Raw genomic sequence first — 114,318 nt, 5'->3', positions numbered from 1 at the left:
GCCCGGGTACGCAGCGAGAAAGGTGTTCGTTGGGGAGGCCGACCGCTACCCATCGCAGCGTGAGGACACCCGGGTGAACGTTTCCGGTCACAGCAGTAGACCGGTCCGGTGTGCACGTCGGGGTCCTCGGTACGGTTCTCCACCAGGTTGCCGCGGCTGTAGGAGTGGTCGTGGCCCTGCAGGACCAGGTCCACGTCGTACTCCTCCAGGACCTCCAACCAGGCCCGGCGCAGCGGCTCGTTGTCCCGCCCGGGGCTGTTGGAGAACAGCGGATGGTGGAAGGTGACGACGGTCCACTCGTTCGGGTTGTCCCGCAGGGTCTGGACCAGCCACTCGGTCTGCGACTCCAACCACGCGTCGACGTCGTCGACGTCGGCGTCACGGTAGTTGGAGTTCAGGCTGATGAACCGCACGCCCTGGTAATCGGTGTGGTGGACCGTCTCGTTCAGGTCCACACCCTCCTCGGGACCGTTGCCGGCGCCGGGGAACTGCAGGTCCCAGTGACCGCTGAGCGCGTTGGAGGAGTACTCGTGGTTTCCGGGCGTGGTCACGTGGTTGATGCCGCCGGTGCCCTCGGAGCCGAACGCGTCATACCACTCGCCCCACTGCGAGTCGTTCTCGGCGTGGTCGATCAGATCACCCGCGTGCACGGCGAGTCGGGCGTCGGGCTCGGCGGCCAGGGCGGCCCGGACCACGGGCGCGGCCCCGGCGGAGATGTCGTTCTGGATGTCGCCGAAGTAGAGGAAGTCGAAGGGCACCGCGTCGCTGTCGGCGGTGGTGAAGTTCTGCCAACGACCGGCCGCGCCCTCACCGGGGACGACACGGTAGCGGTACTCGGTGTCGGGGGCCAGGTCGGTGAGGGTGACCCGTTAGTACTGACGGTCCGCGGTCCGCCCGGTGGGTTCGGCGGGCAGGAGCGCGGTCGAGGACGCGCCGCGCACCGGGATGAGCTCCAGGTGCGCTCCCTCGTCCAGGTCCTCGGTTCGCCAGGTCACGTGCTGAGAGGTGGCGGGGTCGGCGGTGGGGGAGAGCAGGACACGTTCGGGGAAGGTCTGGGCCCAAGAGGTGGAGGGCAGGGCCACCGCGGGCGCCACGGTGAGCGCGCCGAGAGCGAGCAGGGCGAGGGGGCGGTGGGCCGTCGAACGGCGGGTGACCGACATGGTCGGGCTGCTTTCCGTGTGGGGGCGTGAACACGGCGAACCTAGCCAGGCCGCGGTAACGACCCGTGAACACGCCACTACCGTCGCTGTGCCCATCGATGAACGGGCGGGTCGGTGCGCGAACCGGGAGCTCGGGGTGGGAAGCGCTGTGGGCCAAGGGATCTGACACTTGGGCCGGGTACGCGTGGACCTATCATGGCGCGAACGAACCCCCGCTCCGACACCGAAGGTGGAGCCCCCCATGAGCGAACACCCCCCGATCGACACCTCCATTCCGCACTCGGCGCGAGTGTGGAACTACTGGCTGGGCGGCAAGGACAACCACCCCGTCGACCAAGAGGCCGGTGAGGCCTTCCTCAAGGTGTTCCCCGGCATGGCACAGGGAGCCCGGGCCTCACGGGCCTTCCTGGGCCGAACGGTGCGCCACCTGGCGGGAGAGGTGGGGATCCGTCAGTTCCTGGACATCGGCGCGGGGTTGCCCACGGCCGACAACACCCACGAGGTGGCCCAGGCGTTCGCACCGGACAGCCGGATCGTCTACGTCGACAACGACCCCCTGGTACTCGCCCACGCCCGGTCGTTGATGAGGGGTACCGAGGAGGGCGCCACCGAGTACCTCCACGCCGACCTGCGCGAACCGGAACGGATCCTGGAATCGGCGGCCCGGACATTGGACCTGGACCGCCCGGTCGCCCTGATGCTCATGGGGATCCTGGGACACGTCGCCGACCATGACCAGGCCCGTGACCTGGTCCGTCGACTGGTGGATCCGCTGCCCTCAGGGAGCTTCCTGACGATCAACGACGGCACCAACGTGCACGGTGCGGCCAACGTGGAAGCGCACGAACAGTACAACCAGAGCGGGGGAGAGCCCTACGTCCAGCGCTCACCGGAGGAGATCGCGGCCTTCTTCGAAGGCCTGGAGATCGTGGAACCGGGGGTGGTCTGGGTGAGCCGGTGGCGCTACGAGGAGACCGGGTTCGGGATCCCACCCGAGGTCGACGGTTACGGGGGTGTGGCCCGCAAGCCCTGAGCGTCGGGTTCACGACTGTTCCAGGTCGGACAGGTCGACCTCGGGGGCGCCCACGTACTCCACCCCGGCCTCGGGTGGCACGGGCTCCCCGGACGCGGCGTCCATGCAGTGGGCGTCGAACATCTGCGCCTCGTCCAAGGGGACCAGCCGGCGGTGTCCCACCCGCCAGCCGCGGACCAGCTTGACGGGGATGATCGTGCCATCGGGCCGCGTTTCGTGGACGCGGTCGGTGAAGGTGCGCACGATCAGGGCGGCCGGGGCCTGCCCGATCAGAGCCGTGTACAGGCGCTCGATCACCACCGGGTGTTCCACTTCGAAGTGATCCGCCCGCCGGTCGACGGCGGTGGACATGACGTATCGGAAACTCAGGTTGAGGATGTGGCGGTCACCGGACAGGTCTTGGAAGAGGGTACGCAACAGGGTGTGCGCGTTGGTGGAGAGCATGATTCCAGTGTGCGCCGCGACAGGGGTCCGGATCGGGTTGTCCACAGGCCCGATCCGAAGAATTCCGGGTGATCCCCTGCCGGGGAGTCGTGGGCCTGAGCGTTGCGCGGGGTGCCGGGGTGTGGGACCGGACCCGGTACGGGTGATCGGGAAGGTGGGTCTGGGGGAAGGCGACCGGACGCGCGCCGTCGGGCCGGCCTCGCGGATGAACGCGCGAGCCTGTTCCACTTCGGCCACCAGGCCCGGGAACGGCGTGGCGGCGTGGACGACGGTGACCCTCACGATCGAAGAGACGCTGTCCATGGCGCCGAGGCGGGCATCGGCCGGCGAGCCCGCTTGGACATGCGTGCACGCGGCCGGTGCCTTCTCCGGGGAACTCGACGCGAGGGGCCGGGCACCGACTCCTCGGAATCGGTACCCGGCCGGAGCGGTCGGAAGGATCAGATGATCGGACGACCTTCCTTACGCGATTGACTCCAGTCCTTGAAGAAGCCGCGCAGGAGGAAGAAGAGTACGAAGGCCACGATGATGGGCCAGATGAGTACGTAGCCGGTCAACAGCAGGGTCGACATGGGTTCCTCTCTTGGTCAGTGCTTCGAAGCGGTGTCGTCGTCCAGGGCCTTCTCCGGTTCCTCGTCGCTGTCGAACGAACCGATGCGCTTCTGGATCAGGGCGAAGTCGAAGGACTCCTTGTTGCGGAAGCTCAGGAGGTAGCAGACCAGTGTGCTCACCGCGTAGGCGACGAGCGACCCGCTGAGCACGTGGTAGTCGTGCAAGAAGCCGATCCCGAACGGCGCGGTGACGATCGCGGCGATCGAACCGATCCACAGCGCGGGCTTGAGCCCGAAGAAGCCGAAGGACATCAGACCCAGGACCACGCCGACACCGATGACCGACAGCACGTCCACGACGAGGCCGACCGGGGTGCCCATCGGCAGCATCTCGAAGCGGACGGGGATGAAGATCGCCACGGCCGCCAGGGTGGACACGGTGAAGGCCGCGTTGGTGACCTTGCCCCAGTAGAAGGAGGCGATGACCGGGAAGACCAGGGCGCCCCACAGGGCACCGACGAACACGAGCAGGTCGAGGATGCTCATCTGACCGCTGGCGAAGTACAGGGCCGCGGCGGTGGCGACGATCATCGTGACGCGGCCGATCAGCAGCATCGTCTTCGGGTTGGCCTTCTTGCGCCCGGCGACGTTCTGACCGTAGACGTCGGCCATCATGATCGACGAGAGAGCGGCCAGGTCGGAGTCGGCGGTGGAGGCCAGCGCTCCGATGATCATGATGAAGAAGACGCACAGCAGGATCGGACCGAGGAAGGTGGTCGCCATCTGGGGGATGAGGTTGTTGACGTCCCCGTTCATCGGTTCCATGCCCAGGTAGAGGGCCATCACGCCGAGCATGCCGATGCCGATGACGGTGGCACCGTAACCGATGGTGGCGGTGATGAAGGTGGGCTTGATGAGGTCTTCTCGAACCGCGAAGAGGCGCTGGGCGATGGTCTGGTTGCCGATCGCGTAGGCCAGCACGGCGGCGATGTAGGGCGCGCCCTGGTTCAGGAAGGCGTCCGAGGAGAAGAAGTTCGACTGCTGGGGGGTCAGGTTCTGCGCCCCGGTCTCGAACATGCCGGTGCCGCCGGCGGCGAAGAAGACGACCGGGATGATGACGACCACGGCGCCCAGCATCGCCATCGCCTGGGCGAAGTCGGTGAGCACCGAGGCACGGAAGCCGGACCACAGCGTGTAGAGCAGGACACCGGCCGCCATCACCACGATGCCTTGGGTGAAGCTGAAGGGCGAGAGCATCGCCACCAGCGCACCACCGGCGATGAAGTTGGAGGTCAGTGAGATGACGCTGCCCAGAACGTTGGAGCCGGCGAGCATCAACTGACTGGAGCGTCCATGACGGGCGTACATGACCTCGGCGAGAGTGTGCGCGCGAGGGGCGACCGCACGGATGCGTCGTCCGAAGGGGTAGATGAACAGGATCATCAACGCGCCCCACAACCCGTAGTGGATGGGGCCGGAGATGCCGTAGGTGTAACCCGCGGTGGCCGAGGCGTACATGGAGGACGCCCAGATCCATGTCGCGGTCATGGAGGTGGCTGCGATGCCGAAACCGATGTTATGCCCGGCATTCATGTAACCATCGGCGTTCTCTTTCTTCTTGCTGATCAGGATCGACATGAACAGCGTTCCACCGAAGAAAAGTGCGATGAGAAAAATGGTGACGGGGCCGCTCAGTTGCTGGACCGCCATTTCCTCCGAATTCATTCATTTCCTTTCTGAGGACGGGCGCCGGATCACCCGTCGGTTTTTGTGGCACGTAACGACCATGGAGCTTCGGCCCGTGCGCACGACGCTGTGCGCTGGGCATCCGGCCGTGGTTTCGTCGATACGTGGGCCCGCCGATTGCGGATCGGCGGGGAAGGTGGCCGTTTGTCCGCCGCCCGAAGTTGCGCGCTCCGTGTGGGACGCATGGGGCGGTTGGGACCAACAGGCGGACTATAGCAAAAGGTTCAAGTCGGATGATTTTCGGGTGTCGTATAAGCCTGAAGTGGGTCACAGGGGGGCGATTTGGCGATATCGTTCTGTTATTTCAGCGTGATCTTTTGTGGCAGAATGCACTACATTTCAGGACCTTCGGTGTGCGCTGTGAGCTGTGGGAACACCGCTTCCGACCGGCTTCCGTGTCCGGGGTGGCACGCCTGGCCGCGAGGGGTGGGGTGCTCGACGGGCGTGCGACGATGGCGGGCGGTCGGGGTCGCCGGCGTTACATACCGACCAGGCGGTTTCTGTGGTGGACGTCACCGCTCACGCTCGGTGCGCCCAACGACCGCGCAAGGAGTCACCCACGGCCGTCGCCCCCTCCGGGGACGGCCCTCGCGGACATGCTGGAGGAGGATGGGGAGGGCTCCGTGGTCATACTCGACCTGCTGCGCTTCACTCCAGAAGGTCGTTCCTCCTACGAGGAGTACCCACGACGGGCGGCCCCTTTTTTTCGCGGGAATACGGAGCCGAACCGCTCTATGCCGGCGACGGTCCACATCCTTGGTCGCCGATGACGGGCGTGGGTGGGACGCGGTCCCGTTGGTGCGTTATCCCGATCGGAAAACGTTCGGTCGCATGGTCACCGGCCGCGAATACCAGAAGATCGCCCATCTGCGCCCCGCCGCCCTGAACGAGGCCGTGCTCCAGCCGACCCGGCCTTGGGGCTCGCGCCGTTCTCCTGAACGTGTCCTTCGGTGCGGCCTCGATTCCCGAGGCTTTGGTGGAGAACATCCGAGATGGAGGCCCGTCGGACTCGGGCCCCGATGGGTCTCCATCCTTTCGGGGGTGGATGGTCCGGCTCGACCGGAGATGTTGCGGTCGAGCAGGTCGAGCCTCGTGGCCCCAGGGCGAACGGGCGCGGACCGGGCAGGGCCCTCCGGCCGTTCCGTTGATGAGCCCGACCCGCAGGGTCCGGGCTCGTTTTCGCGGCCCGAGGGGGGCCGAAAAGTTTCGGAATCATGATCGATCCCGACATGTGTATCGGAACCGAGTTCCAGGGAAGATTCCAGGATGAGTTTGTAAAAATGATGGTTGACCAGCAGGAATGATGACTGAATGATTGTTAATGTATCCGAAATTTTCCGGAAAACATTGACTCGCGTTCGTCTCGTACGGATACTTCGGGACACGGCGAAAAACCGACCCCGCTGCGCAACACGGCGCCGACACACGGTGACGCACCCCTGGTCGCCGAGGTCCCTTCCGTGCGGCGCCGCCTGGCCCACCAGGAGGAAGACGACCATGAACGACACCCCCCACCCCCCGTTCGACCGCAGGAGATTCATCGGACTCACCGGAGCCGGCGCCCTGGCCGTGGCGATGCCCACGCTGCTGCCCGGCACCGCACATGCCCAGACCATCACCGAGAACCAGACCGGCACCCACGACGGCTACTTCTACTCGTTCTGGACCGACGGCGGTGGTTCGGTCTCCATGACCCTGGGTTCCGGGGGCTCCTACAGCACCCAGTGGAGCGACACCGGCAACTTCGTATGCGGAAAGGGCTGGAGCACCGGTGGCCGCAGGAACGTCGCCTACTCGGGGAGATTCAACCCCTCCGGCAACGGTTACCTGTGTCTGTACGGGTGGACCTCGAACCCGCTCGTGGAGTACTACATCGTCGACAACTTCGGCACCTACCGGCCCGAGGGCGACTTTCGCGGCACGGTGGACAGTGATGGCGGAAGCTACGACCTCTACCACACGATGCGTTATGACTCCCCGTCGGTGGAGGGAGACAGCGAGACGTTCCCGCAGTTCTGGAGCGTTCGCCAGTCGACTCGTACGGGTGGCACCATCACCACCGGAAACCACTTCGACGCCTGGAACGACGCGGGCATGCAACTGGGCGACTTCGTGCACTACATGATCCTGGCGACCGAGGGTTACCAGAGCAGCGGCAGCTCCGACCTCAACGTCAGCGGTTGAGAGCGGGGGCGCGACGGACCCCGACCGTCGCGCCCCCGCTCTCCGGGTCCGACTCGTGGCCCGGTGCACGGGTGTGCCCCGAGCGCTAGATCCATCTCCGAGTGGCTTCTTGGGACCTACCCGGACCGTGCGGGCCCTCGGCTCAGGTCCCGGTGCCGGCCTCGGCCCGAGCCGGGGTGTGGAAGTACTGGTGCGGCTGGAAGAGACAGATGTTGGTCTCGCTCTGCACGTTGGAGTCGGTGGCCTCGACGAAGTAGGCGTAGGGGGTGTCGGCCGCCAGATCGGCGCCCACCCGCACCGAGGAACGGTTCAGGCCGGCGTCGGTGTGCCCGCGCATGTGCTCGACGAAGATGTTGTCCCACCAGGTGAGGTTCTGGGTGTCGAATTCCCTGGCCGACCCCCCGGTGGACAGACGGAAGATGTAGTGGGCGTCGGGCCCGCCCAGATCCTTCAAGGTCGACCAGGAACACTCCAGCTCATCGTCGGCCGGTACCGTCCCCAACTCGGTTCGGCCCGAGGGAGTGAAGGACTCCGCGAGCTCGGTCCGGTGCGAAGTGTAGAACTCCACCAGACGTCGTGAGGCCGCGATGTCGTGGTGACGCGAACGGGTCCGGACCTCCCCGTCGACCCCCGATACCTCGATGGAGTACACGCCCCCGGGCAGGAAACCGGTGGGGAGGTTGACCATGTACCAGTAGTGGTCGAGGGCGTGGTCGTAGATGTGGCCGTTGGTGTTGGCGGGGGTGAACTCCTGGTCGGCGAACTCCACCCGATACCCGTCCGGGCCGCGCGCGGTGATGGACCGGATCAGTTCCGGGGTGGGGACCCCCGGGGTGGGGTGGAAGGAGACGAGGAACTTGTGCTGCTCCGCCGGAAACGGTGTTCCGTCGAAATCCCAGAAGACGTCGCAGGCCATGAAGTCGTAGATGCGCAGGGGGTTGTCGTCCACGCGGGTCTCCCTTGTCGGTCGAATGTTCTCCGTCTCACTCTCCGCCTCGGACGCGGGGCACGCATCGGTGGAACACCGCGATCTGTTCGCGGCGCGCGGGTTTGGGATCGGTGATCCCACCCGTTCGTCGACAGGCCCCGTTGACGCCCCGGTGTGCGGCGCGGATATTCGCTTCCTGAACACCGGATGGCCGGTGTTCTCCTCCATGCAAGGGAGACAGCGATGGGAACATCGACCCCCGCCCGAAGATCCGCCGCACTCCTGACCGGGACTCTCCTGGCCGCCGCCCTGGTCGGGGTCCCCTCGGGGGCCGCGGCCTCCGCCGACGTCGTAGAGGTCGCCGGTGGTAGCGGTCCCCATGAGGCCGGATACGTCACCGATCGTCGCCTGCCCGCCCACACCGTCTACCGACCCCTGGACCTGCCCGAGGACGAGCCCCTGCCGATCGTGGCCTGGGGCAACGGCGCCTGCCGCGCTGATGGGACGTGGTTCGAGAACATCCTCACCGAGTTCGCCTCACACGGTTTCCTGGTCATCGCCAACGGTCGCCCGGACGGTTCGGGCAGCACCGACGCGGAGATGCTCATCGAGTCCGTGGACTGGGCGGTCGATGAGAACACCCGGCTGTTGAGCGAGTACCGCGGACACGTGGACACCGAACGGATCGCCGTCATGGGGCAGTCGTGCGGTGGGCTGGAGACCTACGACGTCGCCGACGACCCTCGCATCACGACCACGGTGATCTGGAACAGCGGCATGTTCAGTGACAGGGACCCGGGACGCCTCGACCACCTGCACGCCCCGATCGCCTACTTCACCGGCGGGCCGAGCGACATCGCCTACGGCAACGCGCTCAACGACTGGCGCGACCTTCCGGAGGGGCTGCCCGCGTTCATGGGCCACCTCGACGTGGGGCACTACGGGACCTTCCCCGAACCCGACGGCGGCGAGTACGGGCGGGTCGGTGGCGCGTGGTTGCGCTGGCAACTCAAGGACGACACCGAGGCCGCGGGCGTGTTCGTGGGCGAGGACTGTGGCCTGTGCGTCGACCCCGAGTGGGACGCGCAGAGCAAGAACCTGTGAGCGGTGTGGTTGTCGATCCCCGGGCGCGCTCACCACGAGCCCGTCGTTTCCTCCTCCGAGACGGGTGGGCGGGTCCTCCCGGCTCGGGTTCGATCCCCTGGACCCGGGCCAAGGGGTGGGACGGTGCGCGTCGGCCCCGTCGGGTCATCGAAGAGACCGTCCCTACTTCCCGCCTCGACCGGATCGCGGGGTACGACGAGCAGACCACGCGGAGTGGCTTCGGCGCGCAGTGCCCCTTCGGAGAGCGTCCGCCAGACGTAGTGGATCTCGTCGCGGAAAGGCGATTCTTCCGGGCAATGCGAATCAAGCACCATGCCCTCCCGGTCGATGGTGGGAAAGCCATGAGAGGTGAAAAGATCGTCCCTGTTCGCCATCTGTCGTGGTGATGGGAATCATTTTATCGACGTCATCGACGCAGGTGAGGGTTCGCATCGGCCGTCGACCTCATTTCGCTGTATATGTCGGAGCAAATTATTCTTTCCGTCGCCGTGGATCCTTGAAGAGGCGATATAGAATGGATGCGTTGTTGCTGCTTTCGGGTCATCGTTGGGGAACCGTATTCGGGGGAGAGCATGGCGACCGCACATCCGACGCACCAGGGCCACGCACACGAACATGGTGAGGGGTGCGGTCACGTCGCCGTGCCTCACCACGACCATGTGGACTATGTGCATGACGGGCACCTGCACCACGTCCACGACGATCACTGGGACGAGTGCTCCACCGAGAGACACGCCGTACACGAGGACCACCCGCACGAACACGGGGAGGGCTGTGGGCACGTGTCCGTACCCCACGACGACCATGTGGACTATGTGCATGACGGGCACCTGCACCGTCGGCACGACGGCCACTGGGACGAACACTCCGCGTCCTGAGCGCCACCGTGGGTGCGGGTTCCCGGAGGAGGGGCGCCTACCCCGGGAACCCGCGGGCCGCTCGGATCACGAACGGCGGATTTCGCCCGGGGTCACCAGCTCGACTTGGTGATCCCGGGCAGCTCCCCTCGGTGCGCCATCTCGCGGAAACGAATCCGGGACAGGCCGAACTTGGTCAGGTGGCCGCGGGGGCGGCCGTCCACGGAGTCGCGGTTACGCACACGGGTGGCGCTGGCGTCCCGGGGCTGTCGGCGCAGTTCGGTGACGGCGGCGGCTCGTTCGGCCTCGCCGGTGTGCGGGCTCTTGATGAGTCGCTTCAGCTCGGCGCGGCGCTCGGCGTAGCGGGCGACGACCGCCTTGCGCTGTTCGTTGCGGGCGATCTTGCTCTTCTTGGCCATCAGACCCTCCCCCCTTCGGCTCGAATGTCGGCGACCACGCGTTCGATGCCTCGGGCGTCGACCACCTTCATCCCCTTGGTGCTGATCCGGAGCTTGACGAATCGCCGTTCACTGGGCAGCCAGTAGCGTTTGTTCTGGATGTTGGGGTCGAAACGACGTTTGGTGCGGCGGTGTGAGTGGGAGACGGCATTGCCGAAACCGGGTGACTTTCCGGTCACCTGGCAGACACGGGACATGCTGGATTCCTCCTGGTCAGCTCTGTTTCGTCGAGGACGGGTACGGCAACAGGGCCATCTCGCGGGCGTTCTTGACCGCCGCGGCGATCAGGCGCTGTTGGCGGGCGGTGACTCGGGTGACCCGGCGGCTACGGATCTTGCCCTTCTCCGAGATGAATTTGCGGAGAAGGGCGGTGTCCTTGTAGTCGACGCGGTCGGCGTCGCCCAGCGGGTTGGCGAAGCGGCGTTCGCGCGGTGGCTTGATGGTGCGGCGATGGCCGGTGGGCATGGTCACCTCTCTGAGAACTCGGCGAAGGGGTCGTTGTGGAAGTCCTGATCGGTTTCGGTGTCGGTGACCAGGCACGACTCCAACAGGGACAACAGGCGCGCGCTGTCCATGTCGATCCCCGTGAAGGACAGGTGCTGGCGGCGGTCACCCGCCACCGGGTCCCAGTCCAGGAGGGCGGAGGATCGTCGGGCCGGTGAGACCAGGTCCATGGCGGCCTCGGGGAGCGCGGCCATCCAGGGGCCGCCGCTCTCCACCATGAGCAGGTCCTGGTGGGAGTCCCACACCAGGAGGGTGTCGGGCTGGCCGGCCAGCCAGAACCTGCCTCTGCCTCGTAGGCTCATGGCGACGATCTCCTCCAGCGCGTCGGAGAGCCGCTGGGGATGCATCGGTCGGGTCCTGGTCCAGGTCACCGAACTCACGCCCTGCTCCTCTGCGTGATCGGAGTACTGGGCCCAGGCCGGGTTGATCCGGGTGTGAGTCGACTCGGGGTCGAAGCGTCCGCCGAGGAACCCTCGCAGGTCCGAGCCTGAACGGACGATCGCGGCCGCGGGGTTGAGTTGTTGGAGCAGGGTCCGCGCATGACGGTCGGGCCCCGTTCCGTGCAGGACGATCACGTTCGGATACTCCACCTGCCGGTTGAGGACTTCGGCGACCGTGCGGGAGTCGTCCTGGGCGATGTCGAGTTCGCGGTCGCTCAGGTCGTCGTCGCAGCTCAGGTCGGCGACCAGGTGGACGAGGTCGACGGCCGTGACGACGGTGGCCAGGAGCAGCCCCTCCTGCGCGGCGATGTTCTCGGCGATCAGCCGGGGTTCCACCCCGTCCCAGGACTCCACGACGCACAGGTCGTGTCGGCGGGCGTCCGCGGTGCGCAGGAGGAAGGGGATGAGGTCCTCGCGCAGGGTGCAGGAGGCGCAGGCGTGGTCGAGGTCCACCTGCTCGCTCTCAGCGGGGCCCGCGCGGTCGCGGACCACGCGATGTACCGCGCCGTCGCCGATGTCCTCCAGGTCGTGGTGCACGGCGATGGAACGCGGAACGGTGGCCAGTAAGTCGTCCACGGCCTGACGTCGCGCGGTCGCGTGCAGCCCGGTGACCAGGGCGATGCGCATCGGATGCTCCTCTCCGAGGTGCCTTCTCTGGAATGGAAATGAAAATCGTTTCCATACTCTACACAGCCGCGAGGGTGCTCGGTACGCCCGCCCGGAGTATGGGGTGATTCGGGCGAACCGACTCACGCGCGTGCTACGGTACTGATAATCATTTTCATCTAATCGAGTCGCGTCCCCGGGAGTCCCCCTCGTGTGCGTAGGGCGATGCCGATACCGAGTCGGTCGCTTGTCTCTGGTGCCCCAACGCCAGGCGGTCGACTGACATGGTCAACACACCCAAGTACGACGAAGCCGTGCTCAAGGTCCTGGACCGTAGTTCCCGCTTTCGCAGCTGTCGGGAGATCCTGCGGGACCTGGATCGGTCGAACCCCTCCGCCACGGGTCCGCCGAGCCTGTCCACCATCTACCGCACGGTCCACCGGATGTCCCAGGAGGGTGTGCTGGACACGATCCGGTCACCCGAAGGAGAGCGTCTGTACCGGCGGTGTGGAACACCTGTCCGCCACTACCACCTCTTCTGTCGTGTCTGCGGAGAGGTGGAGGAGATCGCACAGGTCGCCGAGATCGCGGCGGTCGTGGAAAAGATCCGCTACTTGAGTGATTTCGCTCAGGTCGACCACACCTTCGAACTGACCGGTGTCTGTCCACGTTGTCTGTGACTCCGCGAGACCGCCCTGGTTCGCCTCGGAGGGCTCCGGACGCGGCGCGGAACGCTCGTGAAGGGAGCGCTGTGACCTCTCATCCGGATAGACCGGGAAGGTCGAATGGATCCGACAAGGGTGTCGCCCTGGTCACCGGTGCCGCCGGAGGTATCGGCGCCGCCGTCGTCCGGAGCCTGGCGGCGGAAGGCCACACCGTCGCCGCGGTCGACCGCCGTGAGTCCCCGGCTCGACGGTTGGCGGCCGAACTCGAACACGAAGGCCATCGGGTGATCCACTACTGCGTGGACATCGGCGACGAGGACGCCGTGGAACGGTTGGTCCACCAGGTGGAGGAGGGCCTCGGGCCGATCACCGCCGTCGCCAACGTCGCCGGTCTCCTGCGCCACGGGGCGACCTCGCACTTCCCGACCCGGCACTGGCACGAACTCTTCGCGAGTAACGCCTTGGGGGTTTTCAACGTCTGCCGTGCGGTCTCTTCGAGAATGATGTCTCGCGGACACGGGAACTTCGTCACCGTAGGATCCGACGCCGCCTCGGTTCCCAGGGTGTCCATGGCCGCCTACGCCGCCTCCAAGGCCGCCGCCACCCAGTTCACCATGTGCTTCGGACTCGAAATGGCCCCTCACGGGATTCGGTGCAACGTGGTCTCCCCCGGCTCCACCGAAACACCGATGCGTCGGCAGTTGTGGGGCGATGGCGCTTCCAAGGAGACCCTCTCTCCGAACGGGCCGGACCTCACCGACTTCCGGGTGGGGGTTCCCCTGGGGCGGGTGGCCGCCCCCGAGGACATCGCCGACGCCGTGACCTTTCTCCTCTCCTCCAGAGCCCGCCACATCACCCTGCACGACCTGCGCGTGGACGGCGGGGCCGGTCTAGGAGCCTGATCTGGACCGACACGGCCGATCACGCGCCCGCCCACCCATGCCCCGATCCCCACACCACCATCTCGAAGGAGACTCCTGTGTCCGCCCTGCCCTCCATCGCCCCCTATCCCATGCCGGGGGTTCCGTCCGCCGAACGGATGGACTGGAAGATCGACCCCGCGCGCTGTGTCCTACTGGTCCACGACATGCAGCGGTACTTTCTCGACGCCTTCACACCGGGAGGTGAACCGGTCCCGGAACTGCTGGCCAACATCGGCGCCCTGCTCGACCGGTGCAGATCGAACCGGGTGCCCCGGATCTTCACCGCCCAACCCGGATCCCAGAACGAACAGGAGCGGGGCCTGCTGCGGGACCTGTGGGGGGAAGGGCTCAGGGACGACCCCGTGCACAGTGCGATCGTCGAGGACCTGGCCCCCGCCTCGGACGAGGTGGTCCTGACCAAGTGGCGTTACAGTGCCTTCGTCCGTACCGACCTGGAGGAGCGACTGCGTGCCCTGGGGCGGGACCAGCTGGTCGTGTGCGGTGTGTACGCCCACATCGGTGTCCTCATGACCGCCTGTGACGCCTTCATGCGGGACATCGAGGCGTTCGTCGTCGCGGACGCGGTGGCCGACTTCTCCGCTCGCGATCACGAGATGGCCCTGTCCTACGCTGCTCGCCGATGCGCCGTCACGGTGACCACCGAGGAGACCCTCGTCGCGTTCCAGGCCTGACCGGCGGTGGGGGCGGAAGCCGACCCGTCCCCACCGCGGTCCGTTCTCCTAGGCTCCGGTCAGTTCCCGCCGAAGGCGTTTCTTGTCCACCTTGCCCACCCCGGTGAGTGGGAGCCGTTCCACTCGACGTACCTCGTCGGGCACCTTGAAGGCCGCGACTCCACGCTCGGACAACTCCGCGCGCACCTCGTCCCTGGTAGGGCACTCCTGCCCCGACACGACCAGGAGTGCCACCGAGCGCTCACCGAGCACCGGGTCGGGAAGGCCCAGAACAGCGGCGGCCCGCACCCCCGGAAGGCCCATGAGCATCTCCTCGACCTCGATCGCGGCGATCTTCTCTCCCGCCCGGTTGATCTGGTCCTTGACCCGGCCCACGACCGTGAGGTCGCCGTTCTCGGACCGGGTGACGAGGTCTCCGGTGCGGTAGAACCCGTCCGGAGTGAAACACAGGGGGTCCAGCTCCGGTGCGCGGTAGTAGCCCCGGAGGGTGTAGGGGCCCCGGGTGAGCAGTTCACCGACGGAGCCGGCGGGGAGCGGATCTCCCTGTTCGTCGACCACCAGGACCTCGTCGGCGGGGGAGAGCGGCCGACCCTGGGTGGTGCACACCAGGTCTTCGGGGTCGTCCAGACCGGTGTAGTTGTTCAGGCCCTCGGCCATGCCGAACACCTGTTGCAGACGGCAGCCCAGTGTCGGCCCCACACGGCGGGCGGTGGCCTCGTCCAGGCGTGATCCTCCCACTTGGAGGACCCTCATCGAACTCAGGTCCCGATCCGATCTGTGAGCCTCGTCCAACCACGGACCGACCAGGGCCGGAACGAGCGCGCTGATGGTCACCCGCTCGCGTTCGATCAGTTCGAAGGCGGTCGTTGGACTCGGGTCCGGGCCGAGGACCACGGTGCCCCCGACCGCGAAGGTGCCCACGATGCCGGGGGAGACCATCGTGAAGTTGTGGGCGACGGGAAGGACGGCCAGGTAGACGGCGTTCTCGTCCACTCCGCTCGCCTCGGCCGAGGCCCGTGCGTTGTAGCGGTAGTCGGCGTGGGTCCTGGGGATCAGCTTGGGGATGCCCGTGGTGCCGCCGGACAGCAGGAGCAACGCCAGGTCGTCAGGGGAGCGTTCCGAGGAGATGGACGTGGGGCGGGAGCCCGAGGAGGGGGCCAGGAGCGAGTCCCACGGCAGTGCCGCGCCGTCTCCGGAGTCACCGGTCACCACCAGGTGCCGTACGGACGGGGCGGAGAGAGCGATCCTCTCGACGACCGCCGATGAGGCCCTCGGCCCCCGACCCGGGGCGACGATCATGGCGCCGGCCTCACCGACGCGCACCAGCGATTCCAGGTCCGCGGGGCCCAGCGCCGGTAGGGCCAGGATCGGTACGGCCCCGATCCGGAAGAGGGCGAAGATCGTGACCACGTACTCGGTGTGGTTGGGCAATCGCACGAGGACGCGTTCGCCTCGACGGATCGGGAGTCCGGCCAGTCCTGAGGCCAGGCGGTCCACACGCGCGTTCAGCTCCGCGTAGGTCAGACGCTCCCCACCCGAGACCAGCGCCGGATGGTCCGCCCTGTGGGCGGCCTGTTCTTCGAGCAGGTCGTCCAGCGTTCCGTCCTCCCAAAAGCCCTGCTCGCGGTAGCGGTGGTCCGCCCTCTCCGGTCGCCGCAGCCAGTCATGTGACATCGATCCCTCCGAATTCTGCGGGGACCGGGGTCGACCCCGGACTCCCGCCGGTGCTATACATGGACATACCGACAATGAAAACGGTTTTCATTATTGCTTATCGGGTCCAACGTGACCACAGGGGGTGCGCGGTTCAGTGACCAGCGAAGCCGGACCGGTGATCGAGACCGTTCGCGAACAGGTGTCCGAAGTACTCGGAACCGGGGCTTTCACCGACACCGATGACCTCTTCGAGCACGGGCTCGACTCACTCGGGATGATCCGGCTCTCAGGTGCCTGGAGGGAGGACGGCTTCGACGTCACCTTCGAGGACCTCTCGGCCGTGCCCACGGTCGCCGCCTGGACCGCGCTGCTCCACGAGGCACGCGTGACCCACCTCCCGGCGGGTCCGGTGAACACCCGACACCGGGACGAGGGGGAACCGTTCCCGATGGCGACCATGCAGCACGCCTATTGGATCGGCCGGCAGGACGACCAACCCCTTGGCGCCGTGGCCGCCCACTTCTACACCGAGTTCGACGGCACCGGGGTCGAGCCCGAACGTTTGGCGCACGCGCTTCGGACCGTGGTGGATCGCCACCCGATGCTCAGGGTGCGCTTCGACGACGACGGCCACCAACGTGTCGAACCCGCCGGGGCCGAACCCGTGGTCACCGTGCACGACCTTCGCGACCTGCCCGCGAGCGGGGTCGAACGGAACCTGGAGCGGATCAGGGAGGAGGCCACCCACCGACGCATGGACGTCGCGGCCGGCGAAGTCCTGGACATCGCCCTGAGCCTGCTCCCCGGGGGTGCCACCCGCCTGCACGTGGACCTCGACATGATCGTCGCGGACGCGCTCAGCCTGCGCGTGCTCTTGGAGGACCTGCGCGGTGCCTACCTGGGAGTGGACGCCTCGCCCCTGGAGTACGACTTCGCCGACCACCTCGCCGACCGGCGCGAGCGCGGGCACGAACAACGCGAGCGTGCCCGCGCCTGGTGGCGGACGCGCCTGGCGGAGATTCCGTCTGCGCCCACACTGCCGGTCCGTTCCGACGCCGAGGCACCGGCCCGTCCCACGGACCCCACGACCCGCTCCCACCGTCTGCACCACCGGCTCACCCCGGAGCGGGCACGAGCGTTCGAGCGACGGGCCCGTGACTTCGGAGTCACCCCCGCCGCCGCCCTGGCCACGGCCTTCGCCGAGGTACTCGGTGCCTGGAACACCGACCCGGATTTCACTCTCAACCTGCCGCTGTTCGACCGTGCGCCGTCGCACCCGCAGATCGACCGGCTCATCGGCGACTTCAGCAGCTCCGTGCTGCTGGGCGTGGACACCGGCGCCCCGATGACCTTCGTCGAACGTGCCCGCACCCTCCAGGGCGACCTGCACCGTGCCGTCGACCACGGCGCTTATGGGGGAGTGGAGGTGCTCCGGGACCTGACCCGTCGCAACGGCGGAACCCCGGTCCTGGCACCCGTGGTCTACACCAGCGCCATCGGGCTGGGTCCCTTGTTCACAGACGAGGTCCAGGAGTGCTTCGGCCGCCCTTCCTGGATCATCTCCCAGGGTCCCCAGGTCCTGCTGGACGCCCAGGTCACCGAACTCGACGATGGTCTGCTGCTCAACTGGGACCTGCGTGCGCGCGTCTTCGAGCCCGGCACCATGGAGGCGGCCTTCGATTGTTACCGGGACCTGGTCGAGGGCTTGGTGGACGATCCGCGGGTGTGGGAGAGCCGCTTCGAGCCCCTCCTCTCGAACGCGCAGGCGCGGGCCCGGGCCACGACCGCCCTCGACCTCCCCGAACCCACCCCGCGCACGCTCCACGCCCCCTTCTTCGCCCACGCGCGCACCCGCCCCGAGGACATCGCCCTGGTACCGGACCACGGGGAGGCGATCACCTACGGGGACCTGGCCGACAGGGCCCTGCGCGTGGCCGGGGCCATCCAGGCCGCGGTGCCCGCCGGAGCGACCGTCGCCGTGCGTCTACCGCGGGGCGCGGACCAGGTCGCGGCGATCCTGGGGGTACTCGCCGCGGGCTGCGCCTACCTCCCGGTGAGTCAGGCCCAACCCGTGGTGCGGCGCGACCGGATCCTGGCACTCGGGGCCCCCGAACTGGTGATCACCGACGCCCCCGGTCGACCGGCCGGCTCCGGGGTGCCAGTCCTCACCGTCGAACAGACCCGGCACCTGGCCCCGGGGACGGAACGGAACACGTCACCGGACTCCGTGGCCTACGTACTGTTCACCTCCGGATCCACCGGTCACCCCAAGGGGGTGGAGATCGAACACCGATCCGCCGCCCACACCATCGACGTGCTCACCACCGCGCTGGGGGCGGGTGGAGACGACCGGGCGCTCTGCCTGGCCGAGTACGACTTCGACATGTCCGTCTTCGACCTGTTCGCCCCCTTGTCCGTGGGAGGTGCGGCGGTACTGGTCGAGTCGACCGACCGCCGTGACGCGGAACGCTGGGCCCGGACCGCGTCGGACGCGGCGGTGACCGTCCTCAACTGCGTACCCGCCTTCCTCGACATGCTCCTGTCGACGGTGGAGACCGGTACGGCGCCGATGCCGCCCCTGCGGGCCGTGCTGTTGGGCGGTGACCGGATCGCGCCCGCTCTCGCGCGGCGGTTGCGGGCCCAGGCCCCCGAGTGCCGTTTTCTCGCATTGGGCGGCATGACCGAGGCGGCCGTCCACTCCACCCTGTTGGAGGTCCACGACACCGACCCCTCCTGGACCTGTGTGCCCTGGGGACTTCCTCTGCCCGGAGTCTCCTGTCGTGTGGTGGACGCCCAGGGGCGCGACCGGCCCGACCTGGTCCCGGGAGAGCTGTGGGTCGCGGGGGCGGGACTCGCCCGCGGGTACCGGGGAGCCCCCGACCTGACCGCCGAACGCTTCGTCACCGACCGTGGTCGACGCTGGTACCGCACCGGGGACTCGGCCCGCTACACCCCCGACGGCTCCCTGGAGTTCCTGGGCAGGACCGACCACCAGGTGAAGGTCAACGGTGTGCGGATGGAGACCGGTGAGATCGAGGCCGCCCTGACCACGCACCCCGACGTCCGCGCCGCGGTGGCCGTCGTACTCGACGGCCCCGCGCCTCGGCCGGCCGCCGTGGTCGTTGCGCGAGAGGCCGCCGGAAGCGGCATCGTGGCCCGGCCCGCGAGGAACGGCACGGCCGGCACGGCCGCCGAGCACATCCGCGCCCTGCTGCCCCCGGCGATGATCCCCGACCCGGTCCTGGAACTCCCCGAGATCCCCCTGACCCCGAACGGCAAACCCGACCTCGACACCATCGCCCGGCTCCTGCGGGACCGGCTGTCCGGCGGTGTCGGAAGGGTCGACCCTCCACGGGGGGAGGTCGAGGTCCTGGTCGCCCGGGTCTGGTCCGAGCTACTGGACACACCGGAACCGGCCCGCACGGACTCCTTCTTCACCCTGGGCGGCGACTCGCTCCTGGCCACGCGCGCGGTGGCCGCCCTCCGTCGCGCGGGCCACACCGGGGCGCGTGTGTCGCGACTGTTCGCCCACCCGGTGCTCAAGGACTTCGCCGCCACCCTGACCGAACGCGGCGAGGTCGCCGACGACCAGCGCATCCACCACGACGCCGACACGCGTCACGACCCGTTCCCCGCCACCGGGGTCCAACGGGCCTACCTGACCGGCCGCAGCCCGGACTTCACCCTGGGCGGGGTCGGTACCTACCACTACACCGAGTTCGACGGCGACGACGTCGACCTCCGGCTCATCGAACACGCCCTGGACCGCCTCGTGGCCCGACACGACATGCTCAGAGCGGTGTTCGACACCGACGGGAACCAGCGGGTCCTGCCCGGCGCCCCACCCGTACGCGTCCTCGTGACCGACGCTCGCGAACAGGATGATCCCGATCCCGCGCTCGAAACCTTCCGCGACACCATGGCCCACCAGGTCCTGGACCCGACCCGGTGGCCGTTGTTCGACGTGCGCGCCCTGCGTTACACACGCGAGGGCGTCGAACGGGTCCGGCTCGGGGTGGGCCTGGACTACCTCGTGCTGGACGCACTGAGCATCATGACCCTCTACACCGAACTGGACCTGCTCTACCGCGAACCCGACGCGCGCCTGGAACCGGTGGACGTGACGTTCCGCGACTACCTCACCCAGGTCGAGACCGACCCCGACGCGGAGGATCGCTCTCGCCACTACTGGCGGGAGCGGATCACCGAGCTGCCTCCCGCTCCGGACCTTCCCCTGCGCGTGGACCCGGACCGGATCGAACGTCCCCGGTTCACCCGACGCTCGCAACGTCTGGACCCGTGGGAGTGGAGCGCCCTCACCGACCTGGCGCGCAGGGCCGCGATCACCCCCTCGACGCTGCTCCTGGCCTGCTACGGAGAGGTATTGAGCGCCTGGAGCGGCCAGACCGACCTGAGCGTGACCCTCACGCTCTTCAACCGCCAGGACCTGCATCCTCACGTCGAACGGGTCCTGGGGGACTTCACCTCCCTCTCCCTGGCCTCCTACCGGCGCCGGCCCGGAGAACGCCCGATCATGGCGGCCAGGTCGCTCCAGCACCTCCTGGGCCAAGACCTGGACCACCGGGAGGCCTCGGCCGAATGGGTGCTGCGCGAACTCGCCCGGCACACCGGAACCTCCCAACCCGCGATCCCGGTGGTGTTCACCGGATCCCTGGGCTTGGGCTCGGGCGTGTCCATGGACCGGTCCGCCGGGTTCCCCCGGAGGGTCTGGGGGCTGTCACAGTCGCCACAGGTCCACCTGGACAACCAGGTGATGGAGAGCGGCGGGACCTTGGAGATTTCCTGGGACGCGGTCGAAGAACTCTTCCGTCCCGGCGTGTTGGACGGCATGTTCGACGCCTACCTCGACATGTTGCGCACCCTGGCCCGAGAAGGGGAGCAGGCCTGGGACCACGCGGTGACGACCCTGCTGCCCGAGGGGACGCGCCGGTCCAGGGCGTCCGCCCACCGGCCCGCGACGGACCCGCCCGCGGGCTTGTTGCAGGACGCCTTCTTCGACGGTGTCCCCCAACGCTCGGACACCCCCGCCCTCATCACCGACCAGGAGACCCTCACCCATGGTCAGGTCGCCGACCGGGCCCTGAGGATCGCCTCCGGCCTGGAGGAACGCGGGGTTCGCGCCGGTGACGCGGTGGCGATCTGCCTGCCCAAGGGGCCCGACCAGGTCTGCGCGGTCCTGGGCGTACTGGCCGCCGGAGCCGTGTACGTACCCATCGGCGTGGGACAGCCCGAGCCGCGCCGTGAACGCGTGCACCGGGCGGCGGGCACGGCCTGGGCGATCGGTGACGGAACCGGCGCCCCACGGTCGGTGACCGTGGCGGCGCTGCTGGAGTCCTCGCCCCTGGCGGCCCCGGTACGTCCCGACCCCGCTCAGGCGGCCTACACGATCTTCACCTCCGGCTCCACCGGAGAGCCCAAGGGCGTCGAGGTGAGTCACACCGCGGCCCTCAACACCGTCGCCGACGTCAACGAGCGCTACCTCATCGGCCCTCGCGACCGGATCCTGGCCCTGTCCGCGCTCGACTTCGACCTGTCGGTCTACGACGTCTTCGGACTCCTGGGGGCGGGCGGTGCGCTGGTGCTGCCAGACGAGGAGGAGCGCCGCGACGCCGAACGCTGGCGCGCCCTGTGCGCCGACCATGGGGTGACCGTCTGGAACACCGTCCCCACACTCCTCGACATGCTGATCCTGGCCTCCCGTGAGGACGGGTTCCCCCGGGCCCTACGGTTGGCCCTGGTCTCCGGCGACTGGGTCGGTACCGACCTGGCCTCCGCCCTGCGCCGGGCCAATGGCGTCGGCACGCACCTGGTGGCCCTGGGCGGGGCGACCGAGGCGGGGATCTGGTCCAACGCGTTCGAAGGCGGGCACGCACCTCGCGGCTGGCCCTCGGTGCCCTACGGGTACCCCCTGCGCAACCAGCGCTACCGCGTGGTGGACCCCCATGGGCGGGACTGCCCCGACTGGGTGCCCGGAGAGTTGTGGATCGGTGGCGCCGGAGTGGCCCTGGGCTATCGAGGAGACCCCGAGCGCACCGCGGACCGCTTCGTCGAACATGAGGGGCGACGCTGGTACCGGACCGGAGACCTGGGACGTTACCGACCCGGCACGATCCTGGAGTTCCTCGGACGCACCGACCGCCAGGTCAAGGTCGGTGGGCACCGACTCGAACTCGGTGAGGTCGAGGCCGCCCTGGAAACGCACCCGCACGTGAGCCGCGCCGCCGTGGTCGCCCTGGGGGAGCGGGGCACCCGCACGATGGCGGCCTTCGTCGCCTCGGGCAGCGGCACGCCCACCCCCGACGAACTCACCCGGCACCTGACCCGGTACCTGCCCGGCCACGCCGTTCCCGGGCGCGTGACGGTGCTGGACGAGCTCCCCCTCACCGGTAACGGCAAGGTCGACACCACGGCGTTGGAAGACTCGGCCTCGGCCTGGAACGGCGCGGACGGCGAACCCCTCACGGGCCCCGACGAGGAGATGCTCGCGCAGCTGTGGAGTGAGTTGCTCGAAGCGCCGGTCGACGACCGCCACGCCAACTTCTTCGTCCTGGGCGGGACCAGCCTGCTGGCCGTTCGCATGATGACGCTGCTGCGCCAACGGGTCGACGACCGGCTCTCGGTCCGCTCCTTCCTGGCCGACCCCACCCTGGCGGCCCTGGCCGACCAGGTCCGCGCCTATACCGGCGACGACGTTCGGACCGGGGTGATCTGACGCCGTTCGCCGATCCCCCACCGGGCCCGCCGCTCCAGCCCGCGCCGAGGCACACCCCCATCACTTCTTCGGGAGAACCCACCGTGCACATCACCTCCGCGACCCTGACCGAACTACTCGACGACCTCCGTTCCCGCGGGGTCCAACTCTGGTCCTCACAGGGGCGCGTCCACTTCCGCGCGCCGCGGAACGCCCTCACCGACGAAGACCGCGCGATGCTGCGGGACCACCGCGAGGAGGTCCTCGCCCTCCTGGCCGAGGAGTCCGAACCGACCCTGGTCCCCGATCCCGCCTCCCGCCACGAGCCCTTCCCCCTGACCGACGTGCAGACCGCCTACCTGATCGGTCGCGGTTCCGCCTACGACTTCGGCGGGGTGGCCTGCCACGCCTACGTGGAGCTCGCCTTCGACGACCTCGACCCCGCTCGCCTGCGCCGGGCCTGGACCGGCCTGGTCGCCCGGCACGACATGCTGCGGGTGGTGGTCTCCCCGGAGGGACACCAGCAGGTCCTGCCCGAGGCACCGGGGGATTCACTGACCGTCACCGAGATCGGTGACGCCGACCTCGACCTGCACGCGACCCGCACCCGCGAACGCATGCGCGACCTGGTGCCCGACCCCTCCACCTGGCCGCTGGTCCGCCTCCACCTGACCCGGGGCGAGACCGGCGCACGGCTGCACCTGTCCGTGGACCTGCTCGCCGTCGACTACTCCGGCGTCCGGCTGCTCCTGGACGAGCTCGCGGCCCGATACGAGGACCCGGATCACCCCCTGCCCGACATGGAAGCGACCTTCCGCGACTACGTCATCGCCCGTCGCTCCCTGCGCGAAGGACCCCGCTACCTGCGAGACCGCGCCTACTGGGCGGGGCGCGTCGACGAGCTTCCCCCGGCCCCCGAACCGCCCCTGGCCGAGAACGCGACCGACACCTCCGGCCGGTTCACCCGCCTGTCGACCACCCTGACGCCACACGTCTGGGACGCCTTGCGCGAGCGTGCCGCGGAGCACGGCCTGAGCCCCTCCTCGGTGGCGTTGACCGCCTACGCGGAGGTCCTGTCCCTGTGGTCCCGCAGACCGGACTTCACGCTCAACCTCCCCGTGTCCCAACGCCTGCCGCTGCACCCGGACACCGACCGGCTGGTCGGCGACTTCACCTCCCTGTCCCTGCTGGCCGTGCACGCCGAGGACGGCGAGACCTTCGTCGAACGCGCGCGCACACGACAGGCCCGTCTGGCCGAGGACCTCGAACACGGCCTGTACACCGGCAACGAGGTGCTGGCCGAACTCTCCCGCCGCCGCGAGGAGAACGTCGTGCTCATGCCGGTGGTCTTCACCGGAGCGATCAGCACCCGGACGGAGGCCCACGCCAAGGCGGAGACACCGACCGAGTCCTGGGCCGACCGCGAGGTGTACGGGCTGTCCCAAACCCCTCAGGTCTGGTTGGACTGCCAGGTCTCCCGCGTCGGCGACTCCCTGGGGGTGCGGTGGGACGTACGCGAGGGCGTCCTGCCCCCCGGTCTGGCCTCCGACGCGTTCGGTGCCTACACCGAACTCCTCACCCGCCTGGCCCTGCACGACGAAACCTGGGCCGAGAGGTCCCCGGCGGCCCTCCCCGAACACCAGACGCGGGTGCGCGCCCGGGTCAACGCCACCGATGCGCCCGTGCCCGACGCGTTGCTGTACGAACGCCCCCTCACCGCGGCCCTGCGCGCCCCCGAAGCCCCCGCCGTCATCGGCGTTGACGGCACGCTCACCCACGGTGACCTGTGGTCACGCGTGTGGGGAGTGGTCGGAGCGTTGCGGGCCCGGGGCTGCGCACCGGGGGACCGGGTCGCCATCGTCATGGACAAGGGCGCCGAACAGGTCGTCGCCGCCTACGCGGTCCTGGTGCTGGGGGCCGTCTACGTTCCGGTGGACACCACCCAGCCCACCGCCCGGCGCGAGGCCATCCTGCGGGACGCCGCGGTGAACCACGTCCTCACCCAGTCCTGGCTGGGGCGAACCGGCAGGCGGGACGAACACGTCCAGGCCATCGAGGTGGACACCGTCCCCGCCGAGGCCGCCCCGACGCGGGTCCCGCCCCGGCCCGTGGGCCCCGACGACCCGGCCTACGTCATCTACACCTCCGGCTCCACCGGAACCCCCAAGGGGGTGATGATCAGCCACCGGTCCGCCCTGAACACCATCACCGACGTCAACCGCAGGTTCGGGGTCACCGATCAGGACCGGGTCCTGGGGCTGGCCGCGCTCGGCTTCGACCTGTCCGTGTACGACCTGTTCGGTCCCCTGGCCGAGGGCGGCGCGGTGGTCCTGCCCGCCCCCGAACGCCGCGGTGATCCCTCCCACTGGGCCGAGCTGGCCACCGAACACGGGGTGACCCTGTGGAACTCCGTGCCCGCCCAGATGGGGATGCTCACCGACTACCTCACCGCCGTCTCCTCGGCCGCCCCCGCCTCCCTGCGACTGGTGATGCTCTCCGGTGACTGGGTCCCGCTCACCCTGCCCGAACGGGTACGCGCCCACCTGCCACAGGTGTCCCTGTTCAGCCTGGGCGGGGCGACCGAGGGATCCATCTGGTCCATCCACCACCCCATCGGAGAACTCGACCCCGCCTGGCCCAGCGTTCCCTACGGGCGTCCGCTCGCCAACCAGACCTTCCACGTCCTGGACGAGCACATGCGCGACCGCCCCGACTGGGTTCCCGGGGAACTCCACATCGGCGGCGTGGGCGTGGCCATGGGGTACCTGGGCGACGAGGCCCGCACCGCCGAACGGTTCGTCACCCGGCCGGACACGGGAGAACGCCTGTACCGCACCGGTGACCTGGGCCGGTACCGCCCCGGCGGCGACATCGAGTTCCTGGGGCGCGAGGACGACCAGGTCAAGATCCGCGGACACCGCGTCGAACTCGCCGAGATCGAGTCCGCGCTGCTGTCCCACCCGGCGGTCCACGCCGCCGCGGTCCTGGCCGTGGGCGGCCGGGAGGAAAGGAGGCTGTCCGCCTTCGTCGAGCCCGCACGCCACCGCCTGCGCCGGTACCGCACCACCGACGAGGCGATGGTCACGGCCGCCGAAAGCGCGGTCGGGGCCGCCACCACCGACCTGGACCGGGACGCGCTGGAGACCTTCCTCCAAGCGATGCGGTCCACGGCCCTGGGCGCCATCACGCGCACCCTCACCGAGGCCGGCCTCTTCCAGCAGGCAGGTCACACCTTCGACGAGGTCATCGCGGTCTTGGACGCCGATCGACGCCACCACCGCCTGGTGCGACGGTGGCTGGACGCCCTGTGCGAGGCCGGACGGCTGCGCCGCGAGGGCGACCGGTTCGACGGCCTCACCCGCGTCTCCGCACGGGACCAGGGCCGGGCCTGGACCCTCCTGGGCGAGCTGGAGCGTTCCGTCGACTACGGGACCGAGGTCCTGGAGTACATGCGCACCTGCTCCGAGCGCCTGCCCGAACTCCTCCGCGGCGACCTGGACGTGAGGGGCCTGCTCTTCCCCGGCAGCGGGACGGACACGGCCGCCGGCGCCTACCGGGACAACCTGGCCATCCGCCACCTCAACTCTGCGGCGGCCGCCGCCCTGGCCGAGGCCGCGTCCACCAGGACCTCCGACCGGCCACTGCGGGTCTTGGAGATCGGTGCCGGGGTCGGTGGAACCACCGAGGAGGTCGTGCGGGCACTCGCCGGACACGACGTGGAGTACCTGTTCACCGACGTGTCGCCGTTCTTCGTCAACGAGGCCGGGGAGCGCTTCGCCGACTTCCCGTGGGTGGGCTTCGGACTGTTCGACCTGAACCGTCCGCTCATCGACCAGGGGTACGCCCCGAACTCCTTCGACGTGGTCATCGCCGCCAACGTCCTGCACAACGCCATCGACGTCGGAATGGGCCTGGCCCGGGTTCGCGAGCTGCTCGCCCCCGAAGGGCACCTGCTGTTCATCGAGACCACCCTCGAACGGGACCCGGCCCTCCTGGTCTCCATGGAGTTCCTGGAAGGCCTGGACGGCGGCCACCGGGACGCGCGGGCCGAACGGGACCAGACCTTCCTCACCCGAGAGCAGTGGGCGAGGGCCCTGGAATCCGCGGGGGCCACCGAGCCCCTGGCCCTGCCCGGCGCCGACGACCGCCTGTCGGAAACCGGGCAGAGCCTGTACCTGACCAGGCTCAAGACCGACCGCGTCCCCGTCACCGCCGACGAACTCGCCCGGCACACCGCCGAACGCCTGCCCGAGTACATGGTCCCCGGCCGGTGGGGGCTGCTCGACTCCCTGCCGCTGACCACCAACGGCAAGGTCGACCGGGCCGCCCTGGTGCGTTCCCTGCCCGACGAGGAACGCGGCACCGACACCGCGAAGGTCACCGCCGAACCCCGCGACGACCTCGAACGCGCCCTGAGCGCCCTCTGGGCCGACCTCCTCGAACGCACCACAGTCGGCCGCGAGGACGACTTCTTCGACCTGGGCGGAGACTCCCTCCTGGTCGCGCGCATGGTGGGTCGCCTCGGCGAGGCCCTGCCGGGCCTCGCCGACATCGAGTGGGAGGTGGTCCTGCGCCACATGCTCCGCACCCCCACCATCGCCGGGCTGGCCTCCTACCTGAGGGACCTGTCCGGCCAGGTCGAGGCAGCCGAACCCGGCCGAGCCGACCCCTACGTCCCCCTCAACGGCCCCGGCGGGGGAGCGGTCACCGCCCTGGTCCACGCCGGGACCGGAACGCTGATCCCCTACCGCTCCCTGATCACCGAGATCCGGCGCCGCTCGCGAGGAGAGGCCACCCTGGTCGGCCTCGAACTGCCCGACGTCCCGGCCTTCCAGGCCGCCGAACCCGCCACCGTCATCAAGGGGTGGGCCGCCGACTACGCCCGCGCCCTGCTCGACCGGGGCGGTGACCGCTTCCACGTCGTCGGCTATTGCCTGGGCGGGCTCATCGCCACCGAGGTCGCCCGGACCCTGACCGAGGCCGGTGCCGAGGTCGCCTCCCTGACCGCCATCAGCACCCACCGGCCGCCGTTCCGCCTGGACGACGAACTCATCTCCGAGTACGCCTTCGCCGTCATGATGGGCATCGATCCGGTCGCGGTCGGGTTCCCCGCCGACGAGAACCGGGTCTCGGCCGCCTCCGACCTGCTTCTGGCCGACACCCCGGGGCTGCTGCCCGACGGCGCCATCGGACGCCTGACCGGGGAGTACGCCGATGTCGCGGCCTGCTTCCACGCCCTTGCGCGGGTACCGCGCGCGGTGCGCATCGAGCGGATGTGCGCCGCGGTGCCGCCCTCCGCCGGGACCTACACGCCCGAGGCACTGACCGAGATGTTCCACATCTTCCGGCAGAGCGTCTTCGCCATCTCCCGGTACGAACCCGAGCCCTACGCGGGCGACGTCACCTTCCTGCGCCACGGTGGCGCCTACCCCTTCCCCGGGAACAAGGAGAGCGTCATCTCCTACTGGGAGCGCCTGGTCCTGGGCGACCTGGACGTCGTCGAGGTCCCCGGCGACCACTTCAGCCTCTTGGGCGCCCCCTACGCCCCCGGTGTGCTCAAGCACCTGGAGGCCGTCACCGGAGGTGACGTGGTCCGGTGAGATCCGTGAACGACGCCGTGATCGGTGTGGTGGGCGCCTCCGGTGCGGTCGGCCGGCACGCCGCGCACGCCCTGCGCTCCCTGGGCCATGGCAGGCTCGTGCTGGGCGCCCGCCGCACCGACCCCTTGAACACACTCGCCGAGGAACTCGGCGGCCCGGTCGAGGTGGTCCCCGTGGACGTGGACTCGGCCGAGTCCCTCGAAGCGTTCTGCCACCGCTGCGACGTGGTGCTCAACTGCGCGGGGCCCTCCTACCGGATCCTGGACCGGGTCGCGGTGGCCGCCCTGGCCACCGGCGCGGACTACGTCGACGTCACCGGGGACACCCCCGTCCACGACCGCCTGGCCGGATCACCCGCGGCCGGGGAACACCGTGTCCTGCTCTCGGCCGGGACCCTGCCGGGCCTGTCCGCGCTGCTGCCCCGCTGGTTCGCACGAGGCCACGGACTGCGGGAGATGACCGTCCACGCCGGCGGCTTGGAGCGGTGCACCGGGGCCGCAGCCGGAGACCTGCTCCTCTCCCTCCCCGGGGCGAGCGCCTCGGAAGCGGTGTTCGGGCACCCACTGTCGGCCTGGCGGGACGGAGCCGTCGTGGAAGGCGCCCTACGCGCCCGGGAAGGGGCCCGTGTCCCGCACTTCCCGGGAACCGCCTTCGTCCAGCCCTTCCTGACCGGCGAGGCCCACAGACTGGCCGACGCGATGGGACTCCACCGGCTGGACTGGTACAACGTCCACCCCGGCGAACGGACCAGGGCCGTGCTCACCTCGGCGGTGGGCCGGGCCGACGCCGGACCCGAGACGGCCGAGCGCCTGCGCCGCGCGGCCGACCTGGACCTGATCGGGAACACGCCCTACTACCAATTGGTCTATTCGTTGATCGACGGTGCCGGTGCACCGCACACCCTCCTCGCCCGCTTCACCGACAGCTACCGGATGACGGGCCGGGTCGGGGCCGCCGCGACCGCCGCGGTGGTCCAGGGCCGAACACCGGTCGGGGTCCATCACGCGGCCGACGTACTCGCCCCCGAACCCACGGTCGCGACCCTCTTCCACGGGGACGGGGACGCGGTACTGCACCTGTGGCGGGGCGCCGCGACCGCCGACCTGGAGGAGGGCGCCCTGTGAGCGGAACACCTCTGCGCGTCGTCGTCTGCGGCACCGGGTTCGGACGCTTCTACGTCCGGGCACTGCAAGGCATGCCGGACACCTTCCGGTTGAGCGGACTGCTCACTCGGGGAGGGGAGTACTCGCGCCGCTACGCCGAGGAACTCGGGGTACCCCTGTACACCCGCCCCGACCGGCTCCCCGACGACATCGACGCGGCCTGCGTGGTCGTCGGATCGGCGGTGTCCGGGGGAGCGGGCGGTGAACTCGCCCGCGCCCTCCTCGAACGCGGCCTCCACGTCATCCAAGAGCACCCGGTCCACCACGACGAACTGGCCGCAGCCCTGCGCCTGGCCCGACGCAACAGGGCGGTCTATCACCTCAACCCCTTCTATCACCACGTGGAGCCGGTCCGCCGGTTCCTGACGGCCGCCCGTGCCCTGCGCGGAAACGGCCCCTTCCTGTTCATCGACGCCACCTCCGCGATCCAGGTGCTCTACCCGCTCCTGGACATCCTGGCCCGGGCCCTGGGCGGACCCCGGCCGTGGGCCCTGGGCCACCCGCTCCAGGCCGACCCCGGGGTGACGGCCCTGGCGGCGCATGCCCAGCCCTACCGCGTCCTTCAGGCGACCGTGGCCGGGGTCCCGCTCACCCTGCGGGTACAGAACCAGCTGGACCCCTCGGACGGGGACAACCACGCGCTGCTCTGGCACCGCCTCGCCCTGGGCACCGAGGACGGGGTCCTCACCCTCGCCGACACCCACGGCCCCGTGCTGTGGCACCCCCGGCTGTACGCGCCCCGCGACGAGCACGGCCGACTCCTCACCACCGGACCGGGGACCGAACACCTGGACCGACCGGCGACCTCGCCCCTGGCGGGCACCGCGGCCCCCACCCACCGGGAGGTCTTCGACCTCCTGTGGCCCCGAGCCCTGGAACGGGCGCTGACCGATTTCGCCGCCGACGTCCGAGCCGGGACCGACTCGATGCCCCGGGGCCAATTCGACCTCGGCGTGTGCCGCCTGTGGCACGACACCACCACCCGGTTGGGACGCCCGGAGATCATCCGCCCCGACCCGCCCCGCCCGACGACCACCGACGAACCGGGCCGCACCGCCCTGGAGGAGACCCCGTGAGCACCGCCCATCCCTGGCTGCGCCGCTTCCGTCCCCGCCCCGCCGCCCGTCTCAGACTGGTGTGCCTGCCCCACGCGGGCGGAGGCGCCAACGCCTACCGCTCCTGGGTCTCGGTCCTACCGCACACCGTCGACCTGGTGTGCGTGCAGTACCCCGGCAGGGAGGACCGTTTCGGGGAGGAACCCGTTGACGACATGGCCGCCGTGGTCGAGGCCGTGACCCAGGAGCTCGCACCGCTCCTGGACCGCCCCTACCTCGTCTTCGGCCACAGCATGGGGTCCGCCGTCGCCTACGAACTGGCCCGCGCGCTGCGCGACGGGGGCCACCCCGAGCCCGAACGGCTGATCGCCTCGGGCCGCAGGGCACCCGCCGACGCGCCGCCAGGACGGGTCCACCTGGCCGATGACGACGCCCTCGTCGAGGAACTCCTCCGGTTGGGCGGCACCGACCGCGAGGTGCTGGCCGAACCCACCCTGCGGGAGGCCGTGCTCTCCTACGTGCGCAACGACTACCGGCTCATCGAGCGGTACAGACCGTTCCCGAGACCACCCCTCGGCTGCCCGGTCAGCGTCTTCCTCGGCCGGGACGACCCCGAGGTCGACGCGGACCTGGCCCGGCGCTGGTCGCAGACCACGACCGGAAGCGTCGACGTACGGGTCTTCCCCGGAGACCACTTCTACCTCGCTCCGCAACGGGAGCAGGTGGTCTCGGCCCTGCTCAACCGGGTCGACCCCTCCCTGTCCCGCGGCTCGGGAACCTGGCCCAGCACACCTTGATCCGACACGCGGGACCACTCGGGTCCGAGCCGTGCGTATGCGAACCCCCACTCTCCTTCTCCTGGAGGACACGATTCCAGCCATCGACCACTACTCACCGGCCGCCGAGTTCTTCGACCTCGTGGGCCATCGCCACATGGCCACCAGCACACCCGTGCTGCGTTCGGTCCTGACCGGCCTGGACACCGGCCACGGTCCCGTCGTCGACATCGGCGCGGGCACCGGTCTGGTCACCGCCGTCATCGCCGAGATCCTGCCCACGGCGCGTATTCACGCGGCCGAGCCCTCGCCGAACATGCGGGCGATACTCACCAGCCGGGTGTTCTCCGACCCCGACCTGCGCCGGCGGGTCACCGTCCTACCCGAACCGGCGCAGGAGATACCGCTGCCCGACTCCATCTCGGCGGCGGTGGTCTTCGGGGTGGCCGGCCACATCCCCCGAGCGGAGCGCGAGGAGCTATGGCGGCGACTGGCCGACCGCCTGCCCCCTGGTGGGATCGTGCTCGTCGAGCTCATGGGTGTGGACACGCCCCGCTCCATCCCCTACGTGCGCATGTGCCGTGAGCCCCTCGGCGACCAGGTCTACGAGTGGTGGATCTCCGGTGAACCGGTCGGCCCGCAGACCATGCGCTGGCGCACCCAATGGCGGGTCTTCCGCGACGGCGAACAGGTGCGCACCGTCGACGACGAATACGACTGGGAGACCTTCGGGGTCGACCGGCTGGCGGAGGAGTCCGGGCTGACCTTCAGGCCTCTGCCGGGCGGCGGGCGCGAGGCCACCCCGGAGATCGGAGTGCTGGTCAAATGAGTCGGACCCAGACCAAGACCGCACCGAACGGCGAGGTCGGGCCGAAGGCGGCGCAACAGCGGTCGCCTTCGCCGTTGCGGACCCTGCTCCGGCCCATCAAGGGGCGGATCCGGACCGCGGTGGTGCTCCAGGGACTGGCATCGGCGCTGGGGCTCGTCCCGCTGATCTGTCTGGTCGAACTCGCACGTGTGTTCTCGGCCGACGGCACGGTGGACATCGCACGCGTGTGGCTCCTCGTCGGCATCGCCGTGGGCGCCTCGGTCGCCGCGCCGGCCGCGGGCACGGCCTCCACCCTGGTCGGTCACCTGGCCGACAACGACATGCAACTGTCGGTCCGCCGAGCCCTGGCCCACCGCATGTCCCGGGTCCCCCTGGGCTGGTTCACCGGCCGAGGGTCGGGCCGGGTCAAGAAGGCCGTGCACGACGACATCGAGGACGTCCACTCACTGGTCGCGCACACCCTGCCCGACCTGGCCTCGGTCGTCACCGTGCCGCTGGTCGCCCTGGTCTACCTGTTCACCGTGGACTGGCGGCTGGCCCTGGTGTCGGTCCTGCTGGTGGCGGCGGGGATCTTCCTGTTCTCTCGGGCCATGGCCGGGGGCATGGCGAAGATGGCCCGGTACGCCGAGGCGATGAACCGGATCAACTCCTCCGCCGTGGAGTTCGTGGACGGCATCCAGGTGGTCAAGCACTTCGGTGGCCACCGGCGCGCCCACGAGCGCTTCACCCGCGCCGCCGACGACTTCGCGGACTTCTTCCTGAACTGGTCACGCAGCACCACCCCCGTCACGGTCGGATCCTTCCTGCTGCTGTCGGCGCCCATGGCCACCGTGGTCACCGTGCTCGCGGGGGTGGGGTTCGCCCTCGCCGGATGGACCGAACCGGTTTCGATCGTGGCCTTCGCCCTGCTGGCCCCGGCCCTGTGCGCGCCGATGAACGTGATCGGCTCCCGGGTACAGCAGACCCAGGCGGCCGGGGCCGCGGCCGGGCGGGTGACGGCCCTGCTCGACACCCCGACCCTGCACCGGGGGCAGGAGGAACCGCCGCTGGAACCCCGTGTGGTCTTCGACGGCGTGTCCTTCTCCTACACCGACCGCACCGACGACGCGGCGGCCGACGAGACAACGCAGGAGGGCCCTCGGGCCCTGACCGAAGTGGACCTGGTCCTGGAACCGGGCACCGTGACCGCCCTGGTGGGCCCCTCGGGCGCGGGCAAGAGCACCCTGGCCGCCCTGCTCGCCCGCTTCCACGACGCCGACGCCGGGTCGATCACCGTGGGCGGGGTCGACATCCGCGAGATCGCCGACCTCTACCGCACCGTCGGCTTCGTCCTGCAGGACGTCCGCCTGCTCGGGGAGACGGTCGCCGACAACATCGCCCTGGGGCGCCCCGGAGCCACCCGCGAGGAGATCGAGGCCGCCGCACGCGCGGCACAGATCGCCGACCGGATCGAGGACCTGCCGCGGGGTTACGACTCCGTGGTCGGGGAGGACGCCGACCTCTCCGGTGGCGAGGCCCAACGCGTCTCCATCGCCCGCGCCCTGCTCGCCGACACCCCCGTCCTGGTCCTGGACGAGGCCACCGCGGCCGTGGACCCGGTCTCGGAGGCGGCCATCCAGGACGCGCTCAGCGAACTCGCCCGCGGCCGCACGGTCCTGGTGGTGGCCCACCGACTGACCACCGTCACCGGCGTGGATCGGATCGCGGTCATGGACGCGGGCCGGGCGGTGGAGACCGGAACCCACGACGAACTCCTGGCCCGGGGCGGCCGTTACGCCCGACTCTGGCGCGCCCAGGCACACCGACGAGACGAACCGGGAGCAGACCAGTGATCCGCGCTTTCCTCAGGGCCCTGGGACCGGAACAGGCCGGTCCCGTGAAGAGGAGTCTGGCCCTGACCACCGTCGTCTCGGCGTTGCAGGGGCTGGTCTTCGCCCTGCTGGTGACCGTGATGACCGAACTCCTGCGGGAGGGCCCCCGAGCAGCCCTGGGCTGGGCGGCGGCCCTGGCCCTGGCCACCCTGGTCTACGCCCTGCTGCGCACCCTCAGCCTCTTCGTCAACTTCCGGGTGGGCGGGGCGATCTCCCGTGGTCTGCACCACCGCATCGGGGAGCACCTGGTCCGGTTGCCCCTGGGCTGGTTCACCGGGAACCGCGTGGGCGAGCTCAACCGGGTCGTCACCGAGGGGGTGTCCCGCAGCACCAACGTGCCCGTGCACATCTACCCACCGCTGGCCGACGCCGTGGTCACGCCCGTCGTGGCGGTGTCGGCACTGTTCGTCTGGGACTGGCGGATCGCCCTGGCCGCCGCGGCCTGCCTGCCCGTGGTGTGGATGGTCTTCGTCCTGTCCAATGACGCGGTGGGGCGCAACGACGCCGCCCGGGACGTGGTCTCGGACGAGGCCGCCTCCCGGGTCCTGGAGTACGCCAGGTCCCAACCGGTGTTGCGGGCCTTCGGCCGCACCGAACAGGGCGGGCAGAGCCTGGACCGGGCCCTGACCGCCGAACACGGTGCCGCGCGCCGCCTGCTGCTGCGCGTCGTCCCGGTGATGTCGGCGTACTCCTTCACGGTTCGGCTGATGTTCGCGCTGCTCGTGGTGTGCGCGGTCGTGCTCGTCCTGGACGGCGGACTCGACCCCGCCCTGGCAGTGGCCCTGCTGGTGCTGGTGGCCCGGTTCACCCACCCCCTGGCCACGGCCGCCGACCAGGGCGCCGCCCTGCGCATGGCCACCAACCAACTCGACCGGATCAACACCGTCCTGGACGCCAGGCCCCTCCCCGAACCGGAGTCGCCGCTCCCGCCGCGGGGAGCGGTCGTGGAGTTCGACGACGTCACCTTCGCCTACGACCGCAAGGACGACACCCCCGCGTTGGACGGGGCCACCCTGCGCGCCGAACCCGGAACCCTCACCGCTCTGATCGGACCCTCCGGGTCCGGCAAGACCACGGTGGCCCGCCTGCTCGCCCGCTTTCACGACGCCGACCGCGGCCGGGTCCGCCTCGGCGGGGTCGACGTCCGGGACATCGGCGGCGAGGAACTCTCTCGGCACGTGGCCCTGGTCTTCCAGGACGTGTACCTCTTCGACGCCACCGTCGCCGAGAACCTGCGTCTGGCCGCCCCCGACGCCACCGACGAACAGCTCGACCGGGTGGCGGCGCTGTCCGGGCTCGACACGGTCCTGTCCGACCTGCCCAAGGGCTGGGACACCAGGGTCGGGGAGGGCGGAACCGCACTGTCCGGCGGGCAGAAACAGCGGATCTCCATCGCGCGGGCCCTGCTCAAGGACGCGCCGGTCATCGTCCTGGACGAGGCCTCCTCGGCCCTGGACGCCGAGAACGAGGCGCTGGTGACACGGACAGCCGTCGAACTCGCCCGGGAGCGCACCGTGCTGGTCATCGCCCACCGCCCCGCCACCGTGGCCGCCGCCGACCAGGTCGTCTTCCTCGAAGGGGGCCGCGTCGTGGAGTCCGGAACCCCGGACGAACTCCTCGAACGGGGAGGGCGGCACGCCGATTTCGTCCGGAGCCGTGAACGCGCCCTCGGCTGGCGCCTGACCGCCTCGGACATCACGACCCCTCCCACCTCCGCCACCACGAAAGGCCATGAGAATGACCAGGCCCGCACCTGAACCCTCCACCGACCCCATCGCCGCCACCGCCGCCGAACCCGCCCGGACCCACGAAGACACGCCCTTCCCCCTGGTCCGCTCCTGCCCCTTCACCCCTCCCGGTGACTACGCCGGGATGCGCGAGCGATCCGAGCTGACCCGCGCCCGGATCCCCAGCGGCAAACGGCCGTGGCTGGTGACCCGTTACGAGGACGTGCGCGCGGCCCTGTCCCACCCGGCCGCGAGCTCCGACGCCCGCCATCCCGCCTTCCCCGCGCTCGGGGACGGGGAACAGGCCGTCGCCGCCGAACTGCGCCCCTTCATCCGGATGGATCCGCCCGACCACACCCGTGTGCGCCGCATGCTCGTCGGGGAGTTCACCGTCCGTCGGGTGCGCGCGATGCGTCCGGCGATCGAGGCCGTGTGCGCCGAACAGGTCGAATACCTGCTCGGCCGCCAGACCCCGGCGGACCTGGTCGCCGACTACGCCAACCGGGTGTCCACCACCGTCATCTGCCGGCTCCTCGGTGTCCCCTTGGAGGACCTGGAGTTCTTCCGGCGCATCACCTCGATCTCGGGCAGCCGGGACAGCACCGCCGAAGAGGTCAACGCAGCCCTGGGTGAACTGTTCGGCCTGATCGACCGGCTCATCGACGACAAGTCGAAGGACCCCCAGGACGACCTGATCAGCCGCCTGGCCACCGGGCCCCTGGCCCGAGGCGAGATCACCCGGCACTCCCTGCTGTCCCAGATCGGCATCACCCTCAACGCCGGGCACGAGACCTCCCGCAACATGATCCCGCTGGCCGCGCTGGCCCTGCTCGAACACCCCGACCAGTCGGCCCTCATGCGTGAGGACCCCGACCTGTGGCCGGGCGCGGTGGACGAACTGCTGCGCTACCTGTCCGTGGCCGACGTGATCACCCTGCGAGTGGCCACCGAGGACATCCCCCTGAGCACGGGCACCATCCCCGCGGGCGACGGCTACATCGCCCTGCTCGGCGCCGCCGACCACGACCCCGAGGCCTTCCCCGAACCCGAGCGCCTGGACGTGCGGCGCCCGCAGCGCAACCACGTCGCCTTCGGCTACGGCACCCACCAGTGCGTGGGTCAGAACCTGGGCCGCCTGGAGATCGAGGTCGCCCTGCGCGTGCTGTTCGATCGCGTCCCCACCCTGAGGTCCGAACTGGCCCTGGCCGACCTGCCCGCCCGCTCCTCCTCGGCGATCTTCGGGCTGGACGAGGTCCCGGTCTCATGGTGACGCCCGCCGGTTCCGCCCCGCGCCTGACCGCGGACCGTGAGGTCTGCGCGGGCGCGGGCCAGCGCGTGCGCGCCGCACCGGACCTGTTCGACCAGGACGACGAAGGCCTGGTGGTCCTGCTCCGCGCCGACGTGCCTCCCGAAGCGCGCGAACGCACCCTGACCGCGGTGGACTGGTGCCCCTCGGGCGCCGTCACCGTCCATGAACCCTCCTGAGCCCGCTTTCCAGAACCACGGGTCGCAAGACACCTCACGGGGCCGTGCCGACCACGGCCCCGCCCCGAGAAAGGCCGAACGATGAGACGACGATTCCTGCCGGTGGGCGCCCTCGTGGTGCTCCTGGCGGCCACCGCCTGTGGTGGCGGCGAAGGCGACCAGGCCTCCGCCGACGGCGACACCCTGCGCTACGCCGCGGTGGGCGCCCCGGCGGCCACCACCCATGACCCGCACGGACGCGTCGGCAACGAGTCCGACTACCTGCGGTTCGCCATGCTCTACGACGTACTGACCGTGACCGACGAGAACGGGGCCGTCCAGCCCCGCCTGGCCGAGTCATGGGAACCCGACAGTGACGACCTGGACCGGTGGACCATCGCCCTGCGCGACGACGCCGTCTTCTCCGACGGCGAGCCGGTCACCGCCCACGACGTCCTGTTCTCCCTGGAGCGCATCCAGGGCAAGGGCGCCGAGAACAACGGCCGCCTGTCCATGTTCGATCTGGAGTCCTCCTCCGTCGTGGACGAGCACACCCTCGAACTGGTCACCCACCAGCCCTACGCGGAGGTCGGCGTCGCCCTGGCCTCCCTGACCTTCGTGGTGCCCGAGGGCAGTGACGACATCACCGAACCCGTGATCGGCTCCGGCCCCTTCCAACTGGCCGAACACGACGACACCACCGCCGTCCTGAACCGGCACGAGGGCTGGTGGGGTGCGGCACCCGACTACGACACACTCCAGATCAGCGCCATATCCGATCCGGGCGCGCGGGCCGACGCGGTGGCCTCGGGACAGGCGGATATCGCCGCAAGCGTGGCGCCCACCAGTGCCCGGCAGTACGAGGAGGACGACTCCGTCCAGGTGGTCACCCGGCCCGGGGGAGTGAACTACCCGTTGGTCATGGATCTGGGCAGCGAACCCTTCGACGACCCCGGCGTGCGCGAGGCCGTCAAGCTCGCCCTCGATCGGGAACAGCTCGTCGAGACGGTCTTCCTCGGTTACGGGAAGCCCGGCGCCGACCTGCTCAATCCCGATGAACCCTTCGCCCCGCAGGTGGAGCCGGTCCAACGCGACCTGGAGCGCGCCCGCGAACTGTTGGAGGAGGCCGGGCACGGGGACGGGGTCGAACTCACCCTGCACGCGACCAACTCCTATCCCGGTATGGAGGAGACCGCGACCCTGGCCGCAGAACAGCTGGCCGAGGCGGGCATCGACGTCCGGATCGAGATCGGACCGCCCGACACCTACTGGGCCGAGGTGTGGAACGTCGAACCGCTCTACCTCAACAGCCTCGGCGGGAACGGGTTCGTGGACTTCGCACGGATGGCCCTGGTGTCCGACGGCCCCATCAACGAGACCGGCTGGAACGAACCCGATTGGGACGCCGACTTCGCCGATGCGCTGGCCACCGCCGACGACGACGAGCGGCACGCCCTGCTGGCCGATCTCCAGCAGCGGGTCGCCGACGATGGCGGCTACGTGGTCTGGGGCACCGGAGACGGTATCGACCTGGCCGCCCCCGGTGTGAGCGGCCTGCCCACAGGTCCCGGCTTCCACCGTCTGTTCATCGAACAGGTCGAGGCCACCGGCTGATGCCCGACCCCGAGATCGCCCCCGCGGTGGCCCTTCCACGCTCACGGAGGGCCGCCGTGGGGGCCTCGTTCCTGTTCTCCCTGGTCCGGGCGGCGCTGCTACTGGGCCTGGTCTCGGTAGCGGTCTTCACCGCGACCGAACTCCTTCCCGGCGACGCCGCCGACCTGCGGGCCTCACCCGGGGCCGACGAGGAACAGGTACGACACCTACGGCAGGATCTGGGACTGGACGTCGAGCCCTGGCGGCGTTACCTGGACTGGGTCGGTGCCCTGCTCAGCGGGGATCTGGGAACATCCCTGGTCAACGGTCGCCCTGTCGCCGATGCCCTCGCCCAAAGGCTGCCCGCCACCCTCGCCGTCGTGGCGGGAGCCCTGGTGATCGCCGTCCCCGCGTCCCTGGCCCTGGCCTGGTGGGCGGGGACGACACGGAGAGGACGCCGGTTGCCCACCGCTGTTCTGACGGGGGGCGCCGCGGTTCCCATGGCGGTCGTGGCGGCGGCCTCGGCCGCGCTGTTCTCGGGCCATCTCGGGCTGGTGCCACCGGTGTCCCTGCTTCCTCCCGGTGCCATCCCCTGGCACCACCCGGACCTGCTCTTCCTTCCGGTGACGTCCATGGCGCTGCCCACCGCGTTCTTCGGCGGGAGCCTCCTGTCGGGTTCGGTCGCCGACACCGTGCGCATGCCCCATGTGGTCGACGCCCGGCGCAGGGGCGTGCCCCCGTGGCGAATCGCACTGGTGGACGTCCTTCCCTTCCTCCTGGCCCCTTTCGCCCGGGTCGTGGCGGTCTCCGCGGGCGGCCTGATCGCCGCCGCGACCGTGGTGGAGGCCCTCTTCGGGTACCCCGGCATGGGCTCGCTCCTGGTATCGGCCATCTCCGCACGAGATCTACCCGTCGTGCAGGCCACGGCCGTGCTCGCCGCCGCGATCGTGCTGCTGGGACTGGCACTCGGAGACCTGTCGGCGGCCCTGACCGAACCCGAACACGGGAGGGCGACATGAGAAGGCTGTTGGTGCCGTTGTCACTTGTCGTGGCCGTGGCCCTGGTGCTCTGCGGTGGTTGGTGGGCGCCCTACGACCCGAACTCCACGGCCGGCGCACCCTGGCAATCGCCCGACTCCACGTACCTGCTCGGGACCGACGCCCTGGGACGGGACGTGTGGTCCCGGGTCCTGGCCGGGGGAGGCCCACTGCTGACCGTCTCGGTGGTGGCCGCCGTGTGCGCCTCCGCCATCGGCATCGCGGGTGGTCTGGTGGCGGGATGGTCCGGCGGGTTCGTCGCCCGCCTGCTCACCGCCTGCGCGGACCTGCTCCTGGCCCTACCATCCCTGTTGCTGGCCCTGGTGGCGGCGATCGCCCTGCCCTGGCAACCGGCGGTCGTCGTGGCGACGGTGTGCGGCGGCGCCCCACTCACCCTGAGGGTGGTGCGCGACGCCGTTCGCTCCATCCGCTCCTCCGGGTACGTGGAAGCGGCCCTCCTGCGTGGCGAGCACACGGCCTCGGTGCTGCTCCGTGAGGTGTTTCCGGCCATGCGCGGACTGGTCTCCGCCGACCTGGGGCTGCGCCTGGTGGTGGCGATCCAGGTCTGCGCGGCACTCGGCGTCCTGGGGCTGGGCGCGGCCCCGCCCACACCGGACTGGGCTCTCATGCTGAGGGAGAACATGACCGGGGTGGCGAGCAACCCGTGGGCGGTGGCCGCACCCGCGATCGCACTCGGTGCCACGACGCTGCTGTTCGCACTCGCCGCCCGACCGACCTCCCAGGAACACGATGACCGCCGTCCGGGAAGGGCGGATCGGGAGGAGATGAACCATGCCTGAGGGACTGGACGTGGAAGCACTACTGGTCGAGGACACTCGGGGCCGAGTGGTCGTCGGGCCCGTGGACCTGCGGATCCCCGACGGCGGGGTGATGGCGGTCATGGGGCCTTCCGGCAGCGGCAAGACCAGCGCACTCCTCGCGGCGCTCGACGCCCTGCCCGTGGGGCTGGTCCGCCGGTCCGGACACGTCCGGTGGCGGGGAGCCCCGGTGCCCCGGGGACGGGGCGGCCGGCGCCGGCGCCTGACCAGGGTGGGGATCCTCGGTCAAGATCCCGCGTCGGACCTGCACCCCTTGCGGTCGGTGGCCTCCCTCGTGGCCGACGCGCTGCCCCTGGGACCACGCCGGGAGAACACGGAGAAGGTGTGCGTGACCCTCACCCGACTGGGACTGGACGCCGAGGCCCTGTGGCGTCGGCGTCCGCGCGAGCTCTCCGGCGGCCAGGCCCAAAGGGTGGCCCTGGCTCGCGCGATCGTCGGTGACCCCGAACTCCTCGTGCTGGACGAGCCCACCAGCGGCCTGGATCCCGCCACGGTCGAACTCGTGCTCGACGTGCTGGAGCAACGGCGAGGACGCCCGAACCGAGTCACCGTGGTGATCACCCATGACCGGGGGTTCGCCGCCCGAGTCGCCGATGTCCTCATCGACATCGATGAGCCCGGGGTCGACCGCCGGAGTGTCACCGGTGTCCCGGCCTCCCGACCCCCGCACGGCCCCCCGCTCCTCGGACTCCACGGGATCCGCCTCATCGGACCGGACGGTCGAGAGCTGCTCGGGGAATCGGACCTGACCGTCCGATCAGGGGAGGCGGTCGCCGTCCTGGGGCCCTCTGGGAGCGGCAAATCCACACTGCTCAGGAGCCTTGCCGGGCTCCATCCCCCGGCGAGGGGTTCGTTCTCACTGGACGGCCGACCCCTCCCCGCCAGGTACACGGACCGCACTCGGGAGTCACTGAGAGCCGTCCAACCGGTCGGCCAGAACCCTGTCGGAGTCCTGAACCCCGCCCAGCGCGTCGGAACGGCACTGGCACGCCCGGCCATGGTGCTCCGGGGCCTGACACGAGAACAGGCCGCGGCGGAGGTCCCCGAACTCCTGGGACGGGTAGGCCTGCCCGCGGAGACCGCACGTGCCTACCCCGGCCGGCTCTCGGGCGGCCAACGGCAGCGCGTGGCGATCGCCCGCGCCCTGGCCGCGCGTCCGCGGGTGTTGTTGGCCGACGAGGTGTCCGCGGCCCTGGATACCGCGAGCACGCGTACGGTCCTGGATCTGCTGGACACCCTGCGCGCGCGGGAGGGCCTGGCCGTTGTCATGGTCACGCACGATCGAGACGTCGCCGCCCGCGCGGACCGCGTCCTCACCCTTGATCCGGAACGCCGGGCACTCCTGCCCGCCTCGCCTCGAACGTGACGGAGGCTCCGGGCGTGCAGGGGCCCGCCTGCCTTCGTCCACACCAGGCGGAGCGATGACGTCGAAGTCCCGGACGACCCGGTCCCGACCCGGGGTCCGGTAGGGATGACGGTGATGAGTTTGTTCCGAGGTGTGAAACAGGCTCCTTGTTGATGGTTGGTCTAGTTCACACTCAATCGTGTATGGTGTGAGTGTCTTCGGGTTGATTCAGAGCTCCGGAGACCCTTCTCCCGTTGCGCGCCGAACCGCCCGGTTCGGTGTTCACCCCCACGGCCTCGTCGCCACCGCACAGACCCGGAGCCCACCATGACCCAGCCTCAGCAGCCGTTCCAGCCCCAGCCGCCCTACCGGCCGATGCCGCCGAAGCAGGGCATGTCCACCGGCAAGAGGTTCGGCCTGGGCTGTGGAGCGTTCCTGATCCTGCTCTTCCTGATGGGCGGCTGCGTGGCCGTCCTATCCTCAGGTTCCGACGGTTCCGGTGCCTCGCAAGACGCCTCGCAGGACACCTCGGAGCAGACTGAGGAAACGACCGAAGCGGAGGTCGATGAGGCCGCGGAGGAGCCTGTCGCGGAGGAGCCCGTCGCGCTGACCGCCGAGGTCACCGACTTCGTGCCGAGCATTCTGCACGACGGCGGCGACTACACCAGCGTGCACGTCACCATCGAGAACAACGGTGACGAGGCCATCGATGTCAACCCGTTGTACTTCGCGATCGTCGCCGACGACGGCACCAAGAAGGACACGACCAGCGCCCTGGGCATGTCCGAGTCCCAGATCGACACCGTGACGCTCGACTCCGGACAGCGCGCCGAGGGCGTGATCACCGCCGAGGGCGCCTTCACCCCGGCCTCCGTCGAGTTCGAGGAGACCCTCGGCCTGGGCGTGACCATCACCGCCGACGTCGGCTGAACACCACCACACCCTTGAGACGACACGTGGGCCCGACCCCCGGAAAGGTGGTCGGGCCCTCGTCGGCGGCGAACTAATGCCGGGTCGTCCGGTCGGTGGTGAGCTCCACGGCCAGATCGACGGCCTGGTCGGCCAGTTCCGTGCCCAGTTCCTGTAGCTCCCGTAGCGCCCGACGGAACCGTTCGACCCGACGGAAACGCTCCCCGTGGGCGCGTTGCTCCTGGATGGACAGCACGGGCAGACGGAATCGCTGCGGTTCCAACCGGAGGGAGCCGCGCATGCTGCTGCTCACCCGGGCGATGTGTCCGCGCTCGGCCTCACTGCTGACGAAACCCGCGAGGAACCAGGGGTCCACGGCCGCCGGGTTGGTGCTCACCACGTACAACCCGCCGTGGAGGTGGGCCCCGGCGTCCTCGGCGGTGACCACCCGGGCCAGCGGGCGTTCGGTGACCACGGGGATGACCACATCGCCCTCCCGCAACGGTGGGTTGCGCATGGGGTCGGCGTCCACGCGTTCGGTCCGGGTCGCCGGCGTCCCGCGCATCACGTCCTGTGGCGTCAGCACCCGCGCTTGGACCTGTGGACCGCCCTCCTCCTCGGGGCGACGGACACGGTGACGCCGGATGGTGACCGAACCGGCCTTGGCCAGTTCTCCCAGGGTGACGACCGGGGTGGGCGCGGCCTCGGGCAGGGTTTCGGGGACCTCCGGAAGCAGTGACCGCAGCGACCGCAGCGACCGTTCCATCTCGGTGCGTCGCCGGGCGAACAGGCCGAGGTCTCGGGCGCTCGAACGGGGTAGGGGCAGATGGCGGCGGGGAGTGAGGTCGATCTCCTCGTCGAGCAGCTCCACCGGTTCCACGGCCCGCGCCGCCCCCGGAACCTCCTTGAAACCCTCCGGGGAGTCGCGGAAGTCCTCCCAGAGCCCGCGGATCCGGCCGATCACGTCCTCGGGGCGTTCCACCCGGGCGGGGTCGGCCGGCTCGGTGTCCACCAACAACAAAGGGGTGGGTGTCGTCGTCTCGTCGGTTCGGCGCAGCACCCACAGCTGTAGCGGGACGGCGTAGTGCGCGGCGAAACCGGCGGGCAGCGACACCACCGCGAGGAACGCGCCGGACCGCAACAGCGAACGGCGGATCCGCCGTCCGGAAGGACGTTGGGCCGCGGCCGGGGGCATCAACAGCACGGCGGTGCCGCCCGGTCGCAGTTGGGACAACGAGTGCTGCACCCAGGCCAGATCGGATTCCAGCCGAGGCGGTAGCCCGTGCACCCACCGCGGATCCTCGACCAGGTCCTCCACACCCCAGTTGCGTTCACCGAACGGGGGAGCGGTGACCACCGAGTCGGCCGGATCCGAGGTGAAGGCCGGTTCGCGAAGGGCATCGCCGACCCGCAGTTCGACCCGTTCGTCCAGGGCGTCGTCGAAGGCCAGGCGCAGCGCGGTCAGCCACAGTGCCGACCGGTCCCGGTCCTGGGCGCGCAACGGTGCGTTCCCGGCGCGGGCCCCCGCCACCAGGATCTCACCCCCACCACAGGCGGGGTCGGTCAGCGCGCCGCCTCCGGCGAGGTGGACCATCAAGGCGGCCAGGTCCGGTGGGAGGTTGTGCGAACCGGCGGGGGAGCGTTGCTCCGACCTTCGGCTCATACGCTCCAGCACCGGAGCGGGTCCGCTCTCGGCGACGGCGCGCACGGTCGTCTCCACCAGGGCGGGGAGCAGTGCTTCGGGGACCCGGGCGGGCCGATGGTCGGCCAGGCAGGCCGAACCGGAGGCGCGCAACCGTGTCTCGAAGCCGTCCAGGGCCGCGGTCACCAACACGGCCGGGTCATCGGAGGGGATCGCGGGGTGGTCGCGCAGGTGCAGGGCCAGCGCGCCCACCAACCCGAGGAGGTCCTCTACGGGAGCGGAACCGCGCAGGGAGTCCACCACCTGCCACAGCCGTTGGTCGGGGTCGATGGTGGGAACGCTGCGGTGGGTGGACAACCACTCCTCGATCTCCGCCAGGTCGAAGCGGGGGCTGCGGTCGGTGCCGCCGACGGGGGTGGGGAAGTCGTCGTGGCGTCGACGCCAGTTGCTGACCGCTGTCGGTTTGACCCCGGCGATACGGGCGATGTCGGCGGAGCTCACCTCCACGTTGTCCATGTTCCCAACCCTTCCTGGCCGACGGTCGGACCGACTATACACATGTCCTCACGCCTGGACGCGGAAGCGCTCATCCGTGAGTGGTTGGGCGACTTCACAGGCCAGACCTGGTGTGGAGGACGCGGGATGGCACACCCCGCAGGGCCGAACGGTGATGCCCGGGTGCCGGAAGCGGACATCCCGCGTGTTTCGTTCCACCGGTCAGGTTGGGTATCAACCCGGGGGATGGACATGGACTACGCCCACGTGTACGCGCTCCCGATCCCTCAACCGCGCCCTGCCCCCGACGACGGTCCGCCGCCGCGATGGTTGCCGCCACCTCCACCGCGCCGCCCGGGCGACAGCGGAGCCTGACCCCTCCGTCCGAACCGTCCGACCCGATTCCCCTCGATCGGGCCGGGCGGTGTTCCCGGCACACCAGAATGGACACATGGCCCAGCAGCGATCCCGCCGTTCACGGCGCTCCACCACCCCGCGAGCCCTGCCCACCGATGCGCCCTGCCCGTGCGGCCGGGACGAGAAGTACGACGCCTGTTGCGGTCGTCTGCACGCCGGTACGGCCCGTGCGACCACCGCCGAGAACCTCATGCGCTCGCGCTACAGCGCCTTCGTCGTGGGCGACGAGGACTATCTCCTGCGCTCTTGGGATCCCACCACCCGCCCCCGGCGCGTGGGACTGGACCCCGACACCGAGTGGACGGGGCTGGAGATCCTGCGAACGAGTGCGGGGACCCCCTTCCACACGGAGGGCACCGTCGAGTTCCGCGCCCACTACAAGGAGGACGGCCAGGACGGCGAGCTGCGCGAGCACAGCCGCTTCCGCCGCCACGAGGGCGAATGGGTCTACCTGGACGCCCTCGCCGACTGACCCCTTCCCGCGACCGAACGGACGCACGGAAATGGGCCCGACACCGAACCGGCCCCGGCGCGCACCGCCCCACACCGTGTGCGGCCGGCCGCCTCTCCGATGTCTCCGAAGGGGCGCCGGCCCGCGCGATGCGTGCGAAGTCGGACACGCGCGGTAGGAAGGTCGGGCCACGGTACCCCCAACGCTTCGGAGCACCCGATGACCGAATCACCGCAGGGCGCGACGCCGCCCATGATCCGGCAGCAGCAGACCGTCGAGGAGATCGCCCGCGGACTGGTCGAGATCATGCCCGAGGACTGGCAGAACGTCGTATACCTGACACGTCGGGTGGGTGGCTTCACCTACGAGGACCTCGTCGCGGTGAGCACCGACGGCACGGTGCGCGAGTTCGTCCCACCCGAGCCGGTCCGGGTGTCGGCCACGCGACTGAAGGACCTGGGCGAGAAACCGGGAGCGGGCACCTGGTTCGAGGCGCGGATCTCGGTGGAGGTCTCCGGGCGTTTTCGGGCCGAGTACGAATATGACGAGGTGGCGTTGCCCAACGGGCTCGCGCCCCTGGCCTACGCCCAGGAGATGCGCCGCTACCCGCGCGTCCCGCAGGAGACCCCCGGCTGGATGCGTGCCCACCTGGAACAGGCCCGGACGTTCGACCTGGGTCCCGTCCACGCCGATTTCGGGGCCGTCCTGGTGCGGGCCTATCAGGAGGAGGGCCTGCCGATCGAGTACCTGCCGCCCACCAGCGTGCGGATCCTCCTCCCCGAGTACGGCGCCTTCGCGCCCAGCGACATGGTGGAGACCTTCGAGCGGGCCGTGGTCGCGACCACGGACCGGTGGCCCCGCATCGCGGCGGGCGTGGCTCGGCTCACCGCGCGGAACGCCCGCCGACAGGGGCTGATCGCGGCGCCCGACGATACCGCCATGGCCGCGCTTCGCCGGGCCTTCGCCGGGTACGGGACACAGATCGCCTTCCGTGGCACCGACACACTGCTCGTCCCCCTGCCGAGCGGGCGTAACGCGACCACGGACATCACCGGGTTCCGCGCCGCCATGGAAGGGCACCTGCCCGAACACATCGCCTACCACGCCGACGTGCTCGCCCGGCAGATGAGCGAACAGATCGCCCGCGCGATCGCCGAGGGGAAGGCCTGACCCCTCACTGTTCCATGGGCCGCCCGAACGCCCGAAGCCGATCGGCCAGCTCCGCGGCCCGGGCCGCGGCTTCGGCGAGCGGGTGGTGACGGGCCAACGCGTCCAAGACCGTCAGGGCGTCGGGGTGCGCCCCGAGTACGACCGGATCGGCGTCCACCAACAGCAATCGGTGCACGTCGGGGCTGTCCTTCGCGGTCAGAAAAGAGGTCGGTCCCGAACCGTCGGAGGGCATCGCCGCGGCCACCATGTCGATCACCACCCATGGTCCGTACTGGGCCAACAGTCGATCGATGCCGCGCTGGTCCAGCATGCCGGAGGAGAGCAGGACCATCGCGGCCAGGCAGGCTTCCGTGCTGTGCGGGGAGGCCAACAGGACGCGCAGCCGCGGTGCGAGTTCGGAACTGGTGGTGTTGAGCACTTGGGCGGCCACCCAACGGCGCAGTGCCAGCCCGGGCCCCCGTACCACCTCGGTGATCTGGCGCAGGGCCTCCTCCGGGCCACGCCGGTCCAACCACCGCGCGGCCTCCGGCGAGCGCTCCTCGAAGGGCAGCACGGCCAGGGCGTCCAGGAATCGGGAGGCGCACGCCTCGGCGAGGGTGTCCACGATGGGCGCGTGGATCCCCACCTCCAGGAGTAACCGGCGCACCCCGTGGCGACCCAACGCGGTGAGTTCGACGGTGCAACGGTCCACGCTCTCGTCCTCGGGAGCGTGGTCCAACACCACGGCCCCGGTATCGGAGAGCTGCCACAACACGTTCAGGAGCAGATCGGTGGTGTGGGGCGTAGCGGTGGCGGCGGTGCGAGGAACCGGTCTGGACAAGGCCTCCAACGCCAGGGTGTCCAGGTCGGGCCGATGTCCGTCGGGAGCCTCGTACAGGAACCGCAACACCTCCGGGAGCAGATCGGGGCCGGTGGTGCCGGGCACGGGATCGCGAGGACGGGACAGGTCGCCTCGGGCGTGCGCGATGGTGTGCTCGAACTCGTGGAACCACCACTCCAAAACCTGTTCGGGGTCGCGCACCCGATGTTCCAGGTCGGGAGCGGGACGGGCCAGGGAATCGTCGATGCTGACCAGCCCCAGACGCAACGCGGCGGACCAGGGCACCACGAAGTGGGCGACATCGGCGACCGAGTGCAGCGCACCGAGCCAGATCACCCGTTGATCCAGATGACCGGGCAGGTCGTGCGGCCACAGAGAGAAGCGGGAGATCGCCGCCCGGGCGTCATCGATGCCGGGGACCCCACCGGAGGTGACCGGGGTGGCGGGGGCGCTCCAGCGGGCGAGACTCAGGGCGTCGCACAACAATGGGGAGTCCAGAGCCATGCGGGCCAGGACGTCGGTCGGTGGCAGCGACACGGGCCTGGCGGACAGGGGAGGTCGTCCCCGCCGTGACGGTTCGTGAGAGGGCATGTCCGGCCCCGTTTCCAGCATCGGGTGTGAGTGTGAGCGAGGGTGACCCCTTACTACCGTTCCACGCCGGTCCGGTGGAGTGGTTTCCCGCAGATCGGTACGAAGCCGGGAGCGAGGGGACCCGTGTCCGGGTTGTCCACAGACCGGGAAATCATCGGTGCGCGTGGGCACGACGAACCCTAAAGTTGAAACCATGGACCGACTCGCCGCGTTGGACGCCCACCTTCGCACCATGCCGCCGGAACGGGTCGCGGACATCTTGTCCACCATCCCCGACGGCGCCGTCCGCTACCGGACGGCCACCCCCGACACCCTGCTCGACCTGATCATGATCCTGGCCTTGCGGCCCACGGTCTTCGAACGACTGCCCCTGCCCCACCACCAGATCCTGCGAGCGGTGGTCGCGGTCGCCGAGAACGCGCAGGAGCTGCTTCCGGGCGGGCCGGAGGGCGGCTGGCCGCGCAGACGGAGATCCCTCGCCCAGGACCCGTTCCTCCTGGGGCCGGTCGACCACGAGGCCCTGCTGGCCAAGGTGGACGCCGACAGCCCCGGGTTGGCCAGGATGCGCGCGGAGGAATGCGTGTCCGACCTCTTGGACCTGGCGATCCTGTGGCCGGACGGTGATGGTGGCTACCACCTGCCCGACGACGCCGGATACCAATTCGGCATGCGAGGTTACCCCTGGTCGGTCGAGGAGGCCCTGGACAGATACGGCCTGGCGACGTTGCGCCGGATGGCCTTGGCGTTGGGACTCGATCCCACCGGGGACTGGTGGGAACTGAGGAAAACGTTGGCGGACGCGCTCACCGACGAACAAAGGGTGGTGTCCCTGGTACGCGATGCGCCGCACGAGGTGCGGCACCGGATCCTGCAGCTGACCTTCTTCTCCGATCAGGTGGAGATCGCCCGGACCCACCTGGCGTGGGGCATGGACCTACCGGTGGACGGAACGGGCGACGACGAACAGGACTGGCTGCTGGAGCACGGGTTGCTGCTGCCGACCGATTACGAGACCGACGACGCCCGCGTCTTCGAGGTCGCGCGCGAAGTGGCCCTGACGATCCGGCGCTCCTTCCCACACCGGTTCGATCCGGCCCCGCCACAGGTCATGGGGCCCCCGGCCGAGGGGATGCCGCAGGGACGTGGACCCGGTGCGGTGGAGGAGCTCTCCCGGGAGGCGCTCACCTTCCTGGCGGGGGCGGACACCCGACTGGTGGCCGCTCTCACCGAACGCTCCGGGAGGTTGCGTCGTGACGGTCACCTGGCGGTGCCGTCGCGACGCAGGCTCACCAAGGCGGTGGGCGGGAACGAGGACCTGGCCAGAACCTGGCTGGAGGTGGGAGCCCGGACCGGGTTGTTGATCGCCGAGAACGATCACGTCACCCTCTCCGACCAGGCCCGAGCATGGTCGGCCGCCGCCCCGGAGGTGCGCCTGGTGGCGCTCCTGGAGGGCTGGGCCCGGCGCGCGGAGGACGGCCTGTGGTGGCCCACCGACGACGAACCCGTGTCCTCCGGGGCAGTGGAGGAGGGCGCCGACGCCCGCAGCAGATGGGCCGTGGTGTGCGCACTGACGCACGTGCCGGACGGAATCACCCTGGGCATCGACGGCGCGCGGGCCACACGGGATCTGGCCGAGGAGGACAAGAAGGCAACGGGAACCGAGTGGCTGCTCTCCGCCGCGCACTGGTACCAGCCCTTGACCGCCGTCGATCCCGAACATGAGTTCCGGGTCCTGCGAGCCTTCCGCGAAGCCGAGTTCCTGGGGGTGGTGTGCGTCGGCGCGGCCACCCGTGTGGGTCGCGCGCTCTCCCAACGGATCCGCTCGGCTCCACGGGTCGAGGATGATCCGGGAGAAGGGGTCCTGGCGGCGGTTCGGGAGACCCTCGGCCTGGGAGCACCGGAACCGGGGGAGAGCTGGGGCGGACCCCTGGACCTGGTCGGTCCGGAACACGCCCGCCACCGAGAGCTGACCCGGTGGGCCCGAGAACTGTTCGGGCGGCCCTGGACGTCAGGGCGGGGCGACGCCGATTCCTTCGGGGCGGACCCGGGGAAGAACGAGTAAGCGTCCCGGTCGGGAGGGCGCGCACAGGAGAGTCGAACGGCCGACCGGGGTTTATGAGGATCCCCACCGAGATCGGGCGGATGATCGGCGTGTACGACGGCCGGTTCCGGGTACCCGCCACCGCCCCGGCGAACGCTGACGGAGCGTGAAAACGGCAAGGGTGGGGCTTTTCGGATCACACCCCCTTCACTACCGATCCCGTGGGGTTATCGGGATGTTATCGACCGTTCGTCACGTTCCCTCCAAGCGCGAAGTGGGCGAGTCCTGGCGATCCCATCACCGTGTGTAAGATTCCCGGGTGTTCGCGTCAGCCGAGTCACTGACACATGCGACCTACCTCCCAGCCCCGACCCCTGCGCGGGTGGACCACGTGCCGAGCCACGCGTGTGTCCGCGTGCCAGGGGTACACGTCCGCCCCGTACCGTTCCTCCTCGGGGCCGTTCCGAGAGGTGGATATGTCCCCTGACACCGTTGGCCTCGCACTCCTGCTCCTCGGGTTGTTGCTGCTGGTCTCCAAGCTGATCCGGGTCAAGTGGAAGCTCACCCAGAAGCTCTACCTGCCCGGCTCGATCATCGGCGGCGGCATCGCCCTGTTGCTCGGCCCCGACGTCCTCGGCTGGGCGATGGGCCTGCTCGCGGACCAGGGCATCGCGGTGGGACTCGCCGACCGCGTGGCCGAGGGCGGCCTGTTCGGTGTGGATGTCATGTCGGTCTGGTCGGCCCTGCCCGGCCTGCTCATCTCGGTGGTCTTCGCCAGCCTCTTCCTCGGTAAACGACTGCCGAAGCTGCGCGAGGCCGTCGACCTGGCCGGCCCCAACCTGGCCTTCGGTATCACCGTGGCCAGCGGCCAGTACGTGATCGGTATCCTCCTGGCCCTGCTGGTCCTGGTGCCCTTCCTCGACGTTCCGGTGATCTCCGGAGCGCTCATCGAGATCGGGTTCCTGGGCGGTCACGGAACCGCCGCCGGACTCGGCACCACCTTCGAACAGGTCGGCTGGGCCGAGGGTCAGGACCTCGCACTGGGCATGGCCACCGTCGGCCTGCTCTCCGGGGTCATCATCGGCATCGTCCTCATCAACTGGGGCGTGCGTCACGGCAAGACCTCGGTGATCAGCGCCGACAACAAGGGCACCGACCGTGAACAGGCCGGTCTGATCGAGCGGGCCAACCGCACCGCCGGTTCGACGATGACCGTGCACCCCTCGTCCATGGACCCCCTGACCCTGCACTTCGGTCTGGTGGCGGTCGCCGTCATCATCGGTCAGCTGATCCTGTCCGGACTGCAATGGCTGGAGCAGGCACTGTGGGCCGAGACCATCGAGGTCATGGCGTACGTGCCGCTGTTCCCACTGGCCATGATCGGCGGCATCCTCGTCCAGATGGTCATCGACCGCTTCGACCGCAACGACATCGTCGACGAACGCTCCGTGGAGCGGATCCAGGGCCTGTCCTTGGACGTGCTCATCATCGCCGCCATGGCGACGCTGTCACTGCAGGCCATCGCCGACAACATCCTCACCTTCGCGGTCCTGGCGATCGCCGGCATCCTGTGGTGTCTGTTCGCCTTCCTCTTCCTGGCGCCGCGCATGATGCCGAACTTCTGGTTCGAGCGCGGCATCGGCGAGTTCGGTCAGTCGATGGGCGTGACGGCCACCGGCATGGTGTTGATGCGCGTGGTGGACCCGGAAGTACGTACCCCCGCCTACCCGGCGTTCGGATACAAACAGCTCATCTTCGAACCCTTCTTCGGCGGTGGACTGGTCACCGCGGCGGCCATCCCGTTGATGGTCAGCCCACTGGTGGGCCCCTGGGGATTCCTGGGCATCATGGTGGCGACCATGGCCGTCGCACTCTTCTTCGGACTGGTGGTCCTGCGCCGCCGAGACCGAAGGGTGCGACAGGCCGCGACCGAAAAACGAGGGAAGGCCACGGTGTAGCGTCCGATCGGGTGCCGGAGGTGGTCGCCCACGCCTCAGGGCGGGTGCGGCGCGCGAGCCCGAGCGGCCCTCGCCCGCGCCGCCACCTCCGGATCGGGATGGTGACTGCCCAGAGCCCGCAGGACCTCACGGGTATCGGGATGCTCCGGGTCCCAGAGCCGGTCGACGTCATCGAACAGGTGTCGGTCGATGCCCTCGGCGGCCTCCGAGACCAGGAAGGACCGCATCCCGGACTCGCCCAGGGCGGAGGCCGCGGCGAACACGTCGATGGCCGTCCAATGCCCGAACCGGGCGCTCAACGACTCGCGTTCCTCCTGCGGGAGCATGTGCGAGGACAACAACACCACCGAGGCCAGACCCGCCACCGTGGGATCGGGCTCGACCAACAACCGACGCAGACGCTGACCGATGCGTGAACTGATCAGGCCCAGGACCAAGGCGGCGTTCCAACGACGCAGTGCCCTCCCCGGCCCGGCACAGACCGCGACGATCTCCCTCAGCGTCTCCTCGGGCGCGCGGGAGTCCGACCACGAGGTGAGCCCGACGAGCTGGCCATCGGGGGAGAACGTGGCCAACGCGTCCAAGAAGGCACCCGCGTCGAGCCGCACGAACTCATCGAGCAGAGGAGCCGGACGGCCACTCGCCAACAGGATCTGCCGTATCCCGTACCGGCCCAGGTCGGTGAGTTCCGCCCAGAGCGGGTCGGTCCGATGATCGCGAGGAACGTCCTTGGGCGCCCTGGGAGTGCTGTGCCCGACCTCGACCGCGCCGGAATCGCGTAGCTCCCACGCTCCGCGAGCGAGCCTGGCGGTGCTGCGCCCCGGGCACACCATCGGCAGATGGATCTCCTCCTGAGCGGTCACGACCTCCTGGGTCAGCATGCGCAGCGGGACACGAGCACCATTGGGGGACTCGTACAGGCGTCCCAGAGCTGTGTCGGGTGAGATACCGGCGACCTCCCGCAGTGAACGCTCCACGCACTCACGGAAACCGAGCACCCACCAGCGCAGGACCTGTTCGGGGGCGCGCACCCGGCGGTCCAGATCCTGAGCGGGCCGTGCCTGGCCCGTTTCGCACTGGACCAGCCCCAACCTCAGGGCGGCGCGCCAGGACCGGATGAAACGGTGTGCCTGTTCGGGGGAGTCGATCCGCCGCAGCCACTCGTCCCGGCGATGGGGATCCCGGCACAGGTGATGGGGCCAAAGACCGAACCTGCGGATCGCGTCGCGGGTGTCGTCCAGATCCGGCAGACCGTGCACGTCGACGTGGGTGATGGGGCCGCACCAGCGGGCCAGATCCAGGGCGTCGCCCAACAACGGGGTCGCCAAGGCGGACCGGGCCAGTTCCCGGGGCGGTCGCAGGGACACCGGTCGGGCGGCGAAGCGATGGTGGGCCGACGCGTCCGAGTGGTGCGATGACATTCCTGCCCCCGAGTCCTGGTGTCTCGAACTCCCTTTCTCTCCCTTGTACAGCGCCTCGCCATGTCCGTGTGGTGGTTTCGCCGACATAGTGGCGACGAAAGCGATAGAAGCGGGGTTTGGGGCATGACGCATCGGGCCCTTCGCCGTGACCCCTTGGGATCGGCGGCCGGCCGCCGACCTCCGTGGCCCACGGTCAGGGCCCGCCCGGGACGCACCCGAGGACCAACACCAATGGGACGGATCAGTGCAGGTACGAGGCCCCGTTCAGATCCAGGACGGAACCCGAGGCCCACTCCGCCTCGGGTGAGGCCAGGAACAGCACGGCCGCGGCGACCTCCTCGGGGGTGGCCACCCGCCCGAAGGGGCTCTGCGCGCGCACCTGGTCGGTGACCCGGTGAGCCACCCGCTCGGTCGCGACGAAACCCGGGGCGACGGACGCCACGCCGATCCCGTGCGGAGCCAGTGCCACGGCCAGGGACTGGCCCATCGCGTGCAAGGCGGCCTTGCTCGCACCGTAGGCCGGGTGCTCCGGCTCCCCCTTGAACGCACCCCGAGAGCCGATGTTGACGATGCGTCCGCGCACCCCCTGGTCGATCATGTGTCGGGCGGCCCGATGACCGATGTGGGCCGCGCCCAGGACGTTGACGTCCAGGGTTCGGCGCCACACCGTCACCCACTCATCGAAGGGCGTCTCGGCGATCGGGTGGGGCAGGTTCACGGCCGCGTTGTTGACCAGGACGTCCAGCCCTCCGAGTCGTTCCAGGACCGTCTCGACCAGTTCGGACGCGGCGGTCGGCTCGCTCAGGTCGGCGCAGACCAGTACGTGGCCGACACCGGGCAGCGACCGGAGCGTCTCCTCGGCGCCCTCCCGGTTTGAGCCGTAGTGCACGGCGACCCGATCGCCCGCGTCGGCGAAGGCGATGGCGATCGCGCGACCGATACCTCGCGCGGCACCGGTGACCAGGACGTGACGACTCATGAACGGACCCTTCGACGAAGACGACGGAGCATCGAGGCTACCCACCTCCGGTGATCGACGGTTTCCGGAATCGAAGCCGGGAAGCGAAGGCGTGGGACACGCCGGGAACACCACTCGAAGCCCCGTCCTCGTAGGCGATCCCGCCCACAACGCAGTGGTTACCGAACAGTAGACTCGCGCCGCGATCACAACGGCTGGTCCAACCCCCGTGGAGGCGACAAGGTCAACCACCCGTGGCTGAAGCCACAGGCTTGCGGGCCGGCGCCCCCGGACTCGCCGAGTCCCACCTCGAACACCTTCCCGAACCTTCTACCGCCGATGGGCGCCCCCGTACACGGTGATGCGCCCATGGACCGACGGCTCGGGCACGGACGACACGACCACCCTCGCCCGAAGCACCGGGATCGACCGGTGACACCCGACCGGGAAGACGCCTCCCAGTGCCGCCCAGGACCCCAAGACACCGAGCGCCCGGTAGGGCCCACCGCCGACCACACACGAGATCCCGTCCCGACGACCCACGGAGCATCTGCACACGCTCGGCCCTCACCGTCGAAAACGAAAGCGAGACCCCCATGACCGACCCCCATCGACCCGGCACCTTCGCCCACGACGACGACCTTCCCCGGCTGCCATTGCCGGCGCTCAGAGACAGCGCGCAGCGGTTCCTGCGCTGGTGCGAACCTTTGTTGGACAGCGCGCAGTTCACCGCCACAGAGACCGCGGTGGAGGAGTTCCTGAGCCCGGAGAGCCCAGCCTGGGCACTGCATTCCGAACTGGAACGCGTCGACGCGAGCCAGGACTCACAAACCTGGCTGGACGACTACTGGCCGAGCCAGTACCTCGGCGCTCGGGGCCGGGTCGCACTGGACGTCAACTACTTCTTCCTGCTCACCGACCGCGAAGGCGACCAGTGCGAACGCGCGGCGGACCTGCTGGCCGCAGCCGTGGACTTCAAGCGGCGCGTCGACGCCGAAGAGGTGCCCCCGGAGGCGCCACGTGGGCGGCCCCAATCGATGGAACAGCTCAAACGCCTCTTCGGTACGACCCGTATCCCAGGCGAGATGATGGACACCGTCCGCACCCCCTACAGCCCCGAACACCCCGGGCCTTCGCGGGCAAGACACATCATCGTGTTCACCCACGGGCACATGTTCTCCTTCGACGTGCTCGACCCCGACGGTCGCCCCCACACCCCTGACGAGCTGACCACAGGGTTGCGCGAGCTGCTCGCGACCGTGTCGGAACAGACCGCCCCGGGGCAGTCGGTCGGCCACCTGACCACCAAGGACCGGACCAAGTGGGCTCGCAGCAGGTACGCGCTGCTCGAGATCGACTCAGCCAACCTCGTGGCACTGGAGACCGTGGAGACCGCGCTGCTGTGCCTGACCCTGGAGGGGGACACCCCCACCGACGACCGGGCCGCGGCCGCCCGGCTCCTGCACGGTGACAGCGCGAACCGCTGGTTCGACAAGGTCCTCGGCTTCGTGGTCTTCCCCAACGGTCGGGCCGGTCTCAACTGCGAGCACAGCACACTGGACGGCACCACGGCCGCCTCCTTCCTCAACGCGATCGATGCCTTCTCGGCACCGGAGCGCACCGGCACCGACAGTGGTCGCGTACCCGGGTTCGCTCCGGTGGAGTTCGTCCTCGACGAAGCGCTGCGCGCCGACATCCGTGAGTCCGGTGAGGCCTTCGCCGACTACGCGGCCCAAGGCGTCAACGCCACGTTCAGCAGCCGTGATTTCAACAGTGAACGCGCCAAGGCGCTCGGCGTATCACCCGACGCCTTCATCCAACTGGCCTTCCAACTCGCCCACCAGCGTGCCAAGGGACGACCGGGCGCCACCTACGAGTCGATCTCCAGCCGGCAGTACCACTACGGCCGCACCGAGTCGATGCGTGTGATCACCCCCGAGTCGGTCGCCTTCGTCGAGGCGATGGAGGACCCGGACGCGGACGCGGGCACCCGCGAGGCCGCGGCCCGAGCCGCCGCTCGCGAGCACTCGGCGCGCGCCAAGGGCTGCCAGGTCGGTGAGGGGCCCGAACGGCACTTGTGGACGCTCGAACTCATACGCAGGGACCGTGGTGCCGCGCTCGGAGCCGAGACACCGATGGCCCTGTACGACAGCCCGGGCTGGCGGATCATGCGTTCGGACCACCTGTCCACCAGTTCGGTGCCCTGCCGGTCGGTGAACCTGTGGGGGTTCGGCTCGACCGGCCCCGACTGCATCGGCATCGGGTACATCCTGCTGCCGGAGCGGATCGACCTCCACCTGCACGCTCCGCGAAGCCTGGCCGAGGTGCAGGAGCGCTTCGTCCAAGAACTGGGCGGTGCCTTCGAGGAGCTGGCGGGACTGTTGGCCGACGAGTCGACCATGAGCACGGCCCGGAACTGATCCTTGGCCCCATGGTGTTCACCGTCCGGTGGTTCGAAGCGTGGGCTTCGGACCACCGGACGGCGGGACGTGCGCCCTTCCCTGCCCCGCCGGTCTGCCGGTCAGGGCAGGGAAGGGTGGCAGCGCGTGCGCCGCACCGAGATGGACCTACCCGTTGTAGAACACGGGTGTGCGGCGGGCGGCGCGGGCCGGACGCGGCCCCAACGCGCCCAGGGCGATCGCACTGAGCACGCTGTCCGCGGCCGGATGGCCCGACCCCCACATCAACTTCGTGACGGTCTCCGGATCGCGCCAGAGCTCGCGATCCTCCGGCAACGGCAGTCCCGAATCCACCCGCACGGCGTAGGTGTCGAGCACGGCCATCACCAGTTGCGTGATCCGGACCCGCCCGGTCCGATGCCGGGCGTGCGCCACCCAACCACCCAGGACCGGGTGATCGCGGTAGGTGTCCAGTACTTCGTCGGCCTCGGGCCCCACCCCGCGAAGCACCCGGAAGGCGTGCACACGCAGCCGCCAGTCCGCGGGGTCGGTACAGGCCGCCAACAGCGACCGGGCCGCCTCTCGCGCACAACGCTCGGCGACCCACTCCGCGCCCATCGTCTCGATGTCGACCGACCGTGAGTCCCACAGGAGCAGCAAAAGCGCCCGCGCCGAGAGATCGCAGACCCGCGGATGCTCCAACAGCGGTTCGTCCCGCTCGTGTCGACGACGGGCCATGCCGTGGTCACCCAACCGGGTGATGCGCACCTGGCCGTTCGGGAGGGGCTCAACGGCCCCTGAACGGATCAGGGAGTGCACCGCCGCAGGGACACCTTCGACATCGTCGAGTTCGTGCGCCAACCCCTCCAAGGACCGACCACGGCCGGAGGTGAAGAGGATGTCCAGTACACGAAGAGCCGGATCAGGGCCCGCCAGGACCGGAAGGGCCCGCGACCAGGCCCGCACGAGGCGCTCATCGTCACACCAGATCTCCATGGCGTCCTCGGGCAGGACATCGGAGGCGCTCGTGTACAGGAATCCGGCACGCAGCGCCGCTTCGAACACTCGCGGGATCTCCTTGGGGGTCAAACCCAGCTCGGCGGCCGCCCGGCTCCGGTCCTCGGCGCGGAACCGCTCGGGCCCGCCCCCTCGGACAAGGGGCACCGCCGAACCCACCCACGAGGTCAACCGCAACGCGTCGATCAGGCCAGGGCAACTCCGCGCCTGAAGAGCCGCCTGACCCACCGGTACCAGACGGATGGTCAGTGGACCCTCATCGCGGGTCTGGGGACGCCACCGAAGGTCGACTTCCTCGTCCGACGAGGACATGGTCTCCCCGACGGACGAGTCGAAGGGTTCTCCCCGCTGATCGGACGTTTCGAGAGTGCTTCGGTCCATCGGCGCGGAGGTGGTGTCCACGGTGACCTCCTTGAGCGGTTCACGATGATGTCGACCGGTCGCCGGGGCGGGGATCCGATCGGTCTTGGAACGATCACCGGTCGGCCGCCACATCGCCCTCCGCGTACAGCCATCACTCTCGCCGCGCAGGGGGACGCCCATCCCACAACGGGGCCGACCGGTAGGAGAGGTCTTGGCCCCGTCGTACCGCCGGCACATATCGCTCATCGCGGTACTCGGGGGCCTGGTCCTGGGCGGCGGTTCTTCGGGGACGCCGTGCCTCGAAACCCGCCCGAGGCCCTTCGGGCCTGGAGGGGTGAGGGTGGGACGAGGTTGAAGGAACTCGTTCAGGGTGCGCAACCCCTCCTCGACGACGAGGGAGAGCAGGTACGGAATGGTGCCTCGAAGTAGGCGGAAGCGGACGGGTTCGACGATGGTCATGGCGCCCCACGGGAAGTAGGTGTCGGGATGGTCGTGCCCCCATCGTCGGTGAAATCGGAGAAATCCGCAGAAGGCCTGTGGATAACCTGGTTTTCCCAGGTCAGGGGGGCAAGGGAAAAATGGAGGCGGCGACCGGAACGACTCTGCTTCAATACCGGAATGATGATTCGCACCGCGCTGCCCTCCGAGCACACCGTGATCGGAGACCTGAGGGTTCGGGCCTACCGGGACCAGAGCCTGTTGGACACCGGCCCCTCCTACGCCGACACCTTGCGCGAACTGGGGTGGGACGCCCCGGACGAGGTCATGGCGGCCGTGGAGGGTGACACCGTGTTGGGCACGGTCGTGTACGTGCCCTGGGGGCCGCGCTGTGAGGCGGCGCGAGGGCCACGGGAGGCCGAGATCAGGGCCTTCGCCGTCGCTCCTGAAGCACAACGCCGCGGAATCGGCGCCGCCCTGGTCAAAGCCGTGATCGAACGCGCCGAACGTGACGGGCTCGATCGTCTGGTGTTGTCCACCCAGCAGATCATGATCGGTGCCCGACGCCTGTACGAGACGCACGGTTTCACCCGACTGCCCGAGCGTGACTGGTCCCCGATTCCCGCCGTGGACCTTCTCGTCTACGCCCGGAACCTGAGGGGATGAACGACCCGCGCCCGGACGAGTACGCCGAACTGGACTCCACCGCCCTGGCGGCGACGCTACGGGCCGGGGAGGCCTCACCGGCCGAGGTGGAGTCCGCGGCCAGGGAGTCCCTGACCCGGGCCCACACCGAACTCAACGCCCTGACCCGGCCGTTGTTCGAACCGGCGCTGTCCCATGACCCCCACGGACCCTTGGCCGGGGTGCCCTTCGTGATCAAGGACAGCGGCCCAGTGGCCCGAGGCGTGCCCTTCACCTTGGGCAGCCGGGCCCTGCGCGGCGCGTCGGCCGCCGTGGACCAGGAGGTGATGGCCCGTTTCCGTAAGGCCGGCCTGGTGACGCTGGGCCGGAGCACCGCACCGGAACTGGGGCTGAGCTTCGCCACCGAGTCGGTGCTGTACGGACCCACCCGCAACCCGTGGGACCCCGGACTCGGGGTCGGCGGATCCAGCGGTGGATCGCCGGCCCTGGTGAGCGGAGGCTCGTGCGCCCCGCATCGTGGTTTCGCCTACGGAGCGTGGCGGGTCCCGCCTTATCTGCTCTGGCGGGTCAGTGGCTCGACTCCGACTCCCAGTGCGGACTCGACTCCATGTAGGGCTGACCTTCGGTTCCGAAAGGGAACCCGTACCCACCGTCGGGGTCTTCGGGGAACTCGTGCTCATCAGCGAAGTCGAAGCAGGACTCGTCCTCGAACCGGTCCACACCGGCTCTGACGAAGGGCGACGGTGAGGGATCACGGGGTTCCGAGGAATCGGCCCGCCGCACGGCATCGGTCAGACGCGAGTCCTGACCGGCATACTCCAGGACGGTACCGCCCCGAGGGCGGTCGGTCATGGAACGAACGAAGTCCTCGGGATCATCCGGTGACAAACCGGCGGCGAGAAGTTCACGAGCGGCCTCGGACGGTTCCCGGCCCGCCGACCACTGATCCAGCAGGGGCTCGATGTCGATCGGCCGAGCCGCTGCCGCCAATCCCAGGAGTTCGGTGGAACTCAGCTCCGTGACCGGTGGTGTGGCGGGTACCTCGACCCCACAGGCGCTCAATCGGCGGGCGACGCAGTGGTCGCCCAACCCCGTGATCAGGTGCCGACCGTCGTCGGTCGCCGTCACCGCCCCCAGCTCGGTCAGGACCTCCAACACCCGGGGCAGATACGACTCCGGGTCCGGTTCGGCGCACACGTGGACCAGTTCGTCCGGAGACAGTGCCCTCCCGGTGAGGAAGAGTTCGCCGAGTACCAGGAAGGGTGTGGCCCCGGGCCGGGCGGTCATGCTGGACAGGGCATCGGCCCAGGCGTCGGCGATCGCACCCGGGGTCCTTCCCACCCACGAGTGCGCCGCCGGTCCAGGGCGGGCGTGCAGATAGTCGGTGCGCACCAGGCCCGCGGCGCGGGCGACGGAGAACAGGAACGGGATCTCGCCGGAGGGGACGTCCAGGACCCGGGCCGCCTCGGCGGTGTCGTTCTCGCCGAGAGCGTCGTGCTCGGTGTAGGGGCGAAGCAGAGCCTGCGGGTCCATCCACGCGGACAGTCGCGCGGCCAGGTGCAAGGTGGGGCACGCTCCGGCGCGGATGTCCAGGTCGGCCACGGGCGTGGGCAGGTAGGGGCGCGGTGGTTCGGGGTTCTCGGTCTCCCCATACCCCAGGCGTTCCAGGAGAGGGGCGGCGACCTCCGGTGGCGCCTCGGAGTCCGGCTCGGCGTGATCGGATCGGCTCAGGTCGACCTTCTCGATCGCCGTGCGCAGCCGGCGCGGGGTCTCGGTCGACACCAGGCGTGCGTCGGTGACCAGGTGGTCGCACCAGCTGAGCCAGGTCTCACGGATCAGTTCGGGCAACCGGTCGCGGTGACGGAGCAGGGTCGCCACCTCGTGGACGTCGTCCACGGTCCAGTCACCGGGATCGGTGGCGCCCGTGTCCTGGTGGGCGCTGAGTAGGAGTACCAGTGCCTCGATGTGCAGGGTGGGAGGTTCCTTGACGGTGTGCGCCCAGTCGATGCAGGCGGAGATGGCGGAGAGAAGGCGCTCAGTCATTAGATCTTCACCCAAAGTGACGGGGGTGGCCGAAACGGCATCAGACTAGCCGCACGCGGGGTCCTCGTAGGGGCAAACGTGGAAACCGGTGCCGACCCCGTACGCCCGACATGCCTGTTCGGGCGGTCGCACGGTTCGTGGAGGAACGGTTCGCCATTCCTCGCGGTCGCGGATCGTCATAACGAAGGTGGGTGAAAACCCTGAAAGGGATGGCGAAAGATCCTGGTTCGGGACGTGAGTAGGAAAGGGCTCGCTACCGCGTCGCGGGGTCGGGTAATCATCGAAGTGCCGGCCGGTATCGGCCATGGGGTGGAGTTCGTCGGCCAAGACACTGTCTCGGCCCGTCGCAGGATGAACCTGGACGGATCGGGCGTAAAGGACAGATTGGCGCTACCGGAAGGCGTGGATGGACTACCCACCGGTGAGGTTTGTGGATACCCCATGAGAGTACGTATTCCGGTAAATGCGATGATCAATCGTATTTCGCGCGTGCCCTCACCATAGGAGGACCCCCGGCGTGACAAGGAGTACCGGATCGGAAAGACCCACCGAATGGCCCGAAGACATGGACGTCGACGAACTTCTCGGCCAGGGATGGCGTCCCACACCCTTTCGCGAGTTCATCCTCAAGATCCACAGTCGCTGCAACCTCGCCTGCGACTACTGCTACATGTACGAGATGGCCGACCAGGGTTGGCGCTCCCAACCCAGACGCATGGCCAAGCCCACCGTCGACCGGGTCGCCGGACGCATCGCCGAACACGCCCGCACCCACGGCCGTGACCGTGTCGACGTCGTCCTGCACGGCGGCGAACCCCTGTTGGTGGGCCCCGACCACCTGAGGTACGTCGCCGAGTCGTTGCGCAAGGCCTGTGACCCCGACGTGCAGGTCGCCCTGCGCATGCAGACCAACGGCGTGCTCATCGACCGGCACTACCTCGACCTGTTCGAGGAGTTCGGTATCCGGGTCGGTGTCAGCATCGACGGCGCGCGCGAGGACCACGACCGGCACCGCACCCGCGCCAACGGACGTGGCAGCCACGCCGAGGTACAGACCGGCATCGAACGCCTCAACACCCGCGACCGCCGCCTGTTGTCCGGACTGCTCACCACCGTCGACCTGGAATCGGACCCCGTCGCCACCTTCGAGCACCTGATCGGGTACGGCCCACCCGGCATCGACTTCCTCCTGCCGCACGGCCACTGGGACGAGCCGCCACCGGGATGGTCGCCCACCGAACCCCACTACGGTCGCTGGATGGCAGCGGTGTTCGACCGTTGGTACGGCGCACCCGAACGCGAGACCAACGTCCGCATGTTCAATGAGATCATCCGCTTGCTCTTGGGCGGTCCCTCCCGTGCCGAGAGCATCGGGCTCTCACCGGCCGCGCTGGTGGTCGTTGAGACCGACGGAAGCGTCGAACAGGTCGACAGTCTCAAGTCCGCCTTCGAGGGGGCCGCGCACACCCCCTTGCACACCTTCACCCACCCCTTCGAGGACGCCCTCTACCTGCCCTCGGTGGCCGCCCGCCAGATCGGCGCCCGTGCCCTGAGTCCCACCTGCGCCGCCTGCCCACTGGCCAAGGTGTGCGGCGGCGGGCTCTACCCGCACCGCTACCGCTCCGGCCATGGCTTCCTCAACCCCTCGGTCTACTGCGCCGACCTCTACCACCTGATCACCCACATCCACCGGACCGTGGCCGCGGACGTGGCCCGGATCAGGAAGGAACTCTAGATGCCGGGACCGGTCCCCGACCCGCTGTTCGACGACCTGGCCCGAGGCTCAGGTGGGCGGGCCGCCGCCGTCCACCTGTGCTCCGCGCAGTACGGCAAGCACCTGCTCCTGCTGCGTCGCGTCGTGGACGTCGCCCACGAGACGGGGCACCCCGGGGCCGTACACGCCCGGGACGCCTACGAACTGCTGGCCCGCGCCCAACAACACGCGCCCGACCCGGTCGCGCGGTTGTTGCGCACCCCCACCGTCGGAGTATGGGCACGCCGTACCGCCCTGGCCCTGGCCGGTCACCGCGCCGAACCCGCCCGCGTCGAGGCGCTGTCCGCGCTCGCCGCGGCGGCGGCCCTGCGCGCCGGCTTGGACGCCCGAGTCGAGGTCCCCCTGGACGGCCCGACCGTTCCACTGCCCTCCCTGGGACGTGCCCTGGTCGGCGATGCACCCTCCGCGCTGGTGGAGATCGTCGACGGACGGGCCGCCATCGGGGTGGCGGGCCGGTCCGAGGTGGAGGTCCCCGAGGACCCGCACGAGGACGCCCCCGGATGGCACGCCCTACGAAGACTCGCGGCCGAACACCGAGGTCGGCGACTCGAACTGCTCTTGGACGATCAGGACCCGGACCGCATGCCCGGTACCGACCTGATCGCCCGGCGCCTGGACGCGGAGGAACTGTGCTGGTGGCGAGGCACCCTGCAGCAGGCCTGGGAGTCGCTGGTGGACCATCACTGGACCATCGCGGAGGAGACGTCGACCATCGTCACCACACTCACCCCCATCACCGCGCCGGGCGGCAAGGTGCACACCAGCGCCACGGCCCGGCACGCCTTCGGGAACCTGGGGTTGTCCCGTCCCACCGGGCCGGTGCCGTTCGCGCTCACCTTCGCGCACGAGGTCCAGCACGCCAAGCTCACAGCCCTGCTCGACCTGGTCGACCTGACCCTGCCCGAGGATGGGAGCCGCTACTACGCGCCCTGGCGCCCCGACCCTCGCCCCGCCTCTGGATTGCTGCAGGGTGTGTACGCCCATCTGGGCGTGGCCGGGTTCTGGCGCCGGTACCGGCATGTCACCGAAGGGGAGGAGGCGCGTCGCGCCCATGTGGACTTCGCGCATTGGCGCCGCTCCACGGTCGACGCGGCCCGCGTCTTGGCCGACTCGGGGCGGCTCACCACCGACGGCAAGCGCTTTCTCGCCTTGACCGACCACACCCTGCGGGAGTGGCTGGACGATCCGGTCCCGGACTCGGCCGAACGCGCCGCGCAGGACACGGCCCGCCGCCACCTGGACCGGTGGCGCGCCCGCAACGGGACCTCGGGCTGAGGCCCGAGGTCCCGCAGTAGAGCGGGGCCTCAGGGCTGGTGTGCCGGCCTCACAACAGGGGCGGGTCGAAGTCGGCGACCAGACGGCGGTTCTCCTCGCACGCGCCGGTGAAGGGGTGTTCACGGCCCAGGGCGCGTACATAGGCGTCGTAGGTGTGGTCGGACAGTTCCTTGGCCTCCGTCGACTTCTTCTCTGCTCGCAGGTCCAGCACCAGGTTGGAGGCGCAGGCCAGGCTGTTGGGGTGTTCCTCTCCCACCAACTCGCGGTAGCGACGCAGTGTCCCCTGGCCGAGCCGGGCGGCGTTGTCGGTGTCGCCCAACGCCGCCAGGTCGCCGGCCAGGTTGGTGGCGGCGGCCAGCGTGTAGTGGTGGTTGCGGCCCAGTCGGGCCTCCAAGGCGATCAGCGCGCTCTCGTTCATCGACCGGGCTCGCTCCGGGTCACCCAACAGCCTGTACAGGAGTGCCACGTTGCTGGTGCATCCGTGCTTGTAGGGGTGGTCATGGCCATAGGCCTGGGCGTAGCGCAGGTCGGTGTCCTCGGCCAGTTCCAACGCGCCGTCCAGTTCCCCGGTCATCCGCCACAGGTTGGCCAGGCACATCGCCGCGGCCAGGGTGCTGGGGTGGTGGATACCGTGCAGACGCAGGTAACGGGAATGGGCGTCCTGGCCCAGGTCGAGGGCTTCCTCGACCTCCCCGGACAGGCGGCGGGCGATGGCCAGGTCCACCTGGGTGCGCAGGGTGCGAGGGTCCTCCACCCCCAACTGGTCGCGACCGTAGGCCAGGGCGTCTTCGCCCAGGTCGCATGCTTCCGTGTAGTCCCCGGACAGGCGCACCGCCTGTGCCAGCGCGTTCCAGTAGGCGAGCAGAACCGGTGAGCCGCCGGTCGGACCGACCCGCTTGAACAACATGTAGGAACGTTCGTGCCTGGCCTGGGAGCCGCCGAAGTCACTGGTCAACGCGTGGTCCAGGGCGAGGTTGTTCAGAGCCCGCAGGGTGGCGGGGTCGTTGGGGCCGAAGGCCTCCTCGTACTGGCGCAGTACCTCCTCGTCGTGTTCGCGGGCCTTCCAGAAGTCACCGCGGGCACGGTAATCGGCACCGCGGCCGGAGAGCACCGAGAGTGTGTCGGAGTGGTTCGCGCCCAGAACCCGTGTCATCGAGGGAAGGATCGCCCGGTTGATGTCCTGGGCTTCGGTGAACCTGCCCAGGTCGCGCAGCCGGTTGGCGTACTTGGCCTGGGCCCGCAGTACGTGCGGATCCTCGTTGCCCGAGTCGGCGCTCCACTTCTCGATGAACCCTTGTGCGTGCTCGCTCGCGGTCTCGTAGTTGCCCGAGGTGTACAGGAAGTCGAGCATGTTCAACCCGAACTCCCGCACCTGCGGGATGGCGGACTCGGCGACCCGCGCCGGACGCATGTGGGAGAGCAACTCCAGGTAGCGGGCCTGGGAGGCGGGATCGGTGAAGTTCTTGGGGGCCGCGGCGCTGAGCAGCGACCACACCTCCAGTCGGATCTCCTCCTGGGTCTGTTCGTCCAGTTCCTCGCGTACCAGCGCCTGGATCAGCCGGTGCACCTGGACGGTGCGGTTGGAGTTGTCCAGACGGACCAACGCGTACCGTCCCAACTGGCCGATGGCCTTGCTGAGACGGATCGGGTCGGACATCAGCTGTGCCATCTCCGGGCGCACCCTGCCCTCGTCCACGGGGAAGAACAGGTCCCTCGGGATCGGCTCGGGTCCGAAGAAGGCGCAGCACCGCAGGAGTTCCATCGCCTCGGGCAGGTTCTCCTGCAGCTTGGCCACCGACAACTGCCAGGCCGCCGTCATGGGCTGGGGGTACTCGGGCGGCTTGCCCTCCCGGAGCAGGGGACCGGTCCGTTCCGACAACAACCCCAGGTACTCCCCGACCGACATCCCGGTCTCGGACTGCAGCGCACCCGCCTGTTCCAGGGCCAAGGGCAGATGCCCCAACGCCTCGGCCAGCTCGGTGGCCTCGTCGCCGCTGATGCCCCGAGGGATGCGCTTCTTGAGGAACTCCACGCTCTCGTGCTCGGCGAAGACGTTCACGGGGACGGTCTCGGCCACCCCGCCCCACCGGTGGTTGCGCGTGGTGATGAGGACGTGTCCGGGACCTTGGGGGATGACGTCGTTGAGCTCTTCGGGCTCGTCGGCGTTGTCGAAGATGAGCAACCACCGAGAGTAGGGATCACCCTTGCGCAACGCCTCCAGGACCCCGTTGGCGGCCTCCTCCACACCGGTGACGGCGGGCCCCGCCAGTTCCAGGTGCGGCGCCAGGTGAGCCAAGGAGGAGCGGACCAGGCCGGGCTGGTCGGCCATCACCCACCACACCAGGTCGTACTCGTCCCGGAACCGGTGCGCGTACTCCACCGCCATGAGCGTCTTGCCCACGCCGCCGTACCCGTGAAGGGTCCGAGGCACCACCGGCTCGGGGGTGGGTACGACCGCGGTCACCTGGTTGAGCAGGCCAGCGCGTAGTTCGTTGAGTTGTTCGGTGCGTCCGGTGAAGTTCTTGTGGCGCGGTGGAACCCTGCCCCACACCTCCGGGAATCGGCTCCTGCCCTGGCCGGGAAAACGCCCCTGGGAAGTGGTCACTCGGTGTCCTCCGTTTTCACATAGGCCTCACCAGGCTCCCTATTTCTCACACTGTGGAAAAGCCCTGGTGTTGTGTTGTGTCGTTGGAAGTCGCTCGGGAATCACGTGTGAAAACTCAGCGTAGGCGATGATGTTAGTCGGCGACAGGTGTGTGGTAAGAACTCCCTACGACAACCGGTTCGAATGATCACGTGAAAGGGCGGTCCCCACCGTCCTTTCACGGTGGGCTGTCGAAAGACGGTGACACGGAGGGAAGGACATGGCGGAACACGAGTTCGGCGGCGGCACCGCCCTGGTCGACGTCGGCGGGCTGTCCCTGCACGACCTCGACGGAATCAGGGATTCGGTGATCGCGGAGGCCCTGCGCTCGGTACTCGACCCGAGGGAGGCCGGCGCCGAGGTGGTCGCCGGGTTCGTCAACGACCCGGAATGAGAAAACGGGGTATCGGTCACGGGCGCGGACTTCATCCGTGCCCGTTGTCGTCACCCGATCGACAACCATGATTATGTCGCGCTCGTGTTGGGCAAGTTCTCCAGAGAAGCGCGGACACGTTCCATGGTCGGATACAGCCTAAAAGCCACAGGAATGTCGCCGGGGCTCGAAAGAGCGCCTGGTTCGTGGCACTATGGACAGCGCTGTTTCGCGCCAGAACCGTCCTTGTTCTCGCCGGCCGGGAGCCCTTCCATGACACGAGCCGTCCTCGGGCGCGCACACGGTCCCTTCGTCGGGTTGCGCCACTATCTGGCCCGGGACCGCCCGCTCTTCCTCGGCCGAGACGAGGAGACCGAGGCGGTGGCGCGGGCCTGGACCGGGCACCGCCTCACGGTGCTGCACGGCGACAGCGGCGTCGGCAAGACCTCCTTGGTACGGGCCGGCGCGGCTCCCGCTCTGGCCGACCAGGGCCACATGGTGCTGCCCATCGGAGACCTGCGCTTCGACCCCGTTTTCCCCTCCGCGGTGCTACCCGCCCAGAACCCCTACACCCGGGCCCTGCTGGCGGTGTGGAGCCCGGACGAATTCCCCACCCACGTGCCGGGCACCTCGCTCATCGACTTCCTGCGCGCCCGCACCGAAACCGACCGCTACGGTCGCTCTCGCCCCATGTTCGCCGTATTGGACCAGACCGAGCTCCTCCTGCGTCGCTCGCCCGTACCCGAGCGGTGGCGCAAGGACTTCCTGGAGGAACTCTTCGGCGCCCTGGAGGCCCGCGAGGACCTGCATCTGCTGGTGACCGTGCGCAGCGGACACCTCGACGAACTGCGCCGACTCGTCGACAAACGCGAGGTCGAGCACGCCGAGGTCGCACTGGGACCCTTCACCCCGGACACCGCCCGCTCCGTGGTGGCGGGCTGCCTGGCCACGGTGGGATCGCGGATCGGGCCGATGGAACCCGGGCGGCTGGTGGAGGAGGCGCGCACCATCCGCACCTCCGGCGGACGCCCCGACCACCGCACCAAGGACGTCGAACCGGCGCTCGTGCAGTTGCTGGGCCTCACCCTGTGGGAGGAGGCGGCGGAGCAACAGACCACCCTCGTCCCCGAAGACGACACCGAGATCGACCGGGCCCTCACCGAACGTCTGGCCGGGCTCTTGGAGGAATCGGCGGCCGAACACCTGGTCCCACCCGATGTCCCACAGGCCTGGCTGCGCAGACTCGTGGCCTCCGGAGACCGAGGCCCGACCGGCTCCTCGCACGTCGACCCCAACGGCCCCCTGACCCTCGGCATCGTCCACACCCTGGAGGATCGGCGGTTGGTCACCACCCATACCGAGGGCACCACCTGGGTCCTGCGCCACCCCCGCCTGGCCCGACCCCTCATGGGCCTGGCCATGTCCCCCTACGCCCGGGAGATGCGCGCCTGGGGGGAGCAGGACCGGCTGAGTGTGGCGATCAGCGCGCGCACCCGAGGGGAGTTCGTGCTGTCCGCCGAGCACTCCACGCAGGCATTGCGGTCCCGCCCCGCGCCCGGCCCGGGGACACACGCGCTCTTCACCACCCTGTCGGCCGACCTGGCCTTCGAACGAGGCGAACTCCGGGACGCGGCCGAGTACTACGCCGAGGCGGCTCGAACCCGGGAGTCCATCGGTGAGGGCGCCGCGGTGCTCCGCCTTCTGGTGGCCGAGGCGCGCAGCAGGCTCCTGTGCGGAGAACGCGCGAGCGCCCTGAACCTGGTCTCCGCCATCACCGGTCGTGTGCACGGTGACCCCAGTCTGCGGGCCGGTATCGGCCAGGTGCTGTGGCTGGCGGGACAGCCGGAGGCCGCCTTGGACGAGTTAGAGGGTGCCCTTCGGGGCGGAGGTGGTGTCTCCGAGGCGCGGCGTACGCGCGATGAGATCCGAGACGTCGAAGCCAAGGAACAGATGCCCCCGCGACACCGATGGAGGGGGTGAGGAGTGGACCCGACCGTTCTGGTGGCGCTGATCACCGGCGTGGTGACGGCGACCAGCACCCTGGGGGCCACGGCCCTGGCCGCCTGGCGGGCCGAGACGGTGGAGCGATGGCGCGCCGAGCACAATCTCGACTTGGAGCGGGAACGACGGGCGAACGAACGCGAGCGCGCACGCGTACGGGAGGTTCGGCAACGCCTGGAGGACGTTCGCCACGGGGTGCACCGGCTCGACCAGAGCATGCGGCAGATCGGCGCGCTGCGCAGACTCGGACCTCCGGGAGAGGGTGGGAACGACCTGGCCGAGGAGGTGCGCGAGTGCCGAGGACACCTGTACGAGGCGGTGATCGCCGTCGAACGTGTGCGCGACCTGGTGCCGACGAGCGAACAGGAGGGGGTCGACAGGCTCAGGGACGCGGTGGACAGGACCCTGGGCCACGTCCAGGCACGGCCGGATCCGGATGGGGGAGCGGAGCCGGTTCATCGTGAGCTGATGGAGGGGCTTCGGGAGCTCGCGGAGGTGTTCGGGCGGGGCGGGCATGATCTGGTACCCGCTGCGCCTGAGGAACCAGTGTGACGGTCAACGCGACGGACCCGGCGATGACCACCACCAAAAGCAGGGTGGTGTGCACGCCCAGGTGTTCCAACGCGTAGCCCCCGGCCAACAACCCCAGGGGCAGGGCGGCACCGGTGAGGAACCGCAGGGTGCCGGTGAGCCGACCCAACATCCGGGAAGGGACGTGGGCGGTGTGGTAGGTGGTCACGGTGACGTTCATGTGCGCGCCGACGAACCCGATCCCGCCCCAGATCAGCGGCAGGACCACCGTCGTCCAGTCGGGGCCGGCCCGGTCGGCGCTCAGCAGCACCACGGTCAGCACCAGCCACGCCCACGTGCACACCCGCACCATGCGGGCCGGGTTCAGCCGGCGGACCAGGTAAGGCGCGGCGATCGCGCCCAGCAGGCCGCCCGCCCCGGTCGCGGCCAGCACCAGCCCCAGAACGAATGGTGAGATGCCCTCTTGGCTGGTCATCAGCATGATGACCAGCCACACCACCTGGAACAGGGCGTTGGTGACCGTGCACACCATCAGTGAGAGCAGCAGGAAACGATCACCGCGTACCAGGACGAACCCCCCGGCGAGTTCACGGGCCAACCCGATGGCCCTGGATCCGCGTCGACGATCGCGGCGATCACGGTGGGCTCGTCGATTTCGCACCGGTGCGCTCTGTTGGCGCATGGGGGGAAGCAGCAGCGTGGCCCACAGCGACAGCAGGCACACCAGGACGTCGAACAACGCGGGCAGCCCATGCGCCAGCCCGTACAGGGCCCCGCCCAGAGGACGCCCGAGCATCTGGGTGGCGTCGTTGCGCGCCTCGTTCTTGGCGGCGGCCCCTGCCAGTTCCTCGTGTGGGACCAGATGGGGGACGGCGGCGGCGCCCGCGGTGGAGTGCAGGGTTCCGCACACCCCGTGTAGGGCCGAGGCGAGGGCGAGGATCACCACGGGGGCGTCCAGTACCAGGACGGGGGCGACGAACAGGGCCACGCACAGGATGCGCCCGATGAGACCGGCGATCATGACGCTGCGGGGGTCGTGTCGGTCGACCACCAATCCGACCGGGATGTGCAGCAGGGTCCGGGGAACCATCCCCGCCGCCGCGATCCATCCGGCCAGGGAGGGAGAGCCTGTGTGGAACAGTGCCAGGAGCGGGATGGCCAACCCGAACGTCATGGTGCCGAGGCCGGACAGGGCAACGCCGCTCCACAGCAGGGCGAAACGGCGACGCCAATTGACGATCGCCCGTGACGGAGCGGTCTCACCATTGAGTTGGTCTGTGCTGGACATCGCTATCCGTGCCGGTGGTTGAACGGTGTGGCCCAAAAGACCCGAAAAGGACGTTCAGGTGATAAACGCAAATTCGGCACGTGCTGTGTGGTCGAGCCTGTGGTGCCCCGGCCGCGTGATCGACGCCGTTCTCCAAGACAGCGATCATCGTAGCGGGAAAGAATTCACCTTGCCCGTGGTTGTAGAACGTGTGGCGCCGGGTGGCAAGGGGGGAAATCGTGATGTGTCGAATTTTTCCCGCGGTTTTGATTCTGTTCGAGCCGAACACGGGTGCGGTCGGTTGACCTGAACCAGGGTCGAGGTCCTAGCCTCCTCCGGTGAACCGAAACGAAGGAGAGCCGTGACCGGTGATGGCGCCCCGAACCTGGCCCCCACACCCCGAAACGTCCTGCGACGCTTGGCGGGCGAGCGCAACGTCTGGCTGTGCACCCTGCGCGCGGACGGCTCCCCGCACTTGGTGCCCGTGTGGTTCGTCCACCTGCGCGAACGCTGGTGGATCGGGGCCTCGACCCGCTCGGTGAAGGTCCGCAACGCATTGCGCGACCCCAGGGTGAGCCTGGCTCTGGAGGATGGTGACCGGCCCGTCGTGGCCCAGGGGCGGGCGACCGTGCGCGAGGACTTCCCCGACGATGTGCTCGCCGCCTTCGAGGAGCGCTACGGCTGGGATCCCCGCACACCCTACGGAGCCGACCCACGCCGATCCCTGCTGGAGGTCGGCGTCACCCGCTGGCTGATGGCCGGTGCCGCCCCCGAGAGCACTCCGTCGGGGACGGCGCCGGACAGCTTCTGAACCCCGACCGATCTCGCCGCGGACGGGTTCGGAGCCGTCGCGGGCTCACGCCGTCGCGTCGTGCACGACCCGGTGGGCCTCGGTCGGATCGGGCGTCTCCCACTTGTGGACCAGACGTCGCATCGCGGCGGTCGGAACAGGGGACGGCCGCCGCGCCATCCGCTCCCGTAGAACCCGGGGCGGGGCCTCCAACGCCATGATCTCCACCCGCGCCCCGTAGTCGGCCGCCAAACCCACGGACCTGTCGCGTAGGTCGCGCGAGACGTGCGTGGCGTTCCAGACGAAGGAACGCCCGGCGCGCAGGTGCTCACGGGCGCGTTCGGTGGCCGCCACGGCGACCGGGCGCTGGTCGGCGGTGGCGGGGATCCCCAGCTCGGCACGGAGCGCGTCCAGACTCACCACGGGCAGATCGGGGCGGTTTTCACCGATCCAGTGGTCCTTGCCCGCACCGGGCAACCCCGACATCACCGTCACGGTGAGCCGGGTGTCGTCGTGGGCGGCGTAATCGGGGTCGCGGTCGGGCTTGCGGAAGAACCAGAACCGGGCATGGTCGGAGGGGAAGTCGCGCGGGCCGTCCAGACAACGCTGCTCTGCGCAGTACTCGGTGTACAGGTCGATGTTCTCCAGCACCTCGGCGGTGTCCCCGCAACAGCGGCCCAAGATGTCGGCGGTGGCCAGCAGCACCAGGTCGTCGTTGCGCGCGGTGAGGCTCACCCGGAACACGATATTGCGCAGGTCGGGGCGTTCTAGGGCCCAGAACGGCACCTGGTGGTGGCGAACCAGGGACGCCACGTGCTCGCGCCAACCGATCGGCGCCCCCGCCTCCCACAGGATGCGGCGCACCATGAGGTCCCCCCGGCGCGAGTGCCCGTGGGCGGTGACACGCCCCTCCCCGTCCCGTCGCGTGCACACGGGCTTGGCCACGTCGTGCAGGAGTACCGCGGCGAACAGGCGCACCCGCTCCGACTCCGGTCTGGCCCGCCACGCGGGCAGCTCGGCCAGCGCCTCACAGGCCATACGGGTGTGCACCTCCACATCGCCTTCGGCGTGATGCACGGGGTCCTGCTCGACCCCGTCCAGGTCGCGCACCCACCCGAAAGCGTCCCGTACGGCGCTCCAATCCAGATCCCAGTGCGGGGGAGCGGGACACAGGTCAGCGAACTCCCGCATAGAGCACCTCCGGGTCGGCCAGGGCGTTGGCGATGAGGGGACGGTCCATCCAGTGGCCGCCCGAATCCGCGAGGGCGGAGGTGAACCCCGAACGCACCCACTTGTACCGGTCGACGGTCAGGTCACCCTCCTCGACCTTGACGTACAGGCCCTCCATGAGGTCGGAGGCGTCGGTCTCGGTCAGCGCCCGCGCGGGGTCGACGCCACCGGCCACCGCCGCCTCGGACAGGATCTCGCGCCAGACTCCACTGCGGTAGAGCGAGGGGCCCACCAACGCGGTGAGTGCGTCGAGGGACGCGATCGGACCCTCATGAAGCACCGGTACCGACACCACCGGGGTACCCGCCAACAACTCACGTCGGCGTCGTGTGGAAAGGAAAGCGTCTTCCACGGTGTCCAGCACGTCGAACTCGCAGAAGTAGTGGGGGAGCGTGTCATAGAACACCGTGTGCTTGGCGTACAGCCACTCCCCGTACAGCACGTAGCGCTCACCCAACCGGGGCCACAACGTCGGGGCCACGGTCGCCGCCCAGGCCTTGAACGGGCCGAACTGGCGCTCGCGTGGACCACCGGTCAGGTAGTGGCCCCGGCTCTGCAACCGCAGTTCACCGCCAGGGCCGAAACCGATCCCCGCGTTGGCCCCGTCGAGTTTCTCCTCCACCACGAGGTGCCGCCCGCGCAGCACGTCGAAGGGCGCCGCGGCCAGGTCGTGGTCGCCGGCCTGAAGCCGCGACCCACGAATGTGCCGGGTGCGGGGGTACTTGTGCATACCGAGGTTCTACCGGTGACGGTCTCCCCGAAGCCACCGGTTTTCCCACGACAGGGGGCCGGCCGGAACCCGGCCGCTCCGGATCCCGGTCGGACCGAGGGACTCAGCGGGTGACACCGCTGCGGGTTCCCAGGGACGCGGCGTCGGCGGCGGCCCTGCCCTCATACCACCCGTCGGGGTCGGCGGGGCCCCGTACCCGCGAGGTGGTCAACGCGCCGAAAGCCTCGTCCACGGCGGCCTCCACCGCGCTCTCCCGCGCGGCGAACACCCGAACCAGGTCGGTGCCGGTCTCGGCGCCGACCGCCTCCTCGGTCGCTCGTGCGGACTCGGTGAGCCGTTCACCGACCCGCACGGCGAACGCCGCCATGAACGAGGCCCGGTAGTCCTTGCGTGCTCCACGCCCGGACCTGTCCCGAGCCGATCCGCTCACCCGCATGGCCTTTTCCGCCTGGACCAACAACGACGTGTAGAGCAGGTCCACCGCCTCCACGTCGCCGGGAAAACCCATCACGGTGCTCAGACCCAGCTCGCGGTGCCACACGGCACGACAGTGGTTGGCCTCGGCCACCTCGTTGAGCAGCACGGCACGGTGCTCGTCGTAGGGGGAGTCCACCGGAAGCCTGCGCGCGGAGGCGGCGTCCGGTTCCTCGGGATCGGCCTCCACCAAGGCCAGGTCGATGCTGTGCCGGGCCATCATCTCCTGGGCTCGGGCGGTCAGTGCCTCGGCCTCTTCGGGGAACTCGGTGGACTCGGCCTTGGCCAGCAACGCCCGAACCCGCTGCAATCGACCCTGGTCCACGGCCGCCGGGGCCCGGGTGCCGGGCCGGAACGTCCCGGGCGGTGGGCCCAGACGACGCATCGGTGGAAGGGTGCGCAGGATCGCCAGCAGCCGCAGCACCACCTCGACCGCCTCGAACCGCATCAGCCCGTGCTCGGCGGACAGGTGGTCCAGATGTCGTTCCTCCGACAGGTGGGCGGTGTCCACACCGAGGGCACGCACCTGCTCGGTCCATCGAGGGTCCACGGTGGCGAGGGAATGGCGTTCAAGGTCGACGGTGACGGCGTCGGCGCACACCGCCGCGGCCAACGCGTCCGCCTCACGCCGCACGTGGCGGACGGTTTCGGCGGGTTGCCAACCGCGTGCCCAGGCGTCGGCCACCCCGAACAGCAGGGTGTCGAAGAGCGAGCGCGCGGCAGCCCCCGCCCAGTGGGTGTCCTCCACGTCGGCCAGGCGAGCCGCTGCGAGGTCCACCCCGGACCCTTCGCGGCGACCGACGATGGCGTCGACGGCTTGGCCGATCACCTCCATGGGGGTGTCGTCGGGGGAGGGCCCGGCCCACTCTTGGACGCCCCGGTCGGTGCCGTGTCGGCGACCTTTCCTGCCCACGTGTTCTCCCTGGTCGAAGGGGACCTGAACCGACAGGCCATCCTACCGGCCGGTACGGGTGGGCTTCGTCCGTGGATGTCAGGGCTTGCGGGCCACGCCTCCGTACTGGGCGGCCTCACGGATCTCTCCGACCCGTGACGGGTCGGGACGCCAGTAGGGGAGGGAGACGACGCCGGGCTCCAACAGCTCCAGACCCTCGAAGTAGGCCTCGACCTGCTCGGGGGAGCGCAGGTGGATGGGCAGGGCGGCGTTCTGGTTCCACGCGACGGCCGAGTCGATGATCTGCTGACTGGTGTTCGTGCTGTCGTTCAGCGCCAGGAAGCTCCCCGAGGGCAGCGCGTCCACGTAGGTGCGAACGAGGGCGTAGAGCTCGTCGTCGGCCGGGTAGTGCACGAGGGTGCCCATGAAGGTCAGCGCGATCGGTTGTGTGAAGTCCAGGTGTTCGCGTGCCTGGGCCAGCAACGCTTCGGGCTGGAGCAGGTCGGCGTCGATGTAGTGGGTGCTGCCCTCGGGGGTGCTGGTGAGCAGGGCTCGGGCGTGGGCCAACACCATGGGGTCGTTGTCCACGTAGACGACCTTGGCGTCCGGCGCGGCAGCCTGGGCGACCTGGTGGGTGTTGTTCGCGGTGGGCAACCCGGTCCCGACGTCGAGGAACTGGCGGACACCCTCTTCCTTGGCGAGGTGGGTGATGGAGCGGATGATGAACTGCCGGTCGGCCCGGGCGATCTCCACGATCTCGGGGAAGGCCTGTTCGATCTGCTCGCCCAGTTCACGGTCGACCGGGTAGTGGTCCTTCCCGCCGAGCCAGTAGTTCCATACCCGGGCGGAGTGGGGGACGGTCGAGTCGATGGCGGGGGTGGCGTCGGTCATGGGTTCCCTTCACGGTGGGCCGCCGTGGTGGCGGGGCAGCCGTATTCTCCCCCTGGGAAAGCGGATTCCACAAGGTCGAAAGCCTTACCCCATCGGGCTTTGAGGCTTCTCGCAGGTGGTGCGGCGCGGTGAACGGAAAAAGTGGGGGCGCCGGTACGTCAGGGTCGACGTGCCGGCGCCCCCACCGGCCGGCGGAGAAGGGCCTCACTCTTCCGGGCCCACCTCGACCAGCTCGGGATGGACGCTCTGCGGGTCGTCCAGGATCGGTTGCTCTCCGCCACGCAGGTGGTGGTCGAAGAACCCGGTGGAGTAGTCGCGCGTGAGCCGCACGCCGTGCTCGGGTTCCAGATCACCGAACTGTGCTCGCCACTGTTCCGGGGTGAGGAGTTCGCGCAGCCCCAACCGGTCCATGATCACGCCTCTGTCCAAGGCGTTGGAGTGACCCGAGTCGGTGACGCGGATCCACTGTCGCCAACCGGTCAGCCCCTCCCAACGCTCGTCCCATCCCTCCCAGGGGTTGCCCTGGTCGTTGGCGAGCAGTGCCAGGGGCCGGTTGATCTCACCCTCCAACTGGGAGGCGTAATAGGGCCCGTCCAGGTTGATTCCGGCGGCCACCCGATCCTCGTCCAACATGCTCTGGGCGACCGCGCTGCCTCCCCAGGAATGCCCGATCATGCCCACGGCCCCGGTGTTCAAAGTGGGCGACCATTCCAGGACCTCGCCCCTTTCCAGCTCGTCGAGCAGGAAGGTGACGTCGGCGGCGCGGGTGCGAGCACCCAGATCCCAGTCCTGGGCCTGGCAGCCGACGCACTCCTCGACCAGCCCGTCGGGGAACTCCACCGGGGCGGCCTCGTTCCGGTGGTCGATCCCCGCCACCGCGAATCCGTGCGAGGCCAACTCCGTGGCGAGCGAGGACGCCCACACCCGGGAGAGCCCGGAGCCGGGGGAGAACAACACCAGCGGCAGATCGGCCTCGTCGATGGGAGCGGTGTCCGGTGAGGTGTGCGTGTCCACCTGGATGAGTGACTCGGCGGGGAGGTCGTCCAGGTCGAGTTCGGCCAGGGTCGCCTCGGCCTCCGCCTCGGTCAGGTAAGGCGCCCGCTCCCCGGTGTCGGCCTCGGTCGGATACCACATCGTCACCATGAGTTCCCGGGCGCCGTCGACCCACGGATCCTCGCGCTCGTCGTCCATCAGGTGGAATTCGGTGCCGCCCACCGCGTATTCGCCGGTGGGTTCGGGCAGGGACACCCGGGGCGGAGTCGGGTGTCCTTCCTCGGCACCGGTCAGGACGGCGCTTTCCGCGCCGCAGCCGGCCACGGTGACCAGGCCGAGCACCCCGGCCAGGGCGCCGATCGTTCGTAGGGGGAATGCCATGCGATCCGTCCCTCGTGTCGACTCCGTTTCCGTCAACGCTAGGGATCCGGGGTCGGCTCGCACGAGAGGGCAGAGTGGAGGAGTGGTCGAGGTCGTGCCTCACCCACCGAGGTAAGGCACGCCCTACCTCGACCGCCCCCATCTGCGACGATCGGGCCGCTCTCAGACCCGGGTCTCCACCAACAACACCTCCAAGGTGCGCGGGCCGTGCACGCCCTCCACCCGGTTGAGTTCGATGTCGCTGGTGGCCGAGGGCCCACTGATCCAGGTGAGGGGCCGTGCCGGATCCAACCGACGCACCCCCTCCGGGACCCCGTCGACGACCTGGTCGGTCCGGACCACGCACAGGTGGTAGTCGGGGACCAGGGTCAGCGCCCGGCGGCCCTGGTCGGGGCCCGCGTCCAGGACGATGGTGCCCGTCTCGGCGATGGCCACCGCGCAACCGGTCACCACCCCGTCGGTGGCGTCCAGGTCGGCCGACGACAAGGGGGCGTCGGGCCCATCGCCCACACGTTCCACAGAGGATCCGGCCAGCCACTCCGGTGGCAACCCCGGTGGGACCACCACACGAGCCGCGCCACGCCGTTCCAGCGCAGCCGCGATCCGAACCGGAAGTTCTTCCTCCGGTACCCGCTCCACCAACGCCTTGTAGTCCAACAAACGATCCACCAGTACCTCCAGGGCGTCCCCCTCGAAGTGGCCGTCGGCGTAGGAGCGGCGTTGGTGACGCTCCACCGGCTCGTCGGCGGGCACGTCGGCCAACGCCGCGCGAACCCGCGCCAGTACACGTTCACGGGAGCCGCCCATCACCGGCCTTCCTCTCGTTCGTTCCACCATGAGCGGAAGGAGCCCTTGGGAATGTCGGGGATGTCCCGGGTGTCGGTCCACTTGCCCGCGAGCCCCGGCAGGTGCTCGGGCACCGCGCCGCGCACCACACCGGCCGCGCGCTGGACCGCGTCCAACGCCATCGAGGAACCGAACACCGCCTCTGCGCCCGCCATCATGGCCTTCTCGCCCAGGGGCGCGTCGGTGGACGCCACCTGTTCGCGCAGGTGCACCAGAACCTCGGGGATATCGATGGCCACCGGGCACACGTCGTAGCAGGCCCCGCACAGCGACGACGCGTACGGCAGCGCACGGTCCACCTCCGAGGACATCCCGCGCAGCTGAGGGCTGAGGATCGCACCGATCGGCCCCGGGTAGACCGAACCGTAGGCGTGCCCTCCGGTGCGTTCGTAGACCGGGCAGATGTTCAGGCACGCCGAGCACCGGATGCAGCGCAGCGCCTGGCGCCCCACGGTGTCGGCGAGCACGTCGGTGCGACCGTTGTCCAACAGCACCAGGTGGAAGTCCTGTGGCCCGTCCCCGGGCGTCACCCCTGTCCAGGTCGAGGTGTAGGGGTTCATCCGCTCACCGGTGGAGGAACGCGGCAACAACTGCATGAACACCTCGAGGTCGGACCACGTGGGCACGATCTTCTCGATGCCCACCACCGAGATGAGCGTCTCCGGCATGGTCAGACACATGCGCCCGTTGCCCTCCGACTCCAAGACCACGAGCGTGCCGGTGTCGGCCACCGCGAAGTTGGCGCCCGACACCGCCACCTTCGCGCGCAGGAACAACTCCCGTAGGTGGACCCGGGCGGCCTCGGCCAGCGCCCGCGGGTCATCGGTCAGGCCCTCCGGTGCGGGGACGCCCCACTCGGCCATCTTGTCCAGGAAGATCTCCCGGATCTGCGCACGACCCAGGTGGATGGCCGGCACCAGGATGTGGGACGGCAGGTCCTCGCCCAACTGCACGATCAGCTCGGCCAGGTCGGTCTCGTAGGCGGTGATGCCCGCAGCCTCCAGGGCGTTGTTGAGCTCGATCTCCTGGGTGGCCATCGACTTGACCTTGACCACCTCGGACTCACCGGTCCGTTTCACCAGGCGGGTGACGATCGCGTTGGCCTCGGTGGCGTCGGCCGCCCAGTGAACGGTTCCGCCCGCGCGGCGGACCGACTCCTCCAACTCCTCGAGGTAGTGGTCCAGGTGGCGCAGGGTGTGGGTCTTGATCGCCTCGCCTTCGGCACGCAGGTGCTGCCAGTCGTCGCCCAGTTCACCGACGACGGCGTCGCGTTTGCCGCGGATCGTGTGCGTGGCCTTGTGCAGGTTGTGCCGGGTGCGTGAATCCGCCACGGCGCCGCGGGCCGCCTCGGGAAAGGGCGGCATGCCCAGGAACGTCGCACTGCTCATAGGTTCGCGTACTCCTTCTCCGTGCTCGCCAGGATCTCCGCGATGTGGGTGATCCGCATGCCCGACCGTTGCCGCGACAGCGTTCCGCCGATGTGCATCAGACATGAGTTGTCCACCGCGCACAGCACCTCGGCGCCGGTCTCCACAGCGTGGCGTGCCTTGTCGAATCCCATCGCGGCGGACACGTCGCCGTTCTTGACCGAGAACGTTCCGCCGAATCCGCAGCACTCGGTGGCCCCGGGCAGTTCCAACAACTCAAGGCCGCGTACCGCGCGCAGCAGCCGGTAGGGGCGGTCGCCCAGACCCAGGAACCGCAACCCGTGACAGGTGGGGTGGTAGACCACCTTGTGCGGGTAGTACGCGCCCACGTCGGTCACCTGGAGCACGTCCACGAGGAACTCGGTGAGGTCGTACACGCGAGGTCCCAGGTCGGCCATCTTCCGGGACAGTCGGCTGCCGGTGCGGCCCAGCTTCGGATAGTGGTCCCGCACCATGGCCGCGCACGAGGCGGACGGGACCACGACGGCGTCGGCCCCATCGAAGGTCTGGACGAAGCGCACCGCGAGGCGGGCCGCGGGCCTTCGGTAGCCGGTGTTGTAGTGCATCTGGCCGCAGCAGGTCTGGCCGGCGGGGAAGACCACTTCGTGACCCAGCCGCTCCAGCAACCGCACGACCGCGCGGCCGGTATCGGGGAAGAGCGTGTCGTTGACGCAGGTGATGAACAACGCGATCCGCATGTGCCTCCTTCGTGCCCCATCGGTCCCACTCGATGATGATGCGGGGCTCGACGCCGACGGGGCGCTCGACGCGCCGCGTATACGGGACGCCGAGTGGTCCGACCACTGTGCAGCAACTTGATGCCGTGGGCAAGAGGGGCGATGCGCCGAGCGGATAGGATGTCAGCGTGTTCACAGCGACAAAGGTGGGGGAGACGCGTGGTTGACGGAGTGCGCACGCCGGTCGCGCAGCGGACGGTCGAGCAGATCAAGGCGATGATCTCGACGGGAGAGGTAGGACCTCAACAGCGATTGCCCACGGAACGCGACCTTTCGGCGCGCTTCGGCGTCTCCCGCGGCTCGGTGCGCGAGGCCATCCGCATCCTCACCACACTCGGCGTCCTGGAGGTCCGCCATGGCGCGGGCGTGTACGTCACCGCTTTGCGTCCCGACGACCTCCTGGAGGCCTTCGGGGTCCTCTCGGAGGTCTCCCCTGACCCCACCCTGCTGGAGGTATTGCAGGTGCGGCGGATGATCGAACCCGCCGCCACCGCCATCGCCGCGGCCCGCGCCACCGATGAGGACCTGAAGCGCATCGGCGAGATGCTGGACCGGTTGGAGGACACCGACCGCTCCGCCGAACCGGGCGACTCCGGTGCCTTCGACCTCGGTTTCCACCGCGGGATCGTGGCGTGCGCCGGCAACGCCACCCTGACAGCCGTGCACGCCGGGCTCTCCTCGCCCACCCTCAACGAACGGGTCTGGGCCGGCCACGACGCCGCAGGCATCGCCCGGGACCTGTACGAGGACCACCGGCGCATCCTGGAGGCCCTCCGCGATCGCGACCCCGAGGCCGCGCGGGCGACGGCGACCGCCCACGTCTTGCGGGTGGAACGTTGGCTGCGTTCCCACCTGCGCTCCGTGGGTACCTCGCTCGGGGGCGAACCCGAACGCTGAGGGCCCTTGACACCGAGCCCCACAAGGGGCGTCGAGCGAGCGCTCACCCCTCCAGGCGGCGTTCCACGCGTTCGGCGTACTGTTCGGCGCGCAACAGACGGGACGTCTCCTCGCGGCTCCGAGCCGGCGGGTTCTCATCCTCGGTTCCGGTGGCCTCATCCGGAACCTCCTGACGCGTCTCCGCGTCTATACCGAGTACCTCGTGGTCATCGATCTCCTCGATGTGGTAGTCGTTCGGGTGCTCCTCCAGGTACTCCGCCACGGCGGTGTCCTGGTCCGGGGCTCCCACGTCCATCTCGGCGTCGACGTCGTCGATGTCCTCGGCGTCCCCGCCGGGTTCTCCGGTCGTGTTCGCGGATTCCGTCACAGGCGGCCCCCTCGCCTCGGTTCCCTACATCGATCATGCCCGTTTCCGCCGGTGGGCACCAGTGGGCCGTGTACCGAGGGCGACGAGGATGAATCGAGGCGCAGTGTGCGGCGGTAGGATTTTTCGTCGCCTGTCCGACATGAAGAGACGGAGTTCCCCTCCTAGTGACCGCACGCGAACGGGTCCGATCCCTGGTCGACGCATTCTGGTTCCAGACCGGAGTCATCACCCTCATCCTGATCAACGCCGTCATCCTCGGCTTCGAGACGTCCAAATCGGTGATGGAGGCACACGGTGACCTGCTCACCGGTATCGACAGGGTGATCCTGACCCTGTTCGTCGTCGAGTTGACCCTACGGATCTTCGCGTACCGCAAGGACTTCCTGCGCGACGCCTGGGGCTGGTTCGACGTGATCATCATCGGTATCGCGCTGTTGCCGGCCACCGGACCGTTCGCGGTGCTGCGGGTGCTCCGGGTCCTACGGGTCCTGCGGTTGTTGTCGGTGATACCGACCCTGCGACACGTGGTGGCGGGCCTCTTCCGTGCCCTGCCGGGCATGGTCTCCATCATGGTGCTGGTGGCGCTGCTGCTCTACGTGTCGGCTGTGATGGCCACCAAGCTCTTCGGCGACGACACCCCCCGCTACTTCGGTGACCTGTGGACGTCCCTGTTCACCCTCTTCCAGATCTTCACCGCGGACGGTTGGGGGAACATCGCCAAGGAGGTCATGAAGGCCCAACCCCTGGCATGGGTCTTCTTCGTGGTCTTCGTGCTGGTGTCCACGCTCATCGCGCTCAATTTGTTCATCGCCGTCGCGGTGGAGGCGCTCGACAAGGCGGGACACGAGGAACGCGAGGCCGGCGGTGGGGGCGGCGAGTCGGGCCAGGGCGCGAGGGGACCCGATGGTGGCCCCCAAAGCGGCCCCGACGAGGGGCAACGCCAGATCCTCGCCGAACTGCGGTCCCTGCGCGAGGAGATCGCCCGCCTGCGCGAGCCGCGCAACGACCAGAGCGGTGATCGCAGCCCCGTCTGACCTTCTCCACCCGCACGGTCCACGACGTCGACCCCTTTCGTGGGAAGGTAGGGGCACAGCCACCGATTCCCGGGCGCGGCGCGTGGGCCGGGCGACCGTGGACCCGCGCACACCCGGAGCATGGACGACGAGGAGTCACCGGATGTCTGCCAGCACACCCCTGCCGTCGACCGAGGGCACCGGCGATCAGGCCTGCACTCCGCTGGACCGCAGGGACGAGTGGGTCCGCCTGCGTGAGCACCGCGCCGGGCTGGGCGAGACCCATCTGCGCGGGCTCTTCGCCGACGACCCGAAGCGGGCCGAACGTTACGGCCTCGACGTGGGTTCGCTGCACGTCGACTACTCCAAGAACCTCGTCACCGACCGGACTTTGGGGTTGCTGACCGACCTGGCCGCCGCCACCGGGGTGACCGGGCTGCGCGACGCCATGCTGCGCGGTGAACGCATCAACGTCACCGAGGACCGTGCCGTCCTGCACACCGCTCTGCGCGCGCCCCGAGAGCAGGTCATCCGAGCCGACGGCCGGGACGTGGTCCCCGAGGTGCACGAGGTCTTGGACAAGATGGCGGGCTTCGCCGAGAAGGTGCGCTCGCGCGCCTGGCTCGGGCACACCGGCAGGCCGGTGACCCGCGTGATCAATATCGGTATCGGCGGCTCCGACCTGGGCCCGGCCATGGCCTACGAGGCGCTTCTGCCCTACACCGACCGCGGCCTGGAGTTCCGGTTCGTCTCCAACGTGGACGGCGCCGACCTGAACGAGGCGCTCATCGACGCCGACCCCGAGCACACCCTGTTCGTGGTGGCCTCCAAGACCTTCACCACCATCGAGACCATCACCAACGCCACCGTCGCCCGTGATTGGCTGCTCGAAGGGCTCGGCGCCGGTGACGACGCGATCGCCCGTCACTTCGTGGCCGTGTCCACCAACGCCGAAGAAGTCGCGAAGTTCGGTATCGACACCGCCAACATGTTCGAGTTCTGGGACTGGGTGGGTGGCCGTTACTCCTACGACTCCGCCATCGGCCTCTCCCTCATGGTGGCGATCGGACCGGAGTCCTTCCGGGAGATGCTCGCCGGGTTCCACCTCATGGACACCCACTTCGCCACCGCACCGGTCGAACGCAACCTGCCGTTCCTGCTCGGGCTCCTCGGCGTCTGGTACGGCGGCTTCTTCGACGCCCAGTCGCACGCCGTGCTGCCCTACAGCCACCACATGGCGCGTTTCCCCGCCTACCTGCAACAGCTCGACATGGAGTCGAACGGCAAGTCGGTCCAACGTGACGGGCGTCCCGTCACCTGGCAGACCGGTCCGGTGGTGTGGGGGACCCCCGGCACCAACGGTCAGCACGCCTACTTCCAGCTGTTGCACCAGGGCACCCGTTTCGTTTCGGCCGACCTGATCGGTTTCGCCCGACCGGCCCTCGACCTGGCCGAGTCGCTGGTGCCCCAACACGACCTGCTGATGGCCAACATGTTCGCGCAGGGGCAGGCCCTGGCCTTCGGCCGCACCGAGGAGGAGGTAGCCGCCGAGGGGGTGAGCCCCGAACTGGTGCCGCACCGTTCCTTCTCGGGTGACCGGCCCACCACCACGATCCTCGCCGAACGGCTCGACCCCTCCACCCTGGGTCAGCTCGTGGCCCTCTACGAGCACAAGGTGTTCGTGCAGGGGGCGGTGTGGAACATCAACTCCTTCGACCAGTGGGGGGTCCAGCTCGGCAAGGTCCTGGCCAAGAAGGTGGAGCCCGCGCTCACCGAGGGCGCCGAGGTGCCCGGCCTGGACGCCTCGACCGAAGCGCTGGTCCTTCGCTACCGGGACCTACGCGGCCGCTGACGGCCGAACGGGCGAACCACCGAACAAACGAACCGCTCACGAGGGCTCGGGTCGGGCATTTCCCAAAAGGGGGTGCCCGGCCCGTTCGTCTTCGGCGCGGACACTGGAAACCCTCACGACCACTGATGCACACTCTGCGTGGTGATGTAGTCACTACTGGAGATCGGGGGTGGGGGTACATGACCACACCGATGGACGTGCCCGAGTCGTCCCAACACGCCGACCCGGAAGCCGTCGCGGCGGGTGCCGAGGGTGCCGCCGGCAGATCCCTGCGCCAGATCGCCTGGCGACGCTTCCGCAGGGACAAGGTCGGCATGGCCGGCGGCGTCATCGTCATCCTGCTCATCCTCATCGCGTTGTGCGCGCCGTTGCTCGCAGCCTGGTTCGGTCACCCGCCCAACCAGTTCAACCAGGGGCTCGTCGACCCGCTCACCGGCGGTGTGCTGCGCGACCCCGGCAACACCACCCAAGGACTCGACCCCTGGGGCGGCATCAGCGCCGAACACCTTCTGGGGGTCGAACCCGTCAACGGGCGCGACCTGTTCAGCCGCATCGTCTACGGTGCGCGGACCTCACTGCTGGTCGCCACCGTCGCCACCGTGGTGTGCGTGGTCATCGGTACCGTCCTCGGCATCCTCGCCGGCTACTTCGGTGGTTGGGTCGACACCGTCATCAGCCGCACCATGGACATCTTCCTCGCCTTCCCGCTGCTGCTGTTCGCCATCGCCCTGGTCGGTGTCATCCCCGACGGGGCCTTCGGCCTGGAGGGCAACTACCTGCGCATCGGTGTCCTGGTGTTCATCATCGGGTTCTTCAACTGGCCCTACATCGGCCGCGTCGTGCGCGGACAGACCCTCACCCTCAAGGAACGCGAGTTCGTGGAGGCCTCCCGCAGCCTGGGGTCCGGCAACACCCACATCGTCTTCCGCGAGATCCTGCCCAACCTCATCACCCCGATCCTCGTCTACTCCACCCTGCTGATCCCCACCAACATCCTCTTCGAGGCGGCCCTGAGCTTCCTGGGGGTGGGCATCAACCCGCCCATGGCGACCTGGGGCGGCATGCTGGAGAACGCGCTGCGCTTCTACACCACGTCACCGCACTTCGTGATCGTCCCGGGTCTGGCCATCTTCATCACCGTCCTGGCGTTCAACCTCTTCGGTGACGGTCTGCGCGACGCCTTCGACCCGCGTTCCTCCGACTGAACGACCCCGTCTATGGTCGTCACGGTCGGTACCCACCCACTCACAGGGACGTGCTCCGCACTCCATCACCACCGAATCCCACCAGGAGGCAAGGTGACCACCCATCACTTCACGCGTCAGGGGCCGCCCCGATGGTCCGGCGTGCTCCGACGAATCATGGCGCCCGCCGCGGCCGGCACCGCCCTGGCCCTGGTCCTGTCCGCCTGTGGCGGCGCGGGCGGGGGAGGCGGGGCGGGACAGTCCGACGCCGAGTTCAACGAGGGCGAGACCGCCGTCGTCAACCCCTCCGACGAGACCGGCGGAACCCTGCGCTACGCCATCTCCGCCGACTTCGACTCACCGGACCCGGGCAACACCTACTACGCGTTCGTGTGGAACTTCTCCCGCTACTACGCCCGCACCCTGCTGACCTACACCGAGGCCCCCGGCGAACAGGGCGTGGAGCTCCAGCCCGACCTCGCCGAGGAGATGCCCGAGGGAAACGAGGACTCCACGGAGTGGACGGTCCGCCTCAAGGAGGGCCTGCGCTTCGAGGATGGCTCGGAGATCACCGCCCAGGACGTCAAATACGCCATCGCGCGCAGCAACTTCGGCGACCAGGCACTTCCCAACGGACCCAAGTACTTCCAGGAACTGCTCGCCGACAGCGACGACTACGAGGGCCCCTACGCCAACGAGGACGACCCGCTCGAAGGGTTCGACGGGATCGAGACCCCGGACGACCACACCCTGATCTTCCACCTGAACACGAGCTTCTCGGAGTTCCCGTACGTGCTCATCCAGCCGCAGACCGCGCCGGTGCCCGCCGACGCCGACCGTGGTGAGCAGTACCAGAGCAACGTGGTCTCCTCCGGGCCCTACAAGTTCGACGGAGAGTACCGGCCCGGCGCGTCCCTGAACCTGGTGCGCAACGAGGAGTGGGACCCCGAGACCGACCCGATCCGCAAGGCTCTGCCGGACCGGGTCGAGGTGCAGTTGGGCGTCGACCAGAACGAGATCGACCAGCGTCTGGTCAACGGCGAACTCGACGTCGACCTGGGCGGCACCGGTGTGGGCCCGGCCATGAAGGGCACCCTGATCACCGACGAGGCCGAGCGCCACAACATCGACAACCCGCAGACCAGCACCCTGCGCTACGTCAACGTCAACACCGTCATCGAACCCCTGAACGACCCCGCCTGCCGCGAAGCCATCATGTACGCGGCCGACCGGGACGCCCTGCAGCGCGCCTGGGGTGGCGACACCGGCGGTGACATCGCCACCCAGATCATGCCCACGTCCTTGCCCGGGGCGGACCCGAGCATCGACCTGTACCCGTCCGAGGACAACAAGGGCGACCTGGAGATGGCACAGGAGAAGTTGGAGGAGTGCGGGCAGCCCGACGGGTTCTCCACCTCCATCGGCGCTCGCGCCGACCGCCCCGCCGACGTGAGCACCGCCGAGGCGCTCCAGCAGGCGTTGGCCCGGGTGAACATCGAGACGGAGATCAAGCAGTACCCCTCCGACACCTTCACCAACACCCAGGCGGGTTCCCCGGACTTCGTGCACGACAACGACCTGGGTCTGACCGTCTACGGGTGGGCTCCGGACTGGGCCAGCGGTTACGGCTTCATGAGCAAGATCCTGGACGGTGACTCCATCCAGGAGGCGGGCAACTCCAACATCGCCGAGCTGGACGACGACCAGATCAACGAGTGGTTCGACGAGGTCGTCTCCGAGGAGGACCCCGACGCCAGGGCCTCGATCTACACCCAGATCGATGAGCGGGCCATGGAGCAGGCCGCGATCCTGCCGGCGGTGTTCGAACGTACGGTGCTGTACCGGCCGGCCAACCTGACCAACGTGTACTACCACGCGGGCTACAGCATGTACGACTACATGAGTCTGGGCACCGGCAACACCGACTGACCGGTGTGACGGGTTCGAGGGCGGCGGTCTCCTGGAGGGGCGCCGCCCTCGGCATGCCGGGCGCCCGCGTACACGCCGGTCACTAGCCGTGAACGCCTGGTTTCCGTGGGTTAGTGTTTGGCTTCGGGGGTGGAGTCACCATCGCCCCGGGCCAGGGCCCCGGGGCTCGGGTACCGACGATAGAAAGCACGCGCCATGCTGACCTACATCCTGCGCCGACTGGGCGCCGGGCTGCTGCTCTTGGCCGTGGTCACCATGGTCACCTTCGCCATCTTCTACGTGGTGCCGCGATGGGCGGGCCGCACCACCGAACAACTCGCCACCATGTACGTGGGGCGGGCTCCCACCCCGGAGGCCATCCAGGCCACCATCGAACGGCTGGGGCTGGACCAACCGATCGCCGTGCAGTTCGGCGAGTTCGTCCGCGGTATCTTCTTCGGAGCCCAGTACCGGTTCGGCGGCCAGACCATCGAGTGTGCCGCCCCCTGCTTCGGTTACTCCTTCCAGACCTACCAGGAGGTCTTCCCCGAGATCCTGGCCCGGCTCCCGGTGACCGGGTCGTTGGCCCTGGGCGCCGGCGTCATCTGGCTGGTCGGCGGGATCGCGGTGGGCGTGATCTCCGCGGTGTGGAAGGGCAGCCTCTTCGACCGACTGGCGATGGCGGTGGCCCTGGCCGGGGTGTCGCTGCCGATCTTCTTCACCGGTCTGCTCGCCCTGGCCTTCCTCGTGCATTCCTGGGGTCTGTTCGGGACCCCCGGGTACGTTCCCTTCACCCAGGACCCGTTCGGCTGGGTCCAGGGGCTACTGCTGCCCTGGCTGACACTCGCGTTCCTGCACGCGGCCATGTACGCCCGCCAGACCCGCGCCGGCATGCTGGAGGCGCTCAGCGAGGACTACATCCGCACGGCCCGGGCCAAGGGGCTGAGCGAGAGCAAGGTGGTGCTCAAGCACGCCCTGCGCCCTACCTTGACCCCCATCGTCACCATCTTCGGCCTCGACCTGGGGCTGGTCCTGGGCGGCGCGGTCCTGACCGAACAGGTCTTCTCGTTGAACGGCATCGGTCGGTACGCCGTACAGGCCATCACCCAGAGCGACCTTCCGGTGATCCTCGGCGTGACCCTGTTCGGCGCGTTCTTCATCGTCATCTGCAACCTGATCGTGGACCTGGTGTACCCGCTGATCGACCCGCGTGTGCGCATCCACGGCTGAAGAGAGGCGCCCTACATGAGTGAATCCGCTCCCGCCGCCACGGTCGTGCGCGTGGACGACCTGCGGGTGACGTTCCCGACGATGGACGGTGAGGTCCGCGCGGTGGACGGATTGTCCTTCGAAGTCCCGGCCGGAGGAGGGCTGGGCATCGTGGGCGAGTCGGGTTCGGGCAAGAGCGTGACCTCCCTGGCCCTGATGGGTCTGCACCGGGGCACCCGCGCCGAGATCACCGGCGGGATCGAGGTGGTGGGCAACGACGTGGTGGCCGCCTCCGACAAGCGACTCCGTCGGATGCGCGGCAACGACATCGCGATGGTCTTCCAGGACCCGATGCAGTCGCTGCACCCGCAGTACACGATCGGTAACCAGCTCATCGAGGCGTTGCGGGTGCACCGGTCACAGGTGTCGCGATCGAAGGCGCGCGAGCGGGCGATCGAGTCGCTGGAGCGCGTCGGCATCCCCGAACCGGCCAAACGGATCAACTCCTACCCGCACGAGTTCTCCGGCGGCATGCGTCAACGCGTCCTCATCGCCATGGGGTTGATGTGCGACCCCAAGGTGCTGCTGGCCGACGAACCCACCACCGCGCTGGACGTGACCGTCCAGGCCCAGATCCTGGACCTGCTCGACGAGCTGCGCCGTGACCTGAACATGGGCCTCATTCTCGTCTCACACGACCTGGCCGTCGTGGCCGGTTCGGTGGACGAGGTCGTGGTGATGCGTCACGGCCGGGCGGTGGAACGCGGCGACGTGCGCCACGTGCTGTCCGAACCCGAGCACCCCTACACCCAGGCGTTGCTGGACGCGGTGCCGCGTGTGGAGGTCTCCCGGGCCCAGCGTCGCGCCCGGGACCGCGCCGACCGAAAGGAGCGGGAAAGCGGGGGAAAACCGCCCCGCACCGTGCGGGAGGGGGCCGAGGAACCGGCCGGTGGGGCAACCGCTTTCCCAGCTTTTTCCTCGGCTACCGAGGGCGCCGGCAAGGGCGAGCCGCTGCTTCGGGTGAGCGACCTCTCGCAGAGCTTCAAGGTCCGCGGGGGACTGTTGGGCCGCTCCAGCGACTTCTGGGCGGTCAAGGGGGTGAGCTTCGAGCTGCGCCAGGGCGAGACCCTGGGCATCGTGGGTGAGTCCGGTTCGGGCAAGAGCACCCTCTCCCGCATGATCATGCGTCTGTTGGAGCCCACCGCGGGGACCGTGGAGTTCCAGGGACGCGACATCACCCACCTGCCGGAGCGACGCATGCGCCCGCTGCGCAAGCAGATCCAGATGGTGTTCCAGAACCCCTACTCCTCGCTGAACCCGCGGCTGACCATCGGTGAGAGCATCGGCAGCGCCCTGAAGGTGCAGGGTGAACGCGACGGCAAGAAGATCCGCGTCCGTGTCCAGTCGCTGTTGGAGAGGGTGGGCCTGGAGCCCGAGCACTACAACAGGTTCCCGCACGCGTTCTCCGGTGGTCAGCGTCAGCGCATCGCCATCGCCCGCGCGCTGATCCTCAAGCCCAAGCTGATCATCTGCGACGAGCCGGTCTCCGCGCTGGACGTGTCCACGCAGGACCAAGTGCTGCGTCTGCTCTCGGAGTTGCAGGACGACTTCGGTCTGACCTACATCTTCGTGGCCCACGACCTGGCGGTCGTGCGTCAGGTCAGTGACCGCGTCGCGGTCATGCGCAAGGGCGAGGTGGTGGAGATGGGCGACAGCGACGGCATCTACGAGAACCCGCGGAGCGACTACACCCGGCAGTTGCTCACCGCGGCCCCGGTCCTGGACCCCGACGAGGCCCGCAGGCTGCGCGCCGAACGCGTGCGACAACGCGTCGCCGGCTGAACGGTGACAGTGGCCGTGGGGCAGGGGCGCGAGGCGGATCGGTCAGGAGGCGCCGAGCCCTCGCAGAAGCGCTCGCAGACCGAAGAGGAAGCGGGCCAGGGCCTCGACCTCACCGGGGGAGTCATCGCGGCCCTCGTAGCGCACCTGGTGTCCCACGGAACCCAGACAGTACGCGAGGAGGGAGTCACGCCCCCGGGCCACGTCGTCTCCGGACAATCCGGCCTCCTCCAGGGCCGCGTCCAACATGGCGACGGTGCGCTGCTCGGCCAGGGTCAACGGCGCCCGGTGCATCAGCAGCGACATCGCGCCCGAGTAGGTCAGGAGCCGGGTGCGGTAGGACTCGGCCCACGCCGTGATCCGGCGGTCCCACGACAGGTTCTCGACCCGGTCCGGGTCCTCCTCGGCGATCCCGGCGGCGGGCAGCTCCTCTTCCTCGGGCCCTTGACCCTCGGTCAGGCCGCTCACCACCCGAGCGGTGGTGACATAGGCGGCGATGGCGTTGAACAGCTGTTCCTTGCCCCTGGGGAAGTGATGGTAGATCGCCATGGCCTCCACCTCCAGGGCGTCGCCCAGCCGGCGCATGGACAGGCCGCCCAGGCCACGTCCGGCGATGATGTGCAAGGCCTCCACGATGATGCGCTCGCGGCTGAGCCCTGCGTTGTTCCTACTGACCACGGGTTCCTCCGGGGGCTCGAGGGGATCTACTGAGTAAGGTGACAGGTCGGGTCGGTGAACGCCCGCACCGACCCGCGCCCCGGGTCGCGGGATGATCCTCGTCACCTCTAGAGTTGCGGCGAGACCGCCGATGTTACGCCCGATGGAGAGCGCAAGATGCGAGTTCCCAAGCAGGACAGGACCCAGGCGCGCGAGAGGCTCGCTCGCGACCAGGAGTTGGCCGACCGACTGCCCGAGCTTCTCAAGAGCGTGTCCGAGACCGAGGACGCCCTGGATTCGGCTCATCGGCACAACGCTCCCGTGGAGGAGCTCCGTGACCGCGGATTGGCCCTGGACACCGCGCTCACCGACGCCATGCGCGCGGCCTACGCGCACGAACGCGTCCTCGTCGGCCCCAAGGGGTACGTCGACCGCATCCAGCGTCGCAAGCGCATGGCCCGCCCCGGGGTCAAGCGGGCCACGCAGGTCGCGGAGCGTCTGCTCACCGAACGCGAGGCCCACCGTCTGCACGGCATCCAGCGGGTGCCGCGCCGCGTGGTCTGACCCACGCCCCGCACGGGCCCTTCGCCCCGATCGTGGACGCGGGGCCCGTGCGGCCGCCCCGAGTGGTCGATCGGTGGGCGATAGGTTGGGGTGGCGTGCCCGGTCGAGACCGGGCCGGGAGCAGGCGATCCACGTAGGGAGCGAAAAGGGACATGGCGGATTTCATCCGCATTGATCCGGTGTCGAAGGTACCGCCCTACGAACAGATCAGGGCCTTGGTCGCGATCGCGGCCGCCAACGGTGAACTTCCGGTCGGATACCGGTTGCCGACGGTACGGGCCCTGGCCGGAGAACTCGCGGTCGCCGTCAACACCGTCGCCCGTGCCTACCGCGAGCTGGAGCAGGCCGGAGTGGTGGAGACACGCGGCCGTTCGGGTACCTTCGTGGCGGCGGCCGGCGATGACCAACGCGCCGAAGCGCTCGCCGCGGCACGGGTATATGCCGAGGTCATCACCAGGGTGGGTCTGGACCATGACGAGGCCGTCGAGATCCTGCGGGCGGCCCTGGACGGTTGAGGCGCCCCGATGGGAGACGGCGTCGGCTTCGGTGGAGCCCCCGACGGGCACGACGCATTCCGGGCACTCGTGGTTCCACCGCGTAGTGGTGATGACCATAACCGGACGAAAGCGCTCACACCCCCCTGAACTGCGAAGACAGAGGCTAATCTCGTAGTGGCGCCGTTCCCCTGACGGCGCCGGCAAGAAAAATCCCCCAAGGAGGCCCCATGAACAGGAGATCCGGCGGAGGACGGTCATCGGGAGGACGCTCCGGTGGCGGTCGTTCGGGTGGAGGCCGCTCGGGCGGTGGTCGTTCGGGCGGTGGTCGTTCGGGCGGAAGCCGCTCCTCAGGTGGCTTCAGCGGGCGCCGGGCGGGTGGTTCCTCCCGTTCCGGTGGCGGCTTCAGCTCACGTAGTGGCCGATCGGCCCGTGGCGGAGCCGCGCGCTCCGGTGGCGGTTTCAACTCCCGGAGCGGTCGCCCGGCTCGGCCGGCACGTACCCCCAGGTCCGCCAGACCCTCACGGGCGACCCGGTCCAACCCCGCCTACGTGGTCGCGCCGTCCTCCGGGTACCGGCGCCGCTGGTACGGCGGAAACCGGCACCACTACGACGACGGACACGGTTACGCCCCGCGCCGCCGAGGCGGCGGCATCGCCTCCGCGATCGGCTGCCTGGCGTTCGCCGTGGTGGTGTTGGCCGTGGTCATCGTCTTCGCCGTCCTGTGACCCGCACGGTCCCCGCTCGGCCGTCGGATCCTTCCCCCACCGCACATCACGAGTAGGAACGAGCACCACCCGTGTCGCACCCCCGAACCAACCTTCGTGTTCTGTCCCTGGTCGCCGGCGCCCTGGCCCTGCCGCTGGCACTGAGCGCCTGTTCGGGTGATCGGGCCGAGATCGACGCGGCCTGCGCCGACATCCAGGCCAACATCTCCGCGGTCGACATGGCGGCGTCCAGCATCGAGCAGGACGTCCTCGTCGACGGGGTGTCCTACCAGGATCAGCACGCCGACGAACTGGTCGCCCACCTGGACGACGTCGAACGTCTGGAGGAGGTCGCCCGCGGCGACCAGCGCGATGACGCCACCGAGCGGGCCGACGCCGTCGACGCCATTCTGGCGGAGCTGGACAACGGGGACGAGGCCGGACTGGCGGACGCCCTGGAGTGGACCGCGGAGACGCACGACATGATCCTGCGGGCCTGCGGCTTCTAGGGAGTGGAACAGGGCGGGGCGGGGACCGGCATGGTCCCCGCCCCGCCCGCTCTCACCCCATACCGGCCCGGCCCTCAGCGGCGCAGACCCGCCACCGCGACCAGGTAGAAGCCGATCAGGCCCAGCCACACCACGAGGATGGAGCCGGCGCCACCGGCCACCGCGGCGGCGATGGCCGTGGCCGGAACGCTGATGCCCAGGCACACCAGGGCCAAGACCATCCGCACGGTGTTGGAGGCCACGCCCTTCCGGGACTCCTGCGCGCCCATCTGACGGGCGACATGATGTTCGACGCGCTCCTCGATGGCGTCGTCGACCCGTTCCACCAGGGAAGCGGAGATCGCGTCGTCGTATTCGGGCCCCAGCTCGCGACTCGCGCGTAAGGCGGCGGCGATCTCGTCCTTGTTCCCCCGAGGGTGGTTCGTCATGTTCGCCATGGTCCCACCGCGCACGGGGCCGTGTTAAGACGGGAGGTCGATTCCAGGGGGATCTCGGGGTTCTCCCCGAGATCGTGATCGGCGCGCCGTACAAGGCCCCGCACACACGGACGGGGCCGTCCTCCGAAATGGAGGACGGCCCCGTGTCCGTCGCGATCCCTAGCTGGCGAAGTCCAACAGCTGCTGGGCCCGGCTCGGGTGGCGCAGCTTGGCCAGAGACTGCTTCTCCAGCTGCCGAATGCGCTCGCGGGTCAGTCCCAGGTGTTTGCCGATCTCGTCCAGCGTGCGCGGTCGACCGTCCATCAGCCCGAATCGCAGCGACATGATGGTCGCCTCGCGCGGCTCCAGATCGGACAGGGCGTTGCGCAGCTGGTCGGCCATGAGCTGGCGGTCGACCACCTCGGAGGCCTCCGAGGCGTCCACGTCCTCGATCAGGTCACCGATGCGGGTCTCGCCGTCCTCACCGATGGTCGAGTCGAGGCTGATGGGCTGTCGGGTGACCCGCAGCAGCTCCTCGATCTGGGTCGGGGTCTTGTCGAGCTCGTGACCCAGCTCCTCGGGCGTGGGTTCGCGGCCCAGAGCCTGGTGCATGTCACGCTCCAGCCGGCTCACCTTACTGAGGAGCTCCAGGACATGTACGGGCAGGCGGATGGTGCGCGCGGAGTCGGCGAACCCGCGCTGGATGGCCTGACGAATCCACCACATGGCGTAGGTGGAGAACTTGAAGCCCTTGGTGTAGTCGAACTTCTCCACCGCGCGGATGAGGCCGAGGTTGCCCTCCTGGACCACGTCCAGCAGCGACATCCCCCGGTCACTGTATTTCTTGGCCACCGACACGACCAGACGCAGGTTGGCCTCGAGCATGTGGGACTTGGCCTTGCGGCCGTCCTCGGCCACCCATTCGAGTTCCTCGCGCTCGACGTCGGCCCTGGTGAAGGACTCGTCGATCTCGCCGTGCTGACCGAGCCGGTACTCGGCGTAGAGTCCGGCCTCGACACGCTTGGCCAGGTCCACCTCCTGCTCGGCGGTGAGCAGCTGCCGCCGCCCGATCGCCTTCAGGTAGGTGTGGACCGAGTCGCCCATGGCGGGCGACTGGTCGTCGAGGTCGGCCTCACCGGTCTCCGGGTCGATGGAGGCCTGAGAGGTCTCGGTCTTCTTGGTGCGTCGCGTGGTGCGGGTCTTCCTTCGGGTGGAGGGACCCTTTCGCGCCGCGACCTTGCCGGATGCGGTCTTGGGTGCCTCGTCGGTGTCGGGCACCGTCGCGATGAGAGTGTTTTCCAGCACGTCGTCCTCGGCGTCAGGTTCGGCCACCTTCACGGACTCCTCGCCCCCGTCGGCGAGCCGGACCCCGTGGTCGGTGAGTTCACGCAGGATGGAGCGGCCGTCACTGGAGGTGACTCCGGCCGCGGAGAAAGCGGTACGTAGTTCGGAGAGGGACAGGTGTCCCTGAGCACGTCCCTGGGCGATCAGGTCGGTCAGGGCCGCGCCGGCCTCGGGGGCCGGTTTCGGAGCTGCGCCATCGGGGGCCTGGGCCGAGTGGCCGGAGGCTGCTAGGGCGGTGCTCGTCATAGGGGCACATCCCTCCCTTCCAAGACGTATGGCACGTGGCGGAGGATCACCGCCGACTGGACGCGCCAATATGTCCAACGTGTCGGCGAGTCAAATGTTCCCTGTCTCGATTGGATATCGAGGATGGTGGTATAGATCACCGGGCCATGAGTGGCGGGGGTCGGGCGAGTGCGGGTAGTGGAGACGCCGTCATGTCGGCCTTCGGGAACCCCGAGGCGGGATCGTCCCGACATGGGGGAGGCCGCGCGAACGCGTGCGGATGAGCCGATGGCTGCCGCCAACTGCGGACCTCCTACGGAACGGGGGCCGAAGATCTCGGATACTCGGATAGACGTCGGGGAGCTTTGGGAAGTTCCCCACCTTTTCGGTTCCGATCTGGATCGATCGTGGTCGAAAGGGTGGAAACACCGCGTGCGCTCCCGGAACAACCCGGGCCGGCGGGTGATCGAGGTGCCGGGGACGGCGCCCGCCGCGGCCAGGGTCCCATGGGTTCGGGTACTACCGGTAACGCCGCTGCGTACGGGCCGAATTCCCGCAGCTCCTGGCGCGATGCCGACCGGGACGGAAAACCTCGGTCGGGAGGGCCCGATCAGGACGCGGGGCGGCGCAGCGCCACCAGGTCCGGTTTTCCGGAGGCGAGCATCGGCAGCTTCGCGCGCACGTCCAACTCCCGAGGCGCGGCGTAGGCCGGCAGCCGCTCGCGCACGTGGGAGCGCAGTTCGTCCAGCAGGGGCGGGTCGGCGGGATCGACCGGGACCACGACCGCGCACACCCGTTCGCCCCATTCGGGGTCGGGGCGGCCCACCACCACCGACTCGGCGACCTTCGGATGTTCGCTCAGGATGGTGTTGACCTGGCCGGGGACCACCTTGTGCCCGCCGGTGTTGATCACCTCGTCCACGCGGCCCAACACCTGGAGTCGACCGTCGGGCCCGAACCGCCCCAGGTCGTTGGTGCGCAGTCGTCGCCCGGTGCCGTCGTCGGCCAGGACGCCCGGGTCCACCACCGTCTCCGGGGGCATGCGGTAGCCGGTCAACAGGGTCGGACCGCCCAGCAGGATCCGCCCGGGGGCGCCGTCCTCCTCCGCGTCGACGTGTACCCGGACCCCGTCCAAGGGGACACCGTCGTAGACACACCCGCCGCAGGTCTCGCTCATGCCGTAGGTGGTGATCACGCGACCCCCCGCGGCGTGGGCGCGCTCCAACAGGTCGGGTTCGGCCGCCGCGCCGCCGAGCAGGATCGTGCCGAACAGCGACAGGTCGCCGCCTGCCGCGAGGAGCCGACGCAGCTGGGTGGGGACCAGGGAGACGTGGGGGCGCAGCCTCTCGGCCGCTTCGAGGACACCGTCCACGTCGAAGGGGGCGTGCACGGCACGGGTCCCGGTGACGTAGGCGCGCGTCATCACCTGCACTCCGGAGATGTGTCCGGCCGGCAACACGCACAGCCAGGTATCACCGGGGGCGGCGCCGATTCGGGCCACGGAGGCACGGGCCGACGTCCGCAGCGCGGTCGCGGACAGCTCCACCCCCTTGGGGGCGCCGGTGGAACCCGAGGTGGTGATGACCAACGCCGCGTCCGGTCCCACCGCGACACCGTCGTCGAGGGGGACGACCCCCTCCGGGGCGCGCAGTGACGAGGGGCGCATGGAGACGAGGAGTTCGGTGACACGAGTGTCGGGGGTGCCGTCGGGGATGGGCAGCAGGGCCGGCCCCGTGCCGTCCAAGGCCTCGACGAGCATCGCCTCCAAACGCTCGGGGGACAGACCGCGTACGGCCTGGAGGGGACGTCCGTCCTGCGTGCGAGGGGACGGGGACCGGTGTTCTTCGACTGCTGCCACGGTGCCCCAGGGTAGTCCGGGTTGCGGGGCGGTCCGGATCGTCGGAGTCGGGTCCGTGCCCGTGTTCCTCGGTCCGCCTGACAGAATGCGAAGGATCGACCTGCGGACACCGGGGCCTGCGAACCTCTCCGGTTCGGGTGTGCGCCAAAGATTTCCGTGTGAGGGAGAAGCAGGAGCGGTGAGCTGCGTGATCGATGGGGACGGGACGGTCGGCCAGGTGGGGGAGCCCGTTCGGGGGCGGGCCTTCGCGATCGGTCTGCGCAATCGTTTCCGCGGTATCACCGTACGAGAGGGGCTGCTCGTGCACGGGCCCGCCGGGTGGGGCGAGTTCTCGCCCTTCGCCGAGTACGGGCCGCGCGAGGCCTCCCGTTGGTGGGCGGCCTGCCGTGAGGCGTCCCACCAGGGGTGGCCCGAACCCGTGCGCGACCGGGTCCCGGTCAACGTCACCGTGCCCGCGGTGGACCCCGAACGCGCCGCGGCGATCGTGACCGCGGGAGGGTGCTCCACGGCCAAGGTGAAGGTCGCCGAGAAGGGCCAGGACCTGGGCGAGGACATCGCCCGGGTGGAGGCGGTGCGTTCGGCCATCGGCCCCTCCGGCCGGGTACGGATCGACGCCAACGGTGCCTGGGACGTGGACACCGCCGTTCGGATGGTCCGCGAACTGGACCGCTTCGACCTGGAGTACGTCGAACAGCCCTGCGCCTCCCTTGAGGAACTGGGTGCGGTCCGCCGCAGGGTGGACGTGCCGGTGGCGGCCGACGAGTCCGTCCGTCGAGCCGAGGACCCGTTTCGGGTGCGCGCCGCCGAGGCCGCCGACATCGTTGTGCTCAAGGTCCAACCCCTGGGCGGGGTGCGGGCCGCGCTACGGGTGGCCGAGTCCTGTGGCCTGCCGGTCGTGGTCTCCAGTGCCGTGGAGAGTTCGGTGGGGTTGGCCGCGGGTGTGGCTCTGGCCGCCGCCCTGCCCGAACTGCCCTACGCCTGCGGGCTGGCGACCATGCAGATGCTGACCGCCGACGTCACCACCGACCCCCTCCTGCCGGTCGACGGCTTTTTGCCGGTCCGGCCGGTCACGGTGGACGAGGAAGCGCTTTCCCGGGTGGAGGTCGACGCCTCGGCCTGGCGGGAACGCGCCCGGAACGCGGCCGAGGCGGAGACACCCTGAGAACCTGGAGAGCGCGATTCGCCCCCGTTTCGACCTGTGCTTACCGTCAACGCGCCGGGCGTGGCCGGCCGGATGGGCATGAGATCACAGCCGGGTTCGGTCGCAGGGAGCGCCCGAACGGGGTTCACTGGAAGCGGCCCCGGCGACGCACACGCGCGTGGGAGCGTGGCCGTCACGGATACGGGGCGCCGTGCGATGCGGTCCGGTCGCGCGGTGATACTGGGTCGACACCTCGACGAACGAAAGACTTTGCATGAATCCGTCTACCGCCTTGGCGCGGGTCCTCGTCGACGAACTGGCCCGCTGCGGACTGGCCGAGGCCGTCGTCGCGCCCGGGTCGCGCTCGACCCCTCTGGCGTTGGCGCTGGTCGCGCACCCCGGGATCCGTGTCCACGTGCGCGTGGACGAACGTTCCGCGTCCTTCCTCGCCTTGGGGCTGGCCCGGGCCTCCCGGCGCCCGGTGGCGGTGGTGTGCACCTCCGGCACCGCGGCCGCCAACTTCCACCCGGCGGTGATGGAGGCCGACGAGAGCGGGGTGCCGCTGCTGGTGCTGACCGCCGACCGGCCCCCGGAACTGCGCGGCACCGGCGCCAACCAGACGGTGGACCAGATCGGTCTGTACGGCGGTGCGGTGCGCATGTTCGCCGAGGTCGGAACCCCCGACCACGCGCCGGGCATGGTCGCCTACTGGCGTTCGCTGAGCGGTCGTGCCTGGGCCGCGGCCCAGGGCGGACGCCCCGGACCCGTCCACCTCAACGTAGCCTTCCGCGACCCCCTCACCCCCGATCAGCCCACCGGTGGCGGCCCTGAGTGGACCGAGCCCTTGGACGGACGCGCCGACGGTCGCCCCTGGATCTCACGGCCCGGCCCGCGTACCGAACCCGCGCCCTACGTATTGCCCGACGTCGAACGCGGCGTCATCGTCTGCGGCGACGGCGACTACGACCCGGTGCCGTTCCTGGCGCTGTCGGAACTGACCGGATGGCCGCTGCTGGCCGAACCCACCTCCAACGCCCGCCGCTCGGGCGCGGTCTCCACCTACCGGCAACTGCTGGCCGTGCCGGGTTTCGCCGACGCCCACACCCCCGAACTCGTGGTGAGCGTGGGAAAACCCAACCTTTCCCGGCAGATCCTCGCCTACCTCCGCCGCGCGGAACGGCACGTGGTGGTCACCGCCGCCACGGTCGGTGACCCCGCGGCGAGCATGCTCAACGACTTCTCCGACCCCGCCCGTACCGCCACCGACGTGGTCGCCGCGGTCGCCCCGCCCAACGGACCGAACCGGGACGAGTCGGCGTGCACCGACTGGTCGCGTTCCTGGGAACGCGCCGAGGCCGCCGCCCGCGCGGCCGTCGACGGGGTACTGGACGCCGAGGAGACCCTGACCGAGCCGCGTCTGGCCCGTGACCTCGCCTCGCAGATGAGCGCGGGTTCGCTGTTGTTCGCCGGCTCCAGCATGCCCATCCGCGACCTGGACGCCACCATGCACCCCCGTTGCGGGGTGCGTCTGGTGGGCAACCGGGGCGTGAGCGGCATCGATGGGACGGTGTCCACGGCCATCGGTGCCGCGCTGGCCCATCAGAGCGAGGGGGAGGGGCAAACCTACGCCCTGCTCGGCGACCTGGCGCTGCTGCACGACCAGAACGGGTTGATCATCGGCCCCGGTGAGCCGCGCCCGGACCTGGCGATCGTGGTGGTCAACAACGACGGCGGCGGAATCTTCTCCGGTCTCGAACAGGCCGGCCATCCGGACTTCGAGAGAGTGTTCGGCACCCCGCACGGGGTGTCCATGGAGAGGGTGGCCGCCCTGTCGGACCTGCCCTACACCCGGGTGGAGTGGGCCACCGACCTGCCCAAGGCCCTTCTGGGCGAGAGCCTGCGAATCATCGAGGTGTGCACCGAACGCGCCGGTAGCGCGGCCCTGCGCCGCCGGCTGCAGGACGCCGTCGACACCGCTGTGGCCGGGACGTTCTGACCCGGGTCGGGGCGACGTGACGAAGGGGAGACATCGGAGGTCGATGTCTCCCCTTCGTCACTTGGGTCAACGGTGCAGGATGTCCGTCAGGTCGAACTCCAACTTCACCGGGACGGAGGTCTTGAGGGTTCCCCGGTGGATGGTCGGCCTGCCGTAGCCACCGGAGGGAGAGGCCGGGTCCTTCTCGTACTCGTAGAGCACGGCGTCGTTCCCATCCCGTTCGATCCGCCAGAAGAATCGGACACCGGCACGGGCGTAGAGCTGGGGTTTGCGCTCCCGGTCCCTGATCTCCGATTCCGGGGAGACCACCTCCACCGCCAGTTCGACGACCTCCGGCGGAAACCACGTTTGGTCCAGTTCCCGGAAAGCGTTTGCTCGCACCAGCATCAGATCCGGCTCCGGCCGTTGCCGTTCGTCGAGTTTGACCGAGAACTCTCTCGCCAGACGCAGGTCTCCAGGTGCGTGTGCTTTCAGTGCGTCCCCCAATAGTTCGAGGACGAGCATGTGGAACAGCTTCTGCGGGCTCACCAGCACCAGGTTTCCGTCGATGAGTTCGGTGTGCGGCGGAAGATCCGGGATGCGGTCGAGGTCCTCGGCGGTGAAACCGTCCTGTGGGGGCATGGGGATGACCACGCCGTCGGTGACCTCTGACTCTCGTTGCGGGGAGACTGTCGGAGCGGACACGTGACTGCCTTCGGTGGTCGGATCGTTCTCGTTGCTCACGGTAGCCATCCTCATCACCTTGCCGTGGTGCTTTCGGCGATTTCCCCATCCGGGCCATGGTGCGTTACCGATGGATGTTCCCTGAGGGTGGCACACGGGAAACGGTCCTGCCTACGCACTCGGGTTCCTCATCGAGGACGGCGAACGAAGGAGCCAGGTGTGACCACAGGACAGAACAGCCCACTCCAGGACGAAACACGCCCGGGTCGCCGAGTGGGCGAACGGATGGTCCGGGACAAGGCGTTGTGCTGCGTAGCGCGGGAGGGACACCTGTTGGTGTTCCGGCACGTGGACCACGCCCCGAGGATGTGGGTCTTCAGGTCCCCGCGGGGAGGTTCGGCCGGGGGAGGCCCCCGAGGCGGCGGCGTTGCGCGAGGCCTGAGAGAAGAGACCGGTCTGGACGGGCTGCGCGTGGTGCGCCCGCTCGGCGTGGTGGAGTACGAACTCACCCCTACCGGTTCGAGGTCCAGCGCCGCCATGTCTTCGAACCGGCGGTGGACGGCCCGGTCCCGGAACGTTGGTCCTCGGCCGAGGAGGACGACGGAGTGGGCGAACCCATCAGGTTCGAGTGCTTTTGGGTTCCCCTCTCCGCCGCGCACGTGTGGCGGTCCGGCCAGGGGGCGTTGATCGGGCGGCTCTTCGATTGAGCGGGCCGGCCTCGCCCCGGGCGAACGAGAACGGGCACGGGATGACCCCGGCCGCGAAGCCGGAGTTCCTTTGCGCGGTCGACGGCCCCGACGCCGAGGGCATGGCGGACGAACTCGACGGGATGACCGGATCGTGACCCTGCCCACCTGGGCGAGGCATGTGGACGTGGCGGAACGGGTAGGCGAGGATCACCACGAGGTCCGACCGTGGGTGTTCGTACTACTGCTCTATGTGGGATGACCTCAGCCGTGTAGAGGAGTTGTAGGGGCGTTCACACCGGTTTCACCCGAACGTGTGGAACCTCGGCCAAGGTCGATAACGACCGGCAGGACCCACTGCCCGCACCACTCCGCACCCCCGAGCGGAGCCCCGCAAGCCCCCTCGGGACCGCGGAGCAGTTACCCATTCCGAGGAGAACGCGTGCCCGAATCCGCGCCCCGCCGCCGTCTGTTGCCGCTCATCGGCGGTGTCGGCGGTGGTCGATCCGCGAAGACGTGCCTGTACCGCTGTGGCAACGCCTGCTTCCACCCCGCCCCCAACAAGAGCGAAAACGCCTACTTCGGCGACATCTTCCAGGGCGTACTGTCCCGCCGTTCCGCCCTGAAGGGGGCACTGGTCGGTGCCGGCGCGGGCTCCCTGGGCGTGGCCGCCCTGAGCCCGGCCGCGGCGGACCGCGGACCGAACCGCCCGCATCCCGCGCCGCGCCCCACGTTCAAGACCGTGCTGCCCAACAACCGTGACGAGATCACCGTCCCCGAGGGCTACGACCACCACGTCATAGTCCGCTGGGGCGACCCGGTGCTTCCCGATGCCCCCGAGTTCGACTTCGCGAACCAGACCGCTCAGGCGCAGGCCCGGCAGTTCGGCTACAACTGCGACTACGTCGGTTTCTTCACCCTGGACGACGACCACGGTCTGCTGTGGGTCAACCACGAGTACACCAACGAAGAGATCATGTTCGCCGGGTACACTGACGGTGAGTCGGCCGACCCGGAGTGGATCAAGATCGCGATGGCCGCGCACGGCGGTTCCGTGGTGGAGTTGGAGCGGGTCGACGGCACCGGTCAGTGGAAGCTGATCACCGAGGGCGAGCGTCCCTTCAACCGTCGTATCACCGATCAGACCTCGTTCAGGGTGGCGGGTCCGGCGGCCGGGCACGAGCTGCTGCGCACCGACGCCGACCCCGAGGGCGTGAACGTGCTGGGCATGCTCAACAACTGCGCCGGCGGAATGACGCCCTGGGGCACCGTCCTCAGCGGCGAGGAGAACTTCAACCAGTACTTCGTTGGCGCCCCCGACACCGAGTCCTACGCCCGTTACGGCTTTTCCAGTGACTACTCCGGTCGCCGCTGGGACCGGGTGGACGAGCGCTTCGACCTGGCCGAGCACCCCAACGAGGCCCACCGCTTCGGGTACATCGTGGAGATCGACCCGCACGACCCCGACTCCACCCCGGTCAAGCGCACCATGCTGGGCCGCTTCAAGCACGAGGGCGCCAACGTCAACATCACCGAGGACGGCCGGGTGGCCGCCTACATGGGCGATGACGAGCGCTTCGACTACCTGTACAAGTTCGTCAGCGACAAGAAGTACGTCGAGGGCTCGCACAAGCACAACATGACGCTGCTGGACAGCGGCACGCTCTACGTGGCGCGGCTGGAGGGCAACAGCCCCGCCGAGGAGATCGACGGCACCGGCACGCTGCCCTCCGACGGAGAGTTCGACGGCACCGGCGAGTGGACCGCGCTGTGCACCGACTCCGAGAGCTTCGTCGACGGGTTCTCCGTGGCCGAGGTGCTCATCTTCACCCGCCTGGCCGCGGACAAGGTCGGCGCCACCAAGATGGACCGTCCCGAGGACGTCGAGCCCAGCCCCGTCACCGGCAAGGTGTACTGTGCGCTGACCAACAACACCTCCCGCGAACCGGGTCAGGCCGACGAGCCCAACCCCCGCGGCCCCAACAAGTTCGGTCACGTCCTGGAGATCATCGAGGACGGCGCCGACTCCGCGGCCACCACGTTCACCTGGGTCGTGCCCCTGGTGTGCGGCGACCCGGAGGACGACTCCACGTACTACGCCGGTTTCGACAAGTCCAAGGTCATGGCGATCTCGGCCCCCGACAACCTGGCGTTCGACAAGCACGGAAACCTGTGGATCTCCACCGATGGTCAGCCGGGCACCCTGCAGACCAACGACGCCCTGCACGTGATGCCGGTCGAGGGTCGCTTCCGCGGTGAGCTGCGGACCTTCGCCACCGTCCCGGTCGAGGCCGAGACCTGTGGTCCGCTCATCTCCCAGGACCAGAAGACGGTGTTCCTCGCCCCGCAACACCCGGGTGAGAACGGCACCGTCGAGGAGCCCACCAGTGTCTGGCCCGACGGCGACTTCCCGCGCCCGTCGGTGGTGTGCGCCTGGCACAAGGGCGGCCGCGACGTCGGTAACTGACACCCGCCCGAGCACCCGAAACGGCTGTGCCGAAGGCGTCCGTTGAGGGTGGTGGCGGGCGACGGGTGGGACGAAGCGTTAGGGCGTGTTCCGCGAACACCTACCCTGCTGCGCGGCGCCCCAGCGGCGGTGCGTAACCGACACCGACCACCGGCCCCGGTCTCTCCGTCGTGGGGGAGGACCGGGGCCGGTTCACGTCCCAGGGTCGGTGAGGGCCTCGCGCATCACACGGAACTTGGCCTCGGTCTCGGCGAGTTCGGACTCGGGGTCGGACCCGGCGACGATCCCACCGCCCGCGTACAGGCGTGCGCTCGCCCCGTCCACGCGTGCGCTGCGCAGGGCGATGCCCCACTCGGCGTTGCCCGTTCCGTCCAGCCAGCCCACGGGGCCTGCGTATCCGCCACGATCCATGCCCTCGGTCCGGGCGATCAGCCGCATGGCGGCCTCGGTGGGGGTACCGCCCACGGCGGCGGTCGGGTGCAGCGCCGCCACGGCGTCCAGGGCCGACACCCCGGGCGCCAGACGCGCGTGGGCACTGGTGGCCAGGTGCTGGACGTTGGCGAGCTTGAGAAGGTGCGGCCGGTCCGGGACGGTGAGTTCCTGGGTGAGCGGCTCCATGGAGGCGCGCAGTGAGTCCACGGCGAAGGCGTGTTCCTCCACGTCCTTGGCGGAGGTCATCATCTCCTGACCCAGACGCAGGTCGGATCCCTCGTCATCTCCGCGCGGGCGGGTACCGGCCAGCACCAGGGAATCGAACTCACTACCCTCCACCCGCAGCAGGAGTTCGGGGGTCGCCCCGACCATGCCGTCGACGGAGAAGGTGAAGCAGTCGGGGAAGCGGGCGTGCAGGCGCTTCAGCAGCATGCGCACGTCCAAGGGCGCTTCGGCCTCGGCGTGGGCGTCGCGGGCCAGGACGGCCTTTTCGAGTTCGCCGGCCTTGATGCGCGTGACCGTCGAGGTGATCACGTCCTTCCACCGTTGCGGGGTGAGGGACCCGGGTCTCCATTTCAGGGAGCCCACGGGGCGTGGTTCGGTGACCGTGCGCAGTGTTTGCTCGGGGTGTTCGCCCGGCTCGTCGCCGATGGTGGTCAACCAGGTGCGGTCACCGCGTCTGCCGATGAGCACTCTGGGCACCACGAGCGCCGAACCGGCGGAGGTGGGCGCGAAGGTGAACGTGCCGAAGGTGACCGCGCCGGTGCCGGGCAGCCCCACCTCGTCCTCGACCCGGGCGTTGTCCAGTAGGTCGGCGAACCATCGGGCCGCCTGCCCGATGCGGGAGTTGTCGGTGGGGGCGGTGCCCTCGGGGGCGACCTCGGGTTCGAAGCGTGCCGCCCGACCCCACGCGACGAGGCCGTCGTCTCCGTTCAACCAGGCCAGTGGTGTCCCCTCCGGCAGCCGGTCGATCAGGTCGCCGACGTGGTCGCGCAACGGGACGGTATGGACGAAGAGTTCGGGTGGGCTCTGCACTGCGTTCACGGGACCCGAGTCTAGAACCTCGCCCGGGGAGCGGGCACGTCCGGGCGTCCGTCCTCGGGGTGCTCCATTGACCTGGGACGACATTCCCGTGGTACGTCCTGTGCGATGTTATCCACACATTGGCCGAATCGTATCCGAAACTTGACATCTTGCCCTAATCTGGGTCCCGGCGTGGCGCCAGGCCGAACGGCGACGCGCGGACATCCCCGAAGGAGAACTTGATGCGATCCATGGCACGGGCCCTGACCAAGCCGCGCGCCGGGGGACGGTGGGCGGCGATCGCGGCCACGGCCACCGTGCTGCTGGCGGGCTGCTCCGCCAACGGCCAGGGCCCCTCCTCCGACGATGCCCCCGAGCCGGGCGGCGAGGGCATCGCGGCCCCCGTCTCCTGCCAGGCCCACGACGACAAGCGTCAGATGCGCGGAGCGTGGCTGACCACCGTGCGCAACATCGACTGGCCCTCCGAGCCCGGCCTGTCGGCCGAGGAACAAAAGGCCGAACTGGACGCCTGGCTCGACGACTCGGTGGAGATGGGCCTCAACGCCGTCTTCCTGCACGCCCGCCCCACCGCCGACGCCGTCTACGACTCCGAACTGGAGCCGTGGGCCCGCTACCTCACCGGTGAACAGGGCGGCGACCCCGGCTACGACCCGCTGGAATACGCGGTCGAGGAGGCGCACGAGCGCGGTCTGGAGCTGCACGCCTGGTTCAACCCCTACCGCGTGGGCCTGCAGGACCCGGACGTGGAGAACCTCGCCGACGACCACCCGGTCAAGCAGAACCCCGAGTGGCTGGTGGACTTCGGCACCGAGGCCTACGTCGACCCGGGCAACCCCGAGGTCCGCGAGTGGGTCACCGAGGTCATCATGGACGTCGTCGACCGCTACGACGTCGACGGCATGCACTTCGACGACTTCTTCTACCCCTATCCGCAGGAGGGCGCGACCTTCGACGACGACGCCAGCTGGGAGGCCCACGGGGGCGACTTCGACGACCGTGGGGACTGGCGGCGCGACAACGTCGACCAGCTCATGCGGGACGTGCACGGAAGGATCCAGGAGAGCAAGCCCTGGGTGAGCTTCGGTGTCTCCCCGTTCGGCATCTGGCGCAACGACAGCACCGACTCCTCCGGCTCGCCCAGCTCCGGACTGCAGTCCTACGACGCCCAGTACGCCGACACCCGCACCTGGATCGAGGAGGGCACCGTCGACTACATCGCCCCCCAGCTCTACTGGGAGCGCGGCTTCGAGACCGCCGACTACGAGGCGATGACCGACTGGTGGTCGAACGAGGTCGAGGGCACCGACGTCGACCTGTACGTCGGCCAGGGCGCCTACCGGTTGGGTGAGGACGGTTGGACCGGCGACGACGCCCTGAGCAACCAACTCGATTACTCCGGTGAACTCGACGAGGTCTCCGGTGACATCTACTTCTCCATCAAGAACCTGCGCGAGAACGGCGACGTGGTCGACCACCTGCTCGACGGCCACTACGCCAACGCCGCCCTGCCACCGGTGATCGAGAACCCCGAGGGCGATGAGCCCCTGGTCGGCGCGGTCGACGACGTGACCGCGCAGAACGTCGATCGCGGCGTCGAGGTGGAGTGGGGCGAGATCGAGGACGCCCGCTTCTACGCCCTGTACCGACTGTCGGCCGAGGCCGTCCAGGCTCTGGAGTCCGGGGATGAGGACGCCTACTGCACGGCGCTGACCGCGGACAACCTGGTCGGCATGACCGGTGGGTCGACCCTGACCGACACCGATCCCATGGAGGACGGTGCCGGTTACGTGGTCACCGCGCTGGACGACTACCGTGCCGAGGGCCCGGTCGGCGAGGTCGCCGACGTGCGCAGCTGATCCGGTCGTCGGAACACACGACGGGCCCGTTCCCCTTCCGGGGGACGGGCCCCTCTCATGTGCGCGGAATCGGTTCATGCCCCAGAAGAACGAGTGAAAAGTTATGATCTGCTAGCGGAATCTCCATTTCGCCCTTGCTTATGCGACTAGTAGGTTCTTCGTATGCCCACCTTCCAGATCAGTGAGGCCGCCGAGCTTCTCGGGGTCAGCGCCGACACCGTCCGACGTTGGGTCGACTCGGGGAAACTGGCCGCCGAACGCGACGCCACCGGACGCCGCAACCTCGACGGGGCCGAACTCGCCTCCTTCATGCGGGCCGGCGCCGATGATGACCCCGGCCGTCGCGTCTCCTCCGCCCGCAACCGCTTCCGGGGACTGGTGACCAGTGTGGTCCGCGACCAGGTGATGGCCGCCGTCGAACTCCAGGCCGGACCGCACCGGGTGGTCTCCCTGATGAGCCGTGAGGCCGCCGACGAACTCGGCCTGGAGGTCGGGAGCGTGGCCACCGCCGTCGTCAAGTCCACCAACGTCGTCGTCGAGACCAGCGGAGAACACCATGCGTGAGTCCACCACCCGCGCCCCCCGTGCGAGGCGTGTCGCCCAAGGGCCGACCGCGGCCACGTTCGCACTCGTCCTGGCACTGACCGCCTGCTCGGGTGGGACCACCGACACCGACGAAGGGGCCGGGGGAGGGGCCGACGGCGCCGCCCCCGGTGGTGAACTCACCGTCTTCGCCGCCGCGTCCCTCATCGACGTGTTCGAGGAGATCGCCGCCTCCTTCGAGAAGGAGAATCCGAGGGTGGAGGTCACCTTCAACTTCGCCGGTAGCAGCGAGCTCGCCCAACAGATCGACTCCGGCGCACCCGCCGACGTGTTCGCCGCCGCCAACACCGACACGATGGACCAGGTCGTGGCCGGCGAGGGCCTGGACGCCGACTGGGCCGCCGAGAACGGTGAGGGTGGTCGGATCTTCGCCACCAACAACCTGCGGATCGCCGTGCCGCCGGACAACCCCGCCGACGTCGAGAGCCTTGACGACCTGGCCGAGGACGACGTCGACGTGGCCTTCTGTTCGGAGGAGGTGCCCTGTGGTTCCGCCACCGCGACCGCGCTGGAGGCCGCCGACCTGGACATCACCCCGGTCACCCTCGAAGAGGACGTGCGGGCCGTCCTGACCAAGGTCGAACTGGGGGAGGTGGACGCCGGTCTGGTCTACGCCACCGACGTCATCTCCGCCGGGGACCGCGTGCGAGGCCTGGACTTTCCCGAGTCCGAGGAGGCGATCAACGACTATCCGATCGGTGTTCTCTCCGCCTCGGGCGACCCCGACCTGGCCGCCGTCTGGGTCGACTTCGTCACCACCGAGGGTGCCCCCGTCCTGCGGGACGCGGGGTTCGGCACGCCATGACCGCCCTCACGCCCCGCCCCGACCGGCGCGCCCCGCGCACCCGGTCGGGGCGGGTGCCCTGGATCCTTGTCCTTCCTGCCCTGACCGGCCTGGCGTTCCTGATCCTGCCCTTCGCCGGGCTGCTCGTGCGCGCGCCCTGGTCTACCATGGTCCGGCGCGTCACCGAGCCCGAGGTACTGGCCGCCCTGTGGCTGTCGCTGTCCACCGCCACGGTGGCCACCCTCGTCTCCCTGATCTTCGGCGTCCCGTTGGCCTGGCTGCTGGCGCGCACAGAGTTTCCGGGCCGTCGCTTCGCGCGCGCACTGGTCACCATCCCCCTGGTCATCCCACCGGTGGTCGGAGGTGTGGCCCTGCTTCTCGTCCTGGGCCGCAACGGGCTGGTCGGACGATACCTGGACGCCTGGTTCGGACTCACCCTGCCCTTCACCCCCGCCGCCGTGGTCATCGCCCAGGTGTTCGTGGCCATGCCCTTCCTGGTGATCAGTGTCGAAGGGGCGTTGCGCGGCGCCGACCGACGCTATGAGGAGGCCGCCGCCACCCTGGGTGCGAGCCGCGTCACCGTCTTCACCCGTGTCACCCTGCCCATGGTGCTGCCGGGCATCGGCGCGGGCGCGATCCTGTGCTGGGCGCGCGCCCTGGGCGAGTTCGGTGCCACCATCACCTTCGCCGGGAACTTCCCCGGAACCACCCAGACCATGCCGCTGGCCGTCTACATGGCCATGCAACGCGATCCCGAGGCCGCCATCGTGCTCAGTCTGGTCCTGCTCCTGGTCTCCCTGGCCGTCCTGGCCACCCTGCGCGAGAGGTGGGTGAACTCCTGATGGCCGCCCCGGTCACCCGCACCCCGACCGAACCCGATCCCGTTCCGCGTCCGGGCCTGGACGCCGACCTGCGACTGACCCGAGGTTCGTTCGACCTGGACGTCCACCTCTCCTGCCCGCCCGGACGCGTCCTGGCGCTGTTGGGACCCAACGGGGCGGGGAAGTCCTCGGCCCTGCGCGCCCTGGCCGGTCTGGTCTCGCTCACCGGCGGGCACATCCGCCTGAACGGCGACGACCACACCGCCACGGCCGTCGAACACCGCCCCATCGGCATGGTCTTCCAGGACTACCTGCTGTTCCCGCACATGAGCGCTCTCGACAACGTCGCCTTCGGGCCGCGTTGCCAGGGCGTGGGGCGCGTCGAGGCCCGCGAACACGCTCGCGCGCTGCTGGAGCACATGGACCTGGCCGACCACATCGCTTCCCGACCCCGGCGACTGTCCGGTGGCCAGTCCCAACGGGTCGCCCTGGCCCGTGCCCTGGCGGTGCGTCCCGGCATGCTGCTGATGGACGAACCCATGGCCGCCTTGGACGCCAGCACCCGGGTGGCGGTGCGCTCACGCCTGAGGCGCCTGCTGGAGGAGTTCGAGGGGGTGACGGTCCTGGTCACCCACGACCCGCTCGACGCCATGGTGCTGGCCGATCACATCGCCGTCATCGAGGAGGGCCGGTTGGTGCAGGAGGGCACTCCGGCCGAGGTGGCGCGCCGCCCCCGCACCACATACGTCGCCCGACTGGTGGGGCTCAACCTGTTCCGGGGCCGGGCGCGGGAGAGCACCGTCACCCTGGACACGGACGGTGGGGGAGAACCTCCCAGGGTGGAGACCCGTGAGGCGCGCCACGGGCCCGTCCTGGTGGCCTTTCCGCCGCGCTCTGTGGCCCTGTACCAGGAGCACCCGCACGGCAGCCCGCGCAACATGTGGCGGCTACGGGTGGAGGGGATCGAACGATTCGGCGACCAGGTGCGGGTGCACCTGGAGGGCAGGCTGTCCCTGGCGGCCGACATCACCCCGGCGGCCCTGGCCGAACTCGGGCTCGCCCGGGGCGAAGAGGTCTGGGCCGGCGTCAAGGCCACCGAGGTCGAGTGCTACCCCGGTTGAGGACCTCCTTCCCCGTCGGTCCAGGACCTATGACCCTCGCGGGAACGGGCCTCTCGCCCCGATTTCACGAATCGGATGAAAAGGGACCAGGAAAATCCTGTGGACGCTTGGATAAGGGCGGCCCGCCTGGGGGAGACTGTTAGCACCCGGCGACGACACAGTCCTTCCCCCGGCGGCTGAGGAGGGTGCCATGTCCCTGAGAGAACACGAACGCAGGATTCTCGCCGAGATCGAGAAACAACTCAGCGAGGACGCTCCGGAGCTGGCCGGCCGTCTTGAGGCCTTCGGAACCGAGGACCCGGACGTCCCGGCCGACCCGGGGTTACAGAGCTGGCGACCATGGGTGGCTTGTGCCCTGATCGCGGCGGTCACCGCGGGGCTCTTGGTGCTGTTGTTCGTTCTGACACCGAGCGCCCCACAACCGGAGCAGCCACGATCCACCGGAACCTCGCAGAACAGCGAGGGCACCGATACCGTGTCGGACCCGGTCCCAGAGGGGGAGACCGTGGACGAACCGGCCGAGCCCGCCGACCCGGTCGGGTAGCGTCTCGGGTCCCACGCCCGCCGAGGCTCGCCGAACGGACCCGGCGTCGCGCTCGGGGCACCGTGTGCCGGAGCGGGGCCCTTCGGGCGACCACGGCAGGAACCGGCCGGCTCTCGAACGTAGGGGGAAGGTCCCGTCGGTCGACGGAACCTTCCCCCACGCGTGTCGGCTTCAGAGTGTCGGTGAACCCGACCGCGAACGGAAGACGCGGTGTGTGCGGGCGCAACGGCCGTTCCGTGGCAGGAGGCGGCCTCAGGGGCCGAAGCCGAAGACCTGGGTCCAGTAGACGCCGTCCTCGGCGGTGACCACTCCGACACCGGTGTCCACCGAGTCGCAGTTCATGATCACCTCTCGGTGCCCCGGGCTTTCGATCCAGGTCCGCACCGTCTCCGCGGCCGTGTCGTAGCCGGCTGCGGTGACCTCGCCCGAGGGCCGGTCGTAACCCGCCGCCTTGGCCCGTTCGGTGAAGGAGCGGCCTTGGGAACCGACGTGGGTGACCGTGCCTTGTCGGGCCATGTGCCGACTGTGTTCGAGAGCGACCCGAGCGAGGCGTTCGTCGACCTCGACCGGATCGCAGCCGCCTCGGGCCCTCTCCTGGTTCACCAGGTGCACGGTCTCCTCCTCGGCCTCGGACCACGCCTGCGTCGACGAGGCTTCGAGCCAGGTCGGCGGCCATTCGCCGGTGACGCCGGGTTGGGCGACCGGGAGCGTGGCACCCGGGTTCGTGCCGGTCGTGTCGGGGTGTGCTCCGCCCGTCACACCCGCGCAGCACAACGTCAGAGCCGTTCCCATGAGTATGGGTTTCCAATGGTGGCGCATCTCTTCCTTCCGCTCACCGTTCGTGCGATCAGCCGTGTGCGCGGTCGGGCTCCTGGCTCGGACACATGTGGGCGGGCAGTCGATGACTGCCCGCCCTGGCCGTGATGGTTCATTCGGCCATGCTGTTGACCCGGTCCACCGCTGCGCCCTCAGGCCCAGCGGTGTAGGTCACACGTTCGTAGCTCACGTTTCCGTCATCGCTCACGTGACTGCGAACCACGCTCAGGGTGGCGCCCTCCGGCCCCGCGGCGCTGGAGTCGTGCTGGAAACCCGCGTCGGCCATCGCCAGTGAGGGCGCGCCCACCGTCAAGCCGAGTGTCGCGATACCCACGCACAGCGCTCCTCTTACTGAGGGCATTGGTGCTACCTCTTCCTCCGGTGCGTGGCCGGGCGCGGCGGTTCGGGACGCGCCGCGCCCGGCAGGGTCAGAGTCAGTTGGCCGCACTCGTGATGTTGTGGCTGGCGGCGCCCTTGAAGCCGGCGGCGCTGGAGTCGTGCTCGTAGTAGGAGCCACCGCCGTGCTTGTGGTCACCGTCCACAGCCACGGCCTTCACGCTGTTGCTGGTGGCGCCCTTGAAGCCGGCGGCGGTCGACTCGGCGGAGAAGTAACTGTCCGCCATCGCGGCGGCGGGAGCACCGAAGGCCAGGGTCGGAGCGACGACAGCGGCGAAGGCGATACGAGCGACAGTCTTGCGGTTCATGCTTTGCCCTTCCCATGTGGACCGACACCCTGCCGGTCCGGGCGCCTGCTCCGTCGACCCTCGGTCGGCGAAGCCCTTTCGGCGCCACAGGTTGGAATTCCCGAACACCCCTGCCGATAACGTTATGTAATTATAGAGTTGCACAAAGTAATAATAACTCTCTCTGGAGTAATCCCGTCCTCCTTCTTGCGCGTCGAAGGGGCGACAGTGGTGTGGGGGATGAACTCGTCCTCGTAGCCGAAAAAGCCCGACTCGGACACGGCTCTGATGGTCGAGGGCGGGCACATATGGGGCTCCCGTACCGCCCGGCCGTTCGAAACGGGCACTCTCGTCCCTGGTCGGTCGGCGGGTTCGAGGGCCGAGCCTGTTCCGGGCGAACAACGAATCCACGCCACGCCCTTGTGCTCGTCCTTGCCCGCCCGAGCACGGAGGGATTCTCGTGGACCCGTGTAGGAGGTTGCGAAGTGCGTGGTGGTGTCGGCCGGCCGGTAGGTGGCCACGGGAGGGGGGAACTCGTCGCGGTCCGATTCCGTCAGCGACCGAAGGCTCCAGACGAGTCGGCCCGGAGGAACCGAAGCCCGCTGACCCTGGGTGCAGAGGG

Annotated in this window: 91 protein-coding genes and 2 pseudogenes; 55 read left to right on the top strand and 38 right to left on the bottom strand. The window is 69.5% G+C overall.

Annotation, left to right across the window (positions count from 1 at the left end; translation table 11 throughout):
• Positions 1–758: metallophosphoesterase (locus ABZ717_RS04390; protein ID WP_358505415.1), on the bottom strand; the 758-nt coding region annotated here is incomplete at its 3' end.
• A 111-nt stretch (positions 759–869) separates the two neighbouring features.
• On the bottom strand, positions 870–1,160 hold the full coding sequence (locus ABZ717_RS04385; protein ID WP_358505412.1) for a hypothetical protein: 291 nt from the start codon (positions 1,158–1,160) through the stop codon (positions 870–872).
• 241 nt (positions 1,161–1,401) lie between these two features.
• Here ABZ717_RS04385 and ABZ717_RS04380 point away from each other — a divergent pair, with 241 nt between their 5' ends.
• Positions 1,402–2,193 (top strand): SAM-dependent methyltransferase, encoded by a 792-nt coding sequence (locus ABZ717_RS04380; RefSeq protein ID WP_358505409.1) that lies wholly within the window; start codon positions 1,402–1,404, stop codon positions 2,191–2,193.
• A gap of 9 nt (positions 2,194–2,202) precedes the next feature.
• On the opposite strand, the gene ABZ717_RS04375 is transcribed toward ABZ717_RS04380, so the two are convergent.
• The 3 genes from ABZ717_RS04375 to ABZ717_RS04365 all read right to left on the bottom strand — a co-directional run bounded on the left by ABZ717_RS04375 (position 2,203) and on the right by ABZ717_RS04365 (position 4,913).
• Positions 2,203–2,637, bottom strand: a complete 435-nt coding sequence (locus ABZ717_RS04375; protein ID WP_358505406.1) for a hypothetical protein — start codon at positions 2,635–2,637, stop codon at positions 2,203–2,205.
• Between the two features lie 440 nt (positions 2,638–3,077).
• A complete protein-coding gene (locus ABZ717_RS04370; protein ID WP_358505404.1) occupies positions 3,078–3,209 on the bottom strand; it encodes a putative transporter small subunit in 132 nt (43 codons plus the stop codon).
• A 15-nt stretch (positions 3,210–3,224) separates the two neighbouring features.
• Complete coding sequence (locus tag ABZ717_RS04365) at positions 3,225–4,913, bottom strand: sodium:solute symporter family protein (protein WP_358505401.1); 1,689 nt, start codon at positions 4,911–4,913, stop codon at positions 3,225–3,227.
• A 617-nt stretch (positions 4,914–5,530) separates the two neighbouring features.
• On the opposite strand from ABZ717_RS04365, the pseudogene ABZ717_RS04360 reads away from it, so the two are divergent.
• Positions 5,531–5,864: pseudogene (locus ABZ717_RS04360) on the top strand (DUF1330 domain-containing protein); the annotation flags it as partial.
• Positions 5,865–6,431: 567 nt separating this feature from the next.
• Positions 6,432–7,118: a glycoside hydrolase family 11 protein gene (locus ABZ717_RS04355; RefSeq protein WP_358505398.1), complete on the top strand. Its 687-nt coding sequence runs from the start codon at positions 6,432–6,434 to the stop codon at positions 7,116–7,118.
• Between the two features lie 142 nt (positions 7,119–7,260).
• On the opposite strand, the gene ABZ717_RS04350 is transcribed toward ABZ717_RS04355, so the two are convergent.
• Positions 7,261–8,067 carry a hypothetical protein gene (locus tag ABZ717_RS04350; protein WP_358505395.1) on the bottom strand — a complete coding sequence of 269 codons (807 nt, stop codon included), beginning with the start codon at positions 8,065–8,067 and terminating at the stop codon, positions 7,261–7,263.
• Positions 8,068–8,289: 222 nt separating this feature from the next.
• Here ABZ717_RS04350 and ABZ717_RS04345 point away from each other — a divergent pair, with 222 nt between their 5' ends.
• Positions 8,290–9,150 (top strand): alpha/beta hydrolase, encoded by an 861-nt coding sequence (locus tag ABZ717_RS04345; RefSeq protein ID WP_358505392.1) that lies wholly within the window; start codon positions 8,290–8,292, stop codon positions 9,148–9,150.
• Between the two features lie 392 nt (positions 9,151–9,542).
• On the opposite strand, the gene ABZ717_RS04340 is transcribed toward ABZ717_RS04345, so the two are convergent.
• The 5 genes from ABZ717_RS04340 to ABZ717_RS04320 form a co-directional block, all read right to left on the bottom strand.
• Positions 9,543–10,016 carry a hypothetical protein gene (locus ABZ717_RS04340; protein WP_358505389.1) on the bottom strand — a complete coding sequence of 158 codons (474 nt, stop codon included), beginning with the start codon at positions 10,014–10,016 and terminating at the stop codon, positions 9,543–9,545.
• A 104-nt stretch (positions 10,017–10,120) separates the two neighbouring features.
• Positions 10,121–10,426 (bottom strand): 30S ribosomal protein S14, encoded by a 306-nt coding sequence (gene rpsN, locus ABZ717_RS04335; protein ID WP_358505386.1) that lies wholly within the window; start codon positions 10,424–10,426, stop codon positions 10,121–10,123.
• A complete protein-coding gene (gene rpmB / locus ABZ717_RS04330; RefSeq protein WP_358505383.1) occupies positions 10,426–10,662 on the bottom strand; it encodes a 50S ribosomal protein L28 in 237 nt (78 codons plus the stop codon). The genes rpsN and rpmB overlap by 1 nt, the downstream gene beginning before the upstream one ends.
• A 16-nt stretch (positions 10,663–10,678) precedes the next feature.
• Positions 10,679–10,930 carry a 30S ribosomal protein S18 gene (gene rpsR / locus ABZ717_RS04325; protein ID WP_358505381.1) on the bottom strand — a complete coding sequence of 84 codons (252 nt, stop codon included), beginning with the start codon at positions 10,928–10,930 and terminating at the stop codon, positions 10,679–10,681.
• 2 nt (positions 10,931–10,932) lie between these two features.
• Positions 10,933–12,036 (bottom strand): GTP-binding protein, encoded by a 1,104-nt coding sequence (locus ABZ717_RS04320; protein ID WP_358505378.1) that lies wholly within the window; start codon positions 12,034–12,036, stop codon positions 10,933–10,935.
• 263 nt (positions 12,037–12,299) lie between these two features.
• Here ABZ717_RS04320 and ABZ717_RS04315 point away from each other — a divergent pair, with 263 nt between their 5' ends.
• The 3 genes from ABZ717_RS04315 (at position 12,300) to ABZ717_RS04305 (ending at position 14,295) form a co-directional block, all read left to right on the top strand.
• Positions 12,300–12,695: a Fur family transcriptional regulator gene (locus ABZ717_RS04315; RefSeq protein ID WP_358505375.1), complete on the top strand. Its 396-nt coding sequence runs from the start codon at positions 12,300–12,302 to the stop codon at positions 12,693–12,695.
• A 71-nt stretch (positions 12,696–12,766) separates the two neighbouring features.
• Entirely contained in the window at positions 12,767–13,582 is an 816-nt protein-coding gene (locus tag ABZ717_RS04310) for a 2,3-dihydro-2,3-dihydroxybenzoate dehydrogenase (RefSeq protein WP_358505372.1), read from the top strand.
• Between the two features lie 110 nt (positions 13,583–13,692).
• Positions 13,693–14,295, top strand: coding sequence for an isochorismatase family protein (locus tag ABZ717_RS04305; RefSeq protein WP_358505444.1), 603 nt, complete (start codon positions 13,693–13,695; stop codon positions 14,293–14,295).
• Positions 14,296–14,343: 48 nt separating this feature from the next.
• Here ABZ717_RS04305 and ABZ717_RS04300 read toward each other — a convergent pair whose 3' ends face one another.
• On the bottom strand, positions 14,344–15,969 hold the full coding sequence (locus ABZ717_RS04300) for an AMP-binding protein (RefSeq protein WP_358505369.1): 1,626 nt from the start codon (positions 15,967–15,969) through the stop codon (positions 14,344–14,346).
• A 136-nt stretch (positions 15,970–16,105) separates the two neighbouring features.
• Here ABZ717_RS04300 and ABZ717_RS04295 point away from each other — a divergent pair, with 136 nt between their 5' ends.
• From ABZ717_RS04295 to ABZ717_RS04225, 15 genes are all read left to right on the top strand, one after another.
• Positions 16,106–22,684 carry an amino acid adenylation domain-containing protein gene (locus tag ABZ717_RS04295; protein WP_358505367.1) on the top strand — a complete coding sequence of 2,193 codons (6,579 nt, stop codon included), beginning with the start codon at positions 16,106–16,108 and terminating at the stop codon, positions 22,682–22,684.
• 83 nt (positions 22,685–22,767) lie between these two features.
• Positions 22,768–28,263 carry an amino acid adenylation domain-containing protein gene (locus ABZ717_RS04290; RefSeq protein WP_358505364.1) on the top strand — a complete coding sequence of 1,832 codons (5,496 nt, stop codon included), beginning with the start codon at positions 22,768–22,770 and terminating at the stop codon, positions 28,261–28,263.
• Positions 28,260–29,387 (top strand): saccharopine dehydrogenase NADP-binding domain-containing protein, encoded by a 1,128-nt coding sequence (locus ABZ717_RS04285; protein ID WP_358505362.1) that lies wholly within the window; start codon positions 28,260–28,262, stop codon positions 29,385–29,387. Before ABZ717_RS04290 ends, ABZ717_RS04285 begins: the two co-directional genes overlap by 4 nt.
• Complete coding sequence (locus ABZ717_RS04280; RefSeq protein WP_358505359.1) at positions 29,384–30,502, top strand: Gfo/Idh/MocA family oxidoreductase; 1,119 nt, start codon at positions 29,384–29,386, stop codon at positions 30,500–30,502. The genes ABZ717_RS04285 and ABZ717_RS04280 overlap by 4 nt, the downstream gene beginning before the upstream one ends.
• Positions 30,499–31,278 carry an alpha/beta fold hydrolase gene (locus ABZ717_RS04275; RefSeq protein ID WP_358505356.1) on the top strand — a complete coding sequence of 260 codons (780 nt, stop codon included), beginning with the start codon at positions 30,499–30,501 and terminating at the stop codon, positions 31,276–31,278. Before ABZ717_RS04280 ends, ABZ717_RS04275 begins: the two co-directional genes overlap by 4 nt.
• Before the next feature lie 37 nt (positions 31,279–31,315).
• The gene (locus ABZ717_RS04270) at positions 31,316–32,086 is read left to right on the top strand and encodes a class I SAM-dependent methyltransferase (protein WP_358505441.1); all 771 of its coding nucleotides are present in this window, start codon (positions 31,316–31,318) and stop codon (positions 32,084–32,086) included.
• Positions 32,083–33,918: an ABC transporter ATP-binding protein gene (locus tag ABZ717_RS04265; RefSeq protein WP_358505353.1), complete on the top strand. Its 1,836-nt coding sequence runs from the start codon at positions 32,083–32,085 to the stop codon at positions 33,916–33,918. The genes ABZ717_RS04270 and ABZ717_RS04265 overlap by 4 nt, the downstream gene beginning before the upstream one ends.
• Positions 33,915–35,714 carry an ABC transporter ATP-binding protein gene (locus tag ABZ717_RS04260; protein WP_358505350.1) on the top strand — a complete coding sequence of 600 codons (1,800 nt, stop codon included), beginning with the start codon at positions 33,915–33,917 and terminating at the stop codon, positions 35,712–35,714. Before ABZ717_RS04265 ends, ABZ717_RS04260 begins: the two co-directional genes overlap by 4 nt.
• Positions 35,695–36,954 (top strand): cytochrome P450, encoded by a 1,260-nt coding sequence (locus ABZ717_RS04255; RefSeq protein ID WP_358505347.1) that lies wholly within the window; start codon positions 35,695–35,697, stop codon positions 36,952–36,954. The genes ABZ717_RS04260 and ABZ717_RS04255 overlap by 20 nt, the downstream gene beginning before the upstream one ends.
• Entirely contained in the window at positions 36,948–37,169 is a 222-nt protein-coding gene (locus tag ABZ717_RS04250) for a ferredoxin (protein ID WP_358505344.1), read from the top strand. Before ABZ717_RS04255 ends, ABZ717_RS04250 begins: the two co-directional genes overlap by 7 nt.
• A gap of 81 nt (positions 37,170–37,250) precedes the next feature.
• Positions 37,251–38,762 carry an ABC transporter substrate-binding protein gene (locus tag ABZ717_RS04245; protein WP_358505341.1) on the top strand — a complete coding sequence of 504 codons (1,512 nt, stop codon included), beginning with the start codon at positions 37,251–37,253 and terminating at the stop codon, positions 38,760–38,762.
• A complete protein-coding gene (locus ABZ717_RS04240) occupies positions 38,762–39,760 on the top strand; it encodes an ABC transporter permease (protein WP_358505338.1) in 999 nt (332 codons plus the stop codon). Before ABZ717_RS04245 ends, ABZ717_RS04240 begins: the two co-directional genes overlap by 1 nt.
• The gene (locus tag ABZ717_RS04235) at positions 39,757–40,578 is read left to right on the top strand and encodes an ABC transporter permease (RefSeq protein WP_358505335.1); all 822 of its coding nucleotides are present in this window, start codon (positions 39,757–39,759) and stop codon (positions 40,576–40,578) included. The genes ABZ717_RS04240 and ABZ717_RS04235 overlap by 4 nt, the downstream gene beginning before the upstream one ends.
• Complete coding sequence (locus ABZ717_RS04230) at positions 40,571–41,983, top strand: ATP-binding cassette domain-containing protein (RefSeq protein WP_358505332.1); 1,413 nt, start codon at positions 40,571–40,573, stop codon at positions 41,981–41,983. The genes ABZ717_RS04235 and ABZ717_RS04230 overlap by 8 nt, the downstream gene beginning before the upstream one ends.
• Before the next feature lie 306 nt (positions 41,984–42,289).
• The gene (locus ABZ717_RS04225) at positions 42,290–42,892 is read left to right on the top strand and encodes a DUF4352 domain-containing protein (RefSeq protein WP_358505329.1); all 603 of its coding nucleotides are present in this window, start codon (positions 42,290–42,292) and stop codon (positions 42,890–42,892) included.
• A gap of 73 nt (positions 42,893–42,965) precedes the next feature.
• Here the strand turns inward: ABZ717_RS04225 and ABZ717_RS04220 are convergent, their stop codons facing one another.
• A complete protein-coding gene (locus tag ABZ717_RS04220; RefSeq protein ID WP_358505326.1) occupies positions 42,966–45,029 on the bottom strand; it encodes an N-6 DNA methylase in 2,064 nt (687 codons plus the stop codon).
• Positions 45,030–45,459: 430 nt separating this feature from the next.
• Here ABZ717_RS04220 and ABZ717_RS04215 point away from each other — a divergent pair, with 430 nt between their 5' ends.
• Together ABZ717_RS04215 and ABZ717_RS04210 are read left to right on the top strand one after the other, a co-directional pair.
• Positions 45,460–45,897, top strand: coding sequence for a YchJ family metal-binding protein (locus tag ABZ717_RS04215; RefSeq protein ID WP_358505323.1), 438 nt, complete (start codon positions 45,460–45,462; stop codon positions 45,895–45,897).
• Positions 45,898–46,095: 198 nt separating this feature from the next.
• Positions 46,096–47,046, top strand: coding sequence for a hypothetical protein (locus ABZ717_RS04210; RefSeq protein WP_358505320.1), 951 nt, complete (start codon positions 46,096–46,098; stop codon positions 47,044–47,046).
• A gap of 4 nt (positions 47,047–47,050) precedes the next feature.
• Here the strand turns inward: ABZ717_RS04210 and ABZ717_RS04205 are convergent, their stop codons facing one another.
• The gene (locus ABZ717_RS04205) at positions 47,051–48,403 is read right to left on the bottom strand and encodes a hypothetical protein (RefSeq protein ID WP_358505317.1); all 1,353 of its coding nucleotides are present in this window, start codon (positions 48,401–48,403) and stop codon (positions 47,051–47,053) included.
• Positions 48,404–48,650: 247 nt separating this feature from the next.
• Here ABZ717_RS04205 and ABZ717_RS04200 point away from each other — a divergent pair, with 247 nt between their 5' ends.
• Together ABZ717_RS04200 and ABZ717_RS04195 are read left to right on the top strand one after the other, a co-directional pair.
• Positions 48,651–50,519 (top strand): hypothetical protein, encoded by a 1,869-nt coding sequence (locus ABZ717_RS04200; protein ID WP_358505315.1) that lies wholly within the window; start codon positions 48,651–48,653, stop codon positions 50,517–50,519.
• 455 nt (positions 50,520–50,974) lie between these two features.
• Positions 50,975–52,456, top strand: a complete 1,482-nt coding sequence (locus ABZ717_RS04195) for a sodium:glutamate symporter (RefSeq protein WP_358505313.1) — start codon at positions 50,975–50,977, stop codon at positions 52,454–52,456.
• A 35-nt stretch (positions 52,457–52,491) separates the two neighbouring features.
• Here the strand turns inward: ABZ717_RS04195 and ABZ717_RS04190 are convergent, their stop codons facing one another.
• Both ABZ717_RS04190 and ABZ717_RS04185 read right to left on the bottom strand, forming a co-directional pair.
• The gene (locus ABZ717_RS04190) at positions 52,492–53,877 is read right to left on the bottom strand and encodes a hypothetical protein (protein ID WP_358505310.1); all 1,386 of its coding nucleotides are present in this window, start codon (positions 53,875–53,877) and stop codon (positions 52,492–52,494) included.
• Between the two features lie 241 nt (positions 53,878–54,118).
• Positions 54,119–54,856 carry an SDR family oxidoreductase gene (locus ABZ717_RS04185; protein WP_358505307.1) on the bottom strand — a complete coding sequence of 246 codons (738 nt, stop codon included), beginning with the start codon at positions 54,854–54,856 and terminating at the stop codon, positions 54,119–54,121.
• A gap of 575 nt (positions 54,857–55,431) precedes the next feature.
• Between ABZ717_RS04185 and ABZ717_RS04180 the strand changes: the two genes are divergently transcribed.
• Positions 55,432–57,255, top strand: a complete 1,824-nt coding sequence (locus ABZ717_RS04180; RefSeq protein WP_358505304.1) for a choline/carnitine O-acyltransferase — start codon at positions 55,432–55,434, stop codon at positions 57,253–57,255.
• A gap of 147 nt (positions 57,256–57,402) precedes the next feature.
• Here the strand turns inward: ABZ717_RS04180 and ABZ717_RS04175 are convergent, their stop codons facing one another.
• Positions 57,403–58,653 carry a hypothetical protein gene (locus tag ABZ717_RS04175; protein WP_358505301.1) on the bottom strand — a complete coding sequence of 417 codons (1,251 nt, stop codon included), beginning with the start codon at positions 58,651–58,653 and terminating at the stop codon, positions 57,403–57,405.
• A 579-nt stretch (positions 58,654–59,232) separates the two neighbouring features.
• On the opposite strand from ABZ717_RS04175, the gene ABZ717_RS04170 reads away from it, so the two are divergent.
• Together ABZ717_RS04170 and ABZ717_RS04165 are read left to right on the top strand one after the other, a co-directional pair.
• A complete protein-coding gene (locus ABZ717_RS04170; RefSeq protein WP_358505298.1) occupies positions 59,233–59,718 on the top strand; it encodes a GNAT family N-acetyltransferase in 486 nt (161 codons plus the stop codon).
• A pseudogene (locus tag ABZ717_RS04165) lies at positions 59,715–60,191 on the top strand (amidase family protein); the annotation flags it as partial. The gene ABZ717_RS04170 and the pseudogene ABZ717_RS04165, both read left to right, overlap by 4 nt.
• Positions 60,192–60,264: 73 nt before the next feature.
• Here the strand turns inward: ABZ717_RS04165 and ABZ717_RS04160 are convergent.
• On the bottom strand, positions 60,265–61,740 hold the full coding sequence (locus ABZ717_RS04160) for a hypothetical protein (RefSeq protein WP_358505295.1): 1,476 nt from the start codon (positions 61,738–61,740) through the stop codon (positions 60,265–60,267).
• Positions 61,741–62,257: 517 nt separating this feature from the next.
• Here ABZ717_RS04160 and ABZ717_RS04155 point away from each other — a divergent pair.
• Positions 62,258–63,475 carry an FxsB family cyclophane-forming radical SAM/SPASM peptide maturase gene (locus ABZ717_RS04155; protein WP_358505292.1) on the top strand — a complete coding sequence of 406 codons (1,218 nt, stop codon included), beginning with the start codon at positions 62,258–62,260 and terminating at the stop codon, positions 63,473–63,475.
• Entirely contained in the window at positions 63,476–64,789 is a 1,314-nt protein-coding gene (locus ABZ717_RS04150; protein ID WP_358505289.1) for an HEXXH motif domain-containing protein, read from the top strand.
• 49 nt (positions 64,790–64,838) lie between these two features.
• On the opposite strand, the gene fxsT is transcribed toward ABZ717_RS04150, so the two are convergent.
• Positions 64,839–67,394 carry an FxSxx-COOH system tetratricopeptide repeat protein gene (gene fxsT / locus ABZ717_RS04145; RefSeq protein WP_358505286.1) on the bottom strand — a complete coding sequence of 852 codons (2,556 nt, stop codon included), beginning with the start codon at positions 67,392–67,394 and terminating at the stop codon, positions 64,839–64,841.
• A gap of 259 nt (positions 67,395–67,653) precedes the next feature.
• On the opposite strand from fxsT, the gene fxsA reads away from it, so the two are divergent.
• Together fxsA and ABZ717_RS04135 are read left to right on the top strand one after the other, a co-directional pair.
• Positions 67,654–67,827 (top strand): FxSxx-COOH cyclophane-containing RiPP peptide, encoded by a 174-nt coding sequence (gene fxsA / locus ABZ717_RS04140; RefSeq protein WP_358505283.1) that lies wholly within the window; start codon positions 67,654–67,656, stop codon positions 67,825–67,827.
• Between the two features lie 252 nt (positions 67,828–68,079).
• The gene (locus ABZ717_RS04135) at positions 68,080–69,786 is read left to right on the top strand and encodes an ATP-binding protein (protein ID WP_358505280.1); all 1,707 of its coding nucleotides are present in this window, start codon (positions 68,080–68,082) and stop codon (positions 69,784–69,786) included.
• A 403-nt stretch (positions 69,787–70,189) separates the two neighbouring features.
• Here ABZ717_RS04135 and ABZ717_RS04130 read toward each other — a convergent pair whose 3' ends face one another.
• Positions 70,190–71,626 carry an MFS transporter gene (locus ABZ717_RS04130; RefSeq protein ID WP_358505277.1) on the bottom strand — a complete coding sequence of 479 codons (1,437 nt, stop codon included), beginning with the start codon at positions 71,624–71,626 and terminating at the stop codon, positions 70,190–70,192.
• A gap of 340 nt (positions 71,627–71,966) precedes the next feature.
• Between ABZ717_RS04130 and ABZ717_RS04125 the strand changes: the two genes are divergently transcribed.
• On the top strand, positions 71,967–72,416 hold the full coding sequence (locus ABZ717_RS04125; protein WP_358505274.1) for a pyridoxamine 5'-phosphate oxidase family protein: 450 nt from the start codon (positions 71,967–71,969) through the stop codon (positions 72,414–72,416).
• A 45-nt stretch (positions 72,417–72,461) separates the two neighbouring features.
• Here ABZ717_RS04125 and ABZ717_RS04120 read toward each other — a convergent pair whose 3' ends face one another.
• From ABZ717_RS04120 to ABZ717_RS04085, 8 genes are all read right to left on the bottom strand, one after another.
• Complete coding sequence (locus tag ABZ717_RS04120) at positions 72,462–73,586, bottom strand: AAA family ATPase (protein WP_358505271.1); 1,125 nt, start codon at positions 73,584–73,586, stop codon at positions 72,462–72,464.
• Entirely contained in the window at positions 73,570–74,355 is a 786-nt protein-coding gene (locus ABZ717_RS04115) for an RNA ligase family protein (protein WP_358505268.1), read from the bottom strand. The genes ABZ717_RS04120 and ABZ717_RS04115 overlap by 17 nt, the downstream gene beginning before the upstream one ends.
• A gap of 103 nt (positions 74,356–74,458) precedes the next feature.
• The gene (locus ABZ717_RS04110; protein WP_358505438.1) at positions 74,459–75,664 is read right to left on the bottom strand and encodes a DUF2786 domain-containing protein; all 1,206 of its coding nucleotides are present in this window, start codon (positions 75,662–75,664) and stop codon (positions 74,459–74,461) included.
• 156 nt (positions 75,665–75,820) lie between these two features.
• Positions 75,821–76,612: an SAM-dependent methyltransferase gene (locus tag ABZ717_RS04105; protein WP_358505265.1), complete on the bottom strand. Its 792-nt coding sequence runs from the start codon at positions 76,610–76,612 to the stop codon at positions 75,821–75,823.
• Positions 76,613–76,816: 204 nt separating this feature from the next.
• Positions 76,817–77,986: an acetylhydrolase gene (locus tag ABZ717_RS04100; protein WP_358505262.1), complete on the bottom strand. Its 1,170-nt coding sequence runs from the start codon at positions 77,984–77,986 to the stop codon at positions 76,817–76,819.
• A gap of 162 nt (positions 77,987–78,148) precedes the next feature.
• On the bottom strand, positions 78,149–78,793 hold the full coding sequence (locus ABZ717_RS04095; RefSeq protein WP_358505259.1) for a lactate utilization protein C: 645 nt from the start codon (positions 78,791–78,793) through the stop codon (positions 78,149–78,151).
• Positions 78,793–80,220, bottom strand: a complete 1,428-nt coding sequence (locus tag ABZ717_RS04090) for a lactate utilization protein B (protein ID WP_358505256.1) — start codon at positions 80,218–80,220, stop codon at positions 78,793–78,795. Before ABZ717_RS04090 ends, ABZ717_RS04095 begins: the two co-directional genes overlap by 1 nt.
• Entirely contained in the window at positions 80,217–80,957 is a 741-nt protein-coding gene (locus ABZ717_RS04085; protein ID WP_358505253.1) for a (Fe-S)-binding protein, read from the bottom strand. Before ABZ717_RS04085 ends, ABZ717_RS04090 begins: the two co-directional genes overlap by 4 nt.
• Before the next feature lie 159 nt (positions 80,958–81,116).
• Here ABZ717_RS04085 and ABZ717_RS04080 point away from each other — a divergent pair, with 159 nt between their 5' ends.
• Positions 81,117–81,893, top strand: coding sequence for a FadR/GntR family transcriptional regulator (locus ABZ717_RS04080; RefSeq protein WP_358505250.1), 777 nt, complete (start codon positions 81,117–81,119; stop codon positions 81,891–81,893).
• A gap of 43 nt (positions 81,894–81,936) precedes the next feature.
• On the opposite strand, the gene ABZ717_RS04075 is transcribed toward ABZ717_RS04080, so the two are convergent.
• Positions 81,937–82,260: a hypothetical protein gene (locus tag ABZ717_RS04075; RefSeq protein WP_358505247.1), complete on the bottom strand. Its 324-nt coding sequence runs from the start codon at positions 82,258–82,260 to the stop codon at positions 81,937–81,939.
• A 164-nt stretch (positions 82,261–82,424) separates the two neighbouring features.
• Here ABZ717_RS04075 and ABZ717_RS04070 point away from each other — a divergent pair, with 164 nt between their 5' ends.
• The 6 genes from ABZ717_RS04070 to ABZ717_RS04045 all read left to right on the top strand — a co-directional run bounded on the left by ABZ717_RS04070 (position 82,425) and on the right by ABZ717_RS04045 (position 91,268).
• Positions 82,425–83,294 (top strand): ion transporter, encoded by an 870-nt coding sequence (locus ABZ717_RS04070; protein ID WP_358505245.1) that lies wholly within the window; start codon positions 82,425–82,427, stop codon positions 83,292–83,294.
• Positions 83,295–83,436: 142 nt separating this feature from the next.
• Complete coding sequence (gene pgi, locus ABZ717_RS04065) at positions 83,437–85,125, top strand: glucose-6-phosphate isomerase (RefSeq protein ID WP_358505242.1); 1,689 nt, start codon at positions 83,437–83,439, stop codon at positions 85,123–85,125.
• A gap of 179 nt (positions 85,126–85,304) precedes the next feature.
• Positions 85,305–86,330, top strand: a complete 1,026-nt coding sequence (locus ABZ717_RS04060; RefSeq protein ID WP_358505239.1) for an ABC transporter permease — start codon at positions 85,305–85,307, stop codon at positions 86,328–86,330.
• A gap of 93 nt (positions 86,331–86,423) precedes the next feature.
• A complete protein-coding gene (locus tag ABZ717_RS04055) occupies positions 86,424–88,238 on the top strand; it encodes an ABC transporter substrate-binding protein (protein ID WP_358505237.1) in 1,815 nt (604 codons plus the stop codon).
• 195 nt (positions 88,239–88,433) lie between these two features.
• Entirely contained in the window at positions 88,434–89,447 is a 1,014-nt protein-coding gene (locus tag ABZ717_RS04050) for an ABC transporter permease (protein ID WP_358505234.1), read from the top strand.
• Positions 89,448–89,462: 15 nt separating this feature from the next.
• A complete protein-coding gene (locus ABZ717_RS04045) occupies positions 89,463–91,268 on the top strand; it encodes an ABC transporter ATP-binding protein (protein WP_358505232.1) in 1,806 nt (601 codons plus the stop codon).
• A 42-nt stretch (positions 91,269–91,310) separates the two neighbouring features.
• Here ABZ717_RS04045 and ABZ717_RS04040 read toward each other — a convergent pair whose 3' ends face one another.
• Positions 91,311–91,943: a TetR/AcrR family transcriptional regulator gene (locus tag ABZ717_RS04040; RefSeq protein WP_358505229.1), complete on the bottom strand. Its 633-nt coding sequence runs from the start codon at positions 91,941–91,943 to the stop codon at positions 91,311–91,313.
• A 156-nt stretch (positions 91,944–92,099) separates the two neighbouring features.
• On the opposite strand from ABZ717_RS04040, the gene ABZ717_RS04035 reads away from it, so the two are divergent.
• From ABZ717_RS04035 to ABZ717_RS04020, 4 genes are all read left to right on the top strand, one after another.
• A complete protein-coding gene (locus ABZ717_RS04035) occupies positions 92,100–92,486 on the top strand; it encodes a hypothetical protein (RefSeq protein WP_358505226.1) in 387 nt (128 codons plus the stop codon).
• A gap of 152 nt (positions 92,487–92,638) precedes the next feature.
• Complete coding sequence (locus ABZ717_RS04030; protein WP_358505223.1) at positions 92,639–93,001, top strand: GntR family transcriptional regulator; 363 nt, start codon at positions 92,639–92,641, stop codon at positions 92,999–93,001.
• Positions 93,002–93,210: 209 nt separating this feature from the next.
• The gene (locus ABZ717_RS04025) at positions 93,211–93,708 is read left to right on the top strand and encodes a hypothetical protein (RefSeq protein WP_358505221.1); all 498 of its coding nucleotides are present in this window, start codon (positions 93,211–93,213) and stop codon (positions 93,706–93,708) included.
• Positions 93,709–93,779: 71 nt separating this feature from the next.
• Entirely contained in the window at positions 93,780–94,196 is a 417-nt protein-coding gene (locus ABZ717_RS04020; RefSeq protein ID WP_358505219.1) for a hypothetical protein, read from the top strand.
• 74 nt (positions 94,197–94,270) lie between these two features.
• Here ABZ717_RS04020 and ABZ717_RS04015 read toward each other — a convergent pair whose 3' ends face one another.
• The 3 genes from ABZ717_RS04015 to ABZ717_RS04005 all read right to left on the bottom strand — a co-directional run bounded on the left by ABZ717_RS04015 (position 94,271) and on the right by ABZ717_RS04005 (position 97,940).
• Positions 94,271–94,624 (bottom strand): hypothetical protein, encoded by a 354-nt coding sequence (locus tag ABZ717_RS04015; RefSeq protein WP_358505216.1) that lies wholly within the window; start codon positions 94,622–94,624, stop codon positions 94,271–94,273.
• Between the two features lie 168 nt (positions 94,625–94,792).
• A complete protein-coding gene (locus ABZ717_RS04010; RefSeq protein ID WP_358505213.1) occupies positions 94,793–96,202 on the bottom strand; it encodes a sigma-70 family RNA polymerase sigma factor in 1,410 nt (469 codons plus the stop codon).
• A gap of 589 nt (positions 96,203–96,791) precedes the next feature.
• Positions 96,792–97,940, bottom strand: a complete 1,149-nt coding sequence (locus tag ABZ717_RS04005) for an AMP-binding protein (RefSeq protein ID WP_358505435.1) — start codon at positions 97,938–97,940, stop codon at positions 96,792–96,794.
• A 286-nt stretch (positions 97,941–98,226) separates the two neighbouring features.
• On the opposite strand from ABZ717_RS04005, the gene ABZ717_RS04000 reads away from it, so the two are divergent.
• Positions 98,227–99,201 (top strand): o-succinylbenzoate synthase, encoded by a 975-nt coding sequence (locus ABZ717_RS04000; RefSeq protein ID WP_358505432.1) that lies wholly within the window; start codon positions 98,227–98,229, stop codon positions 99,199–99,201.
• A 253-nt stretch (positions 99,202–99,454) separates the two neighbouring features.
• Positions 99,455–101,176, top strand: a complete 1,722-nt coding sequence (gene menD / locus ABZ717_RS03995; protein ID WP_358505210.1) for a 2-succinyl-5-enolpyruvyl-6-hydroxy-3-cyclohexene-1-carboxylic-acid synthase — start codon at positions 99,455–99,457, stop codon at positions 101,174–101,176.
• A gap of 66 nt (positions 101,177–101,242) precedes the next feature.
• Here the strand turns inward: menD and ABZ717_RS03990 are convergent, their stop codons facing one another.
• On the bottom strand, positions 101,243–101,908 hold the full coding sequence (locus ABZ717_RS03990; protein WP_358505207.1) for a Uma2 family endonuclease: 666 nt from the start codon (positions 101,906–101,908) through the stop codon (positions 101,243–101,245).
• Positions 101,909–102,124: 216 nt separating this feature from the next.
• On the opposite strand from ABZ717_RS03990, the gene ABZ717_RS03985 reads away from it, so the two are divergent.
• Positions 102,125–102,526 carry an NUDIX domain-containing protein gene (locus ABZ717_RS03985; protein WP_358505429.1) on the top strand — a complete coding sequence of 134 codons (402 nt, stop codon included), beginning with the start codon at positions 102,125–102,127 and terminating at the stop codon, positions 102,524–102,526.
• A 441-nt stretch (positions 102,527–102,967) separates the two neighbouring features.
• Positions 102,968–104,992, top strand: coding sequence for a PhoX family phosphatase (locus ABZ717_RS03980; protein ID WP_358505204.1), 2,025 nt, complete (start codon positions 102,968–102,970; stop codon positions 104,990–104,992).
• A gap of 192 nt (positions 104,993–105,184) precedes the next feature.
• On the opposite strand, the gene ABZ717_RS03975 is transcribed toward ABZ717_RS03980, so the two are convergent.
• Positions 105,185–106,468, bottom strand: coding sequence for an isochorismate synthase (locus ABZ717_RS03975; protein ID WP_358505202.1), 1,284 nt, complete (start codon positions 106,466–106,468; stop codon positions 105,185–105,187).
• A gap of 221 nt (positions 106,469–106,689) precedes the next feature.
• Here ABZ717_RS03975 and ABZ717_RS03970 point away from each other — a divergent pair, with 221 nt between their 5' ends.
• From ABZ717_RS03970 to ABZ717_RS03945, 6 genes are all read left to right on the top strand, one after another.
• Entirely contained in the window at positions 106,690–108,324 is a 1,635-nt protein-coding gene (locus tag ABZ717_RS03970; RefSeq protein ID WP_358505199.1) for a family 10 glycosylhydrolase, read from the top strand.
• A gap of 162 nt (positions 108,325–108,486) precedes the next feature.
• On the top strand, positions 108,487–108,888 hold the full coding sequence (locus tag ABZ717_RS03965; protein ID WP_358505196.1) for a TOBE domain-containing protein: 402 nt from the start codon (positions 108,487–108,489) through the stop codon (positions 108,886–108,888).
• Complete coding sequence (gene modA, locus ABZ717_RS03960; RefSeq protein WP_358505193.1) at positions 108,881–109,732, top strand: molybdate ABC transporter substrate-binding protein; 852 nt, start codon at positions 108,881–108,883, stop codon at positions 109,730–109,732. The genes ABZ717_RS03965 and modA overlap by 8 nt, the downstream gene beginning before the upstream one ends.
• The gene (locus ABZ717_RS03955) at positions 109,729–110,553 is read left to right on the top strand and encodes an ABC transporter permease (RefSeq protein WP_358505190.1); all 825 of its coding nucleotides are present in this window, start codon (positions 109,729–109,731) and stop codon (positions 110,551–110,553) included. The genes modA and ABZ717_RS03955 overlap by 4 nt, the downstream gene beginning before the upstream one ends.
• Positions 110,553–111,653: an ABC transporter ATP-binding protein gene (locus tag ABZ717_RS03950; protein WP_358505188.1), complete on the top strand. Its 1,101-nt coding sequence runs from the start codon at positions 110,553–110,555 to the stop codon at positions 111,651–111,653. Before ABZ717_RS03955 ends, ABZ717_RS03950 begins: the two co-directional genes overlap by 1 nt.
• Before the next feature lie 190 nt (positions 111,654–111,843).
• Positions 111,844–112,197, top strand: coding sequence for a DUF3040 domain-containing protein (locus tag ABZ717_RS03945; RefSeq protein WP_358505185.1), 354 nt, complete (start codon positions 111,844–111,846; stop codon positions 112,195–112,197).
• A 252-nt stretch (positions 112,198–112,449) separates the two neighbouring features.
• On the opposite strand, the gene ABZ717_RS03940 is transcribed toward ABZ717_RS03945, so the two are convergent.
• From ABZ717_RS03940 to ABZ717_RS03930, 3 genes are all read right to left on the bottom strand, one after another.
• Positions 112,450–112,989 (bottom strand): CAP domain-containing protein, encoded by a 540-nt coding sequence (locus ABZ717_RS03940; protein ID WP_358505182.1) that lies wholly within the window; start codon positions 112,987–112,989, stop codon positions 112,450–112,452.
• 136 nt (positions 112,990–113,125) lie between these two features.
• Positions 113,126–113,347, bottom strand: coding sequence for a hypothetical protein (locus tag ABZ717_RS03935; protein ID WP_358505180.1), 222 nt, complete (start codon positions 113,345–113,347; stop codon positions 113,126–113,128).
• Between the two features lie 100 nt (positions 113,348–113,447).
• The gene (locus ABZ717_RS03930) at positions 113,448–113,717 is read right to left on the bottom strand and encodes a hypothetical protein (protein ID WP_358505177.1); all 270 of its coding nucleotides are present in this window, start codon (positions 113,715–113,717) and stop codon (positions 113,448–113,450) included.
• Positions 113,718–114,318: the final 601 nt, after the last annotated feature.

Origin of the sequence: Nocardiopsis sp. NPDC006832, from assembly GCF_040635885.1 — a bacterium.
Classification (GTDB): Bacteria; Actinomycetota; Actinomycetes; order Streptosporangiales; family Streptosporangiaceae; genus Nocardiopsis.
The sequence above is the reverse complement of the archived record's forward strand: the minus strand, read 5'-3'. Positions and strand labels throughout refer to the sequence as shown.

What these genes read in the sequence shown, in the direction of transcription:
- ABZ717_RS04385 (WP_358505412.1), bottom strand. Translation starts at nt 1,160, where the DNA reads ATGTCGGTCACCCGCCGTTCGACGGCCCACCGCCCCCTCGCCCTGCTC.
- ABZ717_RS04380 (WP_358505409.1), top strand. Translation starts at nt 1,402, where the DNA reads ATGAGCGAACACCCCCCGATCGACACCTCCATTCCGCACTCGGCGCGA.
- ABZ717_RS04375 (WP_358505406.1), bottom strand. Translation starts at nt 2,637, where the DNA reads ATGCTCTCCACCAACGCGCACACCCTGTTGCGTACCCTCTTCCAAGAC.
- ABZ717_RS04370 (WP_358505404.1), bottom strand. Translation starts at nt 3,209, where the DNA reads ATGTCGACCCTGCTGTTGACCGGCTACGTACTCATCTGGCCCATCATC.
- ABZ717_RS04365 (WP_358505401.1), bottom strand. Translation starts at nt 4,913, where the DNA reads ATGAATTCGGAGGAAATGGCGGTCCAGCAACTGAGCGGCCCCGTCACC.
- ABZ717_RS04355 (WP_358505398.1), top strand. Translation starts at nt 6,432, where the DNA reads ATGAACGACACCCCCCACCCCCCGTTCGACCGCAGGAGATTCATCGGA.
- ABZ717_RS04345 (WP_358505392.1), top strand. Translation starts at nt 8,290, where the DNA reads ATGGGAACATCGACCCCCGCCCGAAGATCCGCCGCACTCCTGACCGGG.
- rpsN (WP_358505386.1), bottom strand. Translation starts at nt 10,426, where the DNA reads ATGGCCAAGAAGAGCAAGATCGCCCGCAACGAACAGCGCAAGGCGGTC.
- rpmB (WP_358505383.1), bottom strand. Translation starts at nt 10,662, where the DNA reads ATGTCCCGTGTCTGCCAGGTGACCGGAAAGTCACCCGGTTTCGGCAAT.
- rpsR (WP_358505381.1), bottom strand. Translation starts at nt 10,930, where the DNA reads ATGCCCACCGGCCATCGCCGCACCATCAAGCCACCGCGCGAACGCCGC.
- ABZ717_RS04320 (WP_358505378.1), bottom strand. Translation starts at nt 12,036, where the DNA reads ATGCGCATCGCCCTGGTCACCGGGCTGCACGCGACCGCGCGACGTCAG.
- ABZ717_RS04315 (WP_358505375.1), top strand. Translation starts at nt 12,300, where the DNA reads ATGGTCAACACACCCAAGTACGACGAAGCCGTGCTCAAGGTCCTGGAC.
- ABZ717_RS04305 (WP_358505444.1), top strand. Translation starts at nt 13,693, where the DNA reads ATGCCGGGGGTTCCGTCCGCCGAACGGATGGACTGGAAGATCGACCCC.
- ABZ717_RS04300 (WP_358505369.1), bottom strand. Translation starts at nt 15,969, where the DNA reads ATGTCACATGACTGGCTGCGGCGACCGGAGAGGGCGGACCACCGCTAC.
- ABZ717_RS04270 (WP_358505441.1), top strand. Translation starts at nt 31,316, where the DNA reads ATGCGAACCCCCACTCTCCTTCTCCTGGAGGACACGATTCCAGCCATC.
- ABZ717_RS04265 (WP_358505353.1), top strand. Translation starts at nt 32,083, where the DNA reads ATGAGTCGGACCCAGACCAAGACCGCACCGAACGGCGAGGTCGGGCCG.
- ABZ717_RS04255 (WP_358505347.1), top strand. Translation starts at nt 35,695, where the DNA reads ATGACCAGGCCCGCACCTGAACCCTCCACCGACCCCATCGCCGCCACC.
- ABZ717_RS04250 (WP_358505344.1), top strand. Translation starts at nt 36,948, where the DNA reads ATGGTGACGCCCGCCGGTTCCGCCCCGCGCCTGACCGCGGACCGTGAG.
- ABZ717_RS04245 (WP_358505341.1), top strand. Translation starts at nt 37,251, where the DNA reads ATGAGACGACGATTCCTGCCGGTGGGCGCCCTCGTGGTGCTCCTGGCG.
- ABZ717_RS04240 (WP_358505338.1), top strand. Translation starts at nt 38,762, where the DNA reads ATGCCCGACCCCGAGATCGCCCCCGCGGTGGCCCTTCCACGCTCACGG.
- ABZ717_RS04235 (WP_358505335.1), top strand. Translation starts at nt 39,757, where the DNA reads ATGAGAAGGCTGTTGGTGCCGTTGTCACTTGTCGTGGCCGTGGCCCTG.
- ABZ717_RS04230 (WP_358505332.1), top strand. Translation starts at nt 40,571, where the DNA reads ATGCCTGAGGGACTGGACGTGGAAGCACTACTGGTCGAGGACACTCGG.
- ABZ717_RS04225 (WP_358505329.1), top strand. Translation starts at nt 42,290, where the DNA reads ATGACCCAGCCTCAGCAGCCGTTCCAGCCCCAGCCGCCCTACCGGCCG.
- ABZ717_RS04220 (WP_358505326.1), bottom strand. Translation starts at nt 45,029, where the DNA reads ATGGACAACGTGGAGGTGAGCTCCGCCGACATCGCCCGTATCGCCGGG.
- ABZ717_RS04215 (WP_358505323.1), top strand. Translation starts at nt 45,460, where the DNA reads ATGGCCCAGCAGCGATCCCGCCGTTCACGGCGCTCCACCACCCCGCGA.
- ABZ717_RS04210 (WP_358505320.1), top strand. Translation starts at nt 46,096, where the DNA reads ATGACCGAATCACCGCAGGGCGCGACGCCGCCCATGATCCGGCAGCAG.
- ABZ717_RS04200 (WP_358505315.1), top strand. Translation starts at nt 48,651, where the DNA reads ATGGACCGACTCGCCGCGTTGGACGCCCACCTTCGCACCATGCCGCCG.
- ABZ717_RS04195 (WP_358505313.1), top strand. Translation starts at nt 50,975, where the DNA reads ATGTCCCCTGACACCGTTGGCCTCGCACTCCTGCTCCTCGGGTTGTTG.
- ABZ717_RS04190 (WP_358505310.1), bottom strand. Translation starts at nt 53,877, where the DNA reads ATGTCATCGCACCACTCGGACGCGTCGGCCCACCATCGCTTCGCCGCC.
- ABZ717_RS04185 (WP_358505307.1), bottom strand. Translation starts at nt 54,856, where the DNA reads ATGAGTCGTCACGTCCTGGTCACCGGTGCCGCGCGAGGTATCGGTCGC.
- ABZ717_RS04180 (WP_358505304.1), top strand. Translation starts at nt 55,432, where the DNA reads ATGACCGACCCCCATCGACCCGGCACCTTCGCCCACGACGACGACCTT.
- ABZ717_RS04170 (WP_358505298.1), top strand. Translation starts at nt 59,233, where the DNA reads ATGATGATTCGCACCGCGCTGCCCTCCGAGCACACCGTGATCGGAGAC.
- ABZ717_RS04160 (WP_358505295.1), bottom strand. Translation starts at nt 61,740, where the DNA reads ATGACTGAGCGCCTTCTCTCCGCCATCTCCGCCTGCATCGACTGGGCG.
- ABZ717_RS04150 (WP_358505289.1), top strand. Translation starts at nt 63,476, where the DNA reads ATGCCGGGACCGGTCCCCGACCCGCTGTTCGACGACCTGGCCCGAGGC.
- fxsA (WP_358505283.1), top strand. Translation starts at nt 67,654, where the DNA reads ATGGCGGAACACGAGTTCGGCGGCGGCACCGCCCTGGTCGACGTCGGC.
- ABZ717_RS04135 (WP_358505280.1), top strand. Translation starts at nt 68,080, where the DNA reads ATGACACGAGCCGTCCTCGGGCGCGCACACGGTCCCTTCGTCGGGTTG.
- ABZ717_RS04130 (WP_358505277.1), bottom strand. Translation starts at nt 71,626, where the DNA reads ATGTCCAGCACAGACCAACTCAATGGTGAGACCGCTCCGTCACGGGCG.
- ABZ717_RS04120 (WP_358505271.1), bottom strand. Translation starts at nt 73,586, where the DNA reads ATGCGGGAGTTCGCTGACCTGTGTCCCGCTCCCCCGCACTGGGATCTG.
- ABZ717_RS04115 (WP_358505268.1), bottom strand. Translation starts at nt 74,355, where the DNA reads ATGCACAAGTACCCCCGCACCCGGCACATTCGTGGGTCGCGGCTTCAG.
- ABZ717_RS04110 (WP_358505438.1), bottom strand. Translation starts at nt 75,664, where the DNA reads ATGGAGGTGATCGGCCAAGCCGTCGACGCCATCGTCGGTCGCCGCGAA.
- ABZ717_RS04105 (WP_358505265.1), bottom strand. Translation starts at nt 76,612, where the DNA reads ATGACCGACGCCACCCCCGCCATCGACTCGACCGTCCCCCACTCCGCC.
- ABZ717_RS04100 (WP_358505262.1), bottom strand. Translation starts at nt 77,986, where the DNA reads ATGGCATTCCCCCTACGAACGATCGGCGCCCTGGCCGGGGTGCTCGGC.
- ABZ717_RS04095 (WP_358505259.1), bottom strand. Translation starts at nt 78,793, where the DNA reads ATGGGCGGCTCCCGTGAACGTGTACTGGCGCGGGTTCGCGCGGCGTTG.
- ABZ717_RS04090 (WP_358505256.1), bottom strand. Translation starts at nt 80,220, where the DNA reads ATGAGCAGTGCGACGTTCCTGGGCATGCCGCCCTTTCCCGAGGCGGCC.
- ABZ717_RS04085 (WP_358505253.1), bottom strand. Translation starts at nt 80,957, where the DNA reads ATGCGGATCGCGTTGTTCATCACCTGCGTCAACGACACGCTCTTCCCC.
- ABZ717_RS04080 (WP_358505250.1), top strand. Translation starts at nt 81,117, where the DNA reads ATGTCAGCGTGTTCACAGCGACAAAGGTGGGGGAGACGCGTGGTTGAC.
- pgi (WP_358505242.1), top strand. Translation starts at nt 83,437, where the DNA reads ATGTCTGCCAGCACACCCCTGCCGTCGACCGAGGGCACCGGCGATCAG.
- ABZ717_RS04060 (WP_358505239.1), top strand. Translation starts at nt 85,305, where the DNA reads ATGACCACACCGATGGACGTGCCCGAGTCGTCCCAACACGCCGACCCG.
- ABZ717_RS04050 (WP_358505234.1), top strand. Translation starts at nt 88,434, where the DNA reads ATGCTGACCTACATCCTGCGCCGACTGGGCGCCGGGCTGCTGCTCTTG.
- ABZ717_RS04045 (WP_358505232.1), top strand. Translation starts at nt 89,463, where the DNA reads ATGAGTGAATCCGCTCCCGCCGCCACGGTCGTGCGCGTGGACGACCTG.
- ABZ717_RS04035 (WP_358505226.1), top strand. Translation starts at nt 92,100, where the DNA reads ATGCGAGTTCCCAAGCAGGACAGGACCCAGGCGCGCGAGAGGCTCGCT.
- ABZ717_RS04030 (WP_358505223.1), top strand. Translation starts at nt 92,639, where the DNA reads ATGGCGGATTTCATCCGCATTGATCCGGTGTCGAAGGTACCGCCCTAC.
- ABZ717_RS04025 (WP_358505221.1), top strand. Translation starts at nt 93,211, where the DNA reads ATGAACAGGAGATCCGGCGGAGGACGGTCATCGGGAGGACGCTCCGGT.
- ABZ717_RS04015 (WP_358505216.1), bottom strand. Translation starts at nt 94,624, where the DNA reads ATGACGAACCACCCTCGGGGGAACAAGGACGAGATCGCCGCCGCCTTA.
- ABZ717_RS04010 (WP_358505213.1), bottom strand. Translation starts at nt 96,202, where the DNA reads ATGACGAGCACCGCCCTAGCAGCCTCCGGCCACTCGGCCCAGGCCCCC.
- ABZ717_RS04005 (WP_358505435.1), bottom strand. Translation starts at nt 97,940, where the DNA reads ATGCTCGTCGAGGCCTTGGACGGCACGGGGCCGGCCCTGCTGCCCATC.
- menD (WP_358505210.1), top strand. Translation starts at nt 99,455, where the DNA reads ATGAATCCGTCTACCGCCTTGGCGCGGGTCCTCGTCGACGAACTGGCC.
- ABZ717_RS03990 (WP_358505207.1), bottom strand. Translation starts at nt 101,908, where the DNA reads ATGGCTACCGTGAGCAACGAGAACGATCCGACCACCGAAGGCAGTCAC.
- ABZ717_RS03985 (WP_358505429.1), top strand. Translation starts at nt 102,125, where the DNA reads ATGGTCCGGGACAAGGCGTTGTGCTGCGTAGCGCGGGAGGGACACCTG.
- ABZ717_RS03970 (WP_358505199.1), top strand. Translation starts at nt 106,690, where the DNA reads ATGCGATCCATGGCACGGGCCCTGACCAAGCCGCGCGCCGGGGGACGG.
- ABZ717_RS03965 (WP_358505196.1), top strand. Translation starts at nt 108,487, where the DNA reads ATGCCCACCTTCCAGATCAGTGAGGCCGCCGAGCTTCTCGGGGTCAGC.
- modA (WP_358505193.1), top strand. Translation starts at nt 108,881, where the DNA reads ATGCGTGAGTCCACCACCCGCGCCCCCCGTGCGAGGCGTGTCGCCCAA.
- ABZ717_RS03955 (WP_358505190.1), top strand. Translation starts at nt 109,729, where the DNA reads ATGACCGCCCTCACGCCCCGCCCCGACCGGCGCGCCCCGCGCACCCGG.
- ABZ717_RS03950 (WP_358505188.1), top strand. Translation starts at nt 110,553, where the DNA reads ATGGCCGCCCCGGTCACCCGCACCCCGACCGAACCCGATCCCGTTCCG.
- ABZ717_RS03945 (WP_358505185.1), top strand. Translation starts at nt 111,844, where the DNA reads ATGTCCCTGAGAGAACACGAACGCAGGATTCTCGCCGAGATCGAGAAA.
- ABZ717_RS03940 (WP_358505182.1), bottom strand. Translation starts at nt 112,989, where the DNA reads ATGGGAACGGCTCTGACGTTGTGCTGCGCGGGTGTGACGGGCGGAGCA.
- ABZ717_RS03930 (WP_358505177.1), bottom strand. Translation starts at nt 113,717, where the DNA reads ATGAACCGCAAGACTGTCGCTCGTATCGCCTTCGCCGCTGTCGTCGCT.